The 113,244-nt window shown below is 71.3% G+C and carries 108 protein-coding genes, 1 tRNA gene and 2 pseudogenes (2 of these 111 running past the window's edge); 33 read left to right on the top strand and 78 right to left on the bottom strand.

The genetic code is table 11. The features are described from left to right. From ACIP89_RS06280 to ACIP89_RS06270, 3 genes are all read right to left on the bottom strand, one after another. A protein-coding gene (locus ACIP89_RS06280) for an alkaline phosphatase PhoX (RefSeq protein ID WP_401925770.1) crosses the window boundary here: on the bottom strand, positions 1-99 show its 5' end (the start). It extends 1,386 nt beyond the left edge of the window; only the first 99 of its 1,485 coding nucleotides appear in the window; its start codon is at positions 97-99; its stop codon lies off the left edge, out of view. A gap of 155 nt (positions 100-254) precedes the next feature. After that, positions 255-1,748, bottom strand: coding sequence for a hypothetical protein (locus tag ACIP89_RS06275; protein ID WP_401925768.1), 1,494 nt, complete (start codon positions 1,746-1,748; stop codon positions 255-257). A gap of 165 nt (positions 1,749-1,913) precedes the next feature. After that, complete coding sequence (locus ACIP89_RS06270) at positions 1,914-2,639, bottom strand: antibiotic biosynthesis monooxygenase (RefSeq protein WP_401925765.1); 726 nt, start codon at positions 2,637-2,639, stop codon at positions 1,914-1,916. A gap of 145 nt (positions 2,640-2,784) precedes the next feature. On the opposite strand from ACIP89_RS06270, the gene ACIP89_RS06265 reads away from it, so the two are divergent. The 3 genes from ACIP89_RS06265 to ACIP89_RS06255 all read left to right on the top strand — a co-directional run bounded on the left by ACIP89_RS06265 (position 2,785) and on the right by ACIP89_RS06255 (position 5,239). Further along, positions 2,785-3,903: a lipid II:glycine glycyltransferase FemX gene (locus ACIP89_RS06265; protein ID WP_401925763.1), complete on the top strand. Its 1,119-nt coding sequence runs from the start codon at positions 2,785-2,787 to the stop codon at positions 3,901-3,903. Positions 3,904-3,981: 78 nt separating this feature from the next. Then, positions 3,982-4,764 (top strand): phosphodiesterase, encoded by a 783-nt coding sequence (locus ACIP89_RS06260; protein ID WP_401923358.1) that lies wholly within the window; start codon positions 3,982-3,984, stop codon positions 4,762-4,764. A gap of 31 nt (positions 4,765-4,795) precedes the next feature. Then, positions 4,796-5,239: a GNAT family N-acetyltransferase gene (locus ACIP89_RS06255; RefSeq protein WP_401925760.1), complete on the top strand. Its 444-nt coding sequence runs from the start codon at positions 4,796-4,798 to the stop codon at positions 5,237-5,239. Between the two features lie 18 nt (positions 5,240-5,257). Here ACIP89_RS06255 and ACIP89_RS06250 read toward each other — a convergent pair whose 3' ends face one another. After that, positions 5,258-5,872 (bottom strand): DUF4232 domain-containing protein, encoded by a 615-nt coding sequence (locus ACIP89_RS06250; RefSeq protein WP_401925976.1) that lies wholly within the window; start codon positions 5,870-5,872, stop codon positions 5,258-5,260. A gap of 212 nt (positions 5,873-6,084) precedes the next feature. On the opposite strand from ACIP89_RS06250, the gene dapA reads away from it, so the two are divergent. Then, positions 6,085-6,978, top strand: coding sequence for a 4-hydroxy-tetrahydrodipicolinate synthase (gene dapA, locus ACIP89_RS06245; protein WP_401925973.1), 894 nt, complete (start codon positions 6,085-6,087; stop codon positions 6,976-6,978). A 57-nt stretch (positions 6,979-7,035) separates the two neighbouring features. Here the strand turns inward: dapA and dapD are convergent, their stop codons facing one another. The 3 genes and pseudogenes from dapD to ACIP89_RS06230 form a co-directional block, all read right to left on the bottom strand. Further along, positions 7,036-8,025, bottom strand: coding sequence for a 2,3,4,5-tetrahydropyridine-2,6-dicarboxylate N-succinyltransferase (dapD, locus tag ACIP89_RS06240; protein WP_401923352.1), 990 nt, complete (start codon positions 8,023-8,025; stop codon positions 7,036-7,038). A 74-nt stretch (positions 8,026-8,099) separates the two neighbouring features. Beyond that, positions 8,100-8,390: pseudogene (locus tag ACIP89_RS06235) on the bottom strand (RNA polymerase sigma factor); the annotation flags it as partial. Next, positions 8,387-9,640: an MFS transporter gene (locus ACIP89_RS06230; RefSeq protein WP_402113307.1), complete on the bottom strand. Its 1,254-nt coding sequence runs from the start codon at positions 9,638-9,640 to the stop codon at positions 8,387-8,389. The pseudogene ACIP89_RS06235 and the gene ACIP89_RS06230, both read right to left, overlap by 4 nt. A gap of 129 nt (positions 9,641-9,769) precedes the next feature. On the opposite strand from ACIP89_RS06230, the gene ACIP89_RS06225 reads away from it, so the two are divergent. Next, positions 9,770-10,648: a winged helix-turn-helix transcriptional regulator gene (locus ACIP89_RS06225; protein ID WP_402113305.1), complete on the top strand. Its 879-nt coding sequence runs from the start codon at positions 9,770-9,772 to the stop codon at positions 10,646-10,648. 81 nt (positions 10,649-10,729) lie between these two features. On the opposite strand, the gene ACIP89_RS06220 is transcribed toward ACIP89_RS06225, so the two are convergent. Both ACIP89_RS06220 and ACIP89_RS06215 read right to left on the bottom strand, forming a co-directional pair. Continuing rightward, a complete protein-coding gene (locus tag ACIP89_RS06220) occupies positions 10,730-11,266 on the bottom strand; it encodes a TetR/AcrR family transcriptional regulator (RefSeq protein WP_402113303.1) in 537 nt (178 codons plus the stop codon). Beyond that, entirely contained in the window at positions 11,266-11,586 is a 321-nt protein-coding gene (locus tag ACIP89_RS06215) for a multidrug efflux SMR transporter (protein WP_024494376.1), read from the bottom strand. The genes ACIP89_RS06220 and ACIP89_RS06215 overlap by 1 nt, the downstream gene beginning before the upstream one ends. Before the next feature lie 211 nt (positions 11,587-11,797). Here ACIP89_RS06215 and ACIP89_RS06210 point away from each other — a divergent pair, with 211 nt between their 5' ends. The 3 genes from ACIP89_RS06210 to ACIP89_RS06200 all read left to right on the top strand — a co-directional run bounded on the left by ACIP89_RS06210 (position 11,798) and on the right by ACIP89_RS06200 (position 14,594). Continuing rightward, the gene (locus tag ACIP89_RS06210) at positions 11,798-12,817 is read left to right on the top strand and encodes a hypothetical protein (protein ID WP_402113502.1); all 1,020 of its coding nucleotides are present in this window, start codon (positions 11,798-11,800) and stop codon (positions 12,815-12,817) included. A 67-nt stretch (positions 12,818-12,884) separates the two neighbouring features. Beyond that, the gene (locus tag ACIP89_RS06205; protein WP_402113302.1) at positions 12,885-13,583 is read left to right on the top strand and encodes a HEAT repeat domain-containing protein; all 699 of its coding nucleotides are present in this window, start codon (positions 12,885-12,887) and stop codon (positions 13,581-13,583) included. Positions 13,584-13,589: 6 nt separating this feature from the next. Continuing rightward, positions 13,590-14,594: a MerR family transcriptional regulator gene (locus ACIP89_RS06200; RefSeq protein ID WP_402113300.1), complete on the top strand. Its 1,005-nt coding sequence runs from the start codon at positions 13,590-13,592 to the stop codon at positions 14,592-14,594. 82 nt (positions 14,595-14,676) lie between these two features. Here ACIP89_RS06200 and ACIP89_RS06195 read toward each other — a convergent pair whose 3' ends face one another. Next, positions 14,677-15,306, bottom strand: a complete 630-nt coding sequence (locus ACIP89_RS06195) for an alpha-ketoglutarate-dependent dioxygenase AlkB (RefSeq protein WP_402113298.1) — start codon at positions 15,304-15,306, stop codon at positions 14,677-14,679. Between the two features lie 240 nt (positions 15,307-15,546). Between ACIP89_RS06195 and ACIP89_RS06190 the strand changes: the two genes are divergently transcribed. Further along, entirely contained in the window at positions 15,547-16,131 is a 585-nt protein-coding gene (locus tag ACIP89_RS06190) for an SUKH-4 family immunity protein (RefSeq protein WP_402113297.1), read from the top strand. A 66-nt stretch (positions 16,132-16,197) separates the two neighbouring features. Here the strand turns inward: ACIP89_RS06190 and ACIP89_RS06185 are convergent, their stop codons facing one another. From ACIP89_RS06185 to ACIP89_RS06160, 6 genes are all read right to left on the bottom strand, one after another. Further along, positions 16,198-16,407, bottom strand: a complete 210-nt coding sequence (locus ACIP89_RS06185; protein ID WP_401923331.1) for a DUF397 domain-containing protein — start codon at positions 16,405-16,407, stop codon at positions 16,198-16,200. 193 nt (positions 16,408-16,600) lie between these two features. Continuing rightward, on the bottom strand, positions 16,601-16,810 hold the full coding sequence (locus ACIP89_RS06180; protein WP_401923329.1) for a DUF397 domain-containing protein: 210 nt from the start codon (positions 16,808-16,810) through the stop codon (positions 16,601-16,603). A 140-nt stretch (positions 16,811-16,950) separates the two neighbouring features. Continuing rightward, a complete protein-coding gene (locus ACIP89_RS06175; protein WP_402113295.1) occupies positions 16,951-17,160 on the bottom strand; it encodes a DUF397 domain-containing protein in 210 nt (69 codons plus the stop codon). Positions 17,161-17,246: 86 nt separating this feature from the next. After that, on the bottom strand, positions 17,247-17,798 hold the full coding sequence (locus ACIP89_RS06170; protein ID WP_402113293.1) for a YciI family protein: 552 nt from the start codon (positions 17,796-17,798) through the stop codon (positions 17,247-17,249). Between the two features lie 137 nt (positions 17,799-17,935). Next, positions 17,936-18,145, bottom strand: coding sequence for a DUF397 domain-containing protein (locus ACIP89_RS06165; RefSeq protein ID WP_401923323.1), 210 nt, complete (start codon positions 18,143-18,145; stop codon positions 17,936-17,938). Beyond that, positions 18,142-18,972, bottom strand: a complete 831-nt coding sequence (locus tag ACIP89_RS06160; RefSeq protein WP_401923321.1) for a Scr1 family TA system antitoxin-like transcriptional regulator — start codon at positions 18,970-18,972, stop codon at positions 18,142-18,144. The genes ACIP89_RS06165 and ACIP89_RS06160 overlap by 4 nt, the downstream gene beginning before the upstream one ends. A 104-nt stretch (positions 18,973-19,076) precedes the next feature. Between ACIP89_RS06160 and ACIP89_RS06155 the strand changes: the two genes are divergently transcribed. Both ACIP89_RS06155 and ACIP89_RS06150 read left to right on the top strand, forming a co-directional pair. Beyond that, positions 19,077-19,316 carry a hypothetical protein gene (locus ACIP89_RS06155; protein ID WP_402113291.1) on the top strand — a complete coding sequence of 80 codons (240 nt, stop codon included), beginning with the start codon at positions 19,077-19,079 and terminating at the stop codon, positions 19,314-19,316. Next, positions 19,313-19,465, top strand: a complete 153-nt coding sequence (locus tag ACIP89_RS06150; RefSeq protein WP_401923317.1) for a hypothetical protein — start codon at positions 19,313-19,315, stop codon at positions 19,463-19,465. Before ACIP89_RS06155 ends, ACIP89_RS06150 begins: the two co-directional genes overlap by 4 nt. Positions 19,466-19,954: 489 nt before the next feature. On the opposite strand, the gene ACIP89_RS06145 is transcribed toward ACIP89_RS06150, so the two are convergent. The 9 genes from ACIP89_RS06145 to ACIP89_RS06105 all read right to left on the bottom strand — a co-directional run bounded on the left by ACIP89_RS06145 (position 19,955) and on the right by ACIP89_RS06105 (position 28,072). After that, on the bottom strand, positions 19,955-21,349 hold the full coding sequence (locus ACIP89_RS06145) for a DUF3616 domain-containing protein (RefSeq protein WP_402113290.1): 1,395 nt from the start codon (positions 21,347-21,349) through the stop codon (positions 19,955-19,957). Between the two features lie 155 nt (positions 21,350-21,504). Further along, positions 21,505-21,843 carry a metal-sulfur cluster assembly factor gene (locus ACIP89_RS06140; RefSeq protein WP_056783575.1) on the bottom strand — a complete coding sequence of 113 codons (339 nt, stop codon included), beginning with the start codon at positions 21,841-21,843 and terminating at the stop codon, positions 21,505-21,507. Further along, entirely contained in the window at positions 21,840-22,295 is a 456-nt protein-coding gene (gene sufU, locus ACIP89_RS06135) for a Fe-S cluster assembly sulfur transfer protein SufU (RefSeq protein WP_024492621.1), read from the bottom strand. The genes ACIP89_RS06140 and sufU overlap by 4 nt, the downstream gene beginning before the upstream one ends. A gap of 20 nt (positions 22,296-22,315) precedes the next feature. Then, a complete protein-coding gene (locus ACIP89_RS06130) occupies positions 22,316-23,584 on the bottom strand; it encodes a cysteine desulfurase (RefSeq protein WP_073735372.1) in 1,269 nt (422 codons plus the stop codon). Continuing rightward, positions 23,581-24,345: a Fe-S cluster assembly ATPase SufC gene (sufC, locus tag ACIP89_RS06125; protein ID WP_327336326.1), complete on the bottom strand. Its 765-nt coding sequence runs from the start codon at positions 24,343-24,345 to the stop codon at positions 23,581-23,583. The genes ACIP89_RS06130 and sufC overlap by 4 nt, the downstream gene beginning before the upstream one ends. A gap of 7 nt (positions 24,346-24,352) precedes the next feature. Next, entirely contained in the window at positions 24,353-24,670 is a 318-nt protein-coding gene (locus ACIP89_RS06120) for a bifunctional 3-phenylpropionate/cinnamic acid dioxygenase ferredoxin subunit (RefSeq protein ID WP_024492618.1), read from the bottom strand. After that, positions 24,670-25,851, bottom strand: a complete 1,182-nt coding sequence (gene sufD, locus ACIP89_RS06115; protein WP_401925730.1) for a Fe-S cluster assembly protein SufD — start codon at positions 25,849-25,851, stop codon at positions 24,670-24,672. Before sufD ends, ACIP89_RS06120 begins: the two co-directional genes overlap by 1 nt. Positions 25,852-25,913: 62 nt before the next feature. Further along, positions 25,914-27,335, bottom strand: a complete 1,422-nt coding sequence (gene sufB, locus ACIP89_RS06110) for a Fe-S cluster assembly protein SufB (protein ID WP_401923308.1) — start codon at positions 27,333-27,335, stop codon at positions 25,914-25,916. Continuing rightward, positions 27,332-28,072 carry a helix-turn-helix transcriptional regulator gene (locus ACIP89_RS06105; protein WP_371773872.1) on the bottom strand — a complete coding sequence of 247 codons (741 nt, stop codon included), beginning with the start codon at positions 28,070-28,072 and terminating at the stop codon, positions 27,332-27,334. The genes sufB and ACIP89_RS06105 overlap by 4 nt, the downstream gene beginning before the upstream one ends. Before the next feature lie 136 nt (positions 28,073-28,208). On the opposite strand from ACIP89_RS06105, the gene ACIP89_RS06100 reads away from it, so the two are divergent. The 3 genes from ACIP89_RS06100 to ACIP89_RS06090 all read left to right on the top strand — a co-directional run bounded on the left by ACIP89_RS06100 (position 28,209) and on the right by ACIP89_RS06090 (position 31,071). Next, positions 28,209-29,156 carry an ABC transporter ATP-binding protein gene (locus ACIP89_RS06100; protein ID WP_402113289.1) on the top strand — a complete coding sequence of 316 codons (948 nt, stop codon included), beginning with the start codon at positions 28,209-28,211 and terminating at the stop codon, positions 29,154-29,156. Further along, positions 29,153-29,920 (top strand): ABC transporter permease, encoded by a 768-nt coding sequence (locus tag ACIP89_RS06095; RefSeq protein WP_402113287.1) that lies wholly within the window; start codon positions 29,153-29,155, stop codon positions 29,918-29,920. Before ACIP89_RS06100 ends, ACIP89_RS06095 begins: the two co-directional genes overlap by 4 nt. A 140-nt stretch (positions 29,921-30,060) precedes the next feature. Next, complete coding sequence (locus tag ACIP89_RS06090; protein ID WP_402113285.1) at positions 30,061-31,071, top strand: heme A synthase; 1,011 nt, start codon at positions 30,061-30,063, stop codon at positions 31,069-31,071. A 114-nt stretch (positions 31,072-31,185) separates the two neighbouring features. Here the strand turns inward: ACIP89_RS06090 and ACIP89_RS06085 are convergent, their stop codons facing one another. The 15 genes and pseudogenes from ACIP89_RS06085 to ACIP89_RS06015 form a co-directional block, all read right to left on the bottom strand. Further along, a complete protein-coding gene (locus ACIP89_RS06085; protein WP_402113499.1) occupies positions 31,186-34,818 on the bottom strand; it encodes a discoidin domain-containing protein in 3,633 nt (1,210 codons plus the stop codon). Between the two features lie 459 nt (positions 34,819-35,277). Continuing rightward, complete coding sequence (locus tag ACIP89_RS06080; protein WP_402113284.1) at positions 35,278-36,273, bottom strand: sugar kinase; 996 nt, start codon at positions 36,271-36,273, stop codon at positions 35,278-35,280. Then, complete coding sequence (locus ACIP89_RS06075; protein WP_402113283.1) at positions 36,270-37,139, bottom strand: SMP-30/gluconolactonase/LRE family protein; 870 nt, start codon at positions 37,137-37,139, stop codon at positions 36,270-36,272. The genes ACIP89_RS06080 and ACIP89_RS06075 overlap by 4 nt, the downstream gene beginning before the upstream one ends. Next, complete coding sequence (locus ACIP89_RS06070; protein WP_402113281.1) at positions 37,136-37,777, bottom strand: bifunctional 4-hydroxy-2-oxoglutarate aldolase/2-dehydro-3-deoxy-phosphogluconate aldolase; 642 nt, start codon at positions 37,775-37,777, stop codon at positions 37,136-37,138. Before ACIP89_RS06070 ends, ACIP89_RS06075 begins: the two co-directional genes overlap by 4 nt. Then, positions 37,765-38,637: a hypothetical protein gene (locus ACIP89_RS06065; RefSeq protein WP_402113280.1), complete on the bottom strand. Its 873-nt coding sequence runs from the start codon at positions 38,635-38,637 to the stop codon at positions 37,765-37,767. The genes ACIP89_RS06070 and ACIP89_RS06065 overlap by 13 nt, the downstream gene beginning before the upstream one ends. Then, positions 38,631-39,776, bottom strand: a complete 1,146-nt coding sequence (gene dgoD / locus ACIP89_RS06060; protein WP_402113278.1) for a galactonate dehydratase — start codon at positions 39,774-39,776, stop codon at positions 38,631-38,633. Before dgoD ends, ACIP89_RS06065 begins: the two co-directional genes overlap by 7 nt. 155 nt (positions 39,777-39,931) lie before the next feature. Then, positions 39,932-40,654, bottom strand: a pseudogene (locus tag ACIP89_RS06055) (FadR/GntR family transcriptional regulator); the annotation flags it as partial. Between the two features lie 51 nt (positions 40,655-40,705). Next, positions 40,706-41,464 (bottom strand): SDR family NAD(P)-dependent oxidoreductase, encoded by a 759-nt coding sequence (locus tag ACIP89_RS06050; RefSeq protein WP_401923287.1) that lies wholly within the window; start codon positions 41,462-41,464, stop codon positions 40,706-40,708. A 69-nt stretch (positions 41,465-41,533) separates the two neighbouring features. Further along, positions 41,534-43,636, bottom strand: coding sequence for an alpha-galactosidase (locus ACIP89_RS06045; RefSeq protein WP_402113276.1), 2,103 nt, complete (start codon positions 43,634-43,636; stop codon positions 41,534-41,536). Next, positions 43,633-44,499, bottom strand: coding sequence for a carbohydrate ABC transporter permease (locus ACIP89_RS06040; RefSeq protein ID WP_401923281.1), 867 nt, complete (start codon positions 44,497-44,499; stop codon positions 43,633-43,635). Before ACIP89_RS06040 ends, ACIP89_RS06045 begins: the two co-directional genes overlap by 4 nt. Next, positions 44,496-45,434: a carbohydrate ABC transporter permease gene (locus ACIP89_RS06035; protein ID WP_371773860.1), complete on the bottom strand. Its 939-nt coding sequence runs from the start codon at positions 45,432-45,434 to the stop codon at positions 44,496-44,498. Before ACIP89_RS06035 ends, ACIP89_RS06040 begins: the two co-directional genes overlap by 4 nt. A gap of 1 nt (position 45,435) precedes the next feature. After that, a complete protein-coding gene (locus tag ACIP89_RS06030) occupies positions 45,436-46,725 on the bottom strand; it encodes an ABC transporter substrate-binding protein (protein WP_402113273.1) in 1,290 nt (429 codons plus the stop codon). Between the two features lie 122 nt (positions 46,726-46,847). Further along, complete coding sequence (locus ACIP89_RS06025; RefSeq protein ID WP_402113270.1) at positions 46,848-48,971, bottom strand: glycoside hydrolase family 27 protein; 2,124 nt, start codon at positions 48,969-48,971, stop codon at positions 46,848-46,850. Positions 48,972-49,211: 240 nt separating this feature from the next. After that, positions 49,212-49,583, bottom strand: coding sequence for a hypothetical protein (locus ACIP89_RS06020; protein WP_401923274.1), 372 nt, complete (start codon positions 49,581-49,583; stop codon positions 49,212-49,214). 97 nt (positions 49,584-49,680) lie between these two features. Further along, on the bottom strand, positions 49,681-50,634 hold the full coding sequence (locus ACIP89_RS06015; RefSeq protein WP_401923272.1) for a heme o synthase: 954 nt from the start codon (positions 50,632-50,634) through the stop codon (positions 49,681-49,683). Between the two features lie 435 nt (positions 50,635-51,069). Between ACIP89_RS06015 and tkt the strand changes: the two genes are divergently transcribed. The 5 genes from tkt to pgl are packed head-to-tail and all read left to right on the top strand — an operon-like array spanning position 51,070 to position 57,664. Next, positions 51,070-53,172, top strand: coding sequence for a transketolase (tkt, locus tag ACIP89_RS06010; RefSeq protein WP_401925704.1), 2,103 nt, complete (start codon positions 51,070-51,072; stop codon positions 53,170-53,172). Between the two features lie 34 nt (positions 53,173-53,206). Next, positions 53,207-54,325 (top strand): transaldolase, encoded by a 1,119-nt coding sequence (gene tal / locus ACIP89_RS06005; RefSeq protein ID WP_401923268.1) that lies wholly within the window; start codon positions 53,207-53,209, stop codon positions 54,323-54,325. A 5-nt stretch (positions 54,326-54,330) separates the two neighbouring features. Then, on the top strand, positions 54,331-55,863 hold the full coding sequence (gene zwf, locus ACIP89_RS06000) for a glucose-6-phosphate dehydrogenase (RefSeq protein WP_401923265.1): 1,533 nt from the start codon (positions 54,331-54,333) through the stop codon (positions 55,861-55,863). Then, positions 55,860-56,882: a glucose-6-phosphate dehydrogenase assembly protein OpcA gene (opcA, locus tag ACIP89_RS05995; RefSeq protein ID WP_402113267.1), complete on the top strand. Its 1,023-nt coding sequence runs from the start codon at positions 55,860-55,862 to the stop codon at positions 56,880-56,882. Before zwf ends, opcA begins: the two co-directional genes overlap by 4 nt. Continuing rightward, complete coding sequence (gene pgl / locus ACIP89_RS05990) at positions 56,879-57,664, top strand: 6-phosphogluconolactonase (protein WP_401923260.1); 786 nt, start codon at positions 56,879-56,881, stop codon at positions 57,662-57,664. The genes opcA and pgl overlap by 4 nt, the downstream gene beginning before the upstream one ends. An 83-nt stretch (positions 57,665-57,747) precedes the next feature. On the opposite strand, the gene ACIP89_RS05985 is transcribed toward pgl, so the two are convergent. From ACIP89_RS05985 to ACIP89_RS05920, 14 genes are all read right to left on the bottom strand, one after another. Beyond that, on the bottom strand, positions 57,748-59,313 hold the full coding sequence (locus tag ACIP89_RS05985) for a PH domain-containing protein (RefSeq protein WP_402113264.1): 1,566 nt from the start codon (positions 59,311-59,313) through the stop codon (positions 57,748-57,750). Further along, positions 59,310-59,813 carry a PH domain-containing protein gene (locus ACIP89_RS05980; RefSeq protein ID WP_402113261.1) on the bottom strand — a complete coding sequence of 168 codons (504 nt, stop codon included), beginning with the start codon at positions 59,811-59,813 and terminating at the stop codon, positions 59,310-59,312. The genes ACIP89_RS05985 and ACIP89_RS05980 overlap by 4 nt, the downstream gene beginning before the upstream one ends. A gap of 4 nt (positions 59,814-59,817) precedes the next feature. Beyond that, positions 59,818-61,485, bottom strand: coding sequence for a glucose-6-phosphate isomerase (gene pgi / locus ACIP89_RS05975; RefSeq protein WP_401923730.1), 1,668 nt, complete (start codon positions 61,483-61,485; stop codon positions 59,818-59,820). 150 nt (positions 61,486-61,635) lie between these two features. Next, complete coding sequence (locus ACIP89_RS05970) at positions 61,636-61,971, bottom strand: RNA polymerase-binding protein RbpA (protein ID WP_078617917.1); 336 nt, start codon at positions 61,969-61,971, stop codon at positions 61,636-61,638. A 108-nt stretch (positions 61,972-62,079) separates the two neighbouring features. Beyond that, on the bottom strand, positions 62,080-62,316 hold the full coding sequence (secG, locus tag ACIP89_RS05965; RefSeq protein ID WP_123526733.1) for a preprotein translocase subunit SecG: 237 nt from the start codon (positions 62,314-62,316) through the stop codon (positions 62,080-62,082). Positions 62,317-62,428: 112 nt separating this feature from the next. Beyond that, positions 62,429-63,217, bottom strand: a complete 789-nt coding sequence (gene tpiA / locus ACIP89_RS05960; RefSeq protein WP_401923254.1) for a triose-phosphate isomerase — start codon at positions 63,215-63,217, stop codon at positions 62,429-62,431. A gap of 6 nt (positions 63,218-63,223) precedes the next feature. Beyond that, positions 63,224-64,435 carry a phosphoglycerate kinase gene (locus ACIP89_RS05955; RefSeq protein WP_402113259.1) on the bottom strand — a complete coding sequence of 404 codons (1,212 nt, stop codon included), beginning with the start codon at positions 64,433-64,435 and terminating at the stop codon, positions 63,224-63,226. A 108-nt stretch (positions 64,436-64,543) separates the two neighbouring features. Next, positions 64,544-65,554, bottom strand: coding sequence for a type I glyceraldehyde-3-phosphate dehydrogenase (gene gap, locus ACIP89_RS05950; protein WP_327336348.1), 1,011 nt, complete (start codon positions 65,552-65,554; stop codon positions 64,544-64,546). A 271-nt stretch (positions 65,555-65,825) separates the two neighbouring features. Then, complete coding sequence (whiA, locus tag ACIP89_RS05945) at positions 65,826-66,815, bottom strand: DNA-binding protein WhiA (RefSeq protein WP_024494235.1); 990 nt, start codon at positions 66,813-66,815, stop codon at positions 65,826-65,828. Then, a complete protein-coding gene (yvcK, locus tag ACIP89_RS05940) occupies positions 66,806-67,840 on the bottom strand; it encodes a uridine diphosphate-N-acetylglucosamine-binding protein YvcK (protein WP_402113256.1) in 1,035 nt (344 codons plus the stop codon). The genes whiA and yvcK overlap by 10 nt, the downstream gene beginning before the upstream one ends. Next, the gene (rapZ, locus tag ACIP89_RS05935; protein WP_371773849.1) at positions 67,837-68,814 is read right to left on the bottom strand and encodes an RNase adapter RapZ; all 978 of its coding nucleotides are present in this window, start codon (positions 68,812-68,814) and stop codon (positions 67,837-67,839) included. Before rapZ ends, yvcK begins: the two co-directional genes overlap by 4 nt. Then, complete coding sequence (uvrC, locus tag ACIP89_RS05930; protein WP_402113253.1) at positions 68,811-70,865, bottom strand: excinuclease ABC subunit UvrC; 2,055 nt, start codon at positions 70,863-70,865, stop codon at positions 68,811-68,813. The genes rapZ and uvrC overlap by 4 nt, the downstream gene beginning before the upstream one ends. Positions 70,866-70,989: 124 nt before the next feature. Continuing rightward, the gene (locus tag ACIP89_RS05925) at positions 70,990-71,856 is read right to left on the bottom strand and encodes a hypothetical protein (RefSeq protein WP_402113251.1); all 867 of its coding nucleotides are present in this window, start codon (positions 71,854-71,856) and stop codon (positions 70,990-70,992) included. A 4-nt stretch (positions 71,857-71,860) separates the two neighbouring features. Beyond that, entirely contained in the window at positions 71,861-72,472 is a 612-nt protein-coding gene (locus ACIP89_RS05920; RefSeq protein WP_402113248.1) for a papain-like cysteine protease family protein, read from the bottom strand. Between the two features lie 227 nt (positions 72,473-72,699). Between ACIP89_RS05920 and ACIP89_RS05915 the strand changes: the two genes are divergently transcribed. After that, a complete protein-coding gene (locus ACIP89_RS05915) occupies positions 72,700-73,626 on the top strand; it encodes a hypothetical protein (protein WP_401925686.1) in 927 nt (308 codons plus the stop codon). Between the two features lie 123 nt (positions 73,627-73,749). Here ACIP89_RS05915 and ACIP89_RS05910 read toward each other — a convergent pair whose 3' ends face one another. Continuing rightward, the gene (locus ACIP89_RS05910; protein ID WP_371773844.1) at positions 73,750-74,178 is read right to left on the bottom strand and encodes a Rieske 2Fe-2S domain-containing protein; all 429 of its coding nucleotides are present in this window, start codon (positions 74,176-74,178) and stop codon (positions 73,750-73,752) included. A 269-nt stretch (positions 74,179-74,447) separates the two neighbouring features. Beyond that, positions 74,448-77,507 carry an excinuclease ABC subunit UvrA gene (gene uvrA, locus ACIP89_RS05905; protein ID WP_402113245.1) on the bottom strand — a complete coding sequence of 1,020 codons (3,060 nt, stop codon included), beginning with the start codon at positions 77,505-77,507 and terminating at the stop codon, positions 74,448-74,450. Between the two features lie 175 nt (positions 77,508-77,682). On the opposite strand from uvrA, the gene ACIP89_RS05900 reads away from it, so the two are divergent. Both ACIP89_RS05900 and ACIP89_RS05895 read left to right on the top strand, forming a co-directional pair. Next, entirely contained in the window at positions 77,683-78,375 is a 693-nt protein-coding gene (locus tag ACIP89_RS05900) for a maleylpyruvate isomerase family mycothiol-dependent enzyme (protein ID WP_402113242.1), read from the top strand. Between the two features lie 10 nt (positions 78,376-78,385). After that, a complete protein-coding gene (locus ACIP89_RS05895; protein WP_401923234.1) occupies positions 78,386-79,042 on the top strand; it encodes an MBL fold metallo-hydrolase in 657 nt (218 codons plus the stop codon). A gap of 72 nt (positions 79,043-79,114) precedes the next feature. Here ACIP89_RS05895 and ACIP89_RS05890 read toward each other — a convergent pair whose 3' ends face one another. From ACIP89_RS05890 to ACIP89_RS05870, 5 genes are all read right to left on the bottom strand, one after another. Continuing rightward, entirely contained in the window at positions 79,115-80,116 is a 1,002-nt protein-coding gene (locus tag ACIP89_RS05890; protein WP_402113240.1) for a TerC family protein, read from the bottom strand. Positions 80,117-80,375: 259 nt separating this feature from the next. Continuing rightward, positions 80,376-82,361 (bottom strand): TerD family protein, encoded by a 1,986-nt coding sequence (locus ACIP89_RS05885; protein WP_402113238.1) that lies wholly within the window; start codon positions 82,359-82,361, stop codon positions 80,376-80,378. 128 nt (positions 82,362-82,489) lie between these two features. Then, entirely contained in the window at positions 82,490-83,068 is a 579-nt protein-coding gene (locus ACIP89_RS05880; RefSeq protein WP_136328667.1) for a TerD family protein, read from the bottom strand. A gap of 131 nt (positions 83,069-83,199) precedes the next feature. Continuing rightward, positions 83,200-85,317, bottom strand: coding sequence for an excinuclease ABC subunit UvrB (gene uvrB / locus ACIP89_RS05875; protein WP_401923226.1), 2,118 nt, complete (start codon positions 85,315-85,317; stop codon positions 83,200-83,202). A gap of 38 nt (positions 85,318-85,355) precedes the next feature. After that, on the bottom strand, positions 85,356-86,231 hold the full coding sequence (locus ACIP89_RS05870) for an MHYT domain-containing protein (protein WP_401923224.1): 876 nt from the start codon (positions 86,229-86,231) through the stop codon (positions 85,356-85,358). Between the two features lie 224 nt (positions 86,232-86,455). Here ACIP89_RS05870 and ACIP89_RS05865 point away from each other — a divergent pair, with 224 nt between their 5' ends. The 3 genes from ACIP89_RS05865 to ACIP89_RS05855 all read left to right on the top strand — a co-directional run bounded on the left by ACIP89_RS05865 (position 86,456) and on the right by ACIP89_RS05855 (position 89,433). Next, a complete protein-coding gene (locus ACIP89_RS05865) occupies positions 86,456-87,415 on the top strand; it encodes a glycerophosphodiester phosphodiesterase (RefSeq protein WP_401925670.1) in 960 nt (319 codons plus the stop codon). 112 nt (positions 87,416-87,527) lie between these two features. Then, positions 87,528-88,076, top strand: a complete 549-nt coding sequence (locus tag ACIP89_RS05860; RefSeq protein WP_402113234.1) for a methylated-DNA--[protein]-cysteine S-methyltransferase — start codon at positions 87,528-87,530, stop codon at positions 88,074-88,076. A 58-nt stretch (positions 88,077-88,134) separates the two neighbouring features. Continuing rightward, entirely contained in the window at positions 88,135-89,433 is a 1,299-nt protein-coding gene (locus ACIP89_RS05855) for an MFS transporter (RefSeq protein ID WP_402113232.1), read from the top strand. Between the two features lie 95 nt (positions 89,434-89,528). On the opposite strand, the gene ACIP89_RS05850 is transcribed toward ACIP89_RS05855, so the two are convergent. The 9 genes from ACIP89_RS05850 to ACIP89_RS05810 form a co-directional block, all read right to left on the bottom strand. Then, positions 89,529-89,891, bottom strand: a complete 363-nt coding sequence (locus ACIP89_RS05850; RefSeq protein ID WP_371628848.1) for a cupin domain-containing protein — start codon at positions 89,889-89,891, stop codon at positions 89,529-89,531. A gap of 45 nt (positions 89,892-89,936) precedes the next feature. Beyond that, a complete protein-coding gene (locus tag ACIP89_RS05845; protein WP_402113230.1) occupies positions 89,937-90,581 on the bottom strand; it encodes an SGNH/GDSL hydrolase family protein in 645 nt (214 codons plus the stop codon). A gap of 73 nt (positions 90,582-90,654) precedes the next feature. Then, complete coding sequence (locus ACIP89_RS05840; RefSeq protein WP_402113227.1) at positions 90,655-91,443, bottom strand: sugar phosphate isomerase/epimerase family protein; 789 nt, start codon at positions 91,441-91,443, stop codon at positions 90,655-90,657. A 102-nt stretch (positions 91,444-91,545) separates the two neighbouring features. Next, entirely contained in the window at positions 91,546-92,973 is a 1,428-nt protein-coding gene (locus ACIP89_RS05835; RefSeq protein ID WP_401925658.1) for a polysaccharide lyase 6 family protein, read from the bottom strand. A gap of 32 nt (positions 92,974-93,005) precedes the next feature. After that, entirely contained in the window at positions 93,006-94,439 is a 1,434-nt protein-coding gene (locus ACIP89_RS05830; protein WP_402113225.1) for a polysaccharide lyase 6 family protein, read from the bottom strand. A gap of 65 nt (positions 94,440-94,504) precedes the next feature. Further along, complete coding sequence (locus tag ACIP89_RS05825) at positions 94,505-95,821, bottom strand: alpha-L-fucosidase (protein ID WP_402113222.1); 1,317 nt, start codon at positions 95,819-95,821, stop codon at positions 94,505-94,507. Between the two features lie 56 nt (positions 95,822-95,877). Continuing rightward, positions 95,878-96,744, bottom strand: coding sequence for a carbohydrate ABC transporter permease (locus ACIP89_RS05820; RefSeq protein WP_402113219.1), 867 nt, complete (start codon positions 96,742-96,744; stop codon positions 95,878-95,880). Further along, positions 96,741-97,712, bottom strand: a complete 972-nt coding sequence (locus ACIP89_RS05815; RefSeq protein ID WP_402113216.1) for a carbohydrate ABC transporter permease — start codon at positions 97,710-97,712, stop codon at positions 96,741-96,743. The genes ACIP89_RS05820 and ACIP89_RS05815 overlap by 4 nt, the downstream gene beginning before the upstream one ends. Next, positions 97,709-99,037: an extracellular solute-binding protein gene (locus tag ACIP89_RS05810; protein ID WP_402113213.1), complete on the bottom strand. Its 1,329-nt coding sequence runs from the start codon at positions 99,035-99,037 to the stop codon at positions 97,709-97,711. The genes ACIP89_RS05815 and ACIP89_RS05810 overlap by 4 nt, the downstream gene beginning before the upstream one ends. Before the next feature lie 475 nt (positions 99,038-99,512). Here ACIP89_RS05810 and ACIP89_RS05805 point away from each other — a divergent pair, with 475 nt between their 5' ends. The 5 genes from ACIP89_RS05805 to ligD all read left to right on the top strand — a co-directional run bounded on the left by ACIP89_RS05805 (position 99,513) and on the right by ligD (position 104,429). After that, positions 99,513-100,523, top strand: a complete 1,011-nt coding sequence (locus tag ACIP89_RS05805; RefSeq protein WP_401923197.1) for a hydroxyacid dehydrogenase — start codon at positions 99,513-99,515, stop codon at positions 100,521-100,523. Between the two features lie 587 nt (positions 100,524-101,110). Beyond that, positions 101,111-102,067, top strand: coding sequence for a pseudouridine-5'-phosphate glycosidase (locus ACIP89_RS05800; protein ID WP_401925644.1), 957 nt, complete (start codon positions 101,111-101,113; stop codon positions 102,065-102,067). Beyond that, positions 102,064-103,011, top strand: a complete 948-nt coding sequence (locus ACIP89_RS05795) for a carbohydrate kinase family protein (protein WP_402113210.1) — start codon at positions 102,064-102,066, stop codon at positions 103,009-103,011. The genes ACIP89_RS05800 and ACIP89_RS05795 overlap by 4 nt, the downstream gene beginning before the upstream one ends. A gap of 99 nt (positions 103,012-103,110) precedes the next feature. Further along, entirely contained in the window at positions 103,111-103,350 is a 240-nt protein-coding gene (locus ACIP89_RS05790) for a hypothetical protein (RefSeq protein ID WP_402113208.1), read from the top strand. 146 nt (positions 103,351-103,496) lie between these two features. Further along, on the top strand, positions 103,497-104,429 hold the full coding sequence (ligD, locus tag ACIP89_RS05785; RefSeq protein ID WP_402113496.1) for a non-homologous end-joining DNA ligase: 933 nt from the start codon (positions 103,497-103,499) through the stop codon (positions 104,427-104,429). A gap of 265 nt (positions 104,430-104,694) precedes the next feature. Here the strand turns inward: ligD and ACIP89_RS05780 are convergent, their stop codons facing one another. The 4 genes from ACIP89_RS05780 to ACIP89_RS05765 all read right to left on the bottom strand — a co-directional run bounded on the left by ACIP89_RS05780 (position 104,695) and on the right by ACIP89_RS05765 (position 108,624). Beyond that, positions 104,695-106,005 carry a cytochrome P450 gene (locus tag ACIP89_RS05780; RefSeq protein WP_402113205.1) on the bottom strand — a complete coding sequence of 437 codons (1,311 nt, stop codon included), beginning with the start codon at positions 106,003-106,005 and terminating at the stop codon, positions 104,695-104,697. Positions 106,006-106,160: 155 nt separating this feature from the next. After that, positions 106,161-106,922 (bottom strand): SDR family oxidoreductase, encoded by a 762-nt coding sequence (locus ACIP89_RS05775; protein ID WP_402113202.1) that lies wholly within the window; start codon positions 106,920-106,922, stop codon positions 106,161-106,163. A gap of 360 nt (positions 106,923-107,282) precedes the next feature. Then, positions 107,283-107,942 carry a uridine kinase gene (locus ACIP89_RS05770; RefSeq protein ID WP_401923180.1) on the bottom strand — a complete coding sequence of 220 codons (660 nt, stop codon included), beginning with the start codon at positions 107,940-107,942 and terminating at the stop codon, positions 107,283-107,285. Between the two features lie 7 nt (positions 107,943-107,949). Next, entirely contained in the window at positions 107,950-108,624 is a 675-nt protein-coding gene (locus ACIP89_RS05765) for a hypothetical protein (protein ID WP_402113199.1), read from the bottom strand. Between the two features lie 55 nt (positions 108,625-108,679). On the opposite strand from ACIP89_RS05765, the gene ACIP89_RS05760 reads away from it, so the two are divergent. Beyond that, positions 108,680-109,045 (top strand): nuclear transport factor 2 family protein, encoded by a 366-nt coding sequence (locus ACIP89_RS05760; protein ID WP_073735427.1) that lies wholly within the window; start codon positions 108,680-108,682, stop codon positions 109,043-109,045. 20 nt (positions 109,046-109,065) lie between these two features. Here ACIP89_RS05760 and ACIP89_RS05755 read toward each other — a convergent pair whose 3' ends face one another. Then, the gene (locus ACIP89_RS05755) at positions 109,066-109,569 is read right to left on the bottom strand and encodes a cupin domain-containing protein (protein ID WP_402113196.1); all 504 of its coding nucleotides are present in this window, start codon (positions 109,567-109,569) and stop codon (positions 109,066-109,068) included. Positions 109,570-109,673: 104 nt separating this feature from the next. Continuing rightward, a complete protein-coding gene (locus tag ACIP89_RS05750; protein ID WP_401925624.1) occupies positions 109,674-110,351 on the bottom strand; it encodes a winged helix-turn-helix transcriptional regulator in 678 nt (225 codons plus the stop codon). Positions 110,352-110,436: 85 nt separating this feature from the next. Between ACIP89_RS05750 and ACIP89_RS05745 the strand changes: the two genes are divergently transcribed. Both ACIP89_RS05745 and ACIP89_RS05740 read left to right on the top strand, forming a co-directional pair. After that, positions 110,437-111,648 (top strand): pyridoxal phosphate-dependent aminotransferase, encoded by a 1,212-nt coding sequence (locus tag ACIP89_RS05745; protein ID WP_401925622.1) that lies wholly within the window; start codon positions 110,437-110,439, stop codon positions 111,646-111,648. Positions 111,649-111,694: 46 nt separating this feature from the next. Beyond that, on the top strand, positions 111,695-112,321 hold the full coding sequence (locus ACIP89_RS05740) for a peptidase (RefSeq protein ID WP_402113193.1): 627 nt from the start codon (positions 111,695-111,697) through the stop codon (positions 112,319-112,321). Between the two features lie 313 nt (positions 112,322-112,634). On the opposite strand, the gene ACIP89_RS05735 is transcribed toward ACIP89_RS05740, so the two are convergent. Next, positions 112,635-112,721: transfer RNA gene (locus ACIP89_RS05735), tRNA-OTHER, on the bottom strand. 33 nt (positions 112,722-112,754) lie between these two features. Beyond that, a protein-coding gene (locus ACIP89_RS05730; protein ID WP_401923162.1) for a hypothetical protein crosses the window boundary here: on the bottom strand, positions 112,755-113,244 show its 3' portion. 242 nt of this gene lie beyond the right edge of the window; 490 of the gene's 732 nt are visible here — the last part of the coding sequence; its start codon lies off the right edge, out of view; the stop codon is at positions 112,755-112,757.

Here is a 113,244-nt window from a genome sequence, read left to right as displayed (position 1 = left end):
ACCGGGCGCGGTGGCCAGCGCGGCTACGGTTCCGGTGAGGGCGACGCCGGCACCGGTGAGGGCGGACTGTCTGGTGAATTCCCTGCGCGTGAAGGCCATCACGTACTCCTGGTGCGGCTGGGGACGGTAGTGGGCGGGATCACCGTCCCGCCCCTTCGCCAACACCAGTTGAACTGCGAACGGCTTCCAGGGAATGCTTTCCGTGAACTTCCCCGGTGGCGGGGCCGTCCGCCCCGCCACCCACCGTCTCCCGCTCAGTTGCCGGAACCGCTCCGGGACCGGGCCTTGAAAGCGGCCTTGCGGGCGTCCTTCGCCAGCTTCTTGTCGCCGTGCAGCCGGCCCATCGCCTCAAGGACGTCCGCCGTGGCCGGGTGATCCACCCGCCACACCTCGTCGAAGAAGCCGCTGTGCTGGCCGGAGAGTCCCTCGACCAGGCCCTGGAGCTCGTCGAGATCGCCGTCCGCCTCCAGCTGCGCCGCGATCGTGTCGACGGCGAGCCAGAAGATCATCGACTCCGGCGGCGCGGGCACGTCGGCGGCGCCCAGCTCCGCGAGCCAGACCCGGGCGAGACCCCCCAGCTCCCCGTCGTCGAGCACGGCGCGCACGGCGGGCTCCGCCTCCGCGCCGACCAGGGCGAGCGCCTGCTGGCAGTGCAGCCGGCGCAGCGGTGCCTGCGGGTCCTCGCCGCGTGCGGCGTCCAGGAGTTCGGCGGCGGCCCCGCCCGCGCCGCGCCGGCCGAGCCAGAGCTGGACCTCGGCGCGGGCCGCGTCCTCCGGGTAGTACGCGATGCCGCCAAGGAGCGCGTCGGCGTCCTTGTCGAGGAGATCCCCGATGGCCGGGGCCTCCACGCCCGCGTCCAGCATCCTGGCCCGGATGCCGTACAGGCCGAGGGGGGTCAGCTTCACCATCCCGTACCGGGTGACGTCGTCGTCGTCGGCGGGCGGGGTGGCGTCCTCACCCTCCTCGGCCAGCAGCGCCTCGTCCACCGGCTGGTACTCGACGATGCCGATGGGCTCCAGCACCCGGAACTGGTCGTCGAGACGCATCATCGCGTCCGACACCTGCTCCAGGATGTCGTCGGTGGGCTCGCCCATGTCGTCGGGCACGATCATCGACGCGGCGAGCGCGGGCAGGGGTACCGGCGCGTCGCCCGCGGCGCTGTCGGAGACGGTGAGCAGGTAGAGGTTGCCGAGGACTCCGTCGAGGAATTCGGCCTCGGTCTCCGGGTCCCAGTCCAGGGCGTCGAAGTCGATGGAGCCGTCCTCGCCGACGAGGTCCGCGAAGTCGTCGAAGAAGGGGGCGGTGGCATCGGCGTGCGCGGCCTCCAGGCCGTCGAGCCAGATCGCCAGTACGTCCTGCGGTGATCCGCCGGTCAGCAGCGCGAGGTTCTCGCCCGCGGTGACGGTGCCCTCCGCCTCGGAACCCTCCTCGCCGGAGCCGTCCTCCAGCGCCGGGGCCGCACCGGGCTCCGGGTCCTCGACCTCGACGAGCCCGGTGTCGACCGCGAGCCGCCAGGCCTCGCTGGCCTCCGCCGCACCGTCCTCGTCCGCGCTGAGGCCGAGGTGTTCGGCCGCCGCGGGCAGCTGCGCTTCGACGAGCTCGCCGCCGGCGCCCACCCTGGTGCCGGGCCCGGCCCAGCGGGCGAGCCGGACGGCGCGGGCGAGCAGCGGCGCGGCAAGCGCGTCCCGTGCCAGCTCGGCCTCGGTGTGCAGCCGTACCGGCGGCAGGGTGGGGCGCTCTGCGGACATCAGGGGGTTCTCCTAGGAACAGTTCGGGTCGTCCGCGCCGCCGGGCGCGTACGGGGACAGGCGGCCCAAGCGTAGACGCATTTCGTGCCCCGCCGCCCGGTACCCGGACAGGTCCGCCGCCGCCCTCCCGCGCAGCACCCGCAACCGGCGTGCGCGCCCGCGTGGTTACCGCGCCGGGACGGCCGGCCGCAGACTGAGCGCGGGGGTGTAGCGGTGTACGCCGCCACCGGTCACGCCGGGGTAGGCCCGCACCCGCTCCCACTGCGGTGTCCGTGAACCGACCCCTTCCCCGGAGGCGGCCAGCGCGTCGATGTGGGCCTGCGCGCTGACCCATTCCGCGTAGTTGAGCACCCGGGTTCCGTCGGTGCTCACGTGGAAGTGTCCGGCGATACCGCCGGGCGCGGGCGCGGGGTCCGTGCCGAGCGCCTCGAACACGCTGTCCACCCAGTCGCGTTGGCGGGCCCCGTCCGCTCCTTCGAACTCGACGTCGACGGTCACCACGCACCCCGGCTCCCGTGCCTCGGACCCCTCGGACGCCTCGGACGACGAGGAGCGGTACAGCTCGTAGGTGTGCAGTCCGAGCCGCTCGATGCCCGGCACGGCCGCGTCGATGTCGGCGTTGCGCGCGTCCCGGCCGGTCCGGACGAAGGCCTGGTAGCTCTCCTCGTCCGACCACTGCGAGTAGTGGAGGAGCGTCCTGCCGTCCTCCCCCGCGCCGACCGAGTAGGAGAGCAGCCCGGGATGCGGCCACTCCCGGCTCGCCCAGGCCTCCCGGATGGCCTCGACGGCCTGCCGCTGCCGCTCCGGTGTGCCGACGTCCCAGGTGCTCGCCTTGACGATCCCCGCGTCCGCTCGGGTGAAATCGGGCCGGGTCACGAACTCCACGCTCACGGCTGCTCCCCTCGTGGGCGCTCCCCTGTGGCTCGCCCGTGACAGCCACTCTGTTACGTCAAGTGCGCTTGAGGTCAACTACGGCCCGCGCTGTCGTCGTTAGGCTGACGAATCGGACAGAACCGGACAACGAACGGAGTACCGCATGTCGCTGCGGGTCGAGGACATCACGCGCGAACAGCATCTGGCGTTCGTCGCGGCACGGGGTTCCGCGAGCCATATGCAGGTCCCGTCGTGGGGCGAGGTGAAGCCGGACTGGCGCGCGGAGAGTATCGGCTGGCTCGACGCCGGGAAGCTGGTCGGCGCCGCACTGGTCCTCTACCGGCCGATCCCCCGGGTGAAGCGGTACCTGGCCTATCTGCCGGAGGGACCGGTCATCCCGTGGCACGAGGACGATCTGCGCCCCTGGCTGGATCCGCTGGTGGCGCACGTCAAGGCGCGCGGCGCGTTCACGGTACGGATGGGCCCGCCGGTGATCGCCCGCCGCTGGGAGGCGCGGACCGTCAAGGACGCCATCCCCGATCCGGCCGCGCGCAGGCTGCGCGACGTCGAGCCGGACGTGTGCGAGCCGGGAGCCGCCGAGCTGGTGGACCGGCTGCGCCGGCTGGGCTGGCAGCGGGGCGAGGACGGGGAATCGGACGGCTTCAGCGCCGGGCAGCCCCGGTACGTCTTCCAGGTGCCGTTCGCCGGACGGTCGCTGGAGGAGGTACGCGACGGGCTGAACCAGCAGTGGCGGCGCAACATCAAGAAGGCGGAGAAGGCGGGCGTCAAGGTGGTCGAGGGCGACCACGACGACCTTCCGGCCTTCTACGGGCTGTACCGCGAGACGGCCGAGCGCGACCGTTTCGTCCCCCGGCCGCTCGACTACTTCCAGCGCATGTGGACCGCGCTGCGCGCCGAGGACCCCGAGCGGATGCGGCTGTACCTCGCGCACCACGACGGGGAGGTCCTCTCCGCGGCGACGATGCTGACGGTCGGGACGCACGTCTGGTACTCGTACGGCGCCTCCACCGGCCGCCGGCGCGAGGTGCAGCCCAACAACGCGATCCAGTGGCGGATGATGAGCGACGCGCACGAGCGGGGCGCGACCGTCTACGACCTGCGCGGCATCACCGACACCCTCGACGAGAGCAACCACCTGCTGGGCCTGCTGCGCTTCAAGGCGGGCACCGGCGGCCGGGCGGCCGAGTACGTCGGTGAGTGGGACTACCCGGTCAACAGGCTGCTGCACAAGGCGTTCAGCCTGTACATGGCCAGGCGTTAGCCCTGTCCCGCGGGAGGGGCGGGCGCGAGGGCGCCGAAGACCCTGTGACGGGCGCCCGGTACGGGGCAGGCTGTCGGGATGACCGTCTCCGTGGCCCACCTCAGCGATCCGCATCTCACCACCGGCGCCCTCGCCGCCGAACCCGCGGCCGGCCTCGACCGTGCGCTGCGCCGGGTGCTCGCCCTCGACCCGCGGCCCGCCTGTGTGGTGATCACCGGCGACCTGACGGACCGGGGCACGCCCGAGGAGTACGCGCTGCTGCGCGAGGTGATCGGCCGCTTCCCGCTGCCGCTGCACCTGGTGACGGGCAATCACGACGATCCGGCGGCGCTGCTGGGCGCCTTCGGCGGGACGGACTTCCTGGGCGGGGGCGAGGAGACGCACTACGCCGTGGAACACCCGGAGGTCACGGTGGCCGTGCTGGACTCACGGGTGGCCGGGTCTCCCGGGGGGCTGCTGGGGGACGAGCAGCTGGCGTGGCTGGACGGTGCGCTGTCCCGCAGGCCGGGTGTGCCGGCGTTCGTGTGCCTGCACCATCCGCCGGTACCGGTGGGCATCCCGTTCCTGGACCGGATGCGGCTGTCGGACGGCGACGCGCTGGCCGAGGTGGTCGCCGCGCACCCCGGAGTCGTACGCGTGCTGGCCGGCCATGTCCACCGCCCCGTCACCGTCGCCTTCGCGGGCGGCGTGCTGGCCGTGGCGCCCAGCACCTACCGGCAGAGCGGCCTGGCGTTGCGTGACGCCGTCCCCGGCTATCTGCCCGAGCCGACGTCGTTCCTGCTGCATCTGCTCGCCGGCGACGCGTGGGTGACCCACACCGTGCCGGTCAGTCATGCGGCCGGGGTGCTGTCCGGATACTGACGCTCCGGGCCACCGTGCCAGAATCCGCGGTGTGAACCTGCGTACCGCCACCCGCCAGGACCTGCCCGCCGTACTCGCCCTGCTCGCCGAAGAGGACGAGGTCGTCGACCCGGCGTCGATCGTCGTGGATGAGGCCTACGAGAAGGCGTTCGCCGATATCGCGGGCGATCCGCGCAACGAGATCCTGGTGCTGGTGGACGGCGACGCGGTGGTCGGCTGCCTCCAGGCGACCTATATCCCGGGGCTCGGCAGACACGGTGCCGAGCGGGCGCTGATCGAGGCCGTGCGGATCAGGCCGGACCGGCGGGGCGGCGGGCTGGGGCGGGAGCTGATGGAGCGGACCGTCGAGCGGGCCGTGCGGCGGGGTTGCGCGCTGGTCCAGCTGACCAGCGGCAGGCACCGGACGGATGCGCACCGGTTCTATTCCTCGCTGGGCTTCGCCGCGAGCCACGAGGGCTTCAAGCTCGTCCTCTGAACGGCCCCGCCCCGGCGGTCACCCGGACGCCGAGGTGCGCCAGCCCGTCATGTTGAACTCGTCGAGCATCCTTACGTCGCCCTCCAGCGGGAAGGTGCGCGCCTCCAGACCCGGCGCCGGGGCGATCTCCAGCGCGTCGCCCTCGATCAGGTCGCCGCCGGTCGGGGTGGAGACCCAGGCCAGGAGCGACCGCATGGTCTTCCCGGGGGCCAGCATGACCTCTTCGGGGCCCTTGTCCCGGCCCATGTAGGACGAGCCCGGGTTCACCTTCACCGGCAGCGCGTCGCCGTTCTCGTCGAGGGCCTGGACCGAGGGGTAGCCGTCGACCCGGACGGGCTTGCCGCCGCAGTTGGTGAGGGTCAGCCCGACGGCCCGGTGCATCATCGCCGCCTCCACGGGACCCATGTCCACGACGAGACCGGAGTCCGGACAGCCGCCGGTGGCGGAGGGTGCGGGGCTCGGGCGGACGGGTTCCCCCGGGAGCTCGGCGGGCGGCGACGCGATGTCCAGCGGGGACGGCGGGCTCACGTGCACCCCCGTGGATGCCGTGCGCGACGGGCTCGGGGCCGGCTCGCCCTCCCCCGCCGGCACGAGGAATCCCGCGCACCCGGACAGGGTGAGTGTTCCGGCCATGATCAGGGCCGCGGCGACAGCTCCGCGTATCCCTGTCCCCGTCAGTCCCCGCACGCCCATGTTCCCGCCCCCAGGTCGGCCCGCCCCATGTGCGGCCGATCATGCCAGAGCGCAGAATCGTTGAGCGTTCCTTCAGCTTCACCCGGAGAAGAACTAAGTAGACCTTCACGATCTGTCGGGCGGACACTTCGGACATGACATCTCCCGCAGTCATGACATCTCCCGCGGCGTCCCGGCCGCGCCCCTTCGGCAGCGCTCTCTGCGCCATGATCACCCCGTTCACCGCCGACGGAGCCCTCGATCCGGAGGCCGCCGCCCGGCACGCCTCCGCCCTGGTCGCGGACGGCTGCGACGGGCTGGTGCTCAGCGGCACCACCGGCGAGTCACCGACCACCTCGGACGCCGAGAAGGTCACGCTGCTGCGCGCGGTGCGCGAGGCGGCAGGTCCGGACGTGCCGGTGATCGCGGGCATCGGCACCTCGGACACCCGGCACACCGTGGAACTGGCCCGGCAGGCGGAACGGGCGGGCGCCGACGGCCTGCTGGTCGTGACCCCGTACTACAGCCGGCCGCCGCAGGCCGCCGTCGAGGCGCACTTCAGGCGGGTCGCGGACGCGGCGGGCCTCCCGCTGATGCTGTACGACATCCCCGGCCGCACCGGCACCCGCATCGAACCCGAGACGGTGCTGCGGCTGGCGGAGCACCCGCGCGTCGTGGCGGTGAAGGACTGCTCGCAGGACCTGCTGGGCGCGACGAAGGTCATCGCGGCCACCTCGCTCGCCTACTACTCGGGCTGCGAGGAGCTGAATCTGCCGCTGTACGCGGTGGGCGGCGCGGGGTACGTCAGCACGGTGGCCAACGTGGCACCACGAGCGCTGCGGGCCGTGCTGGACGCGTTCGACGCCGGGGACACGGCGGGAGCGGCGCGGCTGAACGGGCTGCTGGCCCCGCTCGTCGAGCTGATGATGGCGTCCGGGCTGCCCGGCACGGTGACCGCGAAGGCGCTGCTGGACGCGGGGCCGGTCCGGGAACCGCTGCAGCCCGCCGGGCGCGAAGCGTCCGACGGGCTGCGAAGGGCGTACGGGGGACTCCTCGCCGCCGCTTAGCGTCTGTCCGGTGGATCAGGGTCGGATAGCCCCCGGCCCTGATCCACCGGACAGGCTCTAGTCGTTGCTGTGCAGGACGTCGTTGAGGCCGTCCCAGACCGCGTTGTTCGGGCGGGCCTCCACGGTGCCGGTCACCGAGTTGCGGCGGAAGAGGATGTTCGAGGCGCCGGAGAGCTCGCGCGCCTTGACGACCTGGCCGTCCGGCAGCGTGATCCGGGTGCCGGCGGTGACGTACAGACCGGCCTCGACGACGCACTCGTCGCCCAGCGCGATCCCGACCCCGGCCTCGGCGCCGACCAGGCAGCGCTCACCGATCACGATGCGCTCCTTGCCACCGCCGGAGAGCGTGCCCATGGTGGACGCGCCGCCGCCGATGTCGGAGCCGTTGCCGACGACGACGCCCGCGGAGATCCGGCCCTCGACCATGGAGGTGCCGAGGGTGCCGGCGTTGAAGTTGACGAAGCCCTCGTGCATGACGGTCGTGCCGGAGGCGAGGTGCGCGCCGAGCCGCACCCGGTCGGCGTCGGCGATCCGGACGCCCTTGGGCGCGACGTAGTCCGTCATGCGCGGGAACTTGTCGACCGAGGTGACCTGGAGGTGCAGGCCCTCGGCGCGGGCGTTCAGCCGCACCTTCTCCAGGTCGTCCACGGCGACCGGCCCGAGCGAGGTCCAGGCGACATTGGTGAGGAAACCGAAGATGCCGTCCAGGTTCTGCCCGTGCGGCTGGACGAGGCGGTGCGAGAGCAGGTGCAGCCGCAGGTACACGTCGTGCGTATCGAGCGGCTTGTCGTCGAGCGACGCGATGACCGTACGCACGGCGACGACCTCGACCCCGCGGCGGGCGTCCACGCCGATGGCCTTGGCGGCGCCCTCCCCGAGCAGGTTGACGGCGCGGTCGGGAGTGAGCCGCTCGGTCCCGGCCGGGCCGGGCTCCGCGGTGAGCTCGGGCGCGGGGAACCAGGTGTCGAGAACGGAACCGTCGCCGGCGATGGTGGCGAGGCCGGCGGCGACGGCGCCGGTGGTGCGGGTGGAAGTCGTGTCGGTCATGACCAGAACCTAACCGGCCGGGGCCCGCCCCGGCCAACCGGTCCCATCCTCCGGGCGTCGCGCCGGCCGCCGGCCGCGCGCAGCGCCCTGACCTCGGCGCGCCGGTGCCTGCCGATAAGGTCGGCGGCGATTCCGTACAGCCGGGGCCGGGCGCTCCCCCGGCCGGTGTCGAAGCGGGCGCGGGCCCGGAAGGCGACGAGGAAGGTGTCGGCGGTGGTGTCGTCGGCGGCACCCTCACCGAGCCGGCGGGCGGCGTAGCGGTGGATGTCGGCGGCGTACCGGTCGCAGAGCAGCGCGAAAGTCTCGGGCTGTTCCAGTGACCGGCTGACGACGGCCGCGTCGTCGTCTCTCGGTGGTCCGGTCACAGTGCCTCCGCCCTCTCCGGCTCCGTACGGGGTGGGTCACCTCCTGTTGCCCGAAGGGGCCTTGGGGGTTCACGCAGCCGCCGGGCCGCGAGCACGCCCACCCCGGCGCCGCAGGCCAGCACCGCGCAGGCGGGCCACAGGAGCGCGGGCGCGGTGGTGTAGAGCGCGCCGCCCAGCGGGGGTGCGAGCACCTGTCCGCTGATGGAGGCGCCCGCGTACAGGCTCTGGAACCGGCCCTGGGCGTGGGCGGGTGCCTGGTCCGCGACGTAGGCCGTGGCCGGGGTCTTGTAGAGGATCTCGCCCAGGGTCAGCGAGACCATCATCGTGACGGCGAACAGCGCCCCGGCGCCGGGGATCAGCACCGCGTAGCCGGCCCCGACCAGCAGCAGTCCGGTGCCTACGACGGCGAGCGGCGCCCGGTCGCGCAGCGCGTGGGCGGCGGGGAGTTCGAGGCAGAGGATGACGCCGCCGTTGACGGCGATGAGCCAGCCGTAGAACTGGGTGCCGTGGCCGTGGTCGGCCAGGAAGACGGGCAGGGTGGAGTACTGCTGGCGGTAGACCAGGTCGACGCAGACGATCGCGGCGAGGAGCACCGGTACCGCGGGCCTGGCCCGCAGTTCGCTCCGGAGCCCGGGGGCGTCCGGGCGGTGCACGGGACGGGAGTGCGCGGTGCCACGGGCGGGCAGGATGCGTGCCGCGTAAGCGGCGTACAGCAGGGTGCCGACGCCGTCGACGACGAAGAGCCAGTCGTACGAGAAGCGGGCGGCGATCAGCGCGCCGAGCGGCGGTCCGAGGGCGAAGCCCCCGTTGCCGGCGAACCGGGTCAGGGCGAAGCTCTGGCGCCGGCGGCCCTCGGGGACGGAGACCGCGACGAGCGCGGCGTTCGCGGCGCGCACCACCCCGGTCGCGTACTCGGCGAGCGGGAGCACGCCGTACAGGGCGGTGAGCGGCAGCAGCGGGAGGCCGACGAGCACCACCCCGCTGACGCAGGCGCCGGCCAGCAGCGCCCGTCGGTGCCCGTAGCGGTCGCCGAACCAGCCGCCGGTGAAGTTGCCCGCGACGAGTCCGAGGCCGCCGATACCGCTGAGCAGTCCGGCCTGGGCGACGGAGAGTCCGCGCGGCCCGGTCAGGTAGACGAAGAGATAGACGAAGGTGAAGCTCACCACGCCGTTGAAGAACGCGCCGAGGGCCAGCAGCCGCACCGTACGCGGCACCCCCCGCACCATCCCCGTTCCGGTACCCGTCCCCATGCCGATTCCCGCCCCGTCCCCGATTCCGCAGGCACCCACTCGTGAGTTCCTTTTGGGAACGGACTATGGCAGCATGCTTTCCGCAGGTCAATCCAGTTGAATGGCCGTCCGACGTGACGGAGGAACCCCATGCCCCAGCGAACCAGCCTGGCCGACGCCGACTGCGCGATCGCCCAGGCGCTCGACGTGGTCGGGGACTGGTGGACCCTGCTGATCGTGCGGGACGCGGCGCGCGGGGTGCACCGTTTCGACGCGCTCCAGCACGAGCTGGGCGTGTCCCGCAAGGTCCTGACGGAGCGGCTGCGGCTGCTGGTCGACGCGGACGTGCTGTCCCGGGAGCCGTACCAGGAGCGGCCCGCCCGGTACGAGTACCGGCTGACCCCGCGCGGCCGCGCCCTGCTGCCGGTACTGATCGCGCTCCAGGACTGGGGCGACGCGTGGGTGACGGGAGACGGGGCGACCATGGCCACCACACAGGAGTCCTCGCACGAGGCCGCGCGGGTGCGCGCACTGGTGGGCACCCGGGTGCCGGAGCTGAGCCTGCCGTTCCACACCGGGGGCGAGCACGACCCGGTGGCCGCGGCCACCCCGTACACCGTCCTGTACTTCTTCCCCGGCGCCTACGCCCGCGCGGAGTCCTATCCGCCGGGCTGGGCGGGCATTCCCGGCGCACGGGGCTGCACCCTCGAATCGTGCACGTACCGCGACCAGCTGGCCGAGTTCACGGCGGCGGGCGCGACGGTGCACGGCGTCTCCACCCAACGCCCGGACGAGCAGCGGGCGTTCGCGGAGGCGGAGCGGCTGCGCTTCCCGCTGCTGTCGGACGCGGAGCTGACGCTGACGGCGGCCCTGCGGCTGCCCACCTTCCGGGCGGCGGGGATCAGCCGGCTGAAGCGGCTGACGCTGGTGGTGGACCGGGACCGCACGGTCCGCGAGGCGCTGTATCCGATCACCGACATCGAAGAGAGCGTGCGGGCGGCACTGGCGGCGGTCCGCGGCGCGGACTGAGCACAGCCCCGCGGGCGCGGTGCCGCGCCGCCCGACGCCAGGCGCGTGCCCCCGACTCGGCCCAGCCCCGGCCGCGCCGGGTCACCCCGCGATCCGCCCCAGCATCTCCCGGGCGTACGCCTCGTCGTAGTCCCCGCCGGTGAGCAGGACCTGGAGGCAGATCCCGTCCATCAGCGCGACCAGCGCCCGTGCGGTGGCCGGACCGGTGCGCGCCGCGAGGAGTCCGGCCGTGCCGTCGGTCCACTCGGCGGCGACCGGCCGCAGCGCGGGCCTGCGCAGGGCGGCGAGGTACAGCTCGTACTCCAGCTCCGCCGGGCCCCGGCCGCAGCCGAAGAACTCCCCGAGCAGTCTGGCGAGTTCGGCCGCGAGGTCGGCGGCCGGGTCGGCGAGGGCGGCGCTGTCCCGCATGAGCGCGGCGAAGTTCTCGTTCGACCGGCGGAGCGCGGCGATCAGCAACTCGTCCAGCGAGGCGAAGTGATACGTCGTCGAGCCGAGCGGCACATCGGCCTCAGCGGCGACGGAGCGGTGGCTGAGCCCGGCGATGCCCTTGGCGCCGACCACTCGGATCGCCGCGTCGATGATCCGGGCGCGCCGCTCGGGGTCGTACCGCCGCACCATCAGTGCGCACCGCCCAGATTGAGCACCACCACACCGGCGATGACCAGCGCGATGCCCGCCACCTTGACCAGGTTGCCGGACTCCCCCATGAACAGGATTCCGATGACGGCGACGGCGGCGGTGCCGATGCCGGCCCAGATCGCGTACGCCGTGCCCATCGACAGGGTCTTGAGGGTCTGGGCGAGCAGCGAGAAGGCGAGCAGGTAGCCGACGACGGTGATCAGCGAGGGCCAGAGCCGGGTGAAACCCTCGCTGTACTTCATGGCGGTCGTCCCGGCCACCTCCGCCGCGATGGCCGCGGCCAGCAGTCCATATCCCATGTGTACGAGTGTACGCATCGGCGGGCGGGACATGTCCGGAGTCACCAGGACTCACCTGGCGCTACCGTGGTCCGTCCATGTACATGACCGAGGGACAGGCGGAACCGCAGTGGCGCAGGACGCAGGGTGGGGCGGCGGGCCGCAGGGCGCGTCGCACGGGGGCGCACCGCACGGGGGGACGCCCAACTGGGGCGGCTGGGGCGGCGGCTGGATGCCGCCCAGACCCGGGGTGATACCCCTGGGGCCGCTGAGGCTCGGGGACATACTCAACGGCGCGTTCTCCACCGTGGGCCGGCACGGCAAGCAGCTGTTCGGCATCGGCGCGGCCGCCTACGGCGGGGGGTTGGCCGTGATCGCGGCGGCGATCGCGATCGCCTACTCCGCCACGGCCGGCCATCTGGACCGGCTGGTCTCGCTCAGCGCCGACGAGGACGCCAGAACCGAGGACTGGGTACCGGTTTTGGTGGCCTTCTGCCTGATCGCCCTGGTGTGCCTGATCGCGGGTGTCCTCGCCACGGCCCTGATGTACGCGGCCGTGCCCTCGGTCCTCCAGCAAGCGGTGCTGGGCCGGCCGACCACCTTCTCCGCCGTCTGGCGCCGGGCCTGGGCACGGGTCCCCGCCGTGATCGGAACCGTCTTCCTGACCTCGCTGATCGCGATGGTCCCGCTCGTGCTCGCCTGGGCCGGGGTCGTCGCCCTCATCGTCGGCCTGACCGGCTCGGGCGGCGGGGGTGCCTCGGTCACGCTGATCATTATCGGCATCCTCGGCGCACTGGCGACCGCGCCGCTGGCGATCTGGCTCTGGGTGAAGTTCAGCCTGGCGCCCTCGGCCGCGGTCTTCGAGAACCAGGGCCCCATCGCCGCGATGCGCCGCTCGTCCGTGCTGGTGCGCGGGGACTGGTGGCGGATCCTCGGCATAAGCCTGCTGGCGGCTGCCATGGCCGCGGTCGCGAGCTATGTGATCCAGCTGCCGTTCACGTTCCTCGGCATGTTCTCGGGCATGCTCGGCTCGGCCAGCCTGAGCGACGACCCGAACGCGGCGTCGATCGTCATCGCCATGAGCGGCTACCTGCTGGCCCTGCTGGTCGGCCAGCTCGTCAGCCAGATGATCGTGGCCACGTTCCCGCCGCTGGTGACGGGCCTGCTGTACGTGGACCGCCGCATCCGCACCGAGAACCTGGGCCCGGTCCTCGCCGAGGCCGCCGCCGCACCGCCGCAGTACGCGGGCTGAGGCGGCCCTCGTGTTTGACCTTGACACGGTGACAAGGTCTTGACTGCCCGCCAAGGAGGTGGCCCCCATGGCGATCACAGGGCAGGGCACGAACACGGTTACGAGCACGGGTGGGGAGACGGACACGGCACGAGCGCTGCGGGGATTGGCGGACGAGCGTTCGTCGGTACGGCTGCGGGCGGCGCTCGCGGCCGGCACGGCTCCCGACCCGCGCTTCGTCGACGGACTCATCGAGCGATGCGCGGTCGAGCCGGAGTTCCTCGTTCGCGACATGCTGACCTGGGCGCTCACCCGGCACCCGGTACCCCTGACGCTTCCCGGGCTGCTCCGCGAACTCGGCTCGGAGCGCGCGCAGGCACGGAGCCAGGCGCTGCACACGCTGTCGAAGATCGGGGACCGTCAGGCGTGGCCGGCCATCAGCCTCGCGCTTCTGTGCGACGCCGACGACGACGTGGCGCGGACCGCCTGGCGGACGGCGGTCGCGCTCGTGCCGGAAGGCGGGGAATCCGCACTGGCCACGGTGCTGGCGACACAGCTCGGTCGCGGTGGGCGGGAGACGCAGCTGAGCCTGAGCCGGTCCCTGGTCGCGCTGGAGGAAGCGGCCGAGCCGGCCCTGCTCGCCGCGACCGCCACCCCGGAGCCGCGGGTGCGTGCGCACGCCATCGCCACCCAGCGGCTGTTGCGCGATCCGGACGCCGGATTCGAGTACGCGATCGAGGAGGCGAAGCGCGTCGTGGCCCTGGGCGGGTCCGGCCAGGAGGGATGATGAGGCGTGTTGATCGGTGAGGTCGCCCGGCGGTCCGGGGTCAGCGCCCGAATGCTCCGGCACTACGAGTCGCTGGGCCTGGTGAGCCCTTCCGGCCGCACCGGCTCCGGCTACCGGGAGTACTCCGGGCAGGACATCCGGCGGATCTTCCACATCGAGAGCCTGCGGTCACTGGGGCTGTCGCTGCGTGAGATCGGGCGCGCACTCGACGACCCCGGCTTCACGCCCTCGCTGCTCGTCGACGACCTCGTCCGCCAGACGCGCGAACGCATCGCGGCGGAGACCGAACTGCTCACGGTGCTGCGCCGGGTCGACGCCACGGACCCGGCCGGCTGGGACGACGTCCTTCGGGTCGTGGCCCTCCTGCGGGCGCTGGGCTCGAAGAACGCCGACGCGCGCCAGCGCGCGGCCCTGTCCTCGGGCGACGAGGTGCCGGTACCGGTGGAGGCCCTGGTGGAGGCGGCGCTGAGCGAGACGGAACCGAACGTCGCCGGAGCCATTCGCTGGGCGCTCGCACGCTCCGGCGACCGGGGTCCCGCGCTGCTGGCGGCGGGCCTCGACTCCCCGGAGGCGGCCGTGCGGGAGCGCGCCGTTCAGTCCCTCGCCGAGCTGCCCGGCGGTGAGGCCGCAGCGCGACTGCGGGACGCCCTCACCCACCCCGACGCCGTGGTGCGCGGGCACGCGGCGCCGGCACTCGGTGCACGCGGCGAGGCCGAGGCGGTTCCGACACTCATCGACATGATCGTGGAGGGAAGGAAAGACACGGACGCGGCCGACGCACTCGGCGTGCTGGCGCACGACACGGCCGAGGCGGACCGGATCGCCGCCGCTCTCGTCGACCGCCTCGCCGAGGACACCATGGAGGCGCCCGCACGCGGCCGGCTGACCCAGGCGCTGGCGGGCGTCCCCGGAACGAGGGCCTCACGTGCGCTGGTGGAGCTGGCGCGGGACGGGGACCGGGCTGTGGCCCTGACCGCGACGTACCTGCTTCAGCTGCGCGGCGAGGGGTGACCGGTCCGTCGCCGGGCCGAAATCGCCTTTCCCGGCCGACGGACGGCGGGCGACGTCTGCCACCCATGGACGCCGGGGCCGGCTACCGCACCCCGCGCGGCCGGAACTGAATGCTGATGCGCCCACCGGCGGTCCGGGCGGACTTGGGGATGGCGTGCTCCCAGGTCCGCTGGCAGGAGCCGCCCATCACGATCAGGTCGCCGTGACCCAGGGGCCGACGGACGGTCTCGCCACCGTGGAGGGGCCTGAGCAGCAGGTCGCGGGGCGCGCCGACGGAGAGGATGGCGACCATGGTGTCCTCGCGGGCACCCCGGCCGATGCGGTCGCCGTGCCAGGCCACGCTGTCGCGCCCGTCGCGGTAGTGGCACAGGCCGGCGGTCGTGAACTCCTCCCCCAGCTCCGCGGCGTAGTGCGCGGACAGGGACCGGCGCGCCTCATCGAGAACGGGGTGCGGCAGCGGTTCACCGGCCCGGTAGAAGGCGAGCAGCCGGGGCACGTCCACGACCCTCTCGTACATCTGCCGCCGTTCCGCCTTCCACGGAACGTCGGCGGCCAGCCGCTCGAACAGAACCCCTGCGCCACTCAGCCACCCCGGCAGCAGGTCGATCCAGGCCCCGTCCCCGAGGACCGTCCGCCGGATCCCGCCCAGCGGCCCCAGGGACACGTCGTCGCTCTGATCGAAGAGCGATCCCTGAAGCTGGTGCGTTGCCATGCGTCCAGTGTACGCATCAATCGAACATATGAGCTAATCAATGATCCCGCCCGTCTCGCCCGGAGCACGCGCACCAAAGCGACCGCCCCGCCCGCCGCCGAGTCCCGCCGAAGGCTCTGGACGGCGACCGGAACGAACTGGGTTCTATCCGATTTCGCCTCATACGACCGGGGAGCCTGATGTCCGAGCACACCCCGGACGCCGTGCCGGAGCCAAGCGGAACACGACAGGACGGTTGAGATGATCTTCGAACTCTCTCGCGATGAACTCATTCACACCTTTGGCGAGGAGCGAGTCCATCAAGCACCTTCAGATACGGCACGGGCGGCCGGCTTCAGCGGCGATGCCCTGACATTCCTCACGACGATCGGGCTGCCGGACAGCGAGTTCATCTCCGTTCCCCGGCTCAACGCAGAGGGCTTCGGATTCCGCGCCGTCCCGGTCGGCGAACTCGGCAGTACGTGGAACCTGCCCGCCGCCGCTGCCAACTGGGTCTTCCTCGGGAACTTCGAGGTCAGCGCCGTCGTGGTCGACACGCGATCAGGTGAGCTGCACCAACTCGCCGAAGGCGTCATGCGCCCGATCCCGCTTCACCGCGACCTCTCCTCGCTGGTCCACACCATGACGAGGCTGACAAGAATCGTCGCAAGCCTCCCAGAGGACTACGAGGACGACGAAGAGCTCATCGAAGCCCTGACAGAGTCCCTGGACACCTTCAGAAACGAGATCAGAAGCAAGGATCCCCGCCCCTTCGGTGACGAGCACTCCGAGTGGGTCGAGATCATCACCGACATCGGAGCCGGCATCCGGGGCCTGGGGCAATAGCGCGTCTCACGGCAGGCGGAGACCCGGTCTGCTGGGACGGCACGGGACGGGGCAACCGCCGAGCGGTCAGGCAGTGCCGAACTTCCCGGCCTTGACGCCCGCAATGAAGGATGCGAACGAACCGGCGGCGACAATCAGGAGCGGACCGGTCGAACGCTTGGAGTCACGGACGGGGACGACACCGTGCGAAGCGATGAGGTTGGCGGCAACCTCGATGCACTGACCACCGTTGTCGCTGTACGAGGACGTGATCCAGCGGGGGGATTCGTTCACCACGCAGTGCCCTTTCGCAACTGGCCAATCGTGCCCGGAGCCGGCCCCCGGCCCGTAGTTGATGGTAGTGCGACATCGCGACAGCGTCACCGGGGCCACGATCCTCCGACACGCGGCGGTGGCAGTCCAACGGAGTGATGATGCGACAGGCGGAACGGACACCAGCGCGGTGTTGCCGACTTTGCTACGGCAGTGGTCAGACCGTGCCGAACTCGTCAGCCTTGACGCCCGCAACGAAGGACGCGAACGAACCGACGGCGACGTTCACCACCGGACCGGCCAGACTCTTGGAGTCACGGACGGGGACGATGCCACGCGAGGCGGCGAGGTTGGTGGCGACCTCGACGCACTGACCACCATTGTTGCTGTAGGAGGACGTGAACCAGCGGGGGGATTCGTTCACCACGGAGTGCCCTTTCGCAACTGGCCAATCGTGCCCGGAACCGGCCCCCGGACCGTAGTTGATGGTAGTGCGACATCGCGACAGCGTCACCGGGGCCGCGATCCTCCGACACGCGGCGGTGGCACTCTAACGGGCGGCAGCGGTCACACCGTGCCGAACCCGTCACCCTTGACGCCAGCAACAAAGGACGCGAACGACCCGACGGCGACTTTCACCACCGGACCGGCCAGACTCTTGGAATCACGGATGGGAACGACACCGCGCGAAGCGATGAGGTTGGCGGCGACCTCCACGCAGGCGCCACCGTTCTCGCTGTACGAGGACTTGAACCAGCGGGGGGATTCGTTCGCCACGGAGTGCCCTTTCCTAACCGGTCGATCGTGCCCACGGACGCCGCCCGAGGCCCCGCCTCGGGCGATAGCCGATGGTACGACAGTCCTTAGGAGGGGCGCCCGCCGAAATACCAGCTGTGCACCTCGATGGCTGCATACCGACCCTGGGTCAGGATGGCGCGCGCCGTGTCCGCGTCCGGCGCCCGGACGAGCGCTGCCGTGCCCAGCCAGACGGCCCCGTCGTCGGACAGCAGTGGGCCGTAGGCGATCAGCTCGTCCCGGTCGGGCGGCAGCGCGACGTCTGCGGCCTGCCCCGTGCCCAGGCCGAGGACCAGGTACCGGTCTTCGCCTTCCCGCCCGCCGGGAAAGTCCCACATGGTGCGTCCGAGCATGTTGCGCCACCGTCGCAACAGCACGTCCCGGTAGGCCCCGGCCTGGTAGTTCGGCTCGTCGAAGGCGAACGCACGGGCAGCGGCGGGATCGGGAAGATCGAGGACGTGCACGCTTCCGGTGAGGGTTTCACGGTCGTCGGAGAAGGTCGGACCCCGGGCGATCATCTCTTTCGCATACTGGTCCATATAGGCCCAATGCTCTTCCGACAGCTCCTCGCGAAGCGCCAAGGAGCCGGGCCGGTCACGGTGGTAGCAGAGAAAGTCCATACTTGATGATCTCTTCAACGACGCGTTCAGGTCGAGCGGGTTTGCCCGCCGAGGAGGAGCCGGCCGTGGCCGCCACACCCCGGCTCAGTTCCCCCTCGGCAACTCGCTGTCGTAGGCCAACCCGGACTCCGGACGGGTCAGACGGTGCCGAATGCGCCAGCGCTGACGCCTGCGACGAAGGATTCGAACGAACCGACGGCGACGTTCAGGACCGGGCCGGTCGGGCTCTTGGAGTCACGGACGGGGACTACGCCGCGCAAGGCAACGAGGTTGGTGGCGACCTCGATGCACTGGCCGCCGTTGCCGCTGTATGAGGACTTGAACCAGCGGGGAGATTCGGTCGTCACGGAGTGCCCTTTCGTAACTGCTCGATCATGGCCACGGATGCCGCCTGAGAGAGCGCTTCGGCCTGTAGCTGATGGTAGGCCATCAACATGGGCAGCACGAAGGCCGTTTCACGCTCGAAATGCCCCCGCTGGGCCGACTCCGCATAGGACATGAGGGAGCGGTCCGGCATCGTGAGCACGGTGATGGGCAGGCTGAACGGTCGCCGCGCCCCCATGGAGAACGGCGCCACTTGCAACACAGTGTTCGGCCGCTCAGCAAACGCCAACAGGCGGTCTAACTGCGCTTTCATGATCGCGGGATCACCCATCGGTCGACGAATACAGCTCTCGTCGAGCACAGCAAAGATCAAGGGCGACGGAATGCGGGCAAGCGCGGCCTGTCTCCGCACCACAAGCTCCACTCGTTCGTCGGCCTGTTCAGGGGTGATTGCTTCACGTCGGACCGCATCGGCTTCCAGCGTTGCCGCGTACTCCGGCGTCTGGAGCAGACCAGGAACGACACCCACTTCGTACAGCCGGATCTCCGTGGCACGTGCCTCATGCGCAACGTACTCCGGAAACCCTTCAAGTAATGCCGTGTACCTCACCGCCCGACTCAAGCGTTCGAATCGCTCTCCTGTACCGAACACCCTGTCAGCACTCCTCGCAAAATGAAGAGTTGGCGGGCGACGACCAGTTTCAACGGCAGAAATATGTGTACCTGAGCACCCCATACGCTCGGCGAGCTCATCCTGTGTCCAACCTCGCGCATCCCGCAGCGTACGGAGAAGCTGACCGAAGCGCGCACTGGGGGACTTATCCGGGTCCAGTTCCTTCCGATTCACCATGCGGAAACCCAACTCCTCACTCAGTTACTGCAAGTTGAACCGGTTCCAACCCTAGGCCACGCTGAACGCCCTTGGTAGTGGAGCGACTACAGAGAGGTGCGGCGATGCCTGAAAAGAAGCGCGCCCAACCCCCGCCCGCCGGGGCAATCCTGGTGGACCGGGGCCGTAACGACCGCGTCGGGGAGTTCCGAGGGGTTTCCGGCCCCTACTGGTCGCTGCGGCCGATCGGCGGGGGTCCCGAGTGGGAGGCCATCCCCGCGTACGTCCGGCCCGCCACCCGCGACGAGCGGCTCCGCGCCCGTACCGCGTACGAGAACGCCAGGAGCCGGGGGGAGGTGGCATGAACTCCAGCAGTGAAGCCGAGTGCCGTGAGTGCCATGAACTCGATGTGGCCGAGGCCGAGGCCCGGCGCGTGAGGGACGAGAGCCGGGCGACCGACTGCCGGGTGCTGCGCAGGCGGCATCTCGCCGCCGAGCACGGGGAACGGCCGTGAAGCCGCACCCGGGCGGGGAGCGTGCCGCGTGACCGGTGCGGGATACGCGGTGGAGGTCACCGCGACGACCGGGCAGCGCGCCGTTTCGCTCGCCGGGGCCGTGGTGAGGAATCGCCGGCTCGCCCTACGGTGGCTGCGGCGGCAGGCGCTCCGTCTCGGGGACGGGTGTGACGCCGTGTGGGGCTCCGCGTGGTCCGGCGGCGGGAGGGACCTGCGGTCCGTGATCCGTCAGAGCTCCGGTGTGCGGGACGCGCTCCGGAGCTGGAGCGACGACCTCGGCCAGCAGGATCACGCCATGGCCCGGCTGGAGTCCGGGTGCCCCGACCTGTTCACCGTGGTCGACCCCGCCCTCGGCCTCCTGGTGACGTTCGCCGGGCGGCGCGTGCGGTCGGGGCGGGCAGAGGACGGCAGACGAAACGGCCGTGCTCACCGGGCGGACCGGCGGGCACGGCCGTGCGGAGGGCGAACCGTGGGATTCGCCCTTGCGGATCAGCCGTTGACGGTGAACCAGGTGGCGCGGGACTTCTTCCACTCGTCGTGGTCGAGGTCCTTGGCCTCCGTACCGTCCCCGTACAGGTCGGCCGAGCCCGCGTCCGTGATCAGCTGGGCGCGTGCGCCGGGCGTGTTCAGGTCGGGGACGGCGACGACGGCCTCCCAGCCGCCCGGGTCCGAGGTCGGCAGGTCGAGCCGCTTGACCGGTGCGTGGCCCGCGATGCCGTCCCAGGAGTAGAGGGCGTACGGGTCGGAGTTGTCATCGGCCGCCCAGGAACCGGCCACGATCAGGTACTGGTCGGCGGAGTTCTTACGGATGTCGCGGATGCTGAGCCCGCCGAGGTCCAGCTCGATCGGGGTGCCGATCGTCGCCTTCGCTCCTGAGCCGGCCACCTTGTCGAAGTTGGTGACGGGCACGATCAGCGCCTTGCCGCCGCTCTTCGGCGGGACGAGCGGGGCGCGGAAGCCGATGTAGGCGGTGGTCGTGGAGCCGGGGGCGAACTCCAGGCCCTCGACGTTGAATCCGTCGATCTGCTTGGGGACTTCGCCGTCCTTCGTCCCCGCCGCGAAACCGTAGCGGTCGCCGTTCGACTTGTCCCAGGCGACCAGGTCGTCGCGGAGCTTCTTGTACTTCCCGCCGACCGTCAGCTGGGTGGCGGCGCCCGAGCCGCTCACCGTGGTCGTGAAGACGGTGTTGCGGTCGGACTTGTACTCGCCGTCCTTGTTGTTGCCCAGCGAACCGGTCCAGTAGATCGTGTTACCGACCCGCGCCGCGCCCTCGATGTCGACCTCCTTGGAGACGCCCAGCTTCGAGGCGACGTCCCAGGTGCGGACGGGGGCGCCTGACACCGAACTGTCGTAGAGGCGCAGGGTGTTGGTCTCGTCGTCCGCCACCACCACGTAACCGCCGCCCACGTCCACGGCGGCCGAGGCGTCCGAGGAACCGGTGAGGTAGCGGGTGTCGGCCGCGTTCTCGACGGCGGCGGACGCCGCGAAGTGCAGGGACTTGGTGGCGGTCTTGCCGCCGAGGCCGGTGACCTTGATCGTGAGGTCGGTGTAGCCGCGGGCGTGGGCGGCGACCCGGAGCTGCCGGGTGGCGCCCGTGCCGGTCACCGTCACATCGCCGGTCGCGGCGACGGACGACTTGGAGCTCGCGGAGGCCGCCACACCGAGGGCCGACACATCGGCTCCGCTCTGCCCGACGGTGACCGTCACCACGGGGTCGGCGGTCGCGCCGACGGCTCCGGACAGGTAGCCGGACGACAGAGCGATCGTCGGCGTCCCGTAGCTCGCGGCGTGCGCGGGCGCGCCGAGTCCGAGAGCGGCCAGCGCCAGCGCACCTCCCGCGGCGGCGACGGTCCGGCGGTGAGGGAGGACAAGCTGATGCAGCACGGTGTGCCTCTCGTCGGCGTGGTGTCGAGAAGTAGGTTCCGGTTCCCCCGCCAACGCACGGTACACACCAGGGGTACAACGAGCGAACAACACCGGACGGCCCCCGGCGAATTCACGCCGGGGGCCGTACAGGTGGGACGTCGTACGGGTGGGACTCAGACGTTGAAGCCCAGCGCGCGCAGCTGCTCGCGGCCGTCGTCGGTGATCTTGTCCGGGCCCCACGGCGGCATCCAGACCCAGTTGATCCTGAGCTCGTTGACGATGCCGTCGGTGGCGGACTTCGCCTGGTCCTCGATGACGTCGGTCAGCGGGCAGGCCGCGGACGTCAGGGTCATGTCGAGGGTGGCGATGTTGGCGTCGTCCACGTGGATGCCGTAGATCAGGCCCAGGTTGACGACGTCGATGCCCAGCTCGGGGTCGACGACGTCGTACAGCGCCTCGCGGACCTCCTCCTCGGAGGCCGGCTTGGTGGTGAGAGTCTCGTTGTCGCTCATGCCGTCTTCCCTTCGGACAGCGCCTTCGCCGTCGCGTCTTTCCACGCCATCCAGCTCAGCAGCGCGCATTTGACCCGGGCCGGGTACTTGGAGACGCCGGCGAACGCGACCGCGTCCTCCAGCACCTCCTCCATCGCGTCGTCCGGCTCCAGCTGTCCCTTGGACTGCATCAGCTCCAGGAACGCGGCCTGGATCTTCTGGGCCTCGCCCAGTTCCTTGCCGACCAGCAGCTCGTTCAGCACGGAGGCGCTGGCCTGGCTGATGGAGCAGCCCTGGCCCTCGTAGCTCACATCGGCGATGGTCTCGCCGTCGTACCGCACGCGCAGCGTGATCTCGTCACCGCACGTCGGATTGACGTGATGCACCTCGGCGTCGCCGTCCCGCAGGCCGCGCCCATGGGGGTGCTTGTAGTGGTCCAGGATCACTTCCTGGTACATGGAATCAAGCTTCACCAGTCAACCCTCGCCGCTGTCTAACCGAAAAAGTTCCGGACGTGTTCCAGGCCGTCCACCAGGGCGTCGACCTCGGCGGGCGTGGAGTACAGATAGAACGACGCTCGCGTCGTCGCAGGAATTCCGTACCGCAGGCAGACCGGCCGTGCGCAGTGGTGCCCGACCCGGACGGCGATGCCCTGCTCGTCGAGTACCTGGCCCACGTCGTGCGGGTGGATGTCGCCCAGTGTGAAGGAGATCGTGGCCCCGCGGTCCTCGGCGGTGGCCGGACCGATGATCCTGAGGTCCGGGACCTCCAGGAGCCGCTTCACCGCGTACTCGGTGATCGCCTGCTCGTGGCGGTGGATGTTCTCCATGCCGATCGCCGAGAGGTAGTCCACGGCCGCGCCGAGGCCGACGGCCTGGGCGATCGGGGGCGTACCGGCCTCGAACTTGTGCGGCGCGGGAGCGTAGGTCGACGAGTGCATCGACACGGTCTCGATCATCTCGCCGCCGCCGAGGAACGGCGGCAGGTCCTCCAGGAGCTCCTGCCGTCCCCAGAGCACGCCGATGCCGGTCGGGCCGACCATCTTGTGGCCGGTGAAGGCCACGAAGTCGGCCTGGAGCGCCTGCACGTCGAGCACCATGTGCGGGGCGGCCTGCGAGGCGTCGATGCAGACCAGCGCGCCGACTTCCTGGGCGCGCCGGACGATCTGCTCGACCGGGTTGATCGTGCCCATGATGTTCGAGACCAGCGTGAAGGAGACGATCTTCGTCTTCTCGGTGATGATCTCGTTGATGTTGGACAGGTCGAGCCGGCCGTCGTCGGTGATGCCGAACCACTTCAGCTTCGCGCCGGTGCGCTGCGAGAGCAGCTGCCACGGCACGATGTTGGAGTGGTGCTCCATCTCCGTGGTGACGATCTCGGTCTCGTGGTCGACCCGGTAGGGCTCGTCGGCCCAGCCGAGCATGTTCGCCACGAGGTTGAGCGACTCCGAGGCGTTCTTGGTGAAGATCACCTCGTTGCGGCTGGGTGCGTTGATGAACGCGGCGACCTTGTCACGGGCGCCTTCGTACAGCGCCGTGGCCTCTTCCGCGATCGTGTACACGCCGCGGTGCACATTGGCGTTGTGCCGCTCGTAGTACTCGTTGAGGGCATCGAGCACCTGGCGCGGCTTCTGCGAGGTCGCCGCGCTGTCCAGGTACACGATCTTCTTGCCGTCGTGGACCGTGCGGTCCAGGATCGGGAAGTCCTTGCGGATCGCCTCGGTGTCGAGGAGGCCGGAGAGCCCCTGTCGGGCGTCAGTCACGCGGAAGCGCCACCCTTCGTGTAGGCCTCGTAGCCCTCGTTCTCCAGCTTGTCGGCCAGCTCGGCGCCGCCGGACGCGGCGATGCGGCCGTTGGCGAAGACGTGCACGAAGTCGGGCTTGATGTACTTGAGGATGCGCGTGTAGTGCGTGATCAGCAGCGTGCCGACCTCGCCGGACTCGCGGACCCGGTTGACGCCCTCGGAGACGGTCTTCAGCGCGTCGACGTCCAGACCGGAGTCCGTCTCGTCGAGGATCGCCATCTTCGGCTTGAGCAGCTCCAGCTGAAGGATCTCGTGGCGCTTCTTCTCGCCGCCGGAGAAGCCCTCGTTGACGTTGCGCTCGGCGAAGGCGGGGTCCATCTGGAGCTCGGACATGGCCTCCTTGACCTCCTTCACCCAGGTACGCAGCTTGGGCGCCTCGCCGCGGACGGCGGTGGCGGAGGTGCGCAGGAAGTTGGAGACCGAGACACCGGGGATCTCGACCGGGTACTGCATGGCGAGGAACAGACCGGCGCGGGCGCGCTCGTCGACGGTCATCTCCAGGACGTCCTCGCCGTCCAGGGTCACGGTGCCGCTGGTGACCGTGTACTTGGGGTGGCCTGCGAGGGAGTAGGCGAGGGTGGACTTGCCGGACCCGTTGGGGCCCATGATGGCGTGGGTCTCGCCCTGCTTCACGGTCAGGTCGACGCCCTTGAGGATCTCCTTCGTGGCGTTGTCGGCCTCGACGGTGACGTGCAGGTCGCGGATTTCAAGCGTTGCCATGGGTGACTCAGGTCTCCTGGGTGACGGAGACGAGCACATCGTCCCCTTGGATCTTGACGGGGTATACGGGGACGGGGCGCGTCGCGGGAAGGCCGGACGGCTTGCCGGTGCGCAGGTCGAAGCTCGATCCGTGCAGCCAGCACTCGATCATGCAGTCCTCGACCTCTCCCTCGGACAGTGAGACGTTCGCGTGCGAGCAGATGTCGTTGATCGCGAACACCTCGCCCTCGGTGCGGACGACGGACACCGGCGTGCCGTCGAGCTCCACCCGCTTGGGGGTGTCGTCCTCCAGCTCGCTCAGCGCACAGGCTTTGACGAAGGCCATCAGACCGACGCCTTCAGCTCGGTCTCGATCTTGTCGAGGAGCCGGGCTTCGACGTCCGGCAGGCCGATCTGCTGCACCAGCTCCGCGAAGAAGCCGCGCACGACGAGGCGGCGGGCCTCCTCCGCGGGGATGCCGCGGGACTGGAGGTAGAACAGCTGCTCGTCGTCGAAGCGGCCGGTCGCGGAGGCGTGTCCGGCGCCGACGATCTCGCCGGTCTCGATCTCCAGGTTCGGCACCGAGTCGACCCGCGCACCGTCGGTGAGAACCAGGTTGCGGTTCATCTCGTAGGTGTCGGTGCCCTCGGCGGCGGCCTGGATCAGGACGTCGCCGATCCACACGGCGTGCGCGCCTTCGCCCTGGAGCGCGCCCTTGTAGGCCACGTTGGACTTGCAGTGCGGGGTGTTGTGGTCGACCAGGAGGCGGTGCTCCTGGTGCTGGCCCTTGTCGGTGAAGTACAGGCCGAAGAGCTCGGCCTCGCCGCCGGGGCCCGCGTAGGCGATCCGCGGGTGGATGCGGACGACGTCGCCGCCGAAGGTGACGACGATGGACTTGAAGGAGGCGTCCCGGCCGACCAGCGCGTTGTGCTGGCCGACGTGGACGGCGTTCTCGTCCCAGTCCTGGACGGAGACGACGGTGAGCTTCGCTCCGTCGCCCAGGACGTAGTCGACGTTGGCGGCGAGCACCGCGTCACCGGTGTGGTCGATGACGACGACGGCCTCGGCGAAGGCGCCCAGCGAGATGACCTGGTGTCCGTAGGCCACCCCGCCTTCGCCGTGCACCGTGATCCGGATCGGCTCGGTGAGCACGGCTTCCTTGTCGACGGTGACGACGGAGGCCTGCTCGAAGGACGAGTAGGCCTGTGCGGCCACCCGGTCCACCGGCTTGCCGGCCTTGCCCAGCCGGGCGTCGTCGCGGCCGACGGTCTCGACCGTGACGCCCGAGGGGGCCTCGATCGCGACCTTCACAGCGCTGCCGGTGGCGACGGCCGTGCCGTCGTGCAGGCCGCGCAGCCGCTCCAGCGGCGTGAACCGCCATTCCTCCTCACGGCCGTGCGGGACCGGGAAGTCCGCGACGTCGAAGGACGGGGGCGCGCTCATGCGCGTGGCGACGGTCGACTCGGCGGCCACCGCGATAGAGCCGGTGGTGGTGGAGCCCACCGGGATGTTCTGAGCCTCAGCCATGGCTGTCGTAGTGCTCGCTTTCTCAGGTCGGACAGATGTCGGGGGATTCGGTTTCCGGCGTACTAGCCGACCGAGCCCTCCATCTGCAGCTCGATCAGCCGGTTGAGCTCAAGGGCGTACTCCATGGGGAGCTCCTTCGCGATCGGCTCCACGAAGCCGCGCACGATCATCGCCATCGCCTCGAACTCGGTCATGCCGCGGCTCATCAGGTAGAAGAGCTGGTCCTCGGAGACCTTGGAGACGGTCGCCTCGTGCCCCATCGAGACGTCGTCCTCGCGGACGTCGACGTAGGGGTAGGTGTCGGAGCGGGAGACCGTGTCGACCAGCAGCGCGTCACAGAGGACGTTGGACTTCGCGCCCGGCGCGCCCTCGCCGATCTCGATGAGACCTCGGTAGGAGGTGCGGCCGCCGCCTCGTGCCACCGACTTGGAGACGATGTTGGACGAGGTGTTCGGGGCCATGTGGACCATCTTGGCGCCGGCGTCCTGGTGCTGGCCCTCGCCCGCGAAGGCGATGGACAGGGTCTCGCCCTTGGCGTGCTCGCCCATCAGGTAGATGGCCGGGTACTTCATGGTGACCTTGGAGCCGATGTTGCCGTCGACCCACTCCATGGTCGCGCCCTCGTAGGCGACGGCGCGCTTGGTCACCAGGTTGTAGACGTTGTTCGACCAGTTCTGGATCGTCGTGTAGCGGCAGCGGCCGCCCTTCTTCACGATGATCTCGACGACCGCGGAGTGCAGCGAGTCCGAGGAGTAGATCGGCGCGGTGCAGCCCTCGACGTAGTGGACGTAGGCGTCCTCGTCGACGATGATCAGCGTCCGCTCGAACTGGCCCATGTTCTCCGTGTTGATACGGAAGTAGGCCTGGAGCGGGATCTCGACGTGCACGCCCTTCGGCACGTAGATGAACGAACCGCCGGACCACACGGCCGAGTTCAGCGAGGCGAACTTGTTGTCACCGACGGGGATGACGGTGCCGAAGTACTCCTTGAAGAGCTCCGGGTGCTCCTTCAGCGCGGTGTCGGTGTCCATGAAGATGACACCCTGCGCCTCCAGCTCCTCGTTGATCTGGTGGTAGACGACCTCGGACTCGTACTGGGCGGCGACACCGGCGACCAGGCGCTGCTTCTCCGCCTCCGGGATGCCGAGCTTGTCGTACGTGTTCTTGATGTCCTCGGGCAGGTCCTCCCAGGACTCCGCCTGCTTCTCCGTGGAACGCACGAAGTACTTGATGTTGTCGAAGTCGATGCCCGACAGGTCGGAGCCCCAGTTCGGCATGGGCTTCTTGCCGAAGAGCTTGAGGCCCTTGAGCCGCAGCTTCAGCATCCACTCGGGCTCGTTCTTCTTGTCCGAGATGTCGCGGACGACAGCCTCGGAGAGGCCGCGCTTGGCCGCCGCGCCTGCCGCGTCGGAGTCGGCCCAGCCGAATTCGTACGTGCCCAGGCCATCGAGCTCAGGGTGGGCAGTCTCCGTAGGGAGCGTCATGCGGGGTTCCTCCCGGACTTGCTGGTGGATGCTGAATCAGTGGTTTGCGTGGTGGGGTGACCGCTGCGCGGAATGTAGGTCGTACACACCCCGTCGCCGTGGGCGATCGTGGCGAGACGCTGCACATGGGTCCCCAGGAGGCTGGAGAAGATCTCCGTCTCCGCCTCGCACAGCTGCGGGTACTGCTCGGCGACGTGTGCGACCGGGCAGTGGTGCTGGCACAACTGCTCACCCTGCTGGGGGTCCGGCGCGCTGCGCGCCGTAGCAGCGTACCCGTCGGCGGACAAGGCCTTGGCCAGCGCATCCGTACGGGTGCCGGGCTCCGCGGCCTCGATCGCCGCGCGGTAGGCCGCGGACTGGCCGGCCACCCTGGCACGGGCGAACGCCATCACCGCTTCCTCGCCCGCGCTCTCGGCGATCCAGCGCAGGGCGTCCGCGGCGAGCTCGTCGTAGGACTGGTCGAAGGCGTCCCGGCCGCAGTCGGTCAGGGCGAACACCTTGGCCGGGCGGCCACGGGTCCGTGTGCCGTACACCCGCTGCTCGCGGGCTTCGACGACATCGTCGGAGACGAGGGCGTCGAGCTGACGGCGGACGGCGGCCTGGGTGAGCCCCAGGCGCTTCGCGAGATCGGCGGCGGTGGACGGGCCGTGGTCCAGGACGGAGCGCGCGATCCGGTTGCGCGTCGAGCGCTCACCGGTCGCGAGTTCCTCCTGCGGAGCCTCGCCAACGTATTTCACAACGCCATTGTTGCGTAATTCATCCGGCCCTGACAACCACGGTCCGAAACGATCTACCGTGGAATCGATCACTTAGGGTTACCTAATCAAGCCCCGGGACAGGGGCTCCGGAGGCGGCTGCCTAGACTTACCGCCCATGAAGAGCGAGTCCGCCCCAGCCCCGTCCGGCCCGGCTGTCCAGGTCCGCGGCCTGGTGAAGCGGTACGGCGACAGGACGGCGGTGGACGGCCTCGACCTGTGCATGAGCGCCGGCGCGGTCACCGCGGTCCTCGGCCCCAACGGCGCGGGCAAGACCACCACGATCGAAACCTGCGAGGGCTACCGCCGTCCGGATGAGGGGACGGTCCGGGTCCTCGGTCTCGACCCGGTCACCGACTCGGCGCGGCTGCGCCCCCGGATCGGTGTGATGCTCCAGTCCGGCGGCGTCTACTCCGGCGCCCGCGCCGACGAGATGCTCCGCCACATGGCGAAACTCCACGCCCACCCGCTCGACGTGGACGCCCTGATCGAGCGGCTGGGGCTCGGCGGCTGCGGCCGCACCACCTACCGCCGGCTCTCCGGCGGCCAGCAGCAGCGGCTCGCCCTCGCGATGGCCGTCGTCGGCCGCCCCGAGCTGGTCTTCCTCGACGAGCCGACCGCGGGCCTCGACCTACAGGCCCGCCGCTCCACCTGGGACCTCGTGAAGGAGCTGCGCGCCGACGGCGTGTCGGTCGTGCTCACCACCCACTTCATGGACGAGGCGGAGGAGCTCGCCGACGACGTCGCGATCATCGACGCGGGCCGGATCGTCGCCCAGGGCAGCCCGGAGACGCTCTGCCGGGGCGGCGCCGAGAACACCCTGCGCTTCACCGGCCGCCCCGGCCTCGACCTCGGCTCCCTGCTGAAGGCGCTGCCCGACGGTTCGGAGGCGGCCGAGCTCAGCACGGGCACGTACCGCATCACCGGCGACGTCGACCCGCAGCTGCTGGCCACCGTCACCTCCTGGTGCGCGCAGAACGGCGTGATGCCCTCCGGCATCTCCGTCGAGCGCCACACCCTGGAGGACGTCTTCCTGGAACTGACCGGCAAGGAGCTGCGCGCATGAGCGCCGGTACGTACACCCCCCGGCCGGGGGCCGCCCCGCTGCCCCGGATGATCGCCACGCAGGCCGCGCTGGAGACCCGGATGCTGCTGCGCAACGGCGAGCAGCTGCTGCTGACGGTGGTCATCCCGGCCCTGCTCCTCGTGCTGTTCAGCGCGGTCGACATCGTGGACACCGGCTCGGGCGAGTCGGTCGACTTCCTGACCCCCGGCATCCTCGCGCTCGCCGTGATGTCCACCGCCTTCACCGGCCAGGCCATCGCCACCGGTTTCGAGCGGCGGTACGGGGTGCTGAAACGGCTCGGCGCGTCCCCGCTCCCCCGCTGGGCGCTGATGACCGCCAAGACGCTGGCCGTACTGGTCACAGAGGTGCTCCAGGTGGTGCTCCTGACGGTGATCGCCTTCGCGCTGGGCTGGTCGCCGCACGGCAACCCGTTCGCCGTCCTGCTGCTGCTCGTGCTCGGCACCGCCGCGTTCTCCGGTCTGGGGCTGCTGATGGCCGGGACGCTGAAGGCGGAGGCGACCCTCGCCGCGGCCAACCTGGTCTTCCTGCTGCTGCTGGTCGGCGGCGGGGTCATCGTGCCGCTCGACAAGTTCCCGGACGCGGTCCAGTCGGTGCTGGGGCTGCTGCCGATCGCGGCCCTGTCGGACGGGCTGCGCGACGTGCTCCAGCACGGTGCGGCGATGCCGTGGGGCGACCTCGGGATCCTGGCCGTCTGGGCGGTGCTGGGCCTGGGCGCGGCGGCGCGGTTCTTCCGCTGGGAGTGATGCCGGGGTCACTCCCGGTGTCCCCTGGCCGCTGGGAGTGACCCCGGGCCGCCGTGGTGACCCTCGCCGGAAGTGACGCCGGACACTCGCGGGGCACGATTCGTCCCCCTCGTGAAAGCTTGCACAAGCGGCCGCCTACGATGGTGCGCGTGCCCAAGCTGAACCGAGCCGAAGTCGCTCAAGCCGTGCGGAACCCGCTTCAGTACATCGCCGATCGCTGGACGCCGTCCCCCCGGACGGTGCGCCGTGCCGCGATGTCGGCCGTCGTGATGGCCGTCGCCATCGTCGTCACCGGCGGTGCGGTGCGGCTGACCGGTTCCGGTCTCGGCTGCCCCACCTGGCCCAAGTGCACCGACGAGAGCCTCACCGCGACGAGCGCGATGGGTTTCCACGGTGCCATCGAGTTCGGCAACCGGATGCTGACGTACGTGCTGTGCGCGGCGGTCGGCTGGGCGATCATCGCCGCCCGTTCCGCGAAGCCCCGGCGCCGCAGCGTCACCCGGCTCGGCTGGGCGCAGTTCTGGGTGGTCATGGGCAACGCCGTACTCGGCGGCATCGTCGTACTGGTCGGCCTCAACCCGTACACCGTCGCGGCGCACTTCCTGCTCTCCACCGCCCTTCTCACCCTCGCCCTGGTCACCTGGCAGCGGACCCGGGAGGGCGACACGGCGCCGCGTCCGCTGGTCGGCAAGGCCGTCTCGCAGCTGACCTGGCTGCTGGTCGTCGCGGCCGGGCTGCTGATCGCCGTCGGCACCGTGGTCACCGGGGCCGGCCGGCACGCCGGGGACTCCAGCGACGTCCACCGCATCCCGATCGACTGGAAGACGATCGCGCAGCTGCACGCCGATCTCGCCTGGGTCGTGGTGGCGCTGACCGTCGCGCTCTGGTTCGTCCTGAAGGCCGTCGACGCGCCCGTCGGACCGCTGCACCGGGCCCGGGACCTCTTCCTGATCCTGATGGCGCAGGGCGTGATCGGGTACGTCCAGTACTTCACCGACACCCCGGAGATCCTGGTCGGGCTGCACATGTTCGGCTCGTGCCTGGTGTGGATCGGCGTGGTGCGCGTACTGCTGTCGCAGCGCGAGCGGCCGGTGGACGCCCCGCGGGTGCCCGGACCTGCGGCCGGGCAGCCGGAGCCCGCGACCGCCTGAGCCCCGCCGCACGGAACAACACGAACGGCCCGGTCCGTACCCCGCTCGGGGGTACGGACCGGGCCGTTCGCCGGTCCCGTGCGGCCTGACCCGCACGGGACCGGCGGGCGGTCGCTACCCGTTGGCCGAGCGCGACACGTTGTATCCCTCCACCACGAGCCGGGGGCGGGCCCGGCCCCTGGTGTCGTGGCTCCACTCCGCCTCGATCTCGCGCTGCTCGCCCGGCAGCAGCCAGAGGTAGTTGTCGTCGAAGTAGGCCGGCAGCACCCGTTCGTCGGTGCGCCGGTCGCGCAGCGAGAGGCGCACCATGGCGGCGACGGTGGCGCCGTCGTTGCGGAGGACCGCCTTCAGCTTTCCGCCGGGACCCCGGCCGTGCCCGGAGACGTCGGAGACCGAGCGCACCGTGACCCGGGTGCGGGCCAGCCTGTTGAGCGCGGACAGGTCGGTGGCGGCGCGGTAGCGCCAGTAGGTGTTGCGCGACAGCAGGGTGCCGTGCGCGTCCCGGAGTTCGAGGCGCAGCAGGTGCGCCGCGGGCAGCGAGTCGCCGAAGGGCACCACGTCCCCGGCCGCCGCGGACGACGGGGCGAGGTCGACCGTGCTGCGCACCGGCTTGCCCAGCCGCTGCCCCCGCAGGTCGTACAGGGTCGCGGTGACGGTCGCCCGCTCGATCGCGCGGGTGGTGTGGTTGACCGCGCCGGTACGCCAGTCGACCGGGTTGACCTGGACGTGCACGGGCTCGGTGCCCTTGCGGACGCCGTGGTAGAAGCCGTTGACGTCCAGGTCGTAGTCGTACGTCTGCCAGACGGTGCTGTGCCATGCCGGGTGCGACATCCACAGCAGCAGCCCGGAGGCGTTGTCCCACAGGCGCGTGTTCCACGCCTCGAACATCGCCCGGCCGTTCTCGTAGTTGACCAGCTGGGCCTTGCGGGTGAAGTCGGCCAGGCCGGTCGCCGTACCGAGCCGCTCCTCGATCGCCGCCTGGTAGCCCTGCGGCTGCTGGTTGCCCTTGCGGGCCCAGTCGTGGGCTCCCCACACATTGCCGATGGGCCAGGCCGGCTCGTCGCCGACGAGGTTCTCCATCGACTCCTCGACGGGCAGGACGGGCATCCCGATCTCGGTGTGGAAGCCGAAGTCGCCGGTACGGAAGTAGGAGGCGGGGTCCACCCAGTTGTACGGGCCCCGGCCCTTGACGACGCCGTCCGCCGAGCTGCCCATGTAGAGGATGCCGGGTGCCTCGGCGGCCACCAGCTCCCGTACTCCGGCGTCGATGTCGGCGGGTGGGGTGCCCTCGTTGGAGCCGCACCACACGACGACGGACGCGTGGTGGCGGTAGGCGCGGACGGTGTCCAGCGCGTTGCGCAGGTACTCGGCGTGGTCCGGCGGGTCCATCGACCAGCCGTTCCAGAAGTCGTTCCAGACCAGTAGGCCGTTCTCGTCGCAGGCCGCGAAGAACTCCTCGCGGTTGCTGCTGCCCACCCAGTTGCGGATCATCGTGAAGTTCATGTCCCGGTGCATCCGGACGGTGTCCTCGGTGCGGCCGTCCAGGGCCCGGCGCAGCAACTCGTCGTAGCCCCAGTTCCCGCCCCGGCAGAACACCCGGGTGCCGTTGACGGTGATCTGGAGCTGGCGCACCGGCGGCTGTTCGACGCTCTTGGCGTCGGTCCACTCCTTGCCGTCCGCCGAGACCTGGATGACGAACCTCTTGGCGTACGCGCTCTCCCAGTCGAGCACCACCCGGTTCACCGGGAGCTCGGAGCCGAGGTCGGCCTGGATCCACTCGCCGTCGGCGAACTCGGAGGACCAGCGGGTCGTGCGGTCGCCGTCGAAGACGGCGGAGGCGGGCCCGGTGCCGTCCGACGTGGAGGCCTCGGCCTTCGCTCCCCTGGCGAGGTCCTTGTCCGGGTCCGCGTCGCCGTACACCGACATGGACCACAGGGAGATGCCCCAGTCGGTCGCCCGCTGGGTGCCCACCAGCCGTACGTAGCGGGCCGGGCGTGCCTCGAACTCGACGGTCTGGCTGCCGTGCCCGCCGGCGAAGTCGACCGGCATGCCGTAGCTGTAGCCGAACTCCCTGATCCCGAAGCGCAGCCCGCGCCGGTCGGCGACCGCGCCGCCGGTCTCGGCCTTCAGCGTGAGGTCGTACAGATCGGGCTTCCCGTAGCCGTTGGGCCACCAGAGCTTCGGCCGCCGCACCCGCAGCGCGGGGAACTCCGCCGGGGCGAGCACCGCGTCGGCGCTCTTCCCGGCGGGCACGGTCACGGTCTTCGCGACCCGGACGTCCCCGAACGCGGCGCGCACGGTGACCCGCTCCGCCTCCGCGCCGGTGTTGCTGACCGGGACGGTGAGGGTGACCTCCGCGACGTCGAGCGCGGGCAGGCCGGGCAGGGTGGTGGTGATCTGCGGGTCGCCCAGGAGCGCGGTGCCGGTGGAGCGCAGCCGTACGTGGTTCCAGATGCCGGCGGCCCGGTCGCGGACCGGCGGCATCCAGTCCCAGCCGGAGACGGAGAGGTACGTCGGCCCGTTGCGCATCATCATGGTGGCGCCGGCGTCGAGCCAGGACTCACCGCCGGGGCCCTTGTCCGCGGGGCTGCCCGGCAGCGGCATGGGGCTGATCCGCACGGCCAGCACGTTGTCCGCGCGGGCGTCGTCGTGGAGCGCGTCCGTGATGTCGAAGGACTCGCGGGCGAAGGGGCGGCTCATCGTGCCGATCCGGGTGCCGTTCAGCCAGATCTGCGCGGCGTGGTTGATGCCGTCGAACTCCAGCCGGACGCGGCGGCCGCGTCCGGTGTCCAGTCCGCGCGGCAGCCGGAACGCCCTGCGGTACCACCAGGAGTGCCGGGAGAGCGCCTCGGGGACCTTGAGGTTGTTGAGGCCGGTCACCGGGTCGGGCAGATGCCCCTGTTCGACGAGGGAGGCCAGGACGGTGCCGGGGACGGTGGCCGGGAGCCAGTGGGCGGTGTCCACGCCGGAGCCGGAGACCACCTTGCCGTCGTCGGCCGGTGCGAAGTCGTCCATGGTCAGCGCCCAGCCGGATTCGAGCGGCACGGTGCCGTCGGCCGCGACCGCCAGGGCGGGGGCGGGGGTGCGGGGCATCGACCAGTCGGTCCAGCTCCCGGCGGCGGGCCGGCGGTCCGGTGTACGGCCGTGGACGCGGAAGCCGTTGAGGCCGAGGGGGTTGTCGTTGGAGCGCCTGGTGACCGTCAGCCGGACCCAGCGGGCGGTGGCCGGCTTGTCGAGCGTGATGGTCGTGGCACCGCCCCGGCCGTCGGTGGCGCGGTGCACCGTGGTCCACTTCCGCTCGTCCACCGACACCTCCAGGGTGAAGGCGACCGCGCAGCTGGACAGGATCTCGCTGCCGTCCGTGCCGTCGCGGGGGTTGCCGCCCGTGCCGGGGACGAAGGGCGGGTCCGAGACGGCCGCCTCGAAGACCAGCTCCACCGCCTCCACGGTGCACCGGCCCTGGAGGTCCACGGCGATCCACTGCGGGTCACCGGGCTCGGCCCGCCAGCCGGTCCCCCGGACTCCGGGCACGGCGATCCCGTCCACGGCGAACTCCGGCGAAGTGGCCGCGTACGCGGTGGAGGAGACCTTGACCGGGCGGGCGGCGGCGAGTTCGGCCGCCGCCGCACCGGGCCTGCCCTTGCCGTCCGCGGCGGCGAGGGTGGCGGGCAGCGCTGCGCTGATGCCGAAGGCGGCCAGCAGGGTGGTGTTGGTGGCCAGGAAGCGGCGCCGGGTGACCGGGGAGATGCCTCCCGGCCCGGCGGGACCGCTCCCGTCCGGTCCGTCCTGGACGGCTGCTGACCTGAGGTCGCTGTCCAGCGTGGTGTCAGCGGGTTGTTCCGGCACTCCGGCCTCCTGGCTGAGGGAAAGGGAGAAGAGAAAGCACAACGACGACAAGGACGAGATAAGGATGACAACGTTGTCAGACTTCAGGGGCGGGCCCTGAGGCCGAGGAAGGAGGGGTGGGCCCGTCGGCCCCGCCGACGCCGGCCGGCCCTGGTGGGGCCGGCGGCTGCCGGACGATGAAGCGGTGTCACGGAAGCAGTGCCGCGGAAATCGCGTCACAGAGTTGCGTCACGGCGATCCGCGGCTGGGACGGGGTGTAGCGGACCGTCCGGTTCCGGCTGCGCCGTGTGGCTCATTAAAGATCGATTGCCGGGCGCTTGTAAAGAGTTGGCAACGTGCGGATCGCTTCGCTGTGTCCTGTCATTCACCCGCGGCCCACTCCTCCTGCCCCGCGTCCAGCAGCGCGGCCAGCCGGTCCGGGTCCGGCAGCGGCCCGTGGTCCCCGGTGACCCGCAGCGCGGCGCCCGCGGTGAGGTGCCCGAGCCGCAGCGCCCGTACGGTGTCCTCGCCGCGCAGCAGCCCGGCCAGGAACCCGGCGGCGAACGCGTCGCCCGCGCCCACCGGCTCCACGACCGCGACCCTGGGCGCGGGCACGGTGTGCGCCCGGTCGCCGTCGAAGGCGGTCGCGGCCCGTCCGCCGTCCTTGACCACCAGGACCCGCGGCTGGGGCAGCAGTGCGCGCACGGCGGCCGCGTCGGTCAGCCCGGCGCCCCACAGGGCCTGCGCCTCGTCGAGGCCGACGAAGGTGATGTCCGCCTGCCGGGCGAAGCCGAGCAGCACCCCGGGCGCCGAGCCGTCCGGCCACAGCGCGGGCCGGTGGTTGACGTCGAAGCTGACCGGGCGGGGCCGTTCGGCGGCGGGGACCTCCAGCAGGGCCGCGACCAGCTCGTGGCAGTCCGGGGAGAGCGCCGGGGTGATGCCGCTGAGGTGGACCAGTCCGGCGGTGCGTACCGCGTCGTCGTCCAGCACGTCCGCGGTCAGGGCGGAGGCCGCCGAGCCGCGCCGGTAGTAGTGGACCCGGGTGGCCTCGGTGCCGGGGTCCTTGACCAGCAGCCCGGTCGGCCGGTGCGGGTCGGTGCGCACCCCGCTGACGTCGACCCCGGACGCGGCCACCTCGCCGAGGATCCGGCGGCCGAAGGGGTCGTCGCCCAGGGCGGAGACCCAGCGGGCGGGCACCCCGTGGTCCGCGAGGTACACGGCCACGTTGGACTCGGCGCCCGCGATCCGGACGCCGAGCCGCGCGGCGCCCTCCAGCGGGGCGACGGGGTCCGGGACCAGCGCGGCCATCGTCTCCCCGACGCAGGCCACCGGGGGGCGGGCGGGCTGCCCGGTCCGGGCGGCGGACTCGGCGGTCATGCGGGGTTCTCCTGCCGGTAGGCGGCGGTGGGCAGGCCGGGGACGTCGACCCGTACGGAGAACACCGCACCGTCCAGCGGACCGGGCGCCGCGAGCCCGGTCCTGGCGCTGGTGACGTACAGCGTGTCGCCGTCCAGGCAGAGCCCGGCGGGCTGGACGGCGGGGAGCCGGAGCCGCCGGTCCGGAGCGCCGTCGGGGCGGAGGCGGTGGACGGTTCCGGTGCCCCAGACGGCGGTCCACAGAGCGCCCTCCGCGTCGACCGCCATCCCGTCCGGGCTGCCCTCGTCGAACACGGCGAAGGTCTCCGGCGCACCCGGCAGTCCGCTGTCCGGGTCCACCGGGTAGCGGCGGATGACGCCCTTCGCGCTGTCCGCGAGGTACATCGCGGAGCCGTCCGCCGCGAACGCCGGGCCGTTGGGCACGGTCAGCCCGTCCAGCACCCGCTCCACGGTGCCGTCGTGGCCGACCCGGTAGAGGGAGCCGGCGCCCTCCGCGGCGTCGTACGCCATGCTCCCCGCCCAGAACCGTCCCCCGGGATCGGCGGCGGCGTCGTTCATCCGCGTGGCGTGCGCCGCCCCCTCCTCGGGACGGGCCAGCCACTCGGCGGCGCCGTCCGGGTCGATCAGGCAGATGCCGGTGCCGGCGGCCGCGATCCAGTGCCCCGGGCGCCCGTGGACGGGGGCGACCGCGCCCAGCGGTTCGTCGAGCCGGGCCAGCCGGGTCAGCGGTGCGGTGCGGTCCGCGGGGCCGGTCAGCAGCCGGCCGGTCAGGATGTCCACGAGGACGATGCGGCCGTCGACCGCCCGGATGCCCTCACCGAGCTCCAGCCGGTCGGCCCACTGGACGGCCGGTGTCCCGGCGCTCATCGCCCGGCGTCCGACGGGAGGCGTACCGCGTCCAGGAAGGCGCGGGTGCGCTCGCGCAGCGCGTCGGTGCTGCCGCCGTCGGCCGCGTCGCCGATCAGCGGGGAGCCGACGCCCACCGCGGTGGCGCCCCGGGCGAGGTAGTCGCGGGCCGCTTCGGCGTCCACTCCGCCGACCGGGACGAACGGCAGGCCGGGGAAGGGTCCGCGCAGCGCCGTCAGGTAGCCGGGGCCGCCGGCCTGCGCGGCCGGGAAGAGCTTGCAGGCGTCGGCGCCGAGCCGCTGGGCCGCGACGACATCGCTCGGGGTCATGACTCCGGCCAGCACCGGCAGTCCGAGGCGCTTGGCCTCGGTGACGCCCTCGCAGACGGCCGGGGTGACGACGAAGTCGGCTCCCGCGTCCCGTACCGCCTGGGCGTCCTCGGCGGTCAGGACGGTTCCCGCGCCGAGCGGTGCGTCGGGGCCGAGGGCGGCGCGGGCGCGGCGGATGACGCCGAGCGCGTCCTGTCCGCTGAGGGAGACCTCGATGAGCGGGAGTCTCTCCTCCGCCAGGGTGAGTACGGTCCTGAGTGCGGCGTCCGCGTCGGCGCCGCGCACGATGGCGACGATCCGGTGGGTGCGCAGCGCGGTCAGCAGTTCCACGTGCGGGTTCCCTTCTGGTTGTTCTGCACGGCTGTGTGGTCGATGACGTCGGGCTGTACGGGGCCGGCCTGTGCGTCCGGCGCGGTGTGCGCCGTCACGGTGAGGCGCCAGCGGACCTCGCCGCGGGCCGGGACGACGGCGGCGTCGCCCTCCCCCGCGGCGGCCAGGCCGAAGACCCGGCCGAGCATCGGTTCGACGCCGACCGAGCGGTACGGGTCCTGCTCGGGGAAGCCGCCGAGGTTGCGCCACAGCGCGACGGACACCGGCTGGCCCGCCGCCTCGACGGCCAGCCGCAGCACGGCCGTCCCGTCCTGGACCGACACCTGCCCGGTGTCGGCCACCGCGCCGGTGGCCGTTCCGTCGTCCGGGCCGATCCGGTCCAGGCCGGAGGGCCAGGCGCCCGTGACGTAGCGGTCGCCGCCGTCGGGGTAGCGGCGGACCGGGGTGCCGTCCGCGATCCCGATCCGGGCGCCCGGCGCCAGGTCGAGCAGGGCGTGGGCGGCCCAGAGGAAACGGTAACCGGGCTCGGCGGTGAGCCGGTACTCGGCCACCGCCCCGTCCCCGTCGGCGCGGATCAGCCGGCTGATCCGGAAGTCGGGGCAGTCGGCGGACTCGGTGCCGTCGGCCGCGCGCTGCCAGGGCCGGGCCCAGGCGTCGCCGTGGTCGGGGGTGCCGCGTACGGTCGGCACGCACTCCTCCAGACCGCCCGCGTCGGCGAAGCCGTCGCCGGGACGGACTCCGGGACGGCGCGGTTCCGGCCGGTGCCAGAGCCATTCGCGGCCGGCCGCCCGCAGCGAGGTCCACCGGCCGCCGTGCGCCGGGTCCGTCTCGATCCGCACCGGGACCGGGGCGCTCACCACTCCGCGAACGATCCGTCGTCGTGCCGCCACACCGGGTTGCGCCAGGCGTGGCCGGAACGGTCGGCCGCGCGGACGGCGCTCTCGTCGACGGTGATGCCGAGCCCCGGCAGGGCGGTTCGCCGGGCGTGGCCGGCGTCGAAGCGGAACGGCTCGGTGTCCACGACGTAACTCAGCAGGTCGGCGTCCTTGTTGTAGTGGATGCCCCGGCTCTGCTCCTGGATGAGGAAGTTCGGGGTGGCGAAGGCGATCTGCAGGCTGGCCGCCAGCGCGATGGGGCCGAGCGGGCAGTGCGGGGCGAGCTGCACGCCGAAGGTCTCGGCGAGGGAGCCGATGCGGTGGACCTCGGAGATGCCCCCGGCGTGCGAGAGGTCCGGCTGGGCGACCGCGATCCCGGCCGTCAGTACGGGCAGGAAGTCGGCCCGCCCGTAGAGCCGTTCGCCGGTGGCGATGGGGACGCAGGTGGCGGCGGTGAGGGCGGGCAGCAGATGCCCCTGCTCGGGCAGGAGGGGTTCCTCCACGAACAGCGGGTGCAGCGGTTCGATGGCGTGCAGCACCCGGCGTGCGCCGGCCGGTCCGAACCGGCCGTGCATGTCGATGGCGACGTCGCGGCCGGGGCCGAGCACGTCGCGGACGGCGGCGACCCGTTCCACCACGGCGGCGGTCTCGGCGGGGCTGGCCAGCGGTGAGGTGCGTCCGGCCGCGTTCATCTTGACGGCGGTGAAGCCGGCCTTGACCTGGGCGGTGACCTCCTCCGCGAGGCGGGCGGGTTCGTCGCCGCCGACCCAGGCGTAGACCCGGACCCGGTCGCGCACGGGGCCGCCGAGCAGGGCGTGGACGGGGGCGCCGTACGCCTTCCCGGCGATGTCCCACAGGGCCTGGTCGATTCCGGCGACGGCGCTGGAGAGCACCGGGCCGCCCCGGTAGAAGCCGCCCTTGCTGAGCACCTGCCAGTGGTCCTGGACGCGCAGCGGGTCCTGGCCGACCAGGTATTCGGCCAGTACGTCGACGGCGGCCCGGACGACCTCGGCGCGGCCCTCGACGACGGGTTCGCCCCAGCCGACGACGCCCTCGTCGGTCTCGATCCGGCAGAAGAGCCAGCGCGGCGGTACGAGGAAGGTCTCGATACGGGTGATCTTCACCGGTTCACGGTCCCCTCGCCGGTGGCGGACGCGCCCTCGGTCCGCTCGCGGGTGGCGGATGCGTCCTCGGTCCGCTCGCGGGTGGCGGATGCGTCCTCGGTCCGCTCGCGGGTGGCGGACGCGTCTTCGGTCCCCTCGCCGGTGGCGGACGCGTCTTCGGTCCCCGGGGTCGTGCCGTGCACCCGGTCGAGGTCGCGGACGGCCTGGTCGAGCAGGGCGCGCATGGCGTGCTCCGCGGCGGCCGGGTCCCGGTCGCGGACGGCGTCCAGGACGGCCCGGTGGCTCGGGACCGGGTCCTCTCCGGCTTGCGAGCTGTGCACGATCTCGTCCCGGTGGGCGAGGCCGGACTCGATGACCATCTCCAGTCGTTCCAGCAGTTCGTTGTGGGTGGCCGCGAGGAGGGCGCGGTGGAAGGCGAGGTCCGCCTCGACCGCGTGGGCGGGCCCGCCCTCCTGCTCGCCCATCGCGGTGATCGCGGCTTCGAGGGTGGCCAGGTCCGCCGCTGTGCGGCGGACCGCGGCCAGCCGGACGGCGGCCGGTTCGATGATGCCCCGGACCTCCCCGAGGTTGCGCAGGAGCCCCAGGTCGGCGCCCGATTCGGTGCCGTCGGCGAACTGCCAGCGCAGCACGTCCGCGTCGAGCAGGTTCCAGTCCGCGCGGGCTCTGACGAAGGTGCCGCGCTTCTGGCGGGCATCGACGATCCCCTTGGCCGCGAGGACCTTGAGGGATTCGCGCAGGGCGGTCAGGCTGACGTCAAGCTCGCCCTGGAGCGCCACGAGGTCGAGTGTCGCCCCTTCGGGGATCTCGCCGCTCAGGACCCGGCGCGCGAGAGTCTCCACGGTCTGGCCGTGCACTCCGCGGCGCGCGTATGGCGTCATGTCTGTGTGCCTTTCTGCTGTGCTGTGCGACGGGGTGGGGCCGGGCAACGGTCAGGCCGAGGCCTTGACGACGGACCAGCCGCCGTCCACGAGCAGGCTCGATCCGGTGATGTAGGACGCTTCGTCGGCGGCGAGGAACGCGATGGCGGCGGCCGCCTCCGCCGGGGTGCCGAACCGGCCCGCCGCGGTCTCCGCGACACTCTTGCGGCGGTCCTCCTCCCCCACCCGGTCCCACGCCCCGGTGAGGATGGGGCCGGGCAGTACGGCGTTGACCCGCACCTCGGGCCCGTACTCCACCGCGAGCTGTCCGCACAGCGACAGCAGCGCGCCCTTGGACGCGGCGTAGGCGGGGTGTCCGGGGATGCCCTTGTGGGCGTGGACCGAGGAGGTCAGCACGGCGGCGCCGCGCTGGGCCCGCAGGTCGGGCAGGACCGCCCGGAAGCCGAGGAAGGTGCCGGTGAGGTTGACCGACAGCTGGCGCTCCCAGGAGGCGACGGTCATCTCGTGGGCGGGGGTGACGTCGACCGTGTAGGCGTTGCTCACCAGGACGCCGACAGGTCCGAAGTCGTGCGCGGCGGCCACCGCCCGCCGCCAGTCGCCCTCGTCGGAGACGTCCGTGCGCACGAAGCGGGCCCGGCCGCCGGCGGCGCGGATGGATTCGGCGACGCTCTCGCCGGGGCCTTCCGAGATGTCCGCGAGGATCACCGCGGCGCCCTCCGCGGCGAGCCGTTCCGCGGTGGCCGCGCCGATGCCGGAGGCGGCTCCGGTGACCACGGCCACCTTGTCTGCGAAGCGGGGGTTTCCGTTCATCGTGCGGTCGACTCCTCGGGTTCAACGGTGCTGTCGTGACTCTAGTGACGGTGCGTCGGGCAGGGCGGTTTACCGCCGGACGAGTACGACGAGTTCCGCGTCGTACCGCGCGGTCCAGGCGAACGGCAGTCCGTAGTGCAGCAGATGGGCTCCGCTGTACTCGGCCGCGCCCCGCCGGTCCGTGTAGCGGGCGGCCGGGTCGAGGCCGCGCAGCCGGAGCCGGGCGGGGCGTCCCGGGACGAGCGGCGCCCCGTCGAGGCGGCCGGTGTTCCAGGCGGTGACGGCGATGCGGGCGCCGCCCTCCTCCTCGTACTGGACGCCGCAGGTGGCGTCGGCCGGGGAGCCCAGCAGCCGGATCTCGCCGTGGTGCAGGAGGTCGCGGATCTCCTTGTAACGGCTCACCCAGCCGGCCGCCTCCGTCCGCTGCGCGGCGGACCAGGTGCGGATGTCGGCGCCGATGCCCAGCACCCCGGACATCGCCAGGACGAAGCGGAAGCCGAGCGAGCGGGGGCGCGGGTCGAAGACGCCGGGCGCGTCGGTGACCCAGGAGCTCATGGTGTGCGGGGCGTGCGCGTGCAGGTAGCCGTACTGGATGGCGAGCCGGTCCAGCGGGGCGGTGTTGTCGCTGGGCCACATCACGTCGGTACGGGCCAGGGTGGCGTGCTCGACGCGGCCGCCGCCCCCGGCGCAGCCCTCGACGGTGACGTGCGGGTGGTGCGCGCGCAGGTGGTCCAGGACCCGCAGGTACCCGGCGACGTGCTCGGCGTCCAGGTCCTGCTCCCCGAGCGGTGCGCCGCCGGGCCGCCCGCGTTCGGTGGGCGGGCGGTTCATGTCCCACTTGAGGTAGCTGATGGCGTGGTCGCCGAGCAGCCGGTCGAGGGTGGCGATCACGAAGTCCTGGACGTCCTCGCGGCCGAGGTCGAGGAGCAGCTGTTCGCGCACCAGCGTGGCGGGGCGGCCGTCGATCCGGTAGACCCACTCGGGGTGCTCGGCGTAGAGCTGGGACGCCGGGCTGACCGCCTCGGGTTCGACCCAGAGGCCGAAGTCCATTCCGGTGGCGCGGATCTCGGCGATGAAGGCGTCGAAGCCGTCCGGGAAGTTCGCCGGGTCCGGGTGCCAGTCGCCGAGTCCGCCGGTCTCCCCGTGCCGTCCGGTGAACCAGCCGTCGTCCACGACGAAGAGTTCGGCGCCCATGTCCGCCGCGATCCTGGCGAGTTCGAGCTGGGCGGACGCCTCGACGTCGAAGCCGGTCGCCTCCCAGGAGTTGTAGAGGACCTTGCGGATGCGGTCCATCCGGTCGCCGCTCAGCAGGCGCTCGTAGCGGTGCCAGACCCGGGCCAGGCCGTCCAGTCCCCCGGGGCTGAAGGCGCAGGCCAGCCGGGGGGTGGTGAGGGTGGCTCCGGGGGCGAGCCGGACGGCGCCCTCGTGGGGCACCCGGCCGGCCGCGATCCGTACCGCGCCGCCGGGTTCGGCGTCGGCGGTCAGGTGCCAGTTGCCGGACCACTCCAGGGCGACACCGTACGTCGGGGTGTCGTTCCCGTCCGGCGCCGCGGCGTCCTGGACGGCGAGCCAGGGTGCGTAGGCGTGGCCCGCGACACCCTGGGTGGAGGCCATCTCGTAGCGGCCCCGGGTGAGTTCGTGCTGGGTGCGGGTGAACTCCTGGGACCACTGCCCGGTGAGGGAGGTGAGCCGGGCGCCGCCCGTGACGGGCACGTTGACGGCCGCCGAGTCGACGCGTTCCAGCCGCAGTTCGTCCTGACCGGTGCAGGTCAGCTCGGTCCAGCGCAGGATCACGTCGGTGCCGGGCACGGTCTCGTAGCACAGGACGGCGCGCAGCCCCTGGAGCTCGTCGGTGAAGGCGAGGCGCAGCGCCCGGTCGCCGTCGGCGGTGGCGGAGTCGAAGGTCCACCAGGTGCCGCGGTCCTGTCCGGCGCGCCGGACGACGAGTTCCGCGCCGGTGAAGGGGCGCATGCCGTACGGGAGGTATTCGGCGGGGGCGGCGTCGGCGGGGGTGAGGAAGTGGGTGCGCAGCGGTCGCTCGAAGGGCGATTCGCCGGTCTCGACGCCGTGCGGGCCCCAGGCGGTGAGTTCGGCCCAGCGGCCGTCGCCGGCGAGCCGTACCGCGTAGGTGGTGTGCTCGGTGCGCAGCAGCCACTGGTCGTGCGGGGTCACTTCACTGCTCCCAGGTTGAGGCCGGCCACGAAGTGGCGCTGGAACTTGAGGAAGACGATGACGGTCGGGGCCGCCGCGATGACGGAGCCGGCCGCGATGACGTTCCACATGGAGACGTACTGGCCCTGGAGTCCGATGAGGGACGCGGTGATGGGCATCTGGGTGTCGGTGCGCAGCACGGTGATGGCCCACAGCAGGTCGTTGAAGATCCAGGTGAACGACAGGGCGCTGAGCGCGGCCATGGCGGGCTTGGCGAGCGGCAGGATGATGCGGGTGTAGATCTGCCAGGGCCCGGCGCCGTCGATGACCGCGGCCTGCTGGATCTCCGGCGGGATGGACCGCATGAAGCCGTGCAGGACGAAGACGTAGAAGCCGATGCCGAAGCCGACCTGGACGCCGATGAGCGCGTACAGCGAGTCGTACAGGCCCAGCATCTCGCTGAGTTTGGAGACCGGGACCAGCAGGATCTGCGGGGGCAGCAGGTTGCCGCCGAGCATCAGCAGCAGGAGGGTGCGGCGCAGCGGTACGTCGTAGCGGCTGAGCGCGAACGCGGCGGTCGAGGCGAGGAGCAGCGAGAGCAGCACGGTCGGAATGGTGACCAGGAGGCTGTTGACCAGTGCGCGCTGCTGGCCGCCGTCGACCCAGGCCTGGCGGAATCCGTCCAGGGTGAAGGAGTGCGGCAGGCTGCCGACCCCGTGGGCGGCGACGTCATCGAAGGACCGGACGCTGGTGACCAGGACCAGGGCGATGGGCAGCAGCCAGAGCACGGAGAGCAGTCCGGCACTGGCGTGGAAGCCGGCGGTGCCCCAGATCCGGCGCCGTCCGGGGCGGGGGCGCGGGGTGGGGGTGTGGGTGGCGGTCATGCGTCGGCCTCCCGGAAGGCGCGGACGAGGTAGGACGCGATCACGCCGAAGGCGAGTACGAAGATCACGACCGCGAGGGCGGAGCCGTAGCCGAGTCGCAGGGACTGGAAGGCGGTGGAGTACATGTAGGTGCTGAGGAGTTCGGAGGAGTGGTACGGGCCGCCTCGGGTGAGCGCCCACACGACGTCGAAGGAGCGCAGCGAGTCGATGACGATGACCGAGATGACGACCGCGTTGACGCTGCTGAGCTGCGGCAGGGTGATGTGGCGGAACTGCTGCCAGCGGGTGGCGCCGTCGACCTTGGCGGCCTCGTAGAGCACCGGGTCGATGCCCTTGAGCCCGGCCAGGTACAGCACCATCACGTAGCCGATCTGGCGCCACAGGGCGGGCACGATCACGGCGTACAGGGCGGTGTCCTGGTCGGCCAGCCAGGCGTGGGTGAGTCCGGAGAGGCCGACCGCTTCGAGGGTCTTGTTGATCAGCCCGTCGGGCTGGTACATCGCCTGCCAGACCAGTGCGGTGGCGACGAGCGAGAACACCACGGGCAGGAAGAGCGCGGCCCGGTAGAAGCCGACGCCCCGGCGCTCCTGCTGGAGCAGCAGCGCCGCGCCGAGCCCGAGGGCGGCGGAGAGGCCGCCGAAGAGCAGCAGCCAGATGACGGTGTCCAGGGCGGCGGTCCGGAAGACGGCGTCGCCGAACATCTCGCGGAAGTTGCCCAGTCCGATGAACTCAGGGGCGGAGACTCCGTCCCATTTGGTGAAGGCGAGGTAGAAGCCCTGGAGGGCCGGCCAGAACACCCAGAAGGCCTCGGCGAGCAGCGGCACCAGCACGAAGGCCAGGACGATGGGCGGGACCCGGGTCGCCCGCTTGCGGGCCGGGGGCCGGCCCTCGGTCCGCTTCCGGGTCTCCTTCCGGGGCGCGGTCAGTACCGCCATGTCACTGGCTCCAGATCTTCTGCGCGTCCCGCTGCCACGTGGTGAGGATCGAGCCGATCTCCTTGGGCTTGGACAGGAAGTGGGTGAGCGCGGTGTCGGCGGTGGGGGCGAGGGCGTCGCTGGAGTCGCGGTTGAAGAACTGCGTGATGTCCGCGGCGTTCTCGATGAGCTTGCGGCCCTTGACGACCAGCGGGGTCCCGCTGTCCTTGGCGTCGGGGTGGGTGGGCAGCGAGGTGCCGGAGGAGCCCTTGAGGTAGATCTCCTGGGCCTCGGCGGTGGCGAGGTAGCGGAGCATCTCCTTGGTCTCGTCCTTGCGGCCGGTCCGGGCGCTGGCGAAGTAGCCGTCGGTCGGGGCCTCTTCGGCGAGCGGGACCTTCGGGTCGATGACGGGGAACCGGAAGAAGTCGATGTCGTCGAGCTGGTCCTTGGGCGCGGCGTCCGCGAAGAAGGTGCCGATGAGCATCATTCCGGTGCGGCCCTGGAGCAGCGCGGTGGTGGCGTCCTGGAAGGGCAGCGCGGTGGAGTTGGGGTCGAAGAAGGGCAGGGCCTCGTTCCACCGGTCGAAGACCTTGCGGACCTCGGGGTCGTCGAAGCGGTGCTTTCCGGCGAGCAGGTCGCGGTGGTACTTCGCGCCGTTGATCCGGATGTTGAGGTAGTCGAACCAGGAGGAGGCGACCCAGGGGGTGCCGCCGCCGGCGCCGAGGCCGATCGGGGCGACGCCCTTGCTCTGGAGCTTGTCGCACAGGTCGAGGAACTCGTCCCAGGTCTTGGGCTCCTTGACGCCCCACTTGGCGAAGTTGGACTTCCGGTAGAAGACGCCCCACCAGTAGTAGGTGGTGGGTACGAAGACCTTCTTGCCGGCCGAGTCGGTGCAGAGTTTCTTCAGCGCGTCGGAGTATCCGGCGAGTTCGGGCTTGGCCCAGAGGTCGCTGACGTCGAGCAGCAGGTTCTTCTTGGCGTACGACTCCGCCACCGAGCCGGGGTACCAGGTGTAGAGGTCCGGCGGGGTGGCCGAGGTGAGGTAGGTCGGCAGCTGGGTGCGGAAGGTCTCCGAGGCGACGGTGTTCAGCGAACCCTTCGCACCGCCGCGCTTGTTGAAGGCGTTGACGACCTCCTGCATCGCGGACTTGGCCTGGGGTGCGGAGAGGTTGGACTGGAGGGTGACCGCACCACCCGAGCTCCCCTTCCCGCCACTGGACGACGAGGCGACGCAACCGCTCGCCAACGCGGTGGCGCCGACGGCCGCGGCACCGGCGAGGAAGGTACGGCGGCTCTGTGCTGAGGTGTTCATGGGACTCCCTATGCGCCCACGGAACGGGGCCCGGCCCTCTGACGGCCGGGCCCTCGTTCGGCTGATACAGAGTGACGGTGCGAGTGATCCACCGTCAAGATTAATTACTAATTTATTTTTTATTAGGCCTGACGGATGACCCCGGCCACCCCGCGGAAGGCGGTCAGGACTGTCCCGCCGGGCCCGGCCACGGCGGCGATCTCACCGTCGAAGGAGCCGCTGGGGAAGCTCTTCTCCCGGGACCAGTCGCCCCAGCTCCCGGCCGTGAGGGTGCGCTGCCACAGGGTGTAGTCACCGGCGCGGACGTAGAGCCGCAGCTGTCCCCCGGTGGCGACGAGCGTGGGACTGCCGCTCACCGTGCCGCCCAGCGAGGACCAGTCCGACCAGCCCCCGGAGGCGTCCCGGACCCGCAGGCGCACGGAGTCGTCGGCGGCGCGCACCACGAGCCGGGTGCGGCCGGCCGCGTCGGTGACCGCGGAGGGCCGCCCGTACAGCCCGACGCCGTCCGGCCCCTGGAGGGTGCTCCAGCCGGTCCGCTCGCCGCGCGTGTGGATCCGGCCGTCCGTGCCCCGGGCGTAGAGGGTCCAGTGACCCGAACGGTCGTACGCGGCGGCCGGACCGTCCGCGAGCGCGCCGCCGAGCTTCTGCCAGCGGCCCCAGCGGCCGCCGCTGTACGAGATCCGGTAGGCCGCGTCATCGGTGCCCCGGGCGAACACGTCGATCCGGCCGGGCCCGGCCGCGTAGGCGGCGGGCTCCCCGGCGATCCGGCCGCGCGTCGGCCCGCCGAGGTCCGTGGCCCGCCCGCTCCAGTGGCCGTCGCGCCCTTCGCGCTGCTGGAGCGAGCCGTCGGCGCCCCGGGTGAAGACGCTCAGCCGGCCGCCGTCGCGCACCAGCGCGGGGCTCGCCTCCGAGCGGGTGGACAGCGAGGTGCCCGGCGCCTCGTCCCGGCCGCCGAGACCGAGGAAGGCGGTGCCGTGCGCCGGCACCTTCACGGTGTACGAACCGGAGTGCGTGCCCGCGCCCTTCCTGGCCCGCAGGTCCCGCACGGTGACCGGGCCCGACAGCCCGGCGTCGGCGAAGTCCACCGTGCGCTCGGCGGCCTGTTCGGAGCGGTTGAGGAGGACCACGGCCCGCTTGCCGGAGCCCTTGAGGACCTTGCTGTAGACGTCCCCGGTGGCGTCGGAGGCGACGCGCACGCCCTGGATCGCCAGGGGGTCCTGGTCGACCGCGAGGATCTCCGGGTTGCGCAGGGTGTCGATCATCCGCTTCGGCAGGGTGCGCGGGTCGGAGCCGATGACCAGCGGCGAGCCCATCTCGGCCCACAGCACCAGCTGGCTGGTGGACTCCTCCTCGGTCAGCTCCAGCGAGCCGTCATCGAGCTTGCGCATCGGGATGAGGTAGTCGGGGTCGTTGTAGCGCCCCGGCGCCTGCGCCTCCGGGTGCCCGGCGTTGGCGTCCGCGCTGCGCAGGATGTTGGGCCACTGGCCCGCGGTGGGGGTGCCCCAGGCGATGTCGGTGCCGGTGCGCCAGGAGTCGCCGGTCGTCGGGCCGTACACATAGGCGTTGTGGGCGTCCTGGGCCGGCGTGTGCGGCACCCCCCAGTCGTCGGTCAGCGGGTTGCAGAGGTTGAGCAGCATCCGCCGGCCGGACTTCGCGACGGCGTCGCTGAACTCCTTGAACGCGGGTCCCGGATCGATCTTCTCGGTGATCCCGCAGAGGAAGTCGACCTTGATCGCGTCGACCTTCCAGCCGGCGAACTGCCGGGCGTCCTGCTGGTAGTGGCCGCGGCTGCCGAGGCCACAGGTCTTGCCGCCGTCGTAGGTCCCCGCGTCGGTGTAGATGCCCGCGCGCAGCCCGCGCCCGTGCAGGTAGTCCACCAGGGCGGGGATGCCGGAGGGGAACCGGTCCGGGTGCGCGACCAGCCGCCCCTGCGCGTCCCTCGGCGTGTCGGCCTGCCAGCCGCCGTCCAGCCAGACGATGTCGTAGCCGCTGCCCTTGAGGCCGCTGCCGACCAGATGGTCCGCGACGTCCTTGACCTGGTCCTCCGTCGGGGCACCGAGCCCGTAGTAGGTGTTCCAGCCCATGTACGGGGTCGGCGCGAGGCCGCTGTCGTAGTACGGCGGAGCGCCCTCGGCGGGCCGCTGTCCGGCGTCCGCGGCCGGGGCCGAGACGGCCACCAGGACGGCGGCGCCCAGCACGGCTGCGGCACGCCGGGCAGGCGTCGTCCTTGCACCTTGCGAAATCAACTGATTCTCCCAGAAGTTGGGGATGTCAGGCGCCCTGCCTCCGGAGATCACGGGGCGGCGCCACGCACAGGACTGTGACGGCTCACCCGACCCCCCGTCAAGATTAATTACTAATTAAGTGAAACTTGGCTCGACAACGGGCGGACACGGAAACGGCGGAGGCCGGTCGGACAGGTGTCCGACCGGCCTCCGCCGCTCTGTCGTTCGGGCCGCATCCGGCCTTGCCGGCCGGCGGCCGCCTCAGGCCTTGCCGGCCGGGCCGCCGATCTGCATGCCGGCCATCCGCGTCCACTCGTACGGACCGGTGCGCACCTTCGCGGCGAACTCGCCGTCGAAGGACTCGTGCAGGGTGATCCCGGACTTCTGGGCGGCGCTCTCCGCGACCGCGTACGAGGGGGCGACCAGATCGCCCCAGCCGCCGTCCTCGCCGACCAGCACGATGCGGGTGCCCATCTGCCCGATGTAGGCGAGCTGCCCCTCGGCGCCGCCGTGGGCCTTCGCGAACGCGCCGATCTGCTTGGCCAGCCGGGCCGCCCTGCGCTCCGCGCGCGCCGCCTGCCTGCCGTCCGCCTGCTTGCCGTCCACCTGCTGGGTCTGCGCCGTCTCTGCCATGGACAGGATGCTACCGACGGGTAAACCAACTGGCGACGGGCGGGGCGCGTGGCGTGGGCCACGCACCCCGCCCGTCGGCGGAAGTCGAAGGGGCGGACTACCTCAGGAAGGGGTCCACCGCGACGGCGACGAACAGCAGCGACACATAGGTGATCGACCAGTGGAACAGCCGCATCTCCTTGAGCTTCGCCCCGGCCATCCCGGCCTTGGCGCGGTTCTGCAGGCCGTGCGCCTCCCAGAGCCAGAAGCCGCCGGTGAGCAGGGCCACGGCCGTGTAGAACCAGCCGGTGTAGCCCAGCGGGGTCAGCAGCAGCGAGACGATGACCATGACCCAGCTGTAGAGCACGATCTGGCGGGCGACCACCCGGTTGGTCGCGACGACCGGAAGCATCGGGACACCGACCCGCGCGTAGTCGTCCTTCACCTTCATGGAGAGCGGCCAGTAGTGCGGCGGCGTCCAGAAGAAGATGACGGCGAACAGGATCACCGCGGCCCAGGACATCGAGTTCGTCACGGCCGACCAGCCGATGAGGACCGGCATACAGCCCGCGATGCCGCCCCAGACGATGTTCTGCGAGGTCCGGCGCTTCAGCAGCATCGTGTACACGACGACGTAGAAGAGCAGGGCCCCGAGCGACAGCGCCGCCGAGAGCCAGTTCACCAGCAGCCCGAACCAGACCGTCGAGATCACCGCGAGGGCGATACCGAAGGCCAGGCACTCGCGCGGGCTCACCATGCCGGTGACCAGCGGTCGCTGCGACGTACGGTCCATCAACGCGTCGATATCGCGGTCGATGTACATGTTCAGTGCATTGGCACCGCCGGCGGACAGGTAGCCGCCGATGGTGGTAGTGAGCACGAGCCACAGGTCGGGTACACCCTGAGCGGCCAGGAACATCACCGGAACAGTGGTGATCAGCAACAGCTCGATGATCCGAGGCTTGGTCAGTGCCACGAATGCCTTGACACGGGCCCCGAATGGGCGATGGCCCCCTGGGCTCGGAGTCAAGGCGACCCCTGCGGGTCGGGACTCGACGGCCGTCACGCACACCCCTGACAGAGAAATCCCAGCAAGCTCCGGGCCTAAGGGCCCGGTGAAGACTTGCGCGAACCAGACCACTGTAGACGTTGGGGACATGCCGTTCTTCGCGGGGGTGGGGTCGTGTTGATGTGGCGTGCGGAGCCGTTGCGGCGGCTACCCGAAGGGGCTCGCTCATCCGGGTGACACGCCGGGATCTCCGGCCGCTCGCCGGACTCGCTCAGGGGTGTTCCGGCGCGCTCTTCGGAGTGCCTCAGGAGTGGGTCGCCGCGCTCATCGGAGAGGCGCATCGGTGAGCCCGCGCGCTCATACGGGAGGCGAATCCGGCGGCCCGCCCGCACCCTGGGATTAGCCGGAAATAGCGGGTGGCGACGGGGGTAGGCTCGACAACGCCCGGTGCGGTCACAGCCACCGGTTTACAACAGTGGAGAGGAGCCCTGACTCAGGGTGAGCACCAAGCCGACCACCACAGACCTCCAGTGGACCGAATTGGACCAGCGGGCCGTGGACACCGTCCGCGTTCTCGCCGCGGACGCCGTACAGAAGGTCGGAAACGGCCACCCGGGTACGGCCATGAGCCTGGCTCCCGCCGCGTACACCCTCTTCCAGAAGGTGATGCGGCACGACCCCGCCGACGCGGAGTGGACCGGCCGCGACCGGTTCGTGCTCTCGGTGGGCCACAGCAGCCTGACCCTCTACATCCAGCTCTACCTGGCCGGCTACGGCCTGGAGCTGGAGGATCTCGAAGCCTTCCGCACCTGGGGCTCGAAGACCCCGGGGCACCCGGAGTACGGCCACACCACGGGCGTCGAGACGACCACCGGCCCGCTGGGCCAGGGTGTCGCCAACGCCGTGGGCATGGCCATGGCCGCCCGCTACGAGCGCGGCCTGTTCGACCCGGACGCCGCCCCCGGCACCTCGCCCTTCGACCACATGATCTGGGCCGTCGCGGGTGACGGCTGCCTCCAGGAGGGCATCTCCGCGGAGGCGTCCTCGCTGGCCGGGCACCAGAAGCTGGGCAACCTGGTCCTCCTGTGGGACGACAACCACATCTCCATCGAGGGCGACACCGAGACCGCGGTCTCCGAGGACACCCTGAAGCGCTACGAGGCGTACGGCTGGCACGTCCAGCGTGTCGCGCAGCTGCCCAGCGGCGACCTGGACCCCGCGGGCCTGTACAAGGCGCTCCAGGCGGCCAAGGCCGAGACCACGCGCCCGTCGTTCATCGCGGCCCGCTCGATCATCGCCTGGCCCGCCCCGAACGCCCAGAACACCGAGGCCGCGCACGGCTCCGCGCTCGGCGCCGACGAGGTCGCCGCGACCAAGACGGTCCTCGGCTTCGACCCGGAGAAGTCCTTCCAGGTCGCCGACGAGGTCATCGCGCACACCCGCGAGGCGCTGGACCGCGGCCGTGAGACCAGGGCCGCGTGGGAGAAGACCTTCGCCGCGTGGCGCACCGCCAACCCGGAGCGCGCCGCCGAGTTCGACCGCATCCGTGCGGGCGAGCTGCCCAAGGGCTGGGAGGACAAGCTCCCGGTCTTCGAGCCCGGCAAGGGCGTCGCCACCCGTGCGGCCTCCGGCAAGGTGCTCCAGGCGCTCGGTGAGATCGTGCCCGAGCTGTGGGGCGGCTCCGCCGACCTCGCGGGCTCGAACAACACCACGATCGACAAGACGTCGTCGTTCCTCCCGGCGGGCAACCCGCTGCCGGGCGCGGACCCGTACGGCCGCACGGTGCACTTCGGCATCCGTGAGCACGCCATGGCGGCCGCCATGAACGGCATCGCGCTGCACGGCAACACCCGCATCTACGGCGGCACCTTCCTGGTGTTCTCCGACTACATGCGCAACGCCGTACGGCTGTCCGCGCTGATGCACGCGCCGGTGACCTACGTGTGGACGCACGACTCGATCGGTCTCGGCGAGGACGGCCCGACCCACCAGCCGGTGGAGCACCTGGCCTCCCTGCGCGCGATCCCGGGCCTGAACGTCGTCCGCCCGGCGGACGCCAACGAGACCTCCATCGCCTGGCGCGAGGTCCTGCGCCGCTACACCAAGGTGTTCGGCAAGGGCGCCCCGCACGGCCTGGCGCTGACCCGTCAGGGCGTGCCGACGTACGAGGCGAACGAGAACGCGGCCAAGGGCGGCTACGTCCTGTTCGACGCCGAGACGTCCGACGGGCAGAGCGCGGCTCCCGAGGTCGTCCTCATCGGCACCGGTTCCGAGGTCCAGCTCGCCGTCGGGGCGCGCGAGGAGCTGCAGGCGGCCGGCGTCCCGACCCGGGTGGTCTCGATGCCGTGTGTCGAGTGGTTCGAGGAGCAGGACCAGGCGTACAAGGACAGCGTCCTGCCGCCCTCCGTGAAGGCGCGTGTCGCCGTCGAGGCGGGCATCGCGCTGACCTGGTACCGGTACGTCGGGGACGCGGGCCGGATCGTCTCGCTGGAGCACTTCGGTGCCTCGGCCGACGCGAAGGTCCTGTTCCGCGAGTTCGGCTTCACCGCCGAGCACGTCGCCGCCGCCGCCCGGGAATCTCTCGCGGCCGCCGCGCGCTGACGCCGTTATACGACTAGTAGGAGATGCATTTCTCATGACAGACGCACTCAAGCGCCTCTCCGACGAGGGCGTGGCGATCTGGCTCGACGACCTCTCGCGCAAGCGGATCACCTCGGGCAACCTGGCCGAGCTGATCGACCAGAGCCACGTCGTGGGTGTCACGACCAACCCGTCGATCTTCCAGAAGGCGATCTCCTCGGGCGACGGTTACGAGCAGCAGCTCACCGACCTCGCGGCCCGCAAGGTGACCGTCGAGGAAGCCCTCCGCATGATCACGACGGCCGACGTCCGCGACGCCGCCGACATCCTGCGCCCGGTCTTCGACGCGACGGACGGCCAGGACGGCCGGGTCTCCATCGAGGTCGACCCGCGCCTGGCGCACAACACCCTGGCGACGGTCGCGGAGGCCAAGCAGCTCGCCTGGCTGGTGGACCGGCCGAACACGCTCATCAAGATCCCGGCCACCAAGGCCGGCCTGCCCGCGATCACCGAGACCATCGGCCGCGGCATCAGCGTCAACGTCACGCTGATCTTCTCGCTGGAGCGCTACCGCGAGGTCATGGACGCCTACCTGGCGGGCCTGGAGAAGGCGAAGGCCGCGGGCCTGGACCTCTCCAAGATCCACTCGGTGGCCTCGTTCTTCGTGTCCCGGGTGGACACCGAGATCGACAAGCGGCTCGACGCGATCGGCAGCGACGCGGCCAAGGCCGCCAAGGGCAAGTCCGCCCTCGCCAACGCGCGCCTGGCCTACGAGGCGTACGAGGAGGTCTTCGCCGGTGAGCGCTGGGCCGCCCTCGACAAGGCGCACGCCAATAAGCAGCGTCCACTGTGGGCCTCGACCGGTGTGAAGGACCCGTCCCTCAAGGACACCCTGTACGTCGACGACCTGGTCGCGCCCAACACGGTCAACACCATGCCGGAGGCGACTCTGGACGCGGTGGCCGACCATGGTGAGATCACCGGCAACACCGTCGCCGGTGGCTACGACCAGGCCCGTGCGGACCTCGGCACGATCAAGGAGCTCGGGGTCAGCTACGACGACGTCGTCCAGATCCTTGAGGACGAGGGCGTCGAGAAGTTCGAGACGGCCTGGACCGACCTGCTCAACTCCACAGAGGCGGAACTCAAGCGCCTCGCCCCTTCGGAGGGCTGACCACTTTGTCTGGTGTTCCCGGAGCCAACCCGCTCCGTGACGCCCAGGACCGACGGCTCCCGCGCATCGCGGGGCCGTCGGGCCTGGTCATCTTTGGCGTCACGGGCGATTTGTCCCGTAAAAAGCTGATGCCCGCCGTCTACGACCTGGCCAATCGCGGCCTGCTGCCGCCGGGCTTCTCGCTCATCGGTTTCGCGCGCCGCGACTGGGAGGACGAGGACTTCGCCCAGGTCGTCCATGACGCCGTCAAGCAGCACGCCCGTACCCCGTTCCGTGAAGAGGTCTGGCAGCAGCTCATCCAGGGGATGCGCTTCGTCCAGGGCAACTTCGACGACGACGACGCCTTCGAGACCCTGAAGGCGACCATCCAGGAGCTCGACAAGGCACAGGGGACCGGCGGCAACTTCGCCTTCTACCTCTCCGTGCCGCCGAAGTTCTTCCCCAAGGTCGTCCAGCAGCTCAAGAAGCACGGGCTGGCCGACCAGAAGGAGGGTTCCTGGCGGCGTGCCGTCATCGAGAAGCCCTTCGGCCACGACCTCAAGAGCGCGCAGGAGCTCAACCAGCTCGTGCACGACGTGTTCCCGCCCAACGAGGTCTTCCGGATCGACCACTACCTCGGCAAGGAGACGGTCCAGAACATCCTGGCGCTGCGGTTCGCCAACACGATGTTCGAGCCGATCTGGAACCGGTCGTACGTGGACCACGTCCAGATCACGATGGCCGAGGACATCGGCATCGGCGGCCGGGCCGGCTACTACGACGGCATCGGTGCCGCCCGTGACGTCATCCAGAACCACCTCCTCCAGCTGCTGGCGCTGACCGCGATGGAGGAGCCCGGCTCCTTCCACCCGAAGGCACTGGTCGCGGAGAAGCTCAAGGTGCTCACGGCCGTCGAGCTGCCGGACGACCTCGGCAAGCACACCGTGCGCGGCCAGTACGCGCACGCGTGGCAGGGCGGCGAGGAAGTCCTCGGCTACCTGGAGGAGGACGGTATCGACCCCAAGTCGAAGACCGACACCTTCGCCGCGATCAAGCTGACGATCAACAACCGCCGCTGGGCGGGCGTGCCGTTCTACCTGCGGACCGGCAAGCGCCTCGGCCGCCGGGTCACCGAGATCGCGATCGTCTTCAAGCGCGCCCCGTACCTGCCCTTCGAGTCCGGGGCCACCGAGGAGCTGGGCAGCAACGCCCTGGTCATCCGGGTGCAGCCGGACGAGGGCGTCACCGTGCGGTTCGGCTCCAAGGTGCCCGGCACCTCGATGGAGGTCCGGGACGTCACGATGGACTTCGCCTACGGCGAGTCCTTCACGGAGTCCAGCCCGGAGGCGTACGAGCGGCTCATCCTCGATGTGCTGCTCGGCGACGCCAACCTCTTCCCCCGCCACCAGGAGGTCGAACTCTCCTGGGACATCCTCGACCCGATCGAGGAGTACTGGGACAAGCACGGCAAGCCCGCGCAGTACCAGTCGGGCACCTGGGGCCCGGCCGAGGCGGACGAGATGCTCGCACGAGACGGACGGAGCTGGCGCCGGCCATGAAGATCGACCTCACGGAAACCACCTCCAGCAAGATCAACCAGGCGCTCGTGTCGGCCCGCCGTGCCATCGGCACCCCGGCGATCGGCATGGTCCTCACCCTGGTCATCGTCACCGACGAGGAGAACGCGTACGACGCCCTCAAGTCGGCGGGCGACGCGTCCCGCGAGCACCCCTCGCGGATCATCGCGGTGATCAAGCGGGTCAGCCGTTCGCCGCGCAGCAGGCGCGACGCCCGGCTGGACGCCGAGGTCCGCGTCGGCTCCGACGCGGGCACCGGCGAGACCGTGGTGCTCCGGCTCCACGGCGAACTGGCCAACCACGCGCAGTCGGTCGTCCTTCCGCTGCTGCTGCCGGACGCGCCCGTCGTGGTCTGGTGGCCGGAGGACGCGCCCTCCGACCCGGCGAAGGACCCGCTGGGCGCACTCGCCCAGCGCCGGATCACGGACACCTACTCGGCGGAGCACCCGATCGACGAACTGGCGGTGCGCGCGAAGTCGTACAACCCCGGTGACACCGATCTGGCCTGGACCCGGATCACGCCCTGGCGTTCGATGCTGGCGGCGGCGCTCGACCAGCAGGCCGTGGACATCGTCTCGGCCTCGGTCGAGGGCGAGTCCGAGAACCCGAGCTGCGAACTGCTGGCCATGTGGCTGGCGGACCGGCTCCAGGTCCCGGTGGAGCGTACGGACTCCGGCGGACCCGGTCTGACGGCCGTCCGGATGGTGACGAAGACCGGCACGATCGTGCTGGACCGGGCCGACGGTTCGCTCGCCACCCTCTCCATGGTGGGGCAGCCGGACCGCGCGGTGGCGCTCAAGCGCCGGGAGACCGCGGAGCTGCTGGCCGAGGAGCTGCGCAGGCTCGACCCGGACAACACCTACGAGTCCGCCGTGAAGTTCGGTGTGGAACGGCTCGGGGAGGCGGCGGCGCCCAAGGCCGCCGCCGTGAAGCCGGACGCCTCGTCGCCCGCTCCGGCGGCGAAGAAGACGGCGGCCGCGAAGAAGGCGGCGTCCAAGTGACCGTCGTCCCCCAGCTCGTCGTGCACCGCGACAAGGAGCTGATGGCGCAGGCCGCGGCGGCCCGGCTGATCACGAAGATCGTGGACGCCCAGGCCGCACGCGGTCACGCCTCCGTGGTGCTGACCGGCGGGCGCAACGGCAACGGCCTGCTGGCCGCGCTCGCCGGGGCGCCCGCCCGGGACGCGGTCGACTGGTCGCGGCTCGACCTGTGGTGGGGCGACGAGCGGTTCCTGCCGGAGGGCGATCCGGAACGCAACGTCACGCAGGCCCGCGAGGCGCTGCTGGACTCGGTGCCGCTGGACCCGTCCCGGGTGCACGCGATGCCCGCGTCGGACGGTCCGCACGGCGGGGACGTCGAGGCCGCGGCGGCCGCGTACGCCGCCGAGCTGGCCGCGGCGGCCGGTCCGGAGGACCACGGTCCGGTGCCGGTGTTCGACGTGCTGATGCTGGGCGTCGGCCCGGACACGCATGTCGCCTCGCTCTTCCCTGAGCTGCCCGCGGTACGGGAGACCGAGCGCACCGTCGTCGGTGTGCACGGGGCGCCCAAGCCGCCGCCCGTCCGGGTCACGCTCACGCTGCCCGCCATCCGGGCGGCCCACGAGGTGTGGCTGCTCGCGGCGGGCGAGGACAAGGCGGAGGCCGCGGCCATCGCCCTGTCCGGCGCCGGAGAGATCCAGGCACCGGCGGCGGGCGCGTACGGCCGCGGCCGCACCCTGTGGCTGCTGGACGCGGCGGCGGCCTCCCAGCTGCCACGCGCCCTCTACCCCCCGGCCTCCGCCTGAGCGGTACCCGGTGGCACGACACGGCATGGGCCCGGCCCGCTCCTCGGAGCGGGCCGGGCCCATGCCGTGCGGGGGCGGGGGGCTCACTCCCCCGCCGGGACCCGCTCCAGGAAGGGCTCCAGCAGTCCCTGGACCGCCTCGGACGCGAACTCCAGGCCCTCGGCCCCGTCCGCGTCGCGCACCGTGTACGCGCCCGCTCCGGCGGCCGTCGTGGCGGTGATGTTCAGCAGGCTGGACCGCCGCTGGAAGTAGGACTGGCGCACCGTCCAGCCGATCACCCCGGTCCGTTCCAGCGCCGCGGTGGAGCGGCGCAGGGTGCCCGAGCGGGTGACCAGGTACGCGCCGCTGAGCGTGTGCCCCAGCGAGCGGTAGGCGTCCCGGGCCAGCAGCACCCCGACGGGCAGTCCCACGGCCGCGCAGCCGAACGCGATCCAGAGCAGCACGGGTGTCAGCAGGGCACCGAGGAGCGCGAGGAGGAGGACCGGGGCGAGGACCGTCCACAGCGCCCGGCGCAGCCGCCGGCCGCGGGCGGCGGCCGGGTGCGCGGTCAGCGGGGCCCCGGTGGGGGACGCGGTCTCGCGGAGCACGGCGGCGGCGACCAGGTCCGCCACCGGACGCGGCGCGGGGGGCAGCAGGGTGCTGAGGTCGCCCTGCTCCTCCTCGTCGTCCTTGGCCAGTCCGGTGGTGATGGCGTCGACCCGGGCGGCGCCCATCAGCCGGACGCCGAGCGGCTCGACGAGGTCGATGCCCCGCAGCCGGCGCTCCTCGATGGAGACGGACCGGGTGGTGAGGAGTCCGCGCCGGACGCGCAGGGTGCCGCCCGGTTCGCGCTCCAGGCTGTAGTTCCACCACAGCTGCGCCCAGCGGCCCAGCGCGCCGACGCCCCCGACGAGTACCCCGGCGACGACGAGCAGCACGATCACCGAGAGCAGCGAGGTGTCCCGGTAGCGGTCACCGACCCAGTCGATCACCTGGCCCTGTGCCCCGAACCAGTCGCTGACCTGCATCACCGCCCCGGCCGCCGCGCAGCCGAGCGCGGGCGCGACGAAGGAGACCGGTGCGTAGCGGATCCAGCGCGGGTCGAGGGAGACCAGCTCGCCCTCGCGGTGGCCGCCCGGGGTGGCGGTGAGGCCCCGCTCCAGGAGTGCGCGGCGCAGCCGTTCGCCCTCGGCGCGCGGGACCGGGTCGAGCTCCAGGGTGGACTCCCCGTCGGTGTGCTCGCCGGTGCCGATCCGGACGGTGACGAGGCCGAGTACGCGCTGGAGGAGATGGGCGCTGAGGTCGACGCTCCGGATGCGTGTCCGGGCCAGGGAGCGCTTCTTGACCAGCAGCAGGCCGGTGTGGAGTTCGACGCGGTCGGCGCCGACGCGGTACCGGGTGCGGCGCCACCTGATGTAGTCGGTGCCGGCGCCGAAGGCGGTCAGGAGGGCGATGCCCGTCAGCACCCAGGCGATGGCGGGGCCGTAGCCGAGGCGGCCGGAGAGCCCCAGCGCGGTCGGTACGGCGGCACCGGCCGCCACGCCCGCGGTGACGAGGGCGGCGAGCAGGACCGTACGCCGGTCCAGCCGCCGCCACTCGGCGGGCGCGGGGCCGGCGGTGCCGGGTGTCTCTGCCGTGTCCGCCGTCTCCGCCGTGTCCGCGGTGCTCATGTGGCGTCCCCGGGGGTGTCCTGGGTGATCCGGGTCAGCCGTTCCGCGAGTTCGGCGGCCAGCTCGTGGTCGAGGCCCCCGATCCGGACGGCGCCCTTGGCCGAGGCGGTGGTGACGGTGACCGTGGCGAGCCGGTAGAGCTGTTCGAGCGGCCCGCGCACCGTGTCCACGGTCTGGATCCGGGACATCGGCGCGATCCGCCACTCCTGCCACAGCGCCCCCGTGCGGACGTACACCGCCTCGTCGGTGACCTCCCAGCGGTGGGTGCGGAACCACCAGAGGGGGAGCAGGACGGCGCAGCCGGCGCCGAGGACCGCCAGGACCGCGGCGCAGAGCAGCAGCCAGGACCGGGCGGACGTGAGGAACACGCCCAGCACGGCCAGGACCACCACCGGACCGGCGGTCAGCAGCAGCCACCGGGCCCGCCACCAGCCCACCGCCCGCGGGTCCAGCGTGTGGGCCGGCGGCCGCAGCCGTACCGTCCCCTCCCCCCTGGGCACGGGCTCAGCGCCCCCTGCGCTCGCGGTAGGCGGCGACGAGCGCGGCGGTCGAGCTGTCCAGCTGCTCGGCGTCCTCGCCCCCGGCCGCCTTGTCCCGGGTGAGCACCGGCTCGATCTTCTTGGCGAGGACCTTGCCGAGCTCCACGCCCCACTGGTCGAAGGAGTCGATGTTCCAGACGGCACCCTGGACGAAGACCTTGTGCTCGTACAGCGCGATCAGCTGGCCGAGCACCGACGGCGTCAGCCGGTCGGCGAGGATCGTCGTCGTCGGGTGGTTGCCCCGGAACGTCTTGTGCGGCACCAGCTCCTCGGGAACCCCCTCGGCGCGCACCTCGTCCGGCGTCTTGCCGAAGGCCAGCGCCTGGGTCTGGGCGAAGAAGTTGGCCATCAGCAGGTCGTGCTGGGCGACCAGGCCGGGCAGCAGTCCGTCGACCGGTTCGGCGAAGCCGATGAAGTCGGCCGGGATGACCTTGGTGCCCTGGTGGATCAGCTGGTAGTAGGCGTGCTGACCGTTGGTGCCGGGGGTGCCCCAGACGACCGGTCCGGTCTGCCAGTCCACCGGATTGCCGTCCCGGTCCACCGACTTGCCGTTGGACTCCATGTCGAGCTGCTGGAGGTACGCGGTGAACTTGGACAGGTAGTGGCTGTAGGGCAGCACCGCGTGCGACTGGGCGTCGAAGAACGCGCCGTACCAGACGCCGAGCAGGCCCAGCAGCAGCGGGGCGTTCTCCTCGGCCGGGGCGGTGCGGAAGTGCTCGTCGACGAGGTGGAAGCCGTCGAGCATCTCGCGGAACCGGTCCGGGCCGATGGCAATCATCAGGGAGAGGCCGATGGCGGAGTCGTACGAGTAGCGGCCGCCGACCCAGTCCCAGAACTCGAACATGTTCGCGGTGTCGATACCGAAGTCCGCGACCTTCTCGCCGTTGGTCGACAGCGCCACGAAGTGCTTGGCCACCGCGTCCTGACCGGCCCTCAGACCGGTCAGCAGCCAGTCGCGGGCGGAGGTGGCGTTGGTGATCGTCTCGATCGTGGTGAAGGTCTTCGAGGCGATGATGAACAGCGTCTCGGCCGGGTCGAGGCCGTGCAGGGCCTCGTGCAGGTCGGCGCCGTCGACGTTGGAGACGAAGCGGAAGGTGAGCGAGCGGTCCGTGAAGGAGCGCAGCGCCTCGTACGCCATCGCGGGGCCGAGGTCGGAGCCGCCGATGCCGATGTTGACGATGTTCTTGATCGGCTTGCCGGTGTGACCGGTCCACTCGCCCGACCTGACGCGCTCCGAGAAGGCGGCCATCTTGTCGAGCACCGCGTGTACCGCGGGCACCACGTTCTCGCCGTCGACCTCGATCACGGCGTCCCGCGGGGCGCGCAGCGCGGTGTGCAGGACGGCGCGGTCCTCAGTGGTGTTGATCTTGTCGCCGCGGAACATGGCGTCCCGCAGGGCGGCCACTCCGGTGGCTCCGGCGAGCTCGCGCAGCAGCCGGAGCGTCTCGTCGGTGACGAGCTGCTTGGAGTAGTCGATGTACAGGTCACCGACCCGCAGGGTGTATCCGGTGCCGCGCTCCGGATCGTCCGCGAACAGTTCGCGCAGGTGGGTCGCCCCGAGCTGCTCACGGTGCTTTCCCAGCGCGGTCCATTCCGGCGTCTGGTTGAGCCTGGTTCGACTTTGTGCGTTCATCCCGGACATCAGCCCATTTCTCCTCGTCACCGCAGTTCCCCGCTGCCCCTCCAACCTAATTGATCAGAGGGGAGGACGGGACGGCGGCGGGCTGCGGCACGGCGGAAGCATTCCGGCCGGACACCCGTGGGGTGTCCGGCCGGTGAACCATCAGATCTCGCCGCGGAGTTTCGCGAGGGCCTCGGCGAGAATCGCCTCGCCGTCCTCGTCGCTGCGCCGCTCGCGCACGTACGCGAGGTGCGTCTTGTACGGCTCGGTGCGCGGCGGGTCGGGCGGGCTGTCGCGGTCCTGGCCGGCCGGGAAACCGCAGCGCGGGCAGTCCCAGGTCTCCGGTACCTGCGCGTCATGGGCGAAGCTCGGCTGCGTCTCGTGCCCGTTGGAGCACCAGAAGGAGATGCGGGCCCGTGGCGCGGACTCGCCGCGCTCGGCCTCCCCCATCGGCCCCGCTCCGACCCGGCTTCCCCGGATCGCGTTGCCACTTGCCACGGTCGTAACTCCCTGCGTGATGGTGCTCGAAGATGCCCCAGTCTACGTAAGGCCCAACGCGCGTCCAGTGAAAGGAGTTACACCCTCACAGGAATCGCGTACGACGGGTCAGTTGTCCAGCTTGATGAGCAGACCAAGCACCACAATGCATGCGAACCAGCCAAGACCGACCACGACGGTGATCCGGTCGAGGTTGCGCTCGGCGACCGAGGAGCCACCGACGGACGACTGCATGCCGCCACCGAACATGTCGGAGAGACCGCCGCCCTTTCCCTTGTGCATCAGCACCAGCAGCATCATCAGCAGGCTGAAGACGATCAGGGCGATCTCGAACGCCAAAATCACGGCTGGTCCCTACTTTCGGAATTTCCTGGACTGCGTATAAGAACAACGGGGGCCGGGAGGCTCAGCCTCCCCGGCCCCCGCAAGGGTACGACGGATCCGCGCTACGGCATACTCACTGCTCGCGGAAGCGGACGATCTTGACGAACTCGTCGGCGTCCAGTGCGGCGCCGCCGATCAGCGCGCCGTCCACATCGGGCTGCGCCATGATCGCGGCGACGTTGCCGGACTTGACCGAGCCGCCGTACTGGATGCGGACCGCGTCGGCCAGCTCCTGCGAGTACAGCTCGGCGAGGCGGCCGCGGATCGCACCGCAGACCTCCTGCGCGTCCTCCGGGGTGGCGACCTCGCCGGTGCCGATGGCCCAGACCGGCTCATAGGCGATCACGATGGACTCGGCCTGCTCGGCCGGGATGTCCTTCAGGGCTCCGTCCAGCTGGGCGAGCGTGTAGGAGACCTGCTCACCGGCCTTGCGGATGTCCAGGCCCTCGCCGACGCAGAGGATCGGGGTCAGGCCGTGCTTGTACGCGGCCTTCACCTTGGCGTTGCAGACCTCGTCGGTCTCCGCGTGGTACTGGCGTCGCTCGCTGTGACCGACGGCGACGTAGGTGCACTTCAGCTTGGCGAGCATGGGACCGGAGATCTCGCCGGTGTACGCGCCGGAGTCGTGCGCCGAGATGTCCTGGGCGCCGTACTTGATCTTCAGCTTGTCCCCGTCGACCAGCGTCTGCACGGAGCGCAGGTCGGTGAAGGGCGGCAGGACGGCGACCTCTACGGCGTCGTAGTCCTTGTCGGCCAGGGCGAAGGAGAGCTTCTGGACGTGCGCGATGGCCTCAAGGTGGTTGAGGTTCATCTTCCAGTTGCCCGCCATCAGCGGGGTCCGGCCTTGGGCGGTAGCAGTCATGAAAGGTCAGTCCTCCAGTGCGGCGAGGCCGGGAAGCGTCTTGCCCTCAAGGTATTCGAGGCTGGCGCCGCCACCGGTCGAGATGTGTCCGAACGCGTTCTCGTCGAAGCCCAGGATGCGGACGGCCGCGGCGGAGTCGCCACCGCCGACCACGCTGAAGCCGGACGAGTCGACGAGTGCCTGGGCGACCGCCCGGGTGCCCTCGGCGAAATCGGGGTGCTCGAAGACGCCCATGGGGCCGTTCCAGAAGACGGTGGCCGCGTCGGCGAGCTTCGATGCGTAGAGCTTGTTGGTCTCCGGACCGTTGTCCAGCCCCATCTGGCCGGCCGGCATGGCGTCGGCGGCGACGGTGGTGGCCTGGGCCGGGGCCTTGGTCTTGAGGTCGGGGAACGCCGGGGCGACCACGACGTCGACGGGGAGCACGAACTCCACGCCCTTCTCCTTGGCGCGCTCCAGGTACTCCAGCACCACCGGGATCTGGTCCTCCTGGAGCAGCGAGCTGCCGACCTCGTGGCCCTGGGCCTTGAGGAAGGTGTACGCCATGCCGCCGCCGATCAGGATGCGGTCGGCGCGCTCCAGCAGGTGGTCGATGACGCCGAGCTTGTCGGAGACCTTGGCGCCGCCGAGCACGACCGCGTACGGCCGCTGCACATCGGTGGTGAGCTTCTTCAGGACGCCGACCTCGGTGGCGATGAGGTAGCCCGCGTAGTGCGGGAGCCGCGCCGGGAGGTCGAAGACCGAGGCGTGCTTGCGGTGCACGGCGCCGAAGCCGTCACCCACGTACACGTCGGCGAGCTCGGCCAGCCGGTCGGCGAACGCGCCGCGCTCGGCGTCGTCCTTCGACGTCTCACCGGCGTTGAAGCGGAGGTTCTCGATGACGGCGATCTTGCCGTCGGTGAGGGCGGCGACCGTGGCGCGGGCGGACTCGCCGACCGTGTCGGTCGCGAACGCCACGTCGGTCCCGAGCAGTTCACCCAGCCGGGTGGCCGCGGGCGCCAGCGAGAACGCCGGGTCCGGGGCGCCCTTGGGGCGGCCCAGGTGCGAGGCGACGACGACCCGGGCGCCGGCCGCGGCCAGCTTCTCCACGGTCGGCTGGACGGCGCGGATGCGGCCGTCGTCGGTGATGGTGGTGCCGCTGAGCGGCACGTTGAGGTCGGCGCGGACGAATACGCGCTTGCCGGTGACCCCTTCGGCGAGAAGTTCGTCGATCGTCTTCATCTTCTGCACTCCTTGGAGGGACGAGAGAGCATGCAACGGGGCTCGAACGGCGCTTCGTTGCGCTGTTCGAGCCCCGTGCTCACATCGAGGTGCCTGCCGATTCGAGGGTCAGAGCTGGCTGCCGACGAAGACGGTCAGGTCGACGAGGCGGTTGGAGTAGCCCCACTCGTTGTCGTACCAGCCGAGGATCTTCACCGTGCTGCCCTCCTGGACCATGGTCAGGGAGGAGTCGAAGGTGCAGGACGACGGGTCGCCGACGATGTCCGAGGACACGATCGGGTCCTCGGTGTACGTCAGGAAGCCCTTGAGGTCGCCGTCGTCGGACGCCTTCTTGAACGCGGCGTTGACCTCGTCCTTGGTGACCTCGCGCTGCAGGGTGACGACGAGGTCGGTGGCGGAACCGGTCGGGACCGGGACGCGCATCGCGATGCCGTCGAGCTTGCCCTTGAGCTGCGGGAGGACCAGGGCGGTCGCCTTGGCGGCGCCGGTCGTGGTGGGGATGATGTTCTCGGCGGCGGCGCGGGCGCGACGCAGGTCCGAGTGCGGGAAGTCCAGGATCCGCTGGTCGTTCGTGTACGCGTGGACCGTCGTCATCAGGCCCTTGACGATGCCGAAGTTCTCGTCGAGAACCTTGGCCATCGGCGCCACACAGTTGGTGGTGCAGGAGGCGTTGGAGATGACGTGGTGGTTGGCCGCGTCGTACTTGTCCTGGTTGACGCCCATCACGATGGTGATGTCCTCGTCCTTGGCCGGAGCCGAGATGAGGACCTTCTTCGCGCCGCCCGCGATGTGCTTGGCGGCGTCGGCCTTCTTGGTGAAGATGCCGGTCGACTCGATGACGATGTCGACGCCCAGCTCACCCCAGGGGATGTCCGCCGGGTTGCGCTCCGAGAGCACCTTGATGGTGTGACCGTCGACGGTGATGGTGTCGGCGGTGTGGCTGACCTCGGCCTTGAGACGACCCAGAATGGTGTCGTACTTCAGCAGGTGAGCCGTGGTCGCAGTGTCACCCAGGTCGTTGACAGCCACGATCTCGATGTCCGCACCCTGCTCCAGCAGCGCGCGGAAGTAGTTACGACCGATGCGGCCAAAGCCGTTGATGCCTACGCGGATCGTCACGAACCGATCTCCTCGTTAGGGACGCCGGCTTTTAGACGCCGGCGAGTGTGTATGGGATGTCCCCGACCGCCTACGACCCTACCTCTCCGAGGCGGCCGGGGTGACATCGAGCGGGGCCGGAAGAACGACCGAGACCCGTACTCCCCGGTAGGAGCACGGGCCTCCGGTTGTCCGGCCCCGTCCGCTGCGACGATTACGCGGTGTCAACGCCACCGGGACCGAGGCGCGTACCGCGCCGCCCGGCGGCGGGGGTGCTGCGGACCCGCCCTGATCAGCCGACCAGCCCGTCGGCCAGCTCTTCGCTGAGGGTGGACTCCGTGCTCGGGATGCCCAGGTCCTGGGCCCGCTTGTCGGCCATCGCCAGGAGCCGGCGGATGCGGCCCGCGACGGCGTCCTTGGTCAGCGGCGGATCGGCCAGGGCGCCCAGCTCCTCCAGGGAGGCCTGCTTGTGCTCCATGCGCAGCCGTCCGGCCGCCGCGAGGTGCTCCGGCACCTCCTCGCCCAGGATCTCCAGCGCGCGCCCCACCCGGGCACCCGCGGCCACGGCGGCCCTGGCGGACCGGCGCAGGTTCGCGTCGTCGAAGTTGGCGAGGCGGTTGGCGGTGGCGCGGACCTCGCGCCGCATCCGCCGCTCCTCCCAGGCCAGCACCGACTCATGGGCGCCGAGCCGGGTGAGCAGGGCGCCGATCGCGTCGCCGTCGCGGACGACGACCCGGTCCACGCCGCGGACCTCGCGGGCCTTGGCCGCGATGGAGAGCCGGCGGGCGGCGCCGACCAGCGCGAGGGCCGCCTCCGGTCCCGGGCAGGTCACCTCCAGTGACGAGGAGCGACCGGGCTCGGTGAGCGAGCCGTGCGCCAGGAACGCCCCGCGCCAGGCGGCCTCCGCATCGCAGGTGGCCCCCGAGACCACCTGCGGGGGAAGCCCGCGGATGGGACGGCCGCGGCCGTCCACCAGACCCGTCTGCCGGGCCAGCTGATCGCCGCCCGCCACCACTCGTACGACGTAGCGGGAGCCCCGCCGCAGCCCGCCGGGTGCCATCACGATCAGCTCCGAGCTGTGCCCGAAGATTTCGAGGATGTCCCGCTTCAGCCGGCGCGCCGCCATCGCGGTGTCCAGCTCCGCCTCGATCACAATCCGGCCGCTCACCAGGTGCAGCCCACCCGCGAACCGAAGAATCGCCGAGACCTCTGCCTTCCTGCAGCAGGTCCGGGTCACGGGAAGCCGAGAGATTTCGTCCTTCACCGCTGGCGTCATCGCCATGGGCCGATCCTTCCATGCATCCGAAAAATACGGTCGTACGCGGCGGCCAACAGCTCCGGATCGTGAATCGGAACGCCGTCGGGTGAGGCCACGGGCGCCAGCTCGACCGCGGCACCGAGCCGTTTTGCGGCATCGGCGAGGGACTCGCGGTCGGGCACGGCAGCCTCGTCGGCCAGCACCACGTCCAAGGCGAGTTTAGGGGCGTGTCGTCCCAAAACCTCCAAATGACGCTGCGGAGAGAAGCCATCTGTTTCACCGGGTTGTGGCGCGAGGTTCAGCGAGAGGACCTTCCGGGCCTTCGTTTCGATCAGCGCGTCCAGCAGATCGGGGACGAGCAGATGGGGGATGACCGAGGAGAACCAGGACCCGGGGCCGAGGACCACCCAGTCCGCGTCCAGGACCGCCGCGACCGCTTCCGGGACGGCCGGCGGGTCGGCCGGGACGAGGTGCACGGACTGCACCTCGCCCGGGGTGAGCGCCACGGTGGCCTGGCCGCGGACCGTGTCCACCTCGTCCGGGCGCTTCGGGTCGTGTCCCCGTACGAGCGCCTGGAGCTCCAGCGGCACGGCGGACATCGGGAGCACCCGGCCGTGTGCCCCGAGGAGCTTGCCGACCAGGTCCAGGGCCTGGACGTGGTCGCCCAGCTGCTCCCACAGGGCGACGATCAGCAGATTGCCGACGGCGTGTTCGTGCAGATCGCCCTTGGACTGGAAGCGGTGCTGGATGACCTGGGCCCAGGTCTGGCCCCAGTCGTCGTCGCCGCACAGGGCGGCCAGCGCCTTGCGCAGGTCGCCGGGCGGCAGGACGCCCAGCTCCTCGCGGAGCCGGCCGCTGGAGCCGCCGTCGTCCGCGACGGTGACCACGGCGGTCAGATCACCGGTGATCCGCCGCAGCGCGGCCAGCGAGGCGGACAGCCCCATGCCGCCGCCGAGCGCGACGACCTTGGGCTGTGCGCCGCGCTTGCGGCCGGACAGTGCGGAGGTGGCCCTGCTCAGCCGGCGCAGACGCAGATTGCGACTGGTCACTCGCGCCCCATGTCCCGGTGTACGAGCACGGTCTCGATCCCTTCGGCCGCGAGCCGCGCCGACAGCTTCTCCGACATGGCGACGGAACGGTGCTTGCCGCCCGTGCAGCCCACGGCGATGGTCACGTAGCGCTTGCCCTCGCGGCGGTATCCCGCGGCGATGAGCTGGAGCAGTTCCGTGTACTGGTTGAGGAACTCCTTCGCGCCCGGCTGGTCGAAGACGTACGCGGAGACCTCCTCGTTGAGCCCGGTGAAGGGGCGCAGCTCGGGGACCCAGTGCGGGTTGGGCAGGAAGCGGCAGTCCACCACGAGGTCGGCGTCGACCGGGAGACCGTACTTGTAGCCGAAGGACATCACCGTGGCCCGGAGCTCCGGCTCCTCGTCACCGGCGAACTGGGCGTCCATCTTGGCGCGCAGCTCGTGCACGTTGAGGCTGGAGGTGTCGATCACCAGGTCGGCGTCGCCGCGCAGCTCGCGCAGCAGGTCGCGCTCCGCGGCGATGCCGTCGACGATGCGGCCGTCGCCCTGGAGGGGGTGCGGGCGGCGGACGGACTCGAAGCGGCGGACCAGGGCGTCGTCGGAGGACTCCAGGAAGACGATCCGCCGGGTGACGCCCTTGGCCTCCAGGTCCGCGAGGGACTCCCGGAGGTTGTCGAAGAAGCGGCGGCCGCGGACGTCCACGACCACGGCGATCCGGGCGACGTTGCCCTGGGACCTGGCGCCGAGCTCCACCATGGTGGGGATCAGCGCGGGCGGCAGGTTGTCCACGACGAACCAGCCGAGGTCCTCCAGGCACTTGGCCGCGGTGCTGCGCCCGGCGCCCGACATGCCGGAGATGATCACCAGCTCGGGGATGGCGGCGGCGCTGTCGGCCGTCTCGGCCGGGGTGCCCGCCGGGGTGCCCGTACTCACGTGTCCTGCTCCGTCTGCTCGGTCTGTGCGGTCGTGCCCTTGTTCATGTTCGCGTTCAGTCATGTCGTACTGCCCCCGTCGTCCTCTTCGATGATCTCTCCTGTGGCCGTGTTCACGGCGGGCGCGGCCGGGGTGGTCGAGGCGAGCGCGACGGCCACTGATTCCGCCGTTCTGCGGCCTATCCCCGGAACCTCGCAGATCTCGTCGATTGTCGCCTGCCGCAGCTTCTTCACGGAGCCGAAATGCTTGATCAGCGCCTGCTTCCGGGTATCGCCGAGACCGGCCACCTCGTCCAGGGGGCTGGAGCGGATGCGCTTGGCCCGTTTGGCGCGCTGGTAGGTGATGGCGAACCGGTGCGCCTCGTCACGGATGCGCTGGAGGAGGTAGAGGCCCTCGCTGGAGCGGGGCAGCACCACCGGGTCGTCGTCATCGGGCAGCCAGACCTCTTCGAGGCGCTTGGCCAGGCCGCAGACCGCGATGTCGTCGATCCCCAGCTCGTCGAGCGCCCGCTTGGCCGCGGCGACCTGGGGCTGGCCGCCGTCGACCACCAGGAGCTGCGGCGGGTAGGCGAACCGCTTGGGCCGGCCGTCGTCCTCGCGGGGCTCGGCCGCGGAGTCCGGGGCGGGGCCGGTGGGTGCGGGAACCGGGCCGGTGGGCGCGGGGGCACGGGCGGGCCCGGTCCCGGCGGGTGTCTCCTCCCACTCCCCCGTGGCCTCCTTCTCGTGCAGGTAGCGGCGGAAGCGCCGGCCGATCACCTCGTGCATCGAGCGGACGTCGTCCTGCCCCTCGAAGGTCTTGATCTGGAAGCGGCGGTACTCCCCCTTGCGGGCCAGCCCGTCCTCGAAGACCACCATGGACGCCACCACGTCGTCGCCCTGGAGGTGGGAGATGTCGAAGCACTCGATGCGCAGCGGAGCCGTGTCCAGGCCGAGGGCCTCGGCGATCTCCTCCAGGGCCCGGGAGCGGGTGGTCAGGTCGGAGGCGCGCTTGGTCTTGTGCAGCCCCAGGGCCTGCTGGGCGTTGCGCTGGACCGTGGCCATCAGGTCCTTCTTGTCGCCGCGCTGCGGGATGCGCAGGCTGACCTGGGAGCCCCGGCGGTCCGCCAGCCACTGGGAGACCGCGTCCGGGTCCTCTGGGAGGGCCGGGACGAGGACCTCCTTGGGGACCGCGTCCCCGGCCTCCTCGCCGTACAGCTGCTGGAGCGCGTGCTCGACCAGTCCGGAGGTGTCGACGTTCTCCACCTTGTCGGTGACCCAGCCGCGCTGGCCGCGCACCCGGCCGCCCCGGACGTGGAAGATCTGGACGGCGGCCTCCAGCTCGTCCTCCGCGACCGCGATGAGGTCGGCGTCGGTGGCGTCGGCGAGCACGACGGCGCTCTTCTCCATCGCGCGCTTGAGCGCCTCCGCGTCGTCGCGGAGGCGGGCCGCCCGCTCGTACTCCATCTCCTCGGCCGCCGCCGTCATGTCCTTCTCCAGGCGGCGGATGTAGGCGCCGGTGCGGCCGGCCATGAAGTCGCAGAAGTCGTCGGCCAGTTCGCGGTGCTCCTCGGGGGTGACCCGGCCGACGCAGGGGGCCGAGCACTTGCCGATGTAGCCGAGGAGGCAGGGGCGGCCGGTCCTGGCGGCGTTCTTGAAGACACCGGCGGAGCAGGTGCGGACGGGGAAGACCCGCAGCATCAGGTCGACCGTCTCGCGGATCGCCCAGGCGTGGCCGTACGGACCGAAGTAGCGCACGCCCTTCTTCTTCGCCCCGCGCATCACCTGCACGCGCGGGAACTCCTCGTTGAGCGTGACGGCGAGGTACGGATAGCTCTTGTCGTCGCGGTACTTGACGTTGAACCTGGGGTCGTACTCCTTGATCCAGGAGTACTCCAGCTGGAGCGCCTCCACCTCCGTGGAGACGACGGTCCACTCCACGGACGCGGCGGTGGTCACCATCGTGCGCGTACGCGGATGGAGGCCCGCCAGGTCCTGGAAGTAGTTGGCCAGGCGCTGGCGCAGGTTCTTCGCCTTCCCGACGTAGATCACCCGGCGGTGTTCGTCGCGGAATTTGTAGACCCCCGGGGAGTCGGGGATCTGTCCCGGCTTGGGGCGGTAGCTGGAGGGGTCTGCCATGTCTCCCACCCTACTTGCGGGCGGTGACAACGCGGCGTGCGCACGGGTGGCGCCGGGCTCCGGGACACGGGTTGGGGCACGTGTCCCGGAGTCCGGGGTCTTCGGGCGCGGGCGGGGCCCGCCGTCAGCCCTGACCGCGGCGGCGTCCGCGGTTGCGCAGGACGGTGGCCGCGCACAGGGCGAGTACGACGGCGGCGCCCGCGGCCGCCGCCCCCGAGGTGGCGGTCAGGGCGGTGGCCGGGCCGGTGTCCGCCGCGATGGCAGGTCCGGACCGCACCGCCGCGGCCTTCTCGCCGGACGGCCCGTAGCCGCCCGCCCGGCCCGAGCGGGCGTACCCGGAGCCGGGGAGCTTGTCCGCGTACGCGGCCCGTACCCGGGTGCGGTAGCCGGCCAGGGTGGTGCCTTCCTTGCCGACCGCGCCCACCGCGTCCCGGTCCAGCGGGAGCACCCGGCTGCCCTTCTGGACGTACCAGGCGTCGATCTGGGGCTCCCGGAAGACGGTGCCGCCGGGCAGCGCGCGGGCGCCCGCGGCGGCGTAGCGGGTCTCGTCGTCGCCGGTCGCGATGTTCACCACCTGCCAGTGCCCGTCCTTGCCCGGCTCCGGCAGTGTCCACAGGGACGCCTTCTGGCCGTCGGAGGAGACGGCGGTGCTGGCCAGGTAGTCGAGCACGGCGACGGGCGCCCCCGGTTCGCCGGCGACGAAATCGGCGGACAGGGTGCGGACGGGCACGGCCGCGCCCTCGATCCGTGGGGCGGCGGCCGCCCTGGTGACGGCGCCCTCCCGGGCGAAGAACCGGGACAGGGTGTCCAGGGTTGCGGCGTCGGTGGCCGCCTCGTGGGCCGCCGCCAGGGAGGCCGGGGTGGCCGAGGGGCCGGTGGCGGCCTCGGCCCGCGGGGCGACGGTGAGCAGGGCGGCGCCCGCCAGCACCCCGCTCGCGGCGAGGGCGGCGGCGAAGGGACGTGCGCCGCGCGCGGTACGGGTGGAGGTCATGCCGTCACGCCCCGATCCGGTAGAGCGAGTGGGTCCAGGAGAACTCGCCGTTGTTCACGTACCAGGCGTGCGAGGCCCAGTTGTAGCGGTTGTTGGAGGGCCATGGATCGCCCCAGTAGACCCAGCTGTTCGCGTCGTCGTAGCCGTACAGGACGTGCATGTGGCCGCCGCCGGAGGACCACTGGATGCGGGTCTCCACCGGCCGCCCGGCGCTGATCTCGGCCTGCACGGTGGGGTAGCGCAGCCAGCCGGTGACGTAAGAGCCGGGGTTGATGCCCGCCCAGTACAGACCGTCCTGGACGTTGCCGAGCGAGGCCTGCGAGTTGGGGCACTCGTAGCCCTGCGCCCGGCCGAAGGAGGCGTTGCAGAACTCGTTCTGGCTGTAGTTCCGGCCGAACCAGGTGGCGACGGTGTTGCCCGCCGCGGCCCAGCACCAGTTGGTCTTCTGCTGGGCCTGCATGGTGATGTTCAGCCGCTGGGCGGCGGCGAGGGTGGTGGTGGGTGCGGAGCGGCTCTGGTCCGACGCGGTGGCGGTCGCCGCGGGTACGGCGAGCAGTACGGCGGCGAGCAGGGCTGTGACCGACAGCCTTCTGGGCCTGACTCTTCGGTTGCGCATGGTGGTCCTCCCGGGGCGGGGGGTGGGGTTCCAAGGAGCGCGTCCGGACGCTGTCGAGGAGCATCAACCGTTGTCGGGAACGGGTCAACACGCTTCAATGCGGGGGAACATCGCGGTGTGAACGCCCGGGGGCGGCTCCGTGAACGCCTCCCCCCGGCCACCTGCGGACCGGCATCCACCGGCGCGGCCCCGCCCCCGCGCGACGTGAACGTTCACCTGGAGGACCCATGCAGCACACCGAGGCCGAACTGGCGCAGGTGCTGCACACCGGCCCGTTCCATCTGGCTCTGCGCACCGCGCTCTCGGTGCGCGGGCTGCCGCTCCAGCGGGTCCAGCACCATCTGGCGCACCGCGGGGTGAAGGTCGGTGTGACCAGCCTGTGTTACTGGCAGCAGGGCGCCAGGCGTCCGCAGCGCCCGGAGTCCCTGCGGGCCGTGAAGGCGCTGGAGGAGGTGCTGGAGCTGCCGGGGAACTCCCTGCTCGGGCTGCTGGGGGCCGGAGAGCCCCGCCCGGAGGCCGACCGCCCGCAGGGCCGCTCCTACCGTTCCCTGGTGGACGCGTCCGGCGCGGTCGAGCGGCTGCTCACGGCGATGGAGTCACCCGCGGACGGCGGGCTGCACACGGTGGGGCACCAGGAGCGGGTACGGATCGGACCCGGCCGCCGGATGCAGCGGCGCAGCTCCCAGCACGTGGTGCGCGCCCACCGCGACGGCATCGACCGCTACCTCGCCGTGTACCGGGGCGATCCGGGCTGCGACCCGGCGCGGGTCGGGGTGAGCGCGCGGGAGAACTGCCGGACGGGGCGGGTCCGCTGGGACGCGGAGACGGGGGTACTGGTCGCGGAGCTGCTCTTCGACACCCGGCTGCGGGCGGGCGACACGTACCTCTTCGGCTACGGCTTCGAGGACGGTACGGGCGGGCCCTGCGGCGAGTACGTGCGCGGTTTCAGCTTCGGCGGCGGGCAGTACGTGCTCCAGGTCCGGTTCGACGAGGAGGCGCTGCCGGTCCGGTGCCGGCGCTTCGTCCAGGTGTCCGCGGGGGCGCCGCGCGGCGCCCGGACGGACCTCACCCTCACCGGCCGCCACCGGACGGTCCACCTGGTGGAGCAGGGGGTGCGGCCGGGGCTGGTCGGCATCGACTGGGACTGGGAGTGAGCCGGGCCGCCACCGGGACGGGACGGTGCGGGGCGGGGGTGCGGACGGTGTGGGCGGTGCGGTGTCAGACGTCGGGCCGGTCCGGGTGGGGCCGGTTCAGATGTGCGGCCGGTCCAGGCCGGTTCAGGCTTCGGGGCCCGCGACCAGTCGGCCGCCCTCGACTCTGACCGGGACGGAGGGCAGCGGTACGGTCGCCGGACCGTGCACGGCCTTGCCGGTGGTGGTGTCGAAGCGGCTGCCGTGGCAGGGGCAGTGCCCCTCGTTCTCCTCGACCTTGTCCAGCAGGCAGCCCGCGTGGGTGCACTGGGCGCTGAACGCCTTGTACTGGCCCTTGGCCGGGCAGCTGACGATGACGCGCTGCTCACGGAAGAGCTTGGACTCGCCCACCGCCACCTCGTCCGGGGCGCCGAGCTCGACGGGTGCGGTGGGCGTCGGCGTCTCGGCGTGCCCGAGCTTCGAGTCGGTCGAGCAGGCGGCCGTCCCCAGCCCGGCGACGCCCACGAGAGCGGCGCCCTTCAGCACGGTACGGCGGGCGGCGGGCTGGCCGGGCATGCGGTCTCCACTGGTCTGAGGGATTCGGTGCGGTGCCAGAGGTGCCTGGGACAGCAGCGGCAGCGGAGGCATCGGTGACGTAACCGACGATACCGGCGGGGACGGATGCCCCGGCGCCCGGGGGCGGTGCGGCAGGTCGCGCGGGGCGGCTGCGGTAGGAGGGGTGCCGTACGGGGGTGCCGTACGTGCGGCGAGGCGGCGGCTCCCGTAATCGGGAACCGCCGCCTCGCCTGCCGTCACGCCCTGGGCGCTGGGTGTCCGCCGGGCTGTCAGGCCTTGCGCGCGCGGGCCGCCTTCTTGGCGGCGGGCTTCCTGGTGGCGGCCTTCTTCGCCGCTGCCTTGCCGGTGGCCTTCGCCGTCTCGCTCCGGTCCGCCTTGGCCGTCGCCGTCTTCCTGGCGGGAGCGGACTTCGCGGCGACCGCCTTCTTCGCGGCCGTCTTCCGGGCCGGCTTACGGGCTGCGGGAACCGCCGCCTCGCTGACCCGGTCCGCGTCCAGGATGCCCTGGAGGAACTTGCCGGTGTGGCTGGCGGGGACTCCGGCCACGTACTCCGGGGTGCCCTCGGCGATGACCAGACCACCGCCGTTGCCCCCCTCCGGACCCATGTCGATGACCCAGTCGGCGGTCTTGACGACATCGAGGTTGTGCTCGATGACGATCACCGTGTTGCCCTTGTCGACCAGACCGGAGAGCACCTTGATGAGCTTGGAGATGTCCTCGAAGTGCAGACCGGTGGTCGGCTCGTCCAGCACGTAGACCGTGCGGCCGGTCGAGCGCTTCTGGAGCTCGCTGGCCAGCTTCACGCGCTGCGCCTCACCGCCGGAGAGCGTCGGCGCGGACTGACCGAGCCTGACGTATCCGAGACCGACCTCGTTGAGCGTGCGCAGATGGCGCGCGATGGTCGGCACGGCCTCGAAGAACTCCAGGCCCTCCTCGATGGGCATGTCCAGCACCTCTGCGATGGACTTGCCCTTGTAGTGGACCTCCAGGGTCTCCCGGTTGTAGCGCGCTCCGTGGCAGACCTCGCACGGGACGTACACGTCCGGCAGGAAGTTCATCTCGATCTTGATGGTGCCGTCACCGGAGCAGTTCTCGCAGCGGCCGCCCTTGACGTTGAAGGAGAACCGGCCCGGCAGGTAGCCGCGGACCTTGGCCTCCATCGTCTCCGCGAACAGCCTGCGGACGTGGTCGAAGACGCCGGTGTACGTCGCCGGGTTGGAGCGGGGCGTACGGCCGATGGGCGACTGGTCGACGTGCACGACCTTGTCGACGAGATCGTCCCCGTCGACCCGGGTGTGCCGGCCGGGGACCGACTTGGCGCCGTTCAGCTCGCGCGCCAGATGGGTGTAGAGGATGTCGTTGACCAGGGTCGACTTGCCGGAGCCGGAGACACCGGTGACCGCTGTCAGCACCCCGAGCGGGAAGGAGACGTCGATGTCCTGGAGGTTGTTCTCCCGGGCGCCGTGCACCGTGAGCAGGCGCGAGGGGTCGACGGGACGCCGGACGTCGGGCATCGCGATCGACCTCTTGCCGGTCAGGTACTGACCGGTGATCGACTTCTCGTTGGCCAGCAGTTCCTTGAGCGAACCGGAGTGGACCACCTTGCCGCCGTGCTCACCGGCGCCGGGGCCGATGTCGACGACCCAGTCCGCGACCTTGATGGTGTCCTCGTCGTGCTCGACGACGATGAGGGTGTTGCCCATGTCGCGGAGCCGGACCAGGGTCTCGATCAGCCGGTGGTTGTCCCGCTGGTGCAGGCCGATGGACGGCTCGTCCAGCACATAGAGCACGCCGACCAGGCCGGAGCCGATCTGGGTGGCGAGCCGGATGCGCTGGGCCTCGCCGCCGGACAGGGTGCCGGCCGCGCGGTTCAGCGAGAGGTAGTCCAGGCCCACGTCGACCAGGAACTTCAGCCGCTCGTTGACCTCCTTGAGCACCCGCTCCGCGATCTTCTTGTCGCGGGCGTTCAGCTTCATCCGGCCGAGGAAGTCGGCGCACTCGCTGATCGACATCGCGGAGACCTCTGCGATGGACTTCTCCATCACCGTCACCGCCAGGACGATCGGCTTGAGGCGGGTGCCCTCGCAGGTCGGGCAGGGCACCTCGCGCATGTAGCCCTCGAAGCGCTCCCGGCTGGAGTCGCTCTCCGCCTCGGAGTGCCGCCTCTTGACGAACTGGACCGCGCCTTCGAAGGAGGGGGTGGTGTAGGCGCGCTCGCGCCCGTACCGGTTGCGGTAGCGGACCTCGGTCTGGATCTTGTGGCCGTGCAGCAGGGCCTTCTTGGCACGCTGCGGCAGCCCGGCCCAGGGGATGTCCGTACGGAAGCCGAGGGCTTCGGCCAGCGCGTTGATCTGGCGGCCGAAGTACTCCTTGGTGTGGCCGTGCGACCAGGGGTGGATCGCGCCCTCATCGAGGGACTTCTCCTCGTCGGGGACGATCAGCTCCGGGTCGACCTCCATGCGCGTGCCGATGCCGGTGCAGTCGGGGCAGGCGCCGAAGGGCGAGTTGAAGGAGAAGGAGCGCGGCTCCAGCTCCTCGAAGGAGAGGTCGTCGTACGGGCAGTAGAGGTGCTCGGAGTACATCCGCTCACGCTCGGGGTCGTCCTCGGGGAGGTCGACGAAGTCGAGCACGACCATGCCGCCGGAGAGGCCCAGCGCGGTCTCAACCGAGTCGGTCAGCCGGCGCTTGGCGCTGTCCTTGACGGTGAGGCGGTCGATGACCACCTCGATGGTGTGCTTCTCCTGCTTCTTGAGCGCGGGCGGCTCGGAGAGCTGGACGGTCGCGCCGTCGACCCTGGCCCTGCTGTAGCCCTTGGTCTGCAGGTCCGCGAAGAGGTCGACGAACTCGCCCTTGCGCTCGCGCACCAGCGGGGAGAGGACCTGGAAGCGGCTGCCCTCGGGCAGGCCGAGCACCTTGTCCACAATGGCCTGCGGCGACTGGCGCGAGATGGGCCGCCCGCACTCGGGACAGTGCGGCTTGCCGATCCTGGCGAAGAGCAGCCGGAGGTAGTCGTAGACCTCCGTGATGGTGCCGACCGTCGAGCGCGGGTTGCGCGAGGTCGACTTCTGGTCGATCGAGACGGCGGGCGACAGCCCCTCGATGAAATCGACGTCCGGCTTGTCCATCTGACCGAGGAACTGCCGGGCGTACGAGGAGAGCGACTCCACGTAGCGGCGCTGCCCCTCGGCGAAGATCGTGTCGAACGCGAGCGACGACTTGCCCGACCCGGAGAGCCCGGTGAAGACGATGAGGGAGTCGCGGGGAAGGTCGAGCGAGACGTTCTTGAGGTTGTGCTCGCGAGCGCCACGGACGATGAGACGGTCGGCCACGCCGGTCCGCACCTTTCTAGAGAGAAGCGGGGGAACTGAGCCCCTGCCCCAGGGTATGGGGGGTGCCACAGCGATGTACGGAGCTTTCATCTCCGAGCGTATAGCACGCGCATTCGATTTACGGACGGCTGATGACTCCTTCACCCGAATGAGTGGCGGGGCTACTCTCAGCCCCATGACTGATCACGTGCATGACCTGGACGCACTGCGCGAAGCGACCACCCGGCTGCTCAGCGCCACGGAGAAACTGGACGACTCCGAACTGGCCCGGCCGTCGCGGCTGCCCGGCTGGAGCCGGGGTCATGTCCTCGCGCACCTTTCACGTAACGCCGACGCGCTGGTAAATGTTCTCCAGGGTCGGCCGATGTACGCAGACAGCGAAACCCGCGCCCGCGAGATCGAGCGCGACGCCCCCCGGCCGCAGGCCGAACAGCTGGCCGACCTGGCGGAGAGCGCGGCCGGTTTCGTGGCGGCGGCCGCCGCCCCGGCCGACTGGTCACGCACGGTCACGATGCGCAACGGTGTGACGGACTCCGCCTCCCGGATCCCCTTCCGCCGCCGCATCGAGGTCGAGCTGCACCACGTCGACCTGGGGGTCGGCTACGAGCTGGAGGATCTCCCGGACGAGTTCACCGCCCGGGAGATCGACTTCCTGGCCGAGCGGTTCGCCGGACACCCGGATGTCGTGTCCATGGGCGTGGCTGACGACACGGGCCGCCTCTGGACGACGGGGGGCGGGAAGGAAGGCGGACCGGTAGCGGTCCGAGGGCCGGCCCCCGAGCTGCTCGGCTGGCTCAGCGGGCGCCGCGACGGCTTCTCGCTGACCGTCGAGGGCGGACAGTCCCTGCCCGCACTGCCCCCGCTATAGGCTGAGCCGCATGACGTACAGCGGAGTGGTCAAGGTCGGCGGGCGGGCGGACGTACACGAGCTGACGGATCTGATGATCTCCAAGGTCGCCGTCGGCCCGATGAACAACAACGCCTATCTGCTGCGCTGCCGGGCCACCGGCGAGCAGCTCCTGATCGACGCGGCGAACGAGGCCGGGACCCTGCTGCGGCTGATCGGTGACGACTCGATCGCCTCGGTCGTCACCACCCACCGGCACGGCGACCACTGGCAGGCGCTGGGCGAGGTCGTGGCGGCCACCGGCGCCCGTACGTACGCCGGGCGTTACGACGCCGAGGGGATCGAGGTCCCCACCGATGTGCTCGTCGAGGACGACGACATGATCCGGGTCGGACAGGTCGCCCTGACCGCCCGCCATCTGACCGGGCACACACCGGGTTCGATCGCGCTCCTCTACGACGACCCGCACGGCGCCCCGCACCTGTTCACCGGGGACTGCCTCTTCCCGGGCGGGGTCGGCAACACCTTCGGGGACGCCGAGGCCTTCGTGAACCTGCTGGACGATGTGGAGACCAAGCTCTTCGCCCCGCTGCCGGACGAGACCTGGGTCTACCCGGGCCACGGCAACGACACCACGCTGGGCGACGAGCGCCCGCGACTGCCCGAGTGGCGCGCCCGCGGCTGGTGAAAAGGCCCCGGTGCCCCTCGCCGAGCGAGGGGCACCGGGGCCGCGCCGCGGGCGTCACCGCCTCGCGGCCGTTCAGGCGTCGATTCCGGCGCCCTTGTCCGCACCGTCCCTGGCCTCCGCACTCTCCGCGGCGGCCTGCTTCCTGGTGGCCAGGAGACTGGTGACCGTGGTGATCACCAGCACGCCGCAGATGACGCCGAGCGAGACCGGGATGGAGATCTCCGGGACGTGCACCCCGGACTCGTGCAGGGCGTGCAGCACCAGCTTGACGCCGATGAAGCCGAGGATCACCGAGAGCCCGTAGCTCAGGTGGACCAGCTTCTTCAGCAGACCGCCGATCAGGAAGTACAGCTGCCGCAGCCCCATCAGGGCGAAGGCGTTGGCGGTGAAGACGATGTACGGGTCCTGGGTCAGCCCGAAGATGGCCGGGATCGAGTCCAGCGCGAACAGCACATCGGTGGTGCCGATGGCGAGCATGACGACCATCAGGGGTGTCAGGACGCGCTTGCCGTTGTTCCGGATGAAGAGCTTGGTGCCGTGGTACCTGTCGGCGACACCGAAGCGGCGCTCGATCGTCTTCAGCAGACGGTTCTCCTCGAACTCCTCTTCCTCCTCGTCGGCCCGCGCCTCCTGGATGAGCTTCCAGGCGGTGAAGATCAGGAACGCGCCGAAGATGTAGAAGACCCACGAGAAGTTGGCGATGACCGCCGCACCGGCCGCGATGAAGATCGCCCGCAGCACCAGCGCTATCAGAACGCCGAAGAGCAGCACGCGCTGCTGGAGGTGCGAGGGCACCGAGAACTTCGCCATGATCAGCACGAAGACGAAGAGGTTGTCGACGCTCAGCGACTTCTCGGTGATGAAACCGGCGAAGAACTCGCCGGAGGCCTGGGTCTCGCCGAAGACGAGCAGCCCGAGCCCGAAGAGGGCGGCCAGGGCGATCCAGACGACCGTCCAGATTCCGGCTTCCTTGGTCGACACGTCATGGGGCTTGCGCCCGATGAAGAAGTCGACGGCGATGAGGGCGCTGAGACCAAGGATGGTCAGCGCCCAGAGGGTCCATGAAACGTCCACTGCGCCTCCGGCAGTTCGCTACGGCTACTGATCAGCGTCGTCGCTGCCGGAGGTCTCTTCCACCTGGACGCGCGGGCTGCGCGCCTGGCCGGCGCCCCGGGACCGGTCACAGTCCGTACTGACGGGAACGCCGCGATCGGGAGTACTCCCCTCCGCCCAAAGAACAGTACAGGAATTACCAAGGAAAGGTAAAGGGAAGGCTAAAGAAGAATCAAAGCCCCAGCTCAGAGGGGTAGGGAGCGAGCAGCGGTGGAGCAGGTCAGCGGGGCCCGCCGCGGCGGGCCGCCGCCACCTGGGCGAGCACCAGCTCAAGGACGCGGCTGCCCGGAGGCGTCGTCAGCGGCTCGTACGTCCAGGCATGGCCGACCCAGGGGTCGGCCAGATGGTCGTCGGCAATCGGGGTGAGCCGGAGCAGCGACCTCCACAGCGGATCGAGCACCGGCCCGAACGCGGAGGCGTCCTCCCGGTCCGCGACCATCAGCAGATGCACGCCGACGGACGGCCCCTCGTCGGCGAGGTAGCGGAGCTGGTTGACGGCCCGGTCGTCGAAGCCGTGCGGGAAGTCGTTGACGATCAGCAGCTGTTCAGCCGGGTCCAGGTCGGGCGGCAGTGAATCCGCGGCGCCGGCCCTGATCGCCATCTGCACCAGATCGACCCGCCGGGTGAGCTGGGCGAGGACGGATGACACTCCCCCGGCACCGGACGCGGGCGGCCCCGCCAGCACCCCGGCGCGGACCAGCGGGGCGAGCGCGGCCGAGGCGGCTCCCGCCGGGTCGATGACATGGACCGAGAACTCGCCCGCCGGGTAGACGGCGAGCAGCCGGGCGGCGTGCAGCACCGCGCTCTCCATGGCCAGCCGGTGCAGCTGGTCGGCGTCCGTCAGGGCGGCCGCCTCGGAGGCCGTGCGCCCGCTGTCGATCCAGATCCCGCGCTCCAGCGGCAGCCGCACCAGCAGCGGGATGCGCAGCGCGGCGCTCTCCGGCAGGTGCAGGTCACCGATCCGCAGCGCCATCGGGATCTCCATCGGCACCCGGTAGGCGTGCCAGACCGGGTTGTCCCAGCCCGCGTAAGGGGCGGGCAGCGCGGGTTCCACCACGGCGGACTCGGCGGTCAGCTGGGCGAGGTCGCGGTCCAGCGCCTCGCGGGCCCGGCCGGTCAGCTCGTCGCGTTTGGCGCGGGCCTGCTCACGGGCGAGGCTGCCCGCACCCCCGATCCGGCTGCGCGGGTCGGAGAGGGTCCGCTCCAGCTCCTGGTCCATCCGGGAGTCCGCGAAGTCGACCGCGCTGCGGTACGCGGCGATGGTCCTGGCCAGGTCCTCGAACATCCCCCAGATCTGGTTGTAGAGGCGCTCGTCCATGGACCAGCCGGTCGCGTCCCCGGCAACGGGCCGCGCCGGCTGTCCGGGCCCGGCGGGCGGCGCGGCGGGAGGGGGCGGCGGGGGTGCGGCGGACTGGCGGCGCGGGTGCGCGTAGTCGATGGGGCCGGACGGGACGGCGGCCGGGCTCTCGGGCTGCCGGGCGCCCGGCGGCCCGACGGGGGGCTGCCCGACTGGGGACGGCCCTGCGGAGGGCGGCCCGACTGGCGGCTGCCCGACGGCGGGCTGCCCGCCGTCCGGGGCGGGTGCCGGTCGGGCGGGGTGCCGGACCCGGTCGCCCTCCGGGGCGCGGGGCGGCGGCGGTGACACCGAGCGGGCCAGACCCCGGGCGACGGCCTCCTGGATCGAACCGGCCAGTTCGGCCGCCCGGTCCACGCCCTGGTCGGCGAGCATCGCGGCGAGACCGCCCGCATAGCCCTGGCCGACCGCGCGGACCTTCCAGGCGCCCTGCCTGCGGTAGAGCTCCAGGGCGGCGACCGCGGACTCGCTGTCCAGTCCGGTCAGGGTGAAGGTGGCGATCTCGGTGCCTTCGAGTCCGGTGACGGCGACGAAGGGAGCGGCCACCGCTCCGAACCGGGCCGGGCCGCCCGCCCCCAGCGGCAGGGCGAGGAGCACGGTGACCCGGTGCACGCCTTCGGGCAGGGCGTCGAGGTCGACGGCGAGCCGGTGCTCTGCGGCCGCCTGCCTGGAGACCTCCAGCCCCGGCAGCTGCGGGGAGCCGGGGTGGGCGATCCGCTCCACGCCGTGCACCGTGCCGTGCTCGTCCCCGAGCGTGGCTCCCGCGACGACCGGCGCGCCCGCCGAAATCCGGATCTCCAGACGGGTCTGGGGCAAGGTGTGGTTCTGCCCCCGGACCAGCTCGGCCGTCATTGCCCTGTCCCCTCGACGAGTTGCTGCCGCGCGGCGCGGTGCCGCGGTGGTGATGCGGTGCAGCTCCCGGCGGCCGATGCCTCCGGGAGCTGCGCGTTACCGATACGGACCGGCTGGTCCGGCTCCGCCTACAGGTGCGGCAGGATCGCCGGCATGAGGTCCTGGAAGGTGCGGCCGTTGGCCGGGGTGCCGATGGCGGTCATCTGCCAGCCGTTCCCCGAGCGGTGCACCTTCGCCATGATCTGGGCGGTGTACTGACCGCCGCCGTCCAGGGTGTAGCGGGCGAGCTCCTGGCCGTTGGTCTCGTCGACGATGCGGCAGAAGGCGTTCTGCACCTCCTGGAACGTCTGGCCGGTGAAGGAGTTCACCGTGAAGACGATCTGGTCGATGTGGACCGGCACCCGCTGGAGGTCGACCAGGATCGCCTCGTCGTCGCCGCCCGAGCCGGCGCCGCCGACCAGGTTGTCCCCGGTGTGCTTGACAGAGCCGTCGTCGCTGACGAGGTGCCGGAAGAAGACGACGTCGACCGGCTGCTTGTCGGCGAACAGGACCGCCGAGGCGTCCAAGTCGATCTCCCGGGTGCGCGAACCGAACAGGCCGCGTCGCGGCGCCGCCTGCCAGCCGAGCCCCATCCGTACCGCGGTCAGGGTCCCCCCGTCGCTCTTCTGCAGGCTGATGGCCTGGCCCTTGGTCATATTGACCGTCACGCGCTGTCCCCTCTCCGCTTCCCCGCAAACCGTCCTTGCGCGGTTTCCAGCACCCTACGCATGAGCTCCGCCGGCGCATCCGGTCCGGACCGTTCTGTGTCGTTTCTGCAACACACCCCCGCACCGAGGGGTCAGGCCAGGCCCGCCTCCCGCATCTGGCGCAACTCCTTCTTCAACTCCCCCACCTCGTCGCGCAGTCGGGCGGCCACCTCGAACTGCAGGTCCGCGGCGGCCGCGCGCATCCGGTCGGTCATCTCCTCGATGATCCCGGCGAGCTCGGTGGCCGGGCGGTCGGTGACCGCCGCCTTGTCCCCCTTGGTCTTCGCGGAACCGCTCTTGATGCCCAGCGTGGGCACAGGCGCCTTGGCGCCCTTCGCCTGGCGGTAGCCGGTGCCGAGCAGCTGCTCGGTGTCGACCTCCTCGCGGGCGATGGACGCGACGATGTCGTTGATCTTCTTGCGGAGCGGCTGCGGGTCGACTCCCCGCTCGGTGTTGTAGGCGATCTGCTTCTCGCGGCGCCGGTTGGTCTCCTCGATCGCCTGCGCCATCGCCGGGGTGACCTTGTCCGCGTACATATGGACCTGCCCGGACACGTTACGGGCGGCACGGCCGATGGTCTGGATCAGCGAGGTGCCCGAGCGCAGGAAGCCCTGCTTGTCGGCGTCGAGGATCGCCACGAGCGACACCTCGGGCAGGTCGAGGCCCTCACGCAGGAGGTTGATGCCGACCAGGACGTCGTACTCGCCGGAGCGCAGTTCGCGCAGCAGCTCGATGCGGCGCAGGGTGTCGACATCGCTGTGCAGGTAGCGGACCTGGATGCCGAGCTCCAGGAAGTAGTCGGTGAGGTCCTCCGACATCTTCTTGGTCAGGGTGGTCACCAGGACCCGCTCGTCCTTCTCGGTGCGCTTGCGGATCTCGTGCACCAGGTCGTCGATCTGGCCCTCTGTGGGCTTGACGACGATCTCCGGGTCCACGAGGCCGGTCGGGCGGATGATCTGTTCCACGAAGCCGTCGCCGCGGGAGAGCTCGTACTTGCCGGGGGTGGCGGAGAGGTAGACCGTCTGGTTGATCCGTTTGAGGAACTCCTCCCACTTCAGCGGGCGGTTGTCCAGGGCGGACGGCAGCCGGAAGCCGTGGTCGACGAGCGTCCGCTTGCGGGAGGCGTCGCCCTCGTACATCGCGCCGATCTGCGGCACGGTGACATGCGATTCGTCGAGGACGAGCAGGAAGTCCTCGGGGAAGTAGTCCAGGAGGGTGTTCGGCGCGCTGCCGGGGGTGCGGCCGTCGAAGTGCATCGAGTAGTTCTCGACACCCGAGCAGGTGCCGATCTGGCGGAGCATCTCGATGTCGTACGTGGTGCGCATCCGCAGCCGCTGGGCCTCCAGCATCTTGCCCTGCTTCTCCAGCTCGGCCAGCCGCTGCTCCAGCTCCGTCTCGATGCCGCCGACGGCCTTCTCCAGGCGCTCCGGACCCGCCACGTAGTGGCTGGCGGGGAAGACGTGGAGGGACTCGTCCTCGCTGATGACCTCGCCGGTGAGCGGGTGGAGGGTGGAGAGCGCCTCGATCTCGTCACCGAACATCTCGATGCGGACGGCGAGCTCCTCGTAGACCGGGAAGATCTCGATGGTGTCGCCCCGCACCCGGAAACTGCCGCGGGTGAACGCCAGGTCGTTGCGGCTGTACTGGATCTCGACGAAGCGGCGCAGCAGCTGGTCGCGGTCGATCTCGTCGCCCACCTTGAGCTGGACCATCCGGTCCACGTACTCCTGCGGTGTGCCGAGGCCGTAGATGCAGGAGACGGAGGCGACCACGACGACGTCACGCCGGGTGAGCAGGGAGTTCGTCGCGGAGTGGCGCAGCCGCTCGACCTCCTCGTTGATCGAGGAGTCCTTCTCGATGTAGGTGTCCGACTGCGGGACGTACGCCTCGGGCTGGTAGTAGTCGTAGTACGAGACGAAGTACTCGACGGCGTTGTTGGGCAGGAGCTCGCGGAATTCGTTGGCGAGCTGGGCGGCGAGGGTCTTGTTCGGCGCCATCACCAGGGTGGGGCGCTGCAGCTTCTCGATCATCCAGGCGGTGGTCGCCGACTTTCCGGTGCCGGTCGCGCCGAGCAGCACGACATCCTTCTCACCCGCCCTGACGCGCCGCTCCAGCTCGGCGATGGCCGTCGGCTGGTCGCCGCTGGGCTGGTAGGGACTGACGACCTCGAAAGGCGCCACCGAACGTTCGATCTTCGAGACTGGCCGCATGCAACCACCGTACGACCCTCCACTGACAACGGGGCGGGTCAGCGGTCGTGGTGCTCGACGGGATCGCGCCGCTGCGAGTGGAAGGACGCCGGGTCGGCGTGGGTGCCGAACCGGGGCACCTGGCGCTGGGCGGGGATGCCGAGGGCCCGTCCGGCCGCGGCGTCCTCCCAGTCCGGGGTGCCCATCACCACCAGCGGGTCGAACATCACGACGACCCCGGCGACCAGCAGGAAGCAGGCCGGGCCGATCAGCATGGGCACGAGGAGGCCGGTCGGGGTGTCGCCCCCGCCGGAGCCGGTGACGGCGGCCGCGTGCAGGTGGACCCGGAGCGCCGCCATGCCCGTGTAGTGCATCCCGCTGACCGCGACGCCCATCACGACGGCGGCACCGAGGCTGGGCAGGAAGCCGTGGATGGAGACGGCGGCCCAGAGCGCGGCGGTCGAGGCCGACACGGCGATGACCACGGAGAGCGTCACGGTGATCGTGTCGTACTCGAACTGCCCATCAAGTCGCATCCCGGCCATGCCGAGGTAATGCATGGTGGCCACGCCGAGTCCGGTGATCGTGCCGCCCGTCACCAGCGCCATCGGGGTGGCGCCCCGGTACCCGACCAGGAAGATCCCGACACCGACCACGACGATCGCGACGGCGAGGCTGGCGAAGGTGATCGGCTTGTCGTAGCCGATCGGCACCTCCTCGACGGAGAAACCCATCATCGCTATGAAGTGCATCGTCCAGATTCCGGAGCCTATGGAAGTCGCACCGAGAGCCAGCCAGCCGGCCTTGAAGGAACGTTCCGTGCGCAGTGACCGGGTGGTGCAGCGCAGACCGAGTGCCGCGCCGAGGCAGGCCATGAGGAACGCCGCGACGGGGGTCACCGCCCCATAGCTGAAACCGTCGATTGTGCCCTGCATACACACGTCCTTCGCAGAAGCCCGGGTGCGGACGACCCTAAGGCGCGAGGCCCGGCAAACAAACAGAAGAACTGCACTTTATCGACAGGGGCACCGGTTCATGACGCGGTCCCCGGGGGCCGTTCACACGGTGGCCACCCTTCGACTCTCCCCTGTTCGGCGGCGGCTGCGACGCTCGGGCCGTCCGCAACTCCGACGCTCCGTACCCCACGCAAGGAGTCCACGTGCACGCAGGCACCGCTACCGCCACCGCCTCCGTCGCTGCCGCCGCCCTGCTGGCCGCCGGCACGTTCCTGCTGTCGAACACCGACGCCCCCGTCCCGGACACCACCGCCGCTGCCGCCGGGCACGCCGTGCCGGTGACCCGCGCCGCCACCGCCCCGGCCGGCGCCCCGCTCGTCATCTCCCACCGGGGCGCGTCGGCCTACGCCCCCGAGAACACCCTCGCGGCCGTGGACAGGGCCCACGCGCTCGGCTTCGAGTGGGTGGAGAACGACATCCAGTTCACCAAGGACGGCGTTCTCGTCGTCATCCACGACACCGGTCTGAAGCGGACCACCGACGCCGAGGAGGTCTTCCCGGACCGCGCGCCCTGGGCGGTCAAGGACTTCACGGCCGCCGAGATCGCCCGGCTGGACGCGGGGAGCTGGTTCGGTGCGCGGTACGCCGGTACCCGGGTGCCCACGCTCCGGCAGTACCTGGAGCGCGTCGAGCACAACCACCAGAGCCTGCTCATGGAGATCAAGAGCCCCGAGACCTACCCCGGGATCGAGCGGGCGGCCCTTCAGGTGCTGGACCAAGAGGGGTGGCTGGACACCGGTCATGTCCGCGACCGCCTCGTGATCCAGAGCTTCGGCGCGGACAGCGTGCGCACGGTGCACAAGCAGCGCCCGGACGTCATCACGGGCTTCCTGGGCGCCCCGGCCGTCGCCGAGCTGCCCGCGTACGCCGAGTTCACCGACCGGATCAACCCGGAGTACACCTCGGTCTCCGGCGAGTACGTCGCGGCGGTGCACGCGCTCAAGGGGCCGCACCGCGAAAGGCTCCAGGTCGACACGTGGACGGTCAACGACGCGGCGCGCGCGCTCCGGGTGGCCGGCTACGGCGTGGACGGCATCATCACCAACGCGCCGGACGTGGTCCGCGCGGCCACCGGGGCCCGCGAGGCCGCCGGGGGCATGTGAGGGCCGCCGGGAGTGCGTGAAGCGGTGCGTGAGGCCGCCGGCTGACCGTTCCGGGGCCGTTGCCCCGGCCGGCCACCGACCGTTGTCAGTGGCCGGCCGTACGGTGGGTGCCATGACCAACAACGGGGTTGTCGAGTGGACCGTCGTGGAGAGCGACATCGGTCCGCTGCTGCTGGCCGTGACCGGTGCCGGGCTGGTGAGCGTGGTCTTCCACGCGAGTCCGGAGGTACGGGACAGGGCGCTGGACCGGTTGCGGAGCCGGCTCGGCGCGGAGCCGGTCGAAGCGCCGGACTCCGCCCGGCTGGCCGAGCCGATACGCCAGCTCGCGGCGTATTTCGCGGGCATCCTGCGGGATTTCTCGCTCGATCTCGACTGGTCGCTGTCGGGCGGTTTCAACCGCCAGGTGCTCCGTGAGCTGGCGGCCGGTGTGCCGTACGGCGCGGTCGCCGGTTACGGGGAGCTGGCGGAGCGGGTCGGTCAGCCCGGGGCGGCCCAGGCGGTCGGGGCGGCCATGGGGTCCAATCCGCTGCCGGTCGTGGTGCCCTGCCACCGGGTGGTGGAGCGCGACGGCGGGATCGGCGGCTTCGGCGGCGGTCTTGAGACGAAACGGCAGCTGCTGGCGCTGGAGGGCGTGCTGCCGCAGCCGCTGTTCCAGCCATAGCAGCGGCCGGCCCCCATTCCCGTTCTCGCACCGGAATTCGGGCTGGCACACTGCCTCGGTGACCATCACCCTCGACGCGTCCGACACCCCTGGCGGCCCCGCTCCCACCGAGCGGGTCACCGCGGCCGACCTGCCGGGGCTCCGGCGCAGGACGACCGCCGTCCTGATCGCCGGCCAGATACTCGGCGGCCTCGGCGTGCCCGTCGGCATCGCCCTGGCCCCCGTGCTGGCGACGCAGGTCAGCGGATCGGAGGCGCTGTCGGGCCTCGCGCCCACCGCGTCGGTGACGGGCACGGCCCTGCTGTCGCTGCCGCTGGCCGCGCTGATGACCTCGCGCGGCCGTCGCCCCGGTCTCGTACTCGCGTATCTGATCGGGGCGCTCGGGGCCGGCCTGGTGGTGCTGGCCACCCTGGTGGAGAGCTTTCCGCTGCTGCTCCTCGGGATGGCCGCGTTCGGCGCGGGCTCCTCCGCCAATCTGCAGGCGCGCTTCGCCGCGGCGGATCTGGCCGAGCCCGAGCGGCGCGGCCGGGCGATCTCGACCGTCGTCTGGGCCACCACGATCGGCTCGGTCGCGGGGCCCAACATCGCGGCTCCGGCGGGCCGGGTCTTCCGCGGCACCGCCGTGTCCGAGACGGCCGGGCCGTTCGTCTGGGCGGCCGGCATCTTCCTCCTCGCCGCCCTCGTGATCGCGGTTCTGCTGCGGCCCGACCCGCTGCTCACGGCACGCGCGCTGGCCCCACGGGAGAGCGGTGCGGCCGGGAACCGTTCCCTGCGTGCGGGCGTCGCGGCCGTGCGGGCGTCACCGATGGCCCGGCTGGCCCTGGTGACCGTCGCCGTCTCGCACACCGCGATGGTCTCGATCATGGTGATGACCCCGATCGACCTGGGCCACCACGGCGCGGACCTCCAGCTGGTGGGCCTGGTGATCAGCGGTCACATCGCGGGGATGTACGCGTTCTCGCCGGTGATGGGCCGGCTGTCGGACCGCTTCGGCCGGCTCGCCGTCATCGGCCTGGCCGTCGGGCTGCTCTCCCTGGCCGCACTGCTGGCCGGCACCGCGGGCGCCGCTCACGGCAGGACCGCGGCCGGTCTCTTCGTGCTCGGGCTCGGCTGGTCCGCAGGGCTGATCGCCGGTTCCGCACTGCTCACCGACTCCGTACCGCAGCCCGCCCGCGCCGCCGTACAGGGCCTGTCGGACCTGACCATGAACGCCTCCGCGGGCATCGGCGGCGCGGTCGCCGGGGTCATCGTCTCCCGGGCGAGCTACGGCTGGCTGAACCTCACCGGCGCCTGCCTGCTGCTGCCGATGGCCGCGCTGGCCCTGCGCCGGTCCCTCACCCGCCCCACCGAGGCCTGAACCCCGACGGGACACCCGCGGGCCTCCGGACTTCCGGGCCTCCGGGCCATCGGGCCACCGGGCCTTCGGGCCACCGGCCTCCGGGCCACCAAGCCTCAGAGGGTGATGTGGTAGGCCTTGCGCAGCGTCTCGTGCACGGTCCACGTCGTACGGTCGCCCTCGCGCAGCACGCAGGCGTCGCCCGGTCCGAGCTCCAGTGTCGCGCCGCCCTCGACCGCCACGGTCGCGCGCCCGCTGACCACCACGAACAGCTCGTTGGCCTCGGTGTCCGTGACCACGCCGGGCGTGATCTGCCAGATCCCGCGCAGCTGCTTTCCGTCGGCCGACTCCCACAGCACCTTGCCGGTGACCTGCGGGTCGCCCGACACGATCTGCGCGGGATCGAGCGGTTCCGGTTCGAGCACGGCGTCCGGAATATGCACGGCAAAAGAGGCGGGAGCTTGATCAATTGTGGTCATGGGCGGTCACTCTAGCGACCGCCCATGAGCGTCCCGTGCTACCCCCTAACCGCGCGGGCCGGCGGCGGGGTCGACCACGGCCAGCCAGGCGTCGGCGATCAGCCGGTGCCCGAGCGGGGTCGGGTGGACGCCGTCCCGGGCCAGCTCCGCCGGTGTGCGCTCCCGCACCGCGCGGGCCATCACGTGGTCGGCCCGGACCACCTGGGCACCGTTGTTGGCGGCTGCCCGCAGGACGGCGTCGGTGCGCGGAGCCAGGTCCTCGAACCAGCTCTCCTGCTCCGGCGCGACCGGGAGCAGGAACGGGGTGATGACGACCAGCCGTGCGGGCAGCCCGCGTGCGGTGTCCGCGAGCAGGCCGTCGAGGCAGGCCTCGAACACGTCGACCGGACTGGCCAGTCCGCTGTCGTAGTGCCGCCAGGTGTCGTTGATGCCGATCTTCACGGTGACCACGGTGGGCCGGTGATCGATGACATCGGTGGTCCAGCGGGTTTCGAGGTCGTAGACACGATTGCCGCTGATCCCCCTGTTGATGACACGGGGCCCGGGTCCTTCGGCCGCCCGGTCGCGCAGGGTCCGCGCGATCTCGTGGACGTAACCCGCGCCGAGCGATGCGGCGTCCGCGCGGTCGCGGCCCGCGTCGGTGATGGAGTCTCCGATGAACAGGAGCGTGTCGTCGTGTCTGATGCGCATGTCTGCCATTCTGACGTCGGGGGCGTCGAGACGCCCCTCGCGGCCTTCGGGGTTCAGCCGACCATGTTCGGCCCTACGCGGTCCGGCCCGCGAACTCCCTCAGTGCCGCGGCCTCCCGCGCGAGCACCTCGGGATCGTCGCCGGGCACGAACTCCAGGAGCGCCTCGGCGTCCCGGCCGTCCAGCAGGCGGAGTGCGGCGGCCCACAGCCGCGTACGGTCCGCCAGCGGCAGCCGGTTGTTGCCCGGCCACCAGGAGAAGGCGTGCACCGCGCAGACCCGGTCCGCCAGCTCCGCGAGCCCCGCCAGCGCCTCCTCGTCCGGGGCGTCGAGCGGCGGCTGCCAGTACGTGCGGACGTTGTCCGCGCCCACCTCGTCCAGCAGCCGGACGGTCGAGGCGACGGTGTCGGTGAGCGTTCCCCCGTGGAACTCGGGCGCGAGCAGCAGTCCGTGGTCCGCGGCGATCCGCGCCGCCTCCCGCAGACAGCGCACGGTCTCCTGCCGCTCCCCGGGCAGCGCTGACCGCGATCCGGCCGCGCCCGCCCACACCCGTACGCGTGGCGCCCCGAGAAGCACCGCCGCGCGGGCGACGGCGGGGAATCCCGCCAGTTCGCCCGGGGTGGCACGGAAGTACGAGCCGTACGAGCAACAGGCCATGCCGTACCGCTCGGTGGCCTCGCGGACCGCGCGGACGGTGTCGGGCTGTGCCGCGGGCGCGTGTACGTCGGCGCCCCACTCGACCACCTCCAGGCCCGTCTCCGCCGCGCGGCGCGCGACCTCGGCGGCGGGCAGCCGACGGAAGGTGACCGAGCACAGCCCGAGCCTGGCTCCTCCCGCCGCGTTCCGGCTGCTCTCGTCGGTCATGTCACTGCCTTCCCGTGGTGGGTGCGCTCTTCGTGCGGTCCGCCCGGACGGGGCGGGCGGACCGCACGAACCGGACCGGGCGGTTCCCCGTCACCGTGTCGTTCAGGCGGCGTTCGGGCCCACGTCGGCGGCGGTGAGCGGGTGCCGGAGCGCGGGCGCTGTCGCGTACTCGTCGGCGCCGATGTCCCGTACGCTGCCGCGCTGGTCGCCGTCGATGTCGTCGGCGACGGCGGCCCCCGCCAGGGTGGCGGCGCCGATCGCCGGGCTGCCCGACGAGAGCCGCAGGACACCGTCCGCGCCCTGGCTGAGCAGCGGGTTTGCCCGGGTGAAGCCCCCCGCGGGGATGTTGCCGTTCGCGGCCGCGCCCCACAGCAGGTTGCTCTGCCAGGTGAAGCCGGTGGTGGCCCCCATCGCGACGAGGCTGCCGGCGTCACCGACCAGCAGGTTGTCGGCCACGGTCACGTCCCTCGGCTCGTACGCCCGGGTCTCGCCGGAGAGCGATCCGGCGTTGTTGATCAGGGAGTTGTGCACGATCACCGCGCGGTCGCAGGCGTCGTTCCCCGTCCGCTCGTCCGGTGTCTCGCCGGAGTTGTGGTCACGGGTGGTGCCGCTGCCGATCACCAGGGCCCGGCCGGACAGCCCGCTGAGGTAGTTGTTGACGATCCGGTGGTCGTTGCCGTAGACGCGCACCCCGTCGATGCCGTCGATCAGGTGGTTGCCCTCCACCACGGAACGGTTGCCGTGGCGCAGCACGATGCCGCCGCGGCTGTCGCGGATGGTGTTGTACCTGATGGTGTTCTTCGACGACTTCACGGAGATGGCCTCGGGGTCGCCGTCGCAGCGCTCGAACAGGTTGTACTCCACGACCGCGTTGGCGTCGGACAGGGCCCGGCCGCTGACGCCGAGGCGGATCGGCTCGCCGCCGTTGGCGCCGGTGAAGCTGTGGTCGGAGAAGTGGTTGCGGAAGATGTGCAGGTTCTGGGCCATGGCGGTCTTGCCCGTGCCGTCCACGACGATGAAGATGCCCGCGGTGGTCTTGTTGTGGAAGTGGTTCCGGTCGATCTTCGAGTCGTCCGCCCGCACGACGAGCCAGTACGGATCGCCGGCGTCCGCGAGCTGGAAGTCGTTGCGGGTCAGCCGGATCGCCGAGCAGTCCGCCGGGAGCTCCATCGTGGTGCTCTGCCGGAAGGAGAAGCCGCTGAGGGTGATGTTGCTCGAATCGCTGAGCACGAAGCCGCGTTCGCCGCGCAGGACGGCACCGCCGCGGGTCTTCGAGACGATGGTGATCTGCGCGGCGGCGGTGCCGTTCTTGCCGGAGATGCTGATCGCGCTCCCCGGCGGGACCGTGTAGGTGCCGTCGGCGACGACGATCCGGTCCCCGGGCGCGGCGCTGTTGATGGCGCTCTGGAGCTGGGCGAGGGTGGCGACCGGGATGTCGGCGGCCGACGCGCTGCCCGACAGTGAGGTGGTCAGCGGTACGGCGGCGAGGGCCGCCACGGCGGTGCTCCTGAGGAATGTGCGGCGTTGCATGGTGCCTCCTGTGTCGATGCGGGCGGGTCCGGTCAGCCGGCGTGCGGGCCGACGTCTGCCGGGGTCAGGGGTGCGCGGCCGGAAGCCCGGCGGGAGTGTTCGTCGGCGCCCACGTCGCGGGTGCGGCCGCGCGGCTGACCGTCGATGTCGTGGGTGACGGGCGGCCACCGGAGCGTGCCCGCGCCGATCGCGGGGCTGTCGGCGGCCGGCCGCGCGATGCCGTAGGGGTCCGTCACCAGGCGGGGGTCGGCGCGGGTACCGCCGCCGGCCGGGATGTTGCCGTCGGCGGCGGCGCCCCACAGGAGGTTGCCCGACCAGGTGAAGCGCACGGTGTTCGCCATCTCGACGAGGCTGCCGGTGTCACCGACGAGCAGGTTGTCCGCGACGGTGACGTCCCTCGGCTCGTGCGGGCGCTGGGGCTCGCCGGAGAGCGTGCCGTGGTTGCCGACCAGGGTGTTGTACGCGATGAGGACCCGGTCCGGGGCGTCGTTGCCGGTGCGCGATCCGGGCGGCTCGCCGGGCAGGTGGTCGCGCTCGGAACCGCTGCCGATCACCAGGGCGCGCCCGGACAGGCCGGCCAGGTAGTTGTTGACGATCACGTGGTCGTTCCCGTAGATCCGTACCCCCTCCTGGCCGTCCACGAGGTGGTTGGCCTCCACCCGGTTGCGGTTGCCGTGCCGCAGGACGATGCCGCCCAGGCTGTCGCGGATGGTGTTGTACCGGATGGTGTTGTCGGAGCTCTTCACCGAGATCGCCTCGGGGTCTCCGTTCGCGCGCTCGAACAGGTTGTACTCCACGACCGCGTGGGCGCCGGACAGTGCGCGGGGGCTGACGCCGAGCCGGATCGGTTCGCCGCCGTTGGAGCCGGCGAAGGTGTGGTCGGAGAAGTAGTTGCGGTACACGTGGACGCGCTGGGCCATCCCGTCCGTGCCGGCGCCCTCGATGCCGAGGTAGATGCCGAGAGTGCTCTTGCCGTGGAAGTGGTTGTGGTCGACGGTGCTGTCGTCCGCGCGCACCATCACCCAGTGCAGGCCCTCGATGTCGGCCAGTTGGAGATCGTTGCGGGTCAGCCTGATGTGCGAGCAGTCCGGGGGGAGGTCCAGGGTGCTGCTCTGGCGGAAGGAGAAGCCGCTGAGGGTGATGTGGTGGGACGCCTGGAGGACGAAGCTGTGCTCGCCCTCCAGGATGACGCCGCCCCGGCTCTGCGCGGCGATGGTCACGGGCGCGCGGCCGGTGCCCCGCTTGTCGCGGATGGTGAGGGGGCTGTCCGGCGGGACGGTGTAGGTCCCGTCGGCCACGACGATCCGGGCGCCGGGCCGGGCCCGGTCGATCGCGGCCTGGAGCTCGCCCAGGGTGCGGACGGTCGCCGGGGCCGGGGCCGCGCTCGCGGTCGGCCGGCCGCCGACGGGGGCGGCGGCCAGTGCCGCCCCTGCCGCGGTGCTCATGAGGAACGTGCGGCGTTGCATGGTGCCTCCCGTGAGTGAGTGGTGGATCGGGGCCCGGATCTCGGCCCCAGGGCCTCTCGTTCGGATCAGGCCGGGTCAGGGAGCGGGGTGTCCAGGAACAGCTCGATGACGGGGACGGGGGTGTCGGGGCGGCGCACCGGGATCCGGAGCGTGAGCGTTCCGGCGGGCTGACCGCCCATCTCGGTGTTGACGGCGGGGCGGTCGGGGTCGATGTGGACCGGGATGATCTCGGACGCGTCGTTCAGCAGCTGGGCGTACCGCACCCGGCCCGCGAGGCCCGGCAGGTGCAGGTGGCGCGGCGGCCAGGCGAACAGGTGGACGTAGAGCCGGTCGCCGCGCTGGGTGTAGCGGCATTCGGCGGGGGCGGTGTACGGGGACGGGCCGCAGCCGCGGACCGAGCGCTCGTGCAGTTCCGTCCAGCGGCCGATCTCGCCGAGGATCGCCACGTCGCGCGGGTCGAGTTCGCCGCGGCCGTCGGGCCCCACGTTGAGCAGCAGGTTGCCGCCCTTGGACACCCCGTCGACGAGCATCCGGATCAGCAGGTCGGCGCTCTTGTGGTCGAGGTTGTCGCGGTCGTAGCCCCAGCTCCCGTTGAGGGTCTGACAGGCCTCCCAGAGGACGGGGCGCCCGTCCTCCGTCATCGGCCCCGAGGGCTGGTACTGCTCGGGGGTCACGAAGTCCCCGGGCAGTCCGGTCCGGTCGTTGACCAGGACGTGCGGCTGGAGTTCCCGGATCGTCTCCAGGAGCTTCGGGGAGTCCCAGTCGTCCGGCCCCTTGCCGCCCCACCAGGTGCGCCCGGCGTAGGAGAAGTCGAAGAAGAGGTAGTCGACGCGGCCGAACGACGTCAGCAGTTCACGGACCTGTCCGTGCAGGTAGCGCTGGTAGTCGCGGATGTCCCGGCCGGCGTGGGCGGCCTTGAACTCCTCGTCGTCACGCTGCGGGTGGGTGCCGTCCACCGGGAAGGACGGGTGGTGCCAGTCGATCAGCGAGTAGTAGAGGCCGACCTTGAGCCCCTCGGCGCGGCACGCCCGGACGAACGGGCCGACGAGGTCGCGGCCGTGCGGGGTGTTGGTGACCTTGTACTCGGTGAGGGCGCTGTCCCAGAGGCAGAAGCCGTCGTGGTGCTTGGTGGTCAGGACGACGTAGCGCATGCCGGCCGCCTTGGCGGCCCTGGCCCACCGGACCGGGTCGTAGCGGTCGGGGGCGAAGTGGTCGAAGTAGACCTGGTACTGCTCGTCGGTCAGCTTCTCCCGGTTCTTGACCCACTCGTGCCGCGCGGCCAGGGAGTACAGGCCCCAGTGCACGAACATGCCGAACCGGGCTTCGGTGAACCAGGTCGTCTCCGGGGCTCCTGCGGGAGCCGGGCTCACGGACGGGGTCATGGGGGTGCGCTCCTTGCGGGGGTGTGGGTGCGGGTGGGGCGGAGGAGACGGCGGGGTCAGCCCTTCAGCGCGCCGGAGGACAGACCGCTCACGAAGGACCGCTGGAAGAACAGGAAGACGATCACGGAGGGCAGCAGGGCCAGCAGCGAGGCGGCCATCACCACTCCGGGGGTGACCGAGGGGTCGATCCGCAGGGTCCGCAGCGCCAGCGGGAGCGTGTACGAGGAGGAGTCGGTGGAGACGAGGAGGGGCAGCAGGTACTGGTCCCAGATCATGGTGAAGCCGAAGACCCCGATGACGCCGAGCGCGGGCTTGCACATCGGCAGGATGATCTGGGCGAAGATCCGCAGGTCTCCGGCCCCGTCGATGCGGGCGGCCTCTTCGAGTTCGCGCGGCACGTCCTTCATGAACTCCGTCATCACCAGGATGGAGAACCCCCAGGCGCCCAGCGGGACGATCATTCCGGCCAGCGTGCCGATGAGGTTGAAGTGGACGACCGGCAGATCGGAGAGGATCAGGGACAGCGGGAGGGCCAGGATCTCCTCGGGCAGCATCAGCGTCGCCAGGACGGCTACGAGCACCAGCGTCATCCCGGGGAACACCTTCCTGGCCAGCGCGTACCCGGCCAGGACGGAGACGGCCACCTGGAGCAGCAGCCCGCCGCCGACCACGAAGAACGAGTTCAGCAGGTACGTGAGCACCCCCTGGTCGAAGGCGATCCTGAAGTTGTCCAGGGTGACGCCGGAGGGGATGATGCTCAGCTGCGTCGGGTCCTTGACGTGTCCGAAGGCGCTGACGAGCAGGGCGAGCAGGGGCCCCGCGAAGATGATCAGGACCAGCAGGTGGACGACGTTCCGCAGGATCCGGCCGCCGAGGGTGCGGCTCTCGGTCAGTCCGAGCGCGGTCTCGGTCCGCTCACTCACTTGCTTTCCCTCCGCCGCAGCAGTTGGACGACGACGGTCAGGACCAGCGTCGCGGCGAACAGCAGGACCGCTCCCGCCGCTCCCACCCCGAGCCGGTTCTGTTCGAGGCCGAGCTTGTAGATGAGGGTCATGACGACCTCGGTGGAACCGTCGGGCCCGCCGTTGGTGAGCAGGAACACCTCGGTGAACACCCGCAGTCCGCGGATCGCGGCGAGGATGAACAGGATCGAGAACACCGACCGCAGTCCGGGCACGGCCACGTGCCACACCCGCTGCCACCTGGACGCGCCGTCGACCTTCGCGGCCTCGTACAGGCCGCGGTCCACGCTCGTCAGACCGGCGAGGATGATCATCATGTCGTAGGGGGCGCCCCGCCAGACGCCGGTGAGCATGATGGAGGCCATCGACGTGTCGGGGTCGTTGATGAACCCCGAGGGCCCCATCCCCACCATTGCGAGCAGGGAGTTGAGCATGCCGTCGCCGGTCGGGTGGTACATGATCCGCCAGAGTTCGGCGACGACCGCGAGCGGCACCACCACCGGGAGGAACGCCGCGGAGCGCACGACCTTCAGCCGGCGGCTCTGCCCCTCCATCAGCAGGGCGAGGGCGAGACCGAGCGCCATCGAGCCGGCGGTCTGCCCGGCGGCCAGTACGACGGTGTGCCACGCGGCCGTGCGGAATCCGTGGGACTGGAGCACCGTGGCGTAGTTGTCCGTGCCGACCCACTTGTTCCCCAGGTAGGGCTGAACCTCCTGGAAGGACATGGTCAGCGCGTTGGCCATGGGGATGAACTTGAAGTACAGGAAGAGAAGCAGCGCGGGGGCGAGGAACAGCCAGGGCGTCCACCACCGGCCCGATCTGCGGCCGCGCCCCAGGAGGCCGGTGGCCCCGCCGTCCCCGCGGCCCGGTTTCCGCGGGGAGGGGCCGACTGCCGCAGGGGCGGCCGGTGTCGCCTGGTCGAGGCTCATGACGCGGCGATCCCCTGCTCCTTGAGGATCACGGCGAGCTGCTTGTCGAGCTCACGGAGCTCGGCCCCGGTGTCGAGGCCGCAGTCCGCCATGAGCGCGTTCACGGTGTCCGCCGTCGCCTGCCGCACCGGGGTCCAGTTCGGGATGGACGGCGCGTACCGCCCGGAGTCCTGGTACGCCTGGGCGTAGGTCTTCCAGCGGGGGTCGGGCCGCACCTGGGAGATGTCCACCGTCTTGTTGACGGGGAGCTGCACGGTGTAGCCGGTCTCGCCCTCCATCCCGGTCTTCTGGCCCGCCGCGGAGACGGCGAAGCCGGCGAAGGCGTCCTGGCCGGCCTGGTTGGCGGAGCCGGCCATCAGATAGACGGAACCGCCCTCCGCGAGAACGGTGGCGTCCTTCGGGCCCTTGGGCATCGGTACGACCTCGTACTTGTCCTTGCCGAGGGTCTCGTCGAAGCGCGGCAGCAGGTACGGGCCGACGACGAACATGCCGGTCCGGCCCGCCTCGAACGTCTCGTTCGTCGGCGGGGTGTCCATGGTCACGGCGCCGGGCTGGATGGCCTTGTCCTCGCAGCCCAGGTCGCGGAACCACTGCATGGCCTCGACCGATGCCCTCGTGGCCGAGGCCGGCTTGTACGTCCCCTTGCCGGTCTCGGTGATGAAGTCGCCGCCCGCGGCCCAGAGGAAGTTAGAGAAGTACCAGGAGGCGTAGCCGCGTTTGGTGGACAGCGGGGCGGCGAGCCCGGCGGTGTTCCGCTTGCCGTCGCCGTCCGGGTCCCGGGTGGTGAAGGCCTTGGCCATCGCGGCGAAGTCGTCCCAGTTCCGAGGGGTGTCGAGCTTCAGCTTCTGCCGCCAGTCCTTGCGGATGAGCAGCGCGGACGCCTGCGCCGAGTACGGCAGTCCGTACTGCTTGCCGTCCACGGCCTTCCCGGAGTCCAGCCCCTGCCCGATGATCTCCCCGCTGTTCTCGATCTTGTCCAGGTCGATCTCCCGGAGCAGGCCCTGGCTGTGCATGGCCCCGAGCTGGGTCACGTCGTTCATGACGATGTCGGGCAGGTTCTTCTGGGCGGCCCGCTGCTGGAGCTTGGTCTCGAAGTCGTCGAAGATGGCCGTGACCTCGACCTTGTAGCCCGTCTTCTTCTCGAAGGCGGTGGCGAGCTTGAGCGCGCCCTGCTCCCCAGGTCCGCCCGGTGTCGTCCTGGTCCAGAGCTCCAGCGGCGCCTTGGGGTCCTGCTTGGCATCCACTCCCGCAGGCCCGGACGAACAGCTGGTGAGGACCAGTGTCGAGGCGAGGACACCCGCACCGATCCATCGCGATCTCTGCATCACAACTCCTGTTTTCGCCGCATCACAGTTGGCCTGGAAAGCGCTTTCTGGGACGTTAACGGGGTGGGATTCAGCGGTCAATACTCCGATGAATACAAAAAGTTCCGACGGACCGGCACAGCGGCAACCGAACGGCCTCCTGGGTGCGCTTCCGGCAATCCGGAACGCGCGAGGGGGATATCACCTTCAGAAATCGCCTGATACCCGGCCAGTTCAGTAATCCACACGGACGACTCTCGCGATCCGGGCACGCGCGGGTCGCGGCAGAAACTGCCGGACAACAGGGTCTGGACATCCGACCCGCACCCGAGGACATTCCAGTGATCGGATGTATCGTCCCCTGCGAGTCATCCGACCTGAGAACCAGAAAACGCCACACCAACGCACGACATCCAGTCAGGCGTTCACCCACAGATCCGAGCCGGGCGGCCGCCCGCCCGCCCGGCACCCGACAGGCCGAGGAGCCAGACCCGACATGAACGAACCGCCCACCGCACCGACAGCCCTGTTGGTCATGGAGGAAGAACGCCGGGCGGACGTCTACCCGCCCGAGGTACTGGCCGGGATCGGCCGGCTCGCGCGCTGGCAGGGACCGCCCCGCACCCGGCAGGAGCTGGCCGCGGGCCCGGAGGCCCTGAGGGACGTCGAGATCCTGCTCACGGGCTGGGGCGCGCCCGTCCTCGATACCGCCTTCCTGTCCCGGGCCCCGCGGCTGCGGGCCGTTCTCGTCGCGGCGGGGTCCGTCCGGCACCTGACCACGCCCGCCTTCTGGGAGCGCGGCATCCCGATCGTCTCCGCCGCCTCGGCCAACGCGGTCCCGGTCGCGGAGTTCACCCTTGCCCAGGTCCTCCTCGGCCTGAAGCAGGCACACCGCATCGCGCGGGAGGTCGCGAGCAGCCGCCGCTTCCCGCACAACCCCGACGTCCCGGGCGCCTGCCGGTCACGGGTGGGCCTGCTGGGGCTCGGGCACATCGGCCGGCTCGTCGCCGACCACCTCAGCCGCTTCGACGTCGAGGTCCTGGCCACCGATCCCGTCGCCTCCCCGGACGCCGCCCGGCAGGCGGGCGTCCGGCTGGTCCCCGTCGAGGAACTCTTCGCCACCTGCCACGTCGTCAGCCTCCACGCACCGCTCCTGCCCGAGACCCGCGGCACGATCGGGGCGCGGCTGCTGAACTCGATGAGGCCCGGCGCGACGCTGATCAACACCGCACGGGGCGCGCTGATCGACGAGCCGGCCGCCGCTCAGACCCTGCTGGCCAGGCCGGACCTCACCGCCGTGCTCGACGTAACGCATCCCGAGCCCCCGGCTCCTGACTCGCCACTCTTCACCCTTCCCAACGTCGTCCTGACACCGCACCTCGGCGGCGCCCTGGGTGCCGAACGCCGGCGCCTCGGACAGCTCGTGCTCGACGAACTCCACCGGTTCACACAGGACCGGCCGCTCCGCCATGCCATCGATCCCGCGCACGCCGCCTCACTGGCCTGACGGCCGGCACCGGCGGCCGGACGCGAGGCGGCCATGCTGTACCGAATTCCCGGGACCGGGCAAGCCCGGCCGGCACCCAATTCCACAAGTCCGCAGCCCAGGGGTGCCACGTCAGCGAAACGTTAGTGAAACGCTAGTGAGACGTAAGCGGGAGGAGCGATAGTTCAGGGCAGGCGGAAGTCCCGGCCCCGGACTGTCGCTCCGCGGATTCGTTCGGCCCGAATTCCTCGCGGACAGCGGATATCGCGCTTTCACGCCCGCACGGAAATCCGTACCCGCACAGATCTCCGTTCCCCACCGATTCTCGTACCACCCCGGGCTTTCGTTCCCACACAGATTCTCGCTCCCACACGGGTTTTCGTTCCCGCACGGAATCAGCGCGGCGAATTGCGGGCTTTCGCTTTCGCTCCCGCGCGGACGGCCTCGAACGCGGGGTCTCGCCCTGCGGGCACGCCCGGCCCGGCGCTCGCATTCCCGTTCCCGCTCCCCGCAGGAAACGGCGGGTCATCGCGGGCGGCCGGGTCCGGATCCCGTACGGCCCCGCCGGGAACGTTTGAGCCCGTCCCCGCCGCGACAGGGATGTGGACATGTCACAGACTGCGCCGTTCGGCGCCGCTCCCCCGCCGCCCGCTCCGCACGCGCCCGTCCTCTCGGCAGAGGTACGGGACGCCCTCGCCGCGCACCGGCCGGTCGTCGCGCTGGAGTCGACGATCATCGCCCACGGCCTGCCCCGCCCCCGCAATCTGCGGGTGGCCGAGGAGCTGGAGGGGCTCGTGCGGTCCGGCGGCGCCGTGCCCGCCACCATCGCGGTGCTGGACGGGAGGGCCAGGATCGGCCTGGACAAGGACCAGTTGGAGCGGGTCGCCCAGGACCCGGCGATGCGCAAGTTCGGCCACCGGGACCTCGCCCCGGCCCTGGCGGCGGGCGCGAGCGGGGCGACGACGGTCTCCGCGACGGCGTTCCTGGCCGCACGCGCGGGCCTGCGCGTCTTCGCGACCGGCGGGCTCGGCGGGGTGCACCGGGGCTGGACCGAGACCCAGGACGAGTCTGCGGACCTGCGGCTGCTGGCCGGGACCGGCATCACCGTGGTCTGCGCGGGCGTGAAGTCGATCCTGGACGTGCCCGCCACGCTCCAGCGGCTGGAGACCCTCGGCGTCGGGGTGCTCGGTTACGGCACCGACCGGTTCCCGGGCTTCTACCTCAGCAGTTCGGGCGAGCCGGTCGACTGGACCGTGCACAGCCCGGAGGAGGTCGCCGGGGTGATGCGGGCCCAGGACGCGCTCGGCGGGCCCGGGGCCGCGCTGATCGTCGCCAATCCCGTACCGCCGCAGGAGCAGTTGGATCCCGCCCTGCACGACCGGGTGCTGGCCGAGGCACTGGACGCGTGCCGGGAGCGCGGCATCGTCGGGCAGGCGGTCACGCCGTACCTGCTGGACCAGCTGACGCGGCGGACCGGCGGTGCCTCGCTGGAGGCCAACCTGGCGGCGGTCCGCGGCAACGTGGCGCTCGCCGCCCGGATCGCCACGGCCTGGGCCGCCCGGTGACCGGTGGTCTTCTCGTCGTCGGGGACGTGGTCACGGACGTGGTGGCCCGGCACGGAACGGCGCTGGTCCACGGCACGGACACGAAGGCCGGCATCCGGACGCTGCCGGGCGGGGCCGGAGCCAACGTGGCGTGCTGGGCGGTACGTTCGGGCTGCCCGGAGGTACGGCTGCTGGCCCGGGTCGGCGCCGACTCCGCGTCCTGGCACCGCGACCGGCTGCGCCGGGCGGGCGTACGCGACCTGCTGGCCGTGGACGACGGGGCCCCGACCGCGACGGTCGTCGCCCTGGTCGACTCCGCCGCCGAACGCACCTTCCTGACGGACAGCGGCGCGGCCGTGCGCCTCGCGCCGGAGGACTGGTCGCCGTCGATGCTCGACGGGATCGGCCGTCTCCACCTCTCCGGCTACCTGCTCTTCGCCGCGAGGAGCCGCGCGACGGCACTGCTCGCGCTGCGCGAGGCCGGGCGGCGGAACATCCCGGTGAGCGTCGACCCGGCCTCCACCGGGTTCCTGGCCGAGCTGGGCGTCGACCGGTTCCTGGAGCTCGTCGGGGAGGTGGATCTGCTGCTGCCCAACGCGGACGAGGCCCGGCTGCTCACCGGCCTGCCCGGACCGGCCGACGCGGCGGCCGAGCTGAGCCTGCTGGCCGGCCGGGTCGTCGTCACCCTGGGCCGGGACGGCGCCCTGCTCGCCGCCGGGGGCATGGTGACAGGCCGGATCCCGGCCGAGCCGGTGCGGGACCCGGTGGACTCCACCGGGGCGGGCGACGCCTTCACCGGCGGCTTCCTCGCCGGGCTGCTGGCGGGCGAGGACCCCGCGACGGCCGCCGTGGCCGGCTGCCTCGCGGGAGCACGGGCCGTCATGGCGGTGGGCGGACGACCGCCGCTGCCCAGGGACGGCAGCGGGCGCGCTCCCGGTGGTGGTCCGTCAGGGGCACACGGATGACTGCGACGGCTGACCCCGTCGTCGCCCGTGTGTCGGGGCGGCACGGTCCGGGCGAGCTGGTCGAATGGCCCGGACGCCCCCCACACCCCGGAGTCCCTGATGCGCACGAATACCCGCCTGACCGCTCTCGCCGCCTCGGCCGCCGTCCTGTCCCTCGCCGGCGCGGGAGCCGCCACCGCCGACGACCGGGGCGACGCCGACGGCAACATCGGCACCACGGTCAACTGGACCAGCAACGACGGCAACGTCACCTTCTTCGACGACGGAAGCAGCTTCCAGGGCACCGCGCAGTTCCCCAGCGAGGGCCCGGTCGGCTACCGCGGAAGCCTCAGCGACTGACCCGCCCCCACCACGTCGGCCCCGAACCCCCGGGGCCGACGGCCGTCGGCCCCACTCCCCCAACGCGCGACGTACCCCGAGGACAGCGAACAGTGCCTTCTGACCCTCCTCCTGCTGCGGGTGCCGTCCTGCCGAGGGTCGAGCCGATACTCGCAACTCCCGGTCCCCTGCCGCCGGCAGCTGTGGAGGACCGGTGGGCGTTCGAGGTGAAGCAGGACGGCCAGCGGGCCATGGTCTACCTGCCGGGCGACGGCAGCATCCTCCTGCGCGCACGTTCAGGTACGGACATCACCGCCGCCTACCCCGAACTCCTCCCCCTCGCCCGCGCCCTCGGCGCGCGGAGCGCCGTGCTGGACGGTGAGATCGTGGCACTCGACGATCACGGCCGGAGCGACTTCGAGCGCCTCCAGCACCGGATGGGCCTTGCCGGCTCCCCCGCCAGGGCCGCGCGCATGTCGGCCCGGGTGCCCGCGCACCTGATGCTCTTCGACGCCGTACACCTCGACGGCCGGCTCCTGACCGGACTGCCGTACGCGGAGCGACGGGAACTGCTGGCAGGCCTCAAGCTGGCCGGAGCCGCCTGGTCGACGCCCGCGGCAATCGTCGGACACGGCGCCCAGGCGTGGGAGACGGCCCGGGACGCCGGACTGGAAGGGCTGATCGCGAAACGGCTCACCTCCCGGTACGAGCCCGGGGCACGTACGAGAACGTGGGTGAAGATCAAGGTCCACCACCTCGCCGACGTCGTGATCGGCGGGTGGGTACCCGGGCGCGGACGGCTGACCGGTCTGCCCGGGGCGGTCCTGGTCGGCGAGTGGCGCGACGGACTCCTGCACTACGCCGGCAGCGTCGGCACCGGCTGGAGCGAGGCCGAACGCGCCCGCCTCGCCGGGCTCCTCGAAGCGGCGGCCACCGATGCCTGCCCCTTCGCGCGGGTCCCGCCGGTGACCGGAGCCCGGTGGGTACTCCCCCGCCTTGCCGGCGAGGTCCGCTACACCTCCCGCACCCGTGCCGGACGCCTGCGCCACCCCTCCTGGCACCGGCTGCGCCCCGACCTCACCCTCGGCGACCTGACCTGAGAGTGCGCCGGGCGAGCGCCCCCGTGGCGGGTGATCCGGGGACGTGTGGCGGAACGTGCTGCCTGGCCGCTGTGGCCAGGCAGCACGCTCCGTTGGCCCTGCAACCCGCCGAGTCCGCTCATGGGAAAGCGCCGGGAAGACGGCAGGAGTGACTGCTGACTCGGTGAGCGTCCGGTTCGCCTGTCAGCGACCCGCCACCGGCCCGGGGTGCACCCCGTGTTCGGCGAAGGGCACCCGAGGCTGACCAGCCGGACAGGACCAGGTCCTACCGCTGGGGGCCGGGGGCGCCGGTCGCCGGGGCGTCAGCAAAGAGGCGTACGGGAAGTGCTTTGAGGTGCCAGTTGACGGGGTTGGCACCGCGTGGCAGATCTGCCGGGTCGGTGGCGAAGCCCAGACCGGGGAAGCGGTCGAGCAAGGCGGCCAAGGCCACGGCTGCCTCCTCCTGCGCGAGGTGCGCGCCCAGGCAGCGGTGGGCGCCGTGGCCGAATCCGAGATGAGACTGCCTGCTGTGCCGAGAGCGGCCGACATCGAGCCGGTCGGGTTCTGTGAAGGCGGCGGGGTCACGGTTCGCGGCGGACACGATCGGCAGAACCGCTTCCCCGGTCCGGACCGGGGTGCCACCGACAGTGGTGTCGCAGGTGGCGTAGCGCGGCAGCGCGCGCACGACGGGTCCGCAGTAGCGCATGAGTTCCTCGACGGCGTGGTTCATGAGCGTGGGGTCTTCACGCAGAGCCGTGATCTGGCCGGGGTTGCTGAGGAGCGCTTCGGTGCTGTTCGCGATGAGGTTGACGGTGGTGATGTGCCCGGCGACGACCAGGTTGGTGATGAGAGCGACCAGCTCGTCCGTGCTCAGCCGGTCGCGGTGATGGGGTGCGAGCAGTTCGGAGATGAGATCGCTGCCGGGATGGGCGGCGTGGAGATCGACGAGGGCGTGCGCGTCCTCGACCATGCCGGCCAGCGCGGCTCCCAGCTCGTCACCGCAGACGCCGGCGGTCAGCGTGGCGCTCCGCTCACGCCAGCGATCGCGGTCTGCCTCGGGTACGGCGATGAGTTCGCAGATGACAGTGATGGGCAGGGGGCGGGCGAAGTGTTCGATCAGGTCGACCACGCCGTTCTCGGCGTGGTCGGGAAGCCGGTCCAGCAACTGGGCGGCGATGGCCTCGATCCGCGGGCGCAACGCCGCCACCCGGCCCGGGGAGAAGGCCGCGGTGACCAGACCGCGCAAGCGGCGGTGGTCCGGGCCGTCCGCGTCGAAGATCCCGGCGCGCAGGTACTTCTCGTGCCCTGTGTACATACCGCGGGCTTGCCAGGTCTGTTCGGTGCGGTGGGCGACCGGTGCGCCGGGAACCTGTGTGGCGTCAATCGTGAAGTGGGGGTCGCTCATGACGGTGCGGATGTCGTCGTGGCGGGTGGCCACCCACATGGGGTCGACCCCCTGTACATGTCCCCGCACCATCTGCTCCCGCTCACGAACGGGACCGTAGGCGGTGAACGGGTCGCGGACCAGTTCCTGGTCGGCCAGGTCCAGCAACTCGCCGTCTGCCGCACTGGTGGTGTCTTCGTCGTGCACCGTCACGTCGGGCCTCCCAGAGGTAGGTATTCCGTGACGAGCATCATCAAGGCCGAATCAGTCCCTATACGGCGAAAGGTATTCCAATCCTCCGAAAGGGTGCACCTCACGCGCCTGCGGCATACTTCCGGACAGGTACTCGCGCCATGCCGGGGGACGCGTCACAAGGTGCGCAGCGCGCCGCCGTCGATATGGATCATGCTGCCGGTCACATAGGACGCGGTCGGCGACAGGATGACGGCGGCCAAGCGTCCGAACTCCTCGGGCGATCCGTAGCGTCGCAGCGGGATTGCGGCGATTCGCCCGGCGCGCGCCCCCTCGGAACCGCCGTGCGCCCGCTCCAGTCGTCCGAGCCGATCGGTCGCGATCGGGCCGACGACCAAGCCGTTGACCCTGATGCCACGGGGGCCCAGTTCATCGGCCAGCGTCTTGGCCGCCATGGCAAGCCCCGGCCGCAATCCGTTCGAGATTCCCATGTTCGGCAACGGGGACTTCACGGACACGGACAGCACGAAGCCGATCGACCCGTCGGCCGGGAGGACGGGCGCGGCGGCACGGGCAAAGCGCAGTGCGCCGAGAAAGACCGACTCGAAGGAGTCCCGCCACTGCTCATCGGTGATCCCGGTGATCGGCCCCGAAGGCGGCCCGCCCACACTGATCAGCAGGCCGTCCAGACGGCCGAAGCGCCGCAGCGCCGCGGCAACCAGCCGGTCTGCCGCACCGGCGTCGGCGTTGTCGGCGGCCAGGCCCAAGACGCTCTCGGGGCTGCCCAGTACCGAGACGGCTTCATCGACAGCGTCCTGGCTCCGCGAGGAGACCACCACCCGCGCGCCTTCGTCCAGAAGCACGAGGGCGGCCGCGAGGCCCAGCCCCTTGGTGCCGCCGGTAACCAGGAAGACTTTGCCGTCAATTCCCAAGTCCATGATCACTCCGCTGTGTTCAGACGTGCGGGACGCCCCTCATCCCACTCACCGACCGACGATGAAGGAAAAACGCGTGCCGCGGCGGCAACCTGGCCAAGAACCCGTCAAACGGGGGTGCGCCGGACAGGTTCTCCACGATCACGGCATCCCACCCGATCGCCCTCGACCACCCGCACCTGTGGCGTGACCGCCTCGGACAGGCTCCGGGCGATCCGCCGCCGCACCGGCGACGTCCCACGGCGACTGGTTCACGAACTTCTGCGGAGCCTGCGTGTTCCCGTCCGGCAGGTGCTCGGCCAACGGCCGGATCGACGTACGCCCCCGGCATCGGCCCCGCAGACAGCACGCGCCCCAGCGCCGCTACTGGGGCTCGTCCGTACCTCGGCGCAGCCCCGTCCAGGCGGGATGGCGCGGATCGTCGGCCCGGACGACCGCGTCCGCGCTCCCGGCGGGCGCCACCTCGTCCTCGTACCGTGCGAAGGCGGGCAGCGTCCACTGCTCGGCCTCCTCCGTGCGCCGCCGCAGCGCGCCCGGCGACAGCCGCAGGTGCACGCTCAGGTCGAACGGGAACCAGTGCCCGAGCAGCAACGGCCCGTGCACCACCAGCACCCCGCCCTCCGGCAGGTGGCGGTAGGGGCTCCGGGTGGCCCGGTCCGTCGCCGGGTCCCAGAGGTCGGGCAGCACCCGCCCGTTGCCGCCCGCCTCCAGCGGGCCGAACACCTCACGCCACAGCGCTCCGGTGTCGAACCAGCTGCCGTAGTACGAGTCCGGGTCCCGTTTCCCGTACTCGTACCGCAGGCTGGCGGGCCGCAGGAACCCCGCCGTGGACACGGGGAGCACGGCCCGGCCGCGCAGCCGCAGGGCCTGTGCGAGCGACTCGGCCAGCTCGCCGGTCCCGGCGGCGGGCGCCCCGTCGACGGCGACCTTGAGCCAGGGCCCGCCGTCGGACGGCTCCAGCGCGTCGGCGTGCGCGGCGAGGGCGTCCGCCAGCCGTTCCCAGGTGATCGCTTCGAATCGCACGTCACCATCATCGCCCCGGCGGGCCGAGGTCCGACCGGTGGTCCGCCGCCAGCCGCACGACGCGTTCGGCGAGCGGGCCCCTGGCCGGCTCGATCGCGGCGGCGGCAGCGGCGAGGCGGGTGATGTCGGCGAACCAGTCGCCGGAGAGCGTGTCAGCCACCCCGATACGGGCGAAGCCGCGTTGCAGCAGGCCCCTGGCGGTCTCGGGCCGCCCGCGCAGCAGCGCCTTCACGGTGGCGACGGCGTTGGCGAGCGCGCTGGCGGGCCTCGACCAGTCGTCGCTGCGCGCCGCCGGGTTGTCCTGGTCGTAGCCGGGCCGGTCCGCGACGGACAGCGCCACGATCTCCAGATCGAGCCGCCAGAAGAGGGGCAGCCCGTCGAAGTCGACGAAGAGCAGCCGCCTGCCGAGGGAGTTCCCCAGCTCGGGGTCGACCCGCAGCGAGGCGAGCCGCCGGACCGTGCCGAGCAGCTCCGGTACGGCGGTCACGCAGTCCGCGAACCGGTCGTCGGGCACGGTCCAGCGGAGGTCGATATCGCTGTACGCGTCGGCGGTCCCCGCCGCGAGCGACCCCCTCGGTTCCGCCCGCGACCCGGCGCAGTGGGAGCGGAGCGCGCGCAGGAGCAGCCGCGCCAGCGCGGCCCGGCGTGCCGGGTCGAGGTCGTCGGGGTCCGCTTCACTCACTGCCCGCCACACTCACTCCTGCCACCTTCCGGCGCCACCTCGTACGATCTTCCCCATGGACCTCGAATTCGCCCGCACGTTCGCCTCTCGGTGGCAGGACGACTGGAACTCCCATGACCTGGAACGCATCCTGACGCATTATCACCAGGACGTGACGTTCAGCTCCCCTATGATCGCCCGGTTCACCGGCGACCCCTCGGGCACCGTGCGCGGCAAGGACCAGCTGCGCGCGTACTGGGCGCGCGGCCTTGAGCTCATCCCCGATCTGGAGTTCGAGGTGATGGACGTCCGGGTGAGCGTCGACACCCTGGTGATCGACTACCGCAACCAGATCGGCGGCCGGGTGTACGAGGTGCTGACGTTCCGGGACGGGCTGGTGATCGGCGGCCTCGGCGCGTACGGGGAGACGCTCGCCCGCTGACGGCAGGGGCGAGCCTCGCCTCAGCTCTTCCCGCCGGTCTTCCCCTCGCCCTTCCCGCCGCAGTCCACGGCGTCGGCGTCGTCGGAGAGTTCGCTGCCCTCGGGCAGCAGATAGGTCACCCAGAGGACGACGGGCACGGTCCCCAGGTTGCGCCCGATGTGACGGTGGTCCGCCCCGGACGGCTCGATGAAGGACGTTCCGGCGGGCGTCACCTCGACCGAGCAGTCGTCCAGGGTGCGGGTCAGCGTCCCCTTCTTGACGACGGCGACCAGCTGACCGCGGTGGGTGTGCCAGCCGGTGGAGCCGCCGGGCGCGACGGTGATCTTCCGGAAGGTGACGTCGGTGCGGCCCTTCGGCGTCTTCACCTTCAGCTTGCCCGGCGATGTGCCCTCCGCGACGACGGTGCCGCTCACACCGCTGCCCGGGGTGGCGACGGCCGCCGACGGCAGGAAGCAGAGCGCTGCCACACAGCCCCCGAGAACAAGCGCCTTGACCGGCCGCCCCTGCTGTCCGCCACGCCTCATGGACACTCCTCCGCATCAGTGCCCCGGGCATCATCTGGTGCCCCTGGCATCCCAAATGCCCCGACGCTACCCACGAGTCGGCCGGGTGAACCGTCCCGCCGCCGTCAATCACCCCGCAGCCCGGCGGCCAGCGGTCCTTCGCCGGACACCTCGATCCGTCCGTCCCTGACCGCCTCCGCGAAGGTCGCCTCGCCGCGCCCGAGCGCGAGGCAGAGCTCGGCGTCGAGCACGATGCGCGCGTCGGCCCGGTCCGCGGGGCCGTCCCCGTAGACCGCGCTGCCGGGCTCCCGCATCCCCGTACGGACGTGGAACTCACCCTCGTCCAGCCGCACGTCGAGCACTCCGTCACCGGCCGGTCCGCCGGGTCCGTCCAGTGCGCGCAGCAGCGGCAGCGCGAACCAGTGCGCCCGGACCGCGTCCGTGGGCCGGCGCTCCACGAGGGCGGGCGCTCCCCATTCGGCCAGCGCGGCGAGGACGGGCAGCAGGCCGTGGCCGCGTTCGGTGAGTTCGTACACCGCGGCGGCGGCGGGCGGCGGAAGCCGGCGGCGGGTGGCCAGTCCGCCCTGCTCCATGTCCTTGAGCCGGGAGGCGAGGACGTCCGTGCTGACGCCGGGCAGGTCCGCGTGGAGATCGGTGTACCGGCGCGGACCGGCCAGCAGTTCACGGACGATCAGCAGGGTCCACCGGTCACCGACGGCGTCCAGGGCGCGTGCGCCGGCGCAGAACTGGTCGTAACTCCGGCGGCGGGCCGGGCGGGTTGCGGGCTGTTGCTCACGTGGCATGCGACGCAGTCTAGACATGTTGTTGGACTTTCCAAGCTCAAGCTTGGTAAAACCAAGTATCACAGTCGGGTCGGGGAGGCACCGCATGGAATTCCGCCAGTCCAGCAAGCTCAACGAGGTCTGCTACGAGATCCGGGGCCCGGTCATCGAACAGGCCAACGCCCTGGAGGAGGCGGGCCACAGCGTGCTCCGGCTCAACACGGGCAACCCGGCGCAGTTCGGTTTCGAGGCGCCGGAGGAGATCGTCCAGGACATGATCCGGATGCTCCCGCAGGCCCACGGCTACACCGATTCGCGCGGCGTCCTCTCCGCCCGCCGGGCCGTGGCGCAGCGCTACCAGGCGATGGGGCTCACCGAGGTCGGCGTGGACGACGTCTTCCTCGGCAACGGGGTCTCCGAGCTGATCTCGATGGCCGTGCAGGGCCTGTTGGAGGACGGTGACGAGGTGCTGATCCCGTCGCCGGACTACCCGCTGTGGACCGCGGTGACGACGCTGGCCGGCGGCAGGGCCGTGCACTACATGTGCGACGAGGCCTCGGACTGGAATCCCGACCTGGCCGACATGGCATCGAAGATCACCGACCGGACCAGGGCCGTCGTGATCATCAACCCGAACAATCCGACCGGCGCCGTGTACCCGCGCGAGGTCCTCGAAGCCATCCTCGATCTGGCCCGCAGGCACGGTCTGATGGTGTTCGCCGACGAGATCTACGACCAGATCCTGTACGACGACGCCGAGCACCACAGCGTGGCGGTCCTCGCCCCCGACCTGGTCTGCCTCACCTTCAGCGGCCTGTCCAAGACGTACCGGGTGGCCGGCTTCCGTTCGGGCTGGATGGTGGTGTCCGGTCCGAAGCAGCACGCGCGCAGCTATCTGGAGGGGCTGACCATGCTCGCCTCCATGCGGCTGTGCCCCAACGCCCCGGCGCAGTACGCCATTCAGGCCGCGCTCGGCGGCCGCCAGTCGATCCGGGAGCTGGTGGTGCCGGGCGGCAGGCTGTACGAGCAGCGCAACCGCGCCTGGGAGAAGCTGAACGAGATCCCCGGGGTGTCGTGCGTGAAGCCGAAGGGCGCGCTGTACGCCTTCCCGCGCATCGACCCGAAGGTGCACCCCCTCGTCGACGACGAGAAGTTCGTCCTGGACCTGCTGCTGCGGGAGAAGATCCAGGTCGTGCAGGGCACCGGCTTCAACTGGCCGCGGCCCGACCACTTCCGGATCCTGACCCTCCCGTACGCTGACGATCTCGACGCGGCCATCAGCCGGATCGGCCGCTTCCTGACCGGATACCGGCAGTGACCGGACCTGGAGACGAACGGACGCCGGAGATGAACGGATACCGATCGTGAGCCGCTCCACCTGCGCCGCCTGCCGGTTCCCCGTCCACACCCAGTTCGCCTCGTTCGAGCTGGTCGGGCCGATCGTCGAGGGCGGGCTGGACCCGGCCTCCGACCCCGGGTGGGCGGAGTCGGGCGCGAAGTCGCCCGCCGAGTACGCGCGCTGGGCGGGGCACCTGTGCGGCATGACCTGTCTGCGCATGGCCCTGGGCGCCGACGCGCCGTCCCTCTTCGCGCTGCGCGACGGGGCGCTCGGGTACGGCGCGTATACCGAGGACCCGGACGGCGCGATCCACGGCCTGGTCTACGCCCCCTTCGCCGACTACGTACGCGAGAGCCACGGCCTCGACGCCACCGTCCACCGGCACCTCTCGCCGGAGGAGATCCCGGACCTGCTGGACGAGGGCCGGTCCGTCATAGCGTCGGTGCACTACGCGATCCGTCGTCCCGGACGGCCCGCACCGGGGCGCGGCGGCCATCTGGTGCTGCTGACCTCGCGTACGGCCGACGGCAGGGGCGTGCACTTCCACAATCCGTCGGGCACGAGTGCGGAGACCCGGGCGGCGGAGCTTCCGCTGGCCGAGTTCGCGCGCTTCTTCGCCGGGCGCGGGGTGTCGCTGTCCGCGCGGGGGTGACGCGCCGGCCCCGGAACGGGAGCGGGCCCGGGGGTGTAGCCGACCCCCGAGCCCTGTGATGCCGCCTGACTTGCACGCCGACACGTTTAAGGTCCCGTATCAGTTTTATGTCGTCGCATCCTGCCTTTAGACGACCGCGGACCGAAGCTCCGCGGGCCGGAGTCGAACCGGCATCTCGACGCACACGGGCACGGGCCCGGTCGATCCGGCGATAGGCGGCGCATGCTGAGTCTGGAGCAAGAGTCTGAGATTGATCGCGGTCTGCCTCTGCCAGTTGGGCCACCCCGGCCCGCGTCCGCAAGAGCTGCGGAAGTGCCGGGGGGAGGACTCGAACCTCCACCGTGACCGCGTCGTCACGACAAACTTCAGTTTCAGCTTTGCGCTCCTCGCGCACCCCAGCGGCTTCGACCGCCGCCGGGGATTCCTTGGCCGGTCACCCGAAGAGGTAACCGAATACCGCATCACCCACCCGCTGGTCCGTGACGTCCACGCCGTTGGCCTCCTCGCGGGCGAACTTGACGGCCTGCTGGAGCTTCTCGACCCGGTCGGTCAGCTCGTTGATCCGCCGCGCGGGCAGCGCCCCGGAGAACTTCACGGTCGTCCAGTAGCCGACCGGGACATCCTCGTAGTACACCTCGACCTGCGCCGGGTGCTTCTCGGTGGCCTCCGCCTTCACGTGGTTGCGGGGCACCTTCTTGGTCCGCAGGGTCCGCACCGGCTCGGTCTTCCAGGAGTCGGTGGACGGGTCCTGGGCCCAGGCCTCGGAGGCTTCGAGCACCGGCAGCTTGCGGATGAAGGTGGTGATGTCGGTGAGCTGCTTCTCCAGGAAGAGCAGATACGACACCGGCACGCCGGCCACCAGCACCCGGCCGTCGACCGAGATGTCGGCGCGGGCGGCGCAGTTCGCCCAGTCCTTGGTGGCG

The sequence above is a fragment of the Streptomyces sp. NPDC088730 genome, assembly GCF_044751215.1.
GTDB lineage: Bacteria > Actinomycetota > Actinomycetes > Streptomycetales > Streptomycetaceae > Streptomyces.
The sequence above is the reverse complement of the archived record's forward strand: the minus strand, read 5'-3'. Positions and strand labels throughout refer to the sequence as shown.

Coding starts and splice junctions, on each gene's coding strand:
- ACIP89_RS06275 (WP_401925768.1), bottom strand. CDS start 1,748: ATGTCCGCAGAGCGCCCCACCCTGCCGCCGGTACGGCTGCACACCGAG.
- ACIP89_RS06265 (WP_401925763.1), top strand. CDS start 2,785: ATGTCGCTGCGGGTCGAGGACATCACGCGCGAACAGCATCTGGCGTTC.
- ACIP89_RS06260 (WP_401923358.1), top strand. CDS start 3,982: ATGACCGTCTCCGTGGCCCACCTCAGCGATCCGCATCTCACCACCGGC.
- ACIP89_RS06250 (WP_401925976.1), bottom strand. CDS start 5,872: ATGGCCGGAACACTCACCCTGTCCGGGTGCGCGGGATTCCTCGTGCCG.
- dapA (WP_401925973.1), top strand. CDS start 6,085: ATGACATCTCCCGCGGCGTCCCGGCCGCGCCCCTTCGGCAGCGCTCTC.
- dapD (WP_401923352.1), bottom strand. CDS start 8,025: ATGACCGACACGACTTCCACCCGCACCACCGGCGCCGTCGCCGCCGGC.
- ACIP89_RS06230 (WP_402113307.1), bottom strand. CDS start 9,640: ATGGGGACGGGTACCGGAACGGGGATGGTGCGGGGGGTGCCGCGTACG.
- ACIP89_RS06225 (WP_402113305.1), top strand. CDS start 9,770: ATGCCCCAGCGAACCAGCCTGGCCGACGCCGACTGCGCGATCGCCCAG.
- ACIP89_RS06220 (WP_402113303.1), bottom strand. CDS start 11,266: ATGGTGCGGCGGTACGACCCCGAGCGGCGCGCCCGGATCATCGACGCG.
- ACIP89_RS06215 (WP_024494376.1), bottom strand. CDS start 11,586: ATGGGATATGGACTGCTGGCCGCGGCCATCGCGGCGGAGGTGGCCGGG.
- ACIP89_RS06210 (WP_402113502.1), top strand. CDS start 11,798: ATGCCGCCCAGACCCGGGGTGATACCCCTGGGGCCGCTGAGGCTCGGG.
- ACIP89_RS06205 (WP_402113302.1), top strand. CDS start 12,885: ATGGCGATCACAGGGCAGGGCACGAACACGGTTACGAGCACGGGTGGG.
- ACIP89_RS06195 (WP_402113298.1), bottom strand. CDS start 15,306: ATGGCAACGCACCAGCTTCAGGGATCGCTCTTCGATCAGAGCGACGAC.
- ACIP89_RS06190 (WP_402113297.1), top strand. CDS start 15,547: ATGATCTTCGAACTCTCTCGCGATGAACTCATTCACACCTTTGGCGAG.
- ACIP89_RS06170 (WP_402113293.1), bottom strand. CDS start 17,798: ATGGACTTTCTCTGCTACCACCGTGACCGGCCCGGCTCCTTGGCGCTT.
- ACIP89_RS06160 (WP_401923321.1), bottom strand. CDS start 18,972: ATGGTGAATCGGAAGGAACTGGACCCGGATAAGTCCCCCAGTGCGCGC.
- ACIP89_RS06155 (WP_402113291.1), top strand. CDS start 19,077: ATGCCTGAAAAGAAGCGCGCCCAACCCCCGCCCGCCGGGGCAATCCTG.
- ACIP89_RS06150 (WP_401923317.1), top strand. CDS start 19,313: ATGAACTCCAGCAGTGAAGCCGAGTGCCGTGAGTGCCATGAACTCGAT.
- ACIP89_RS06140 (WP_056783575.1), bottom strand. CDS start 21,843: ATGAGCGACAACGAGACTCTCACCACCAAGCCGGCCTCCGAGGAGGAG.
- sufC (WP_327336326.1), bottom strand. CDS start 24,345: ATGGCAACGCTTGAAATCCGCGACCTGCACGTCACCGTCGAGGCCGAC.
- ACIP89_RS06120 (WP_024492618.1), bottom strand. CDS start 24,670: ATGGCCTTCGTCAAAGCCTGTGCGCTGAGCGAGCTGGAGGACGACACC.
- sufD (WP_401925730.1), bottom strand. CDS start 25,851: ATGGCTGAGGCTCAGAACATCCCGGTGGGCTCCACCACCACCGGCTCT.
- sufB (WP_401923308.1), bottom strand. CDS start 27,335: ATGACGCTCCCTACGGAGACTGCCCACCCTGAGCTCGATGGCCTGGGC.
- ACIP89_RS06100 (WP_402113289.1), top strand. CDS start 28,209: ATGAAGAGCGAGTCCGCCCCAGCCCCGTCCGGCCCGGCTGTCCAGGTC.
- ACIP89_RS06095 (WP_402113287.1), top strand. CDS start 29,153: ATGAGCGCCGGTACGTACACCCCCCGGCCGGGGGCCGCCCCGCTGCCC.
- ACIP89_RS06090 (WP_402113285.1), top strand. CDS start 30,061: ATGGTGCGCGTGCCCAAGCTGAACCGAGCCGAAGTCGCTCAAGCCGTG.
- ACIP89_RS06080 (WP_402113284.1), bottom strand. CDS start 36,273: ATGACCGCCGAGTCCGCCGCCCGGACCGGGCAGCCCGCCCGCCCCCCG.
- ACIP89_RS06075 (WP_402113283.1), bottom strand. CDS start 37,139: ATGAGCGCCGGGACACCGGCCGTCCAGTGGGCCGACCGGCTGGAGCTC.
- ACIP89_RS06050 (WP_401923287.1), bottom strand. CDS start 41,464: ATGAACGGAAACCCCCGCTTCGCAGACAAGGTGGCCGTGGTCACCGGA.
- ACIP89_RS06040 (WP_401923281.1), bottom strand. CDS start 44,499: ATGACCGCCACCCACACCCCCACCCCGCGCCCCCGCCCCGGACGGCGC.
- ACIP89_RS06035 (WP_371773860.1), bottom strand. CDS start 45,434: ATGGCGGTACTGACCGCGCCCCGGAAGGAGACCCGGAAGCGGACCGAG.
- ACIP89_RS06030 (WP_402113273.1), bottom strand. CDS start 46,725: ATGAACACCTCAGCACAGAGCCGCCGTACCTTCCTCGCCGGTGCCGCG.
- ACIP89_RS06020 (WP_401923274.1), bottom strand. CDS start 49,583: ATGGCAGAGACGGCGCAGACCCAGCAGGTGGACGGCAAGCAGGCGGAC.
- tal (WP_401923268.1), top strand. CDS start 53,207: ATGACAGACGCACTCAAGCGCCTCTCCGACGAGGGCGTGGCGATCTGG.
- opcA (WP_402113267.1), top strand. CDS start 55,860: ATGAAGATCGACCTCACGGAAACCACCTCCAGCAAGATCAACCAGGCG.
- ACIP89_RS05985 (WP_402113264.1), bottom strand. CDS start 59,313: ATGAGCACCGCGGACACGGCGGAGACGGCGGACACGGCAGAGACACCC.
- pgi (WP_401923730.1), bottom strand. CDS start 61,485: ATGAACGCACAAAGTCGAACCAGGCTCAACCAGACGCCGGAATGGACC.
- tpiA (WP_401923254.1), bottom strand. CDS start 63,217: ATGACTGCTACCGCCCAAGGCCGGACCCCGCTGATGGCGGGCAACTGG.
- ACIP89_RS05955 (WP_402113259.1), bottom strand. CDS start 64,435: ATGAAGACGATCGACGAACTTCTCGCCGAAGGGGTCACCGGCAAGCGC.
- whiA (WP_024494235.1), bottom strand. CDS start 66,815: ATGGCGATGACGCCAGCGGTGAAGGACGAAATCTCTCGGCTTCCCGTG.
- rapZ (WP_371773849.1), bottom strand. CDS start 68,814: ATGACTGAACGCGAACATGAACAAGGGCACGACCGCACAGACCGAGCA.
- uvrC (WP_402113253.1), bottom strand. CDS start 70,865: ATGGCAGACCCCTCCAGCTACCGCCCCAAGCCGGGACAGATCCCCGAC.
- ACIP89_RS05925 (WP_402113251.1), bottom strand. CDS start 71,856: ATGACCTCCACCCGTACCGCGCGCGGCGCACGTCCCTTCGCCGCCGCC.
- ACIP89_RS05920 (WP_402113248.1), bottom strand. CDS start 72,472: ATGCGCAACCGAAGAGTCAGGCCCAGAAGGCTGTCGGTCACAGCCCTG.
- ACIP89_RS05915 (WP_401925686.1), top strand. CDS start 72,700: ATGCAGCACACCGAGGCCGAACTGGCGCAGGTGCTGCACACCGGCCCG.
- ACIP89_RS05910 (WP_371773844.1), bottom strand. CDS start 74,178: ATGCCCGGCCAGCCCGCCGCCCGCCGTACCGTGCTGAAGGGCGCCGCT.
- ACIP89_RS05900 (WP_402113242.1), top strand. CDS start 77,683: ATGACTGATCACGTGCATGACCTGGACGCACTGCGCGAAGCGACCACC.
- ACIP89_RS05895 (WP_401923234.1), top strand. CDS start 78,386: ATGACGTACAGCGGAGTGGTCAAGGTCGGCGGGCGGGCGGACGTACAC.
- ACIP89_RS05885 (WP_402113238.1), bottom strand. CDS start 82,361: ATGACGGCCGAGCTGGTCCGGGGGCAGAACCACACCTTGCCCCAGACC.
- uvrB (WP_401923226.1), bottom strand. CDS start 85,317: ATGCGGCCAGTCTCGAAGATCGAACGTTCGGTGGCGCCTTTCGAGGTC.
- ACIP89_RS05870 (WP_401923224.1), bottom strand. CDS start 86,231: ATGCAGGGCACAATCGACGGTTTCAGCTATGGGGCGGTGACCCCCGTC.
- ACIP89_RS05860 (WP_402113234.1), top strand. CDS start 87,528: ATGACCAACAACGGGGTTGTCGAGTGGACCGTCGTGGAGAGCGACATC.
- ACIP89_RS05850 (WP_371628848.1), bottom strand. CDS start 89,891: ATGACCACAATTGATCAAGCTCCCGCCTCTTTTGCCGTGCATATTCCG.
- ACIP89_RS05845 (WP_402113230.1), bottom strand. CDS start 90,581: ATGCGCATCAGACACGACGACACGCTCCTGTTCATCGGAGACTCCATC.
- ACIP89_RS05840 (WP_402113227.1), bottom strand. CDS start 91,443: ATGACCGACGAGAGCAGCCGGAACGCGGCGGGAGGAGCCAGGCTCGGG.
- ACIP89_RS05835 (WP_401925658.1), bottom strand. CDS start 92,973: ATGCAACGCCGCACATTCCTCAGGAGCACCGCCGTGGCGGCCCTCGCC.
- ACIP89_RS05830 (WP_402113225.1), bottom strand. CDS start 94,439: ATGCAACGCCGCACGTTCCTCATGAGCACCGCGGCAGGGGCGGCACTG.
- ACIP89_RS05825 (WP_402113222.1), bottom strand. CDS start 95,821: ATGACCCCGTCCGTGAGCCCGGCTCCCGCAGGAGCCCCGGAGACGACC.
- ACIP89_RS05815 (WP_402113216.1), bottom strand. CDS start 97,712: ATGAGCCTCGACCAGGCGACACCGGCCGCCCCTGCGGCAGTCGGCCCC.
- ACIP89_RS05810 (WP_402113213.1), bottom strand. CDS start 99,037: ATGCAGAGATCGCGATGGATCGGTGCGGGTGTCCTCGCCTCGACACTG.
- ACIP89_RS05805 (WP_401923197.1), top strand. CDS start 99,513: ATGAACGAACCGCCCACCGCACCGACAGCCCTGTTGGTCATGGAGGAA.
- ACIP89_RS05800 (WP_401925644.1), top strand. CDS start 101,111: ATGTCACAGACTGCGCCGTTCGGCGCCGCTCCCCCGCCGCCCGCTCCG.
- ACIP89_RS05790 (WP_402113208.1), top strand. CDS start 103,111: ATGCGCACGAATACCCGCCTGACCGCTCTCGCCGCCTCGGCCGCCGTC.
- ACIP89_RS05775 (WP_402113202.1), bottom strand. CDS start 106,922: ATGGACTTGGGAATTGACGGCAAAGTCTTCCTGGTTACCGGCGGCACC.
- ACIP89_RS05760 (WP_073735427.1), top strand. CDS start 108,680: ATGGACCTCGAATTCGCCCGCACGTTCGCCTCTCGGTGGCAGGACGAC.
- ACIP89_RS05755 (WP_402113196.1), bottom strand. CDS start 109,569: ATGAGGCGTGGCGGACAGCAGGGGCGGCCGGTCAAGGCGCTTGTTCTC.
- ACIP89_RS05750 (WP_401925624.1), bottom strand. CDS start 110,351: ATGCCACGTGAGCAACAGCCCGCAACCCGCCCGGCCCGCCGCCGGAGT.
- ACIP89_RS05745 (WP_401925622.1), top strand. CDS start 110,437: ATGGAATTCCGCCAGTCCAGCAAGCTCAACGAGGTCTGCTACGAGATC.